General features: G+C 56.2%; 99 protein-coding genes. 44 read left to right on the top strand and 55 right to left on the bottom strand.

Annotation, left to right across the window (positions count from 1 at the left end):
- The 6 genes from rsxC to blr all read right to left on the bottom strand — a co-directional run.
- On the bottom strand, positions 1-1,840 hold a 1,840-nt coding region (gene rsxC, locus PU683_RS14520; RefSeq protein ID WP_277172635.1), incomplete at its 3' end, for an electron transport complex subunit RsxC.
- On the bottom strand, positions 1,833-2,411 hold the full coding sequence (rsxB, locus tag PU683_RS14515) for an electron transport complex subunit RsxB (protein WP_277172633.1): 579 nt from the start codon (positions 2,409-2,411) through the stop codon (positions 1,833-1,835). The genes rsxC and rsxB, both read right to left, overlap by 8 nt.
- Complete coding sequence (rsxA, locus tag PU683_RS14510) at positions 2,411-2,992, bottom strand: electron transport complex subunit RsxA (protein ID WP_242388490.1); 582 nt, start codon at positions 2,990-2,992, stop codon at positions 2,411-2,413. The genes rsxB and rsxA overlap by 1 nt, the downstream gene beginning before the upstream one ends.
- Before the next feature lie 78 nt (positions 2,993-3,070).
- Positions 3,071-3,511 carry a DUF2569 domain-containing protein gene (locus tag PU683_RS14505; protein ID WP_277172630.1) on the bottom strand — a complete coding sequence of 147 codons (441 nt, stop codon included), beginning with the start codon at positions 3,509-3,511 and terminating at the stop codon, positions 3,071-3,073.
- Between the two features lie 85 nt (positions 3,512-3,596).
- Positions 3,597-3,812 carry a transcription modulator YdgT gene (gene ydgT / locus PU683_RS14500; RefSeq protein ID WP_277172628.1) on the bottom strand — a complete coding sequence of 72 codons (216 nt, stop codon included), beginning with the start codon at positions 3,810-3,812 and terminating at the stop codon, positions 3,597-3,599.
- 238 nt (positions 3,813-4,050) lie between these two features.
- Positions 4,051-4,188: a division septum protein Blr gene (blr, locus tag PU683_RS14495; RefSeq protein WP_277172626.1), complete on the bottom strand. Its 138-nt coding sequence runs from the start codon at positions 4,186-4,188 to the stop codon at positions 4,051-4,053.
- 197 nt (positions 4,189-4,385) lie between these two features.
- On the opposite strand from blr, the gene PU683_RS14490 reads away from it, so the two are divergent.
- Positions 4,386-5,426, top strand: a complete 1,041-nt coding sequence (locus tag PU683_RS14490) for an oxidoreductase (RefSeq protein ID WP_277172624.1) — start codon at positions 4,386-4,388, stop codon at positions 5,424-5,426.
- Between the two features lie 35 nt (positions 5,427-5,461).
- Here PU683_RS14490 and add read toward each other — a convergent pair whose 3' ends face one another.
- The 4 genes from add to malX form a co-directional block, all read right to left on the bottom strand.
- Complete coding sequence (add, locus tag PU683_RS14485) at positions 5,462-6,463, bottom strand: adenosine deaminase (protein ID WP_277172622.1); 1,002 nt, start codon at positions 6,461-6,463, stop codon at positions 5,462-5,464.
- A 167-nt stretch (positions 6,464-6,630) separates the two neighbouring features.
- On the bottom strand, positions 6,631-6,912 hold the full coding sequence (locus PU683_RS14480) for a hypothetical protein (RefSeq protein ID WP_277172620.1): 282 nt from the start codon (positions 6,910-6,912) through the stop codon (positions 6,631-6,633).
- Positions 6,913-6,940: 28 nt separating this feature from the next.
- The gene (locus PU683_RS14475) at positions 6,941-8,125 is read right to left on the bottom strand and encodes a MalY/PatB family protein (RefSeq protein WP_277172618.1); all 1,185 of its coding nucleotides are present in this window, start codon (positions 8,123-8,125) and stop codon (positions 6,941-6,943) included.
- Entirely contained in the window at positions 8,126-9,739 is a 1,614-nt protein-coding gene (malX, locus tag PU683_RS14470; protein ID WP_277172616.1) for a maltose/glucose-specific PTS transporter subunit IIBC, read from the bottom strand.
- A 288-nt stretch (positions 9,740-10,027) separates the two neighbouring features.
- On the opposite strand from malX, the gene PU683_RS14465 reads away from it, so the two are divergent.
- Complete coding sequence (locus tag PU683_RS14465; protein ID WP_277172614.1) at positions 10,028-10,276, top strand: biofilm development regulator YmgB/AriR family protein; 249 nt, start codon at positions 10,028-10,030, stop codon at positions 10,274-10,276.
- A 435-nt stretch (positions 10,277-10,711) separates the two neighbouring features.
- On the opposite strand, the gene PU683_RS14460 is transcribed toward PU683_RS14465, so the two are convergent.
- The 4 genes from PU683_RS14460 to manA form a co-directional block, all read right to left on the bottom strand.
- On the bottom strand, positions 10,712-11,011 hold the full coding sequence (locus PU683_RS14460) for a hypothetical protein (RefSeq protein WP_277172612.1): 300 nt from the start codon (positions 11,009-11,011) through the stop codon (positions 10,712-10,714).
- A 98-nt stretch (positions 11,012-11,109) separates the two neighbouring features.
- A complete protein-coding gene (locus tag PU683_RS14455) occupies positions 11,110-11,352 on the bottom strand; it encodes a biofilm development regulator YmgB/AriR family protein (RefSeq protein WP_277172610.1) in 243 nt (80 codons plus the stop codon).
- A 219-nt stretch (positions 11,353-11,571) separates the two neighbouring features.
- A complete protein-coding gene (locus tag PU683_RS14450; protein ID WP_277172609.1) occupies positions 11,572-13,104 on the bottom strand; it encodes a YdgA family protein in 1,533 nt (510 codons plus the stop codon).
- A 100-nt stretch (positions 13,105-13,204) separates the two neighbouring features.
- Positions 13,205-14,383: a mannose-6-phosphate isomerase gene (manA, locus tag PU683_RS14445; protein ID WP_277172607.1), complete on the bottom strand. Its 1,179-nt coding sequence runs from the start codon at positions 14,381-14,383 to the stop codon at positions 13,205-13,207.
- A gap of 199 nt (positions 14,384-14,582) precedes the next feature.
- Between manA and fumA the strand changes: the two genes are divergently transcribed.
- Both fumA and fumC read left to right on the top strand, forming a co-directional pair.
- Entirely contained in the window at positions 14,583-16,229 is a 1,647-nt protein-coding gene (gene fumA, locus PU683_RS14440) for a class I fumarate hydratase FumA (RefSeq protein ID WP_277172606.1), read from the top strand.
- 159 nt (positions 16,230-16,388) lie between these two features.
- Positions 16,389-17,789, top strand: coding sequence for a class II fumarate hydratase (fumC, locus tag PU683_RS14435; protein ID WP_200579500.1), 1,401 nt, complete (start codon positions 16,389-16,391; stop codon positions 17,787-17,789).
- Here the strand turns inward: fumC and tus are convergent.
- The 3 genes from tus to rstA all read right to left on the bottom strand — a co-directional run bounded on the left by tus (position 17,786) and on the right by rstA (position 20,824).
- On the bottom strand, positions 17,786-18,715 hold the full coding sequence (gene tus / locus PU683_RS14430) for a DNA replication terminus site-binding protein (RefSeq protein WP_277172605.1): 930 nt from the start codon (positions 18,713-18,715) through the stop codon (positions 17,786-17,788). The two genes, fumC and tus, sit on opposite strands and share 4 nt — an antisense overlap.
- 75 nt (positions 18,716-18,790) lie before the next feature.
- On the bottom strand, positions 18,791-20,086 hold the full coding sequence (gene rstB, locus PU683_RS14425) for a two-component system sensor histidine kinase RstB (protein ID WP_277172604.1): 1,296 nt from the start codon (positions 20,084-20,086) through the stop codon (positions 18,791-18,793).
- A gap of 21 nt (positions 20,087-20,107) precedes the next feature.
- Positions 20,108-20,824, bottom strand: a complete 717-nt coding sequence (gene rstA, locus PU683_RS14420; protein WP_277172603.1) for a two-component system response regulator RstA — start codon at positions 20,822-20,824, stop codon at positions 20,108-20,110.
- A 128-nt stretch (positions 20,825-20,952) separates the two neighbouring features.
- Between rstA and PU683_RS14415 the strand changes: the two genes are divergently transcribed.
- A complete protein-coding gene (locus PU683_RS14415; RefSeq protein ID WP_277174297.1) occupies positions 20,953-21,288 on the top strand; it encodes a GlpM family protein in 336 nt (111 codons plus the stop codon).
- A gap of 2 nt (positions 21,289-21,290) precedes the next feature.
- On the opposite strand, the gene PU683_RS14410 is transcribed toward PU683_RS14415, so the two are convergent.
- Positions 21,291-22,673, bottom strand: coding sequence for an amino acid permease (locus PU683_RS14410; RefSeq protein ID WP_277172602.1), 1,383 nt, complete (start codon positions 22,671-22,673; stop codon positions 21,291-21,293).
- Positions 22,674-22,870: 197 nt separating this feature from the next.
- Positions 22,871-23,815, bottom strand: a complete 945-nt coding sequence (ydgH, locus tag PU683_RS14405) for a DUF1471 family protein YdgH (protein WP_277172601.1) — start codon at positions 23,813-23,815, stop codon at positions 22,871-22,873.
- A 492-nt stretch (positions 23,816-24,307) separates the two neighbouring features.
- Here ydgH and pntA point away from each other — a divergent pair, with 492 nt between their 5' ends.
- From pntA to PU683_RS14390, 3 genes are all read left to right on the top strand, one after another.
- Positions 24,308-25,840 (top strand): Re/Si-specific NAD(P)(+) transhydrogenase subunit alpha, encoded by a 1,533-nt coding sequence (pntA, locus tag PU683_RS14400; RefSeq protein WP_277172600.1) that lies wholly within the window; start codon positions 24,308-24,310, stop codon positions 25,838-25,840.
- A 10-nt stretch (positions 25,841-25,850) separates the two neighbouring features.
- Complete coding sequence (pntB, locus tag PU683_RS14395; RefSeq protein WP_277172599.1) at positions 25,851-27,239, top strand: Re/Si-specific NAD(P)(+) transhydrogenase subunit beta; 1,389 nt, start codon at positions 25,851-25,853, stop codon at positions 27,237-27,239.
- A gap of 108 nt (positions 27,240-27,347) precedes the next feature.
- Complete coding sequence (locus PU683_RS14390) at positions 27,348-28,460, top strand: mechanosensitive ion channel family protein (protein WP_277172598.1); 1,113 nt, start codon at positions 27,348-27,350, stop codon at positions 28,458-28,460.
- A gap of 29 nt (positions 28,461-28,489) precedes the next feature.
- Here PU683_RS14390 and uspE read toward each other — a convergent pair whose 3' ends face one another.
- The 3 genes from uspE to ogt form a co-directional block, all read right to left on the bottom strand.
- Positions 28,490-29,440, bottom strand: coding sequence for a universal stress protein UspE (uspE, locus tag PU683_RS14385; protein WP_277172597.1), 951 nt, complete (start codon positions 29,438-29,440; stop codon positions 28,490-28,492).
- Positions 29,441-29,585: 145 nt separating this feature from the next.
- Entirely contained in the window at positions 29,586-30,338 is a 753-nt protein-coding gene (gene fnr, locus PU683_RS14380; RefSeq protein WP_023481718.1) for a fumarate/nitrate reduction transcriptional regulator Fnr, read from the bottom strand.
- A gap of 209 nt (positions 30,339-30,547) precedes the next feature.
- The gene (ogt, locus tag PU683_RS14375) at positions 30,548-31,063 is read right to left on the bottom strand and encodes a methylated-DNA--[protein]-cysteine S-methyltransferase (RefSeq protein ID WP_277172595.1); all 516 of its coding nucleotides are present in this window, start codon (positions 31,061-31,063) and stop codon (positions 30,548-30,550) included.
- Positions 31,064-31,518: 455 nt separating this feature from the next.
- Between ogt and smrA the strand changes: the two genes are divergently transcribed.
- Positions 31,519-32,082, top strand: coding sequence for a DNA endonuclease SmrA (gene smrA / locus PU683_RS14370; RefSeq protein ID WP_277172594.1), 564 nt, complete (start codon positions 31,519-31,521; stop codon positions 32,080-32,082).
- Here smrA and umuC read toward each other — a convergent pair.
- Positions 32,079-33,332 carry a translesion error-prone DNA polymerase V subunit UmuC gene (umuC, locus tag PU683_RS14365; RefSeq protein ID WP_277172592.1) on the bottom strand — a complete coding sequence of 418 codons (1,254 nt, stop codon included), beginning with the start codon at positions 33,330-33,332 and terminating at the stop codon, positions 32,079-32,081. The genes smrA and umuC overlap by 4 nt on opposite strands.
- Positions 33,316-33,696, bottom strand: a complete 381-nt coding sequence (gene umuD, locus PU683_RS14360; protein ID WP_277172590.1) for a translesion error-prone DNA polymerase V autoproteolytic subunit — start codon at positions 33,694-33,696, stop codon at positions 33,316-33,318. Before umuD ends, umuC begins: the two co-directional genes overlap by 17 nt.
- A gap of 232 nt (positions 33,697-33,928) precedes the next feature.
- Between umuD and PU683_RS14355 the strand changes: the two genes are divergently transcribed.
- The 4 genes from PU683_RS14355 to PU683_RS14340 all read left to right on the top strand — a co-directional run bounded on the left by PU683_RS14355 (position 33,929) and on the right by PU683_RS14340 (position 38,329).
- On the top strand, positions 33,929-34,999 hold the full coding sequence (locus PU683_RS14355; protein WP_277172588.1) for an AI-2E family transporter: 1,071 nt from the start codon (positions 33,929-33,931) through the stop codon (positions 34,997-34,999).
- Between the two features lie 397 nt (positions 35,000-35,396).
- A complete protein-coding gene (mdtJ, locus tag PU683_RS14350; RefSeq protein WP_277172586.1) occupies positions 35,397-35,753 on the top strand; it encodes a multidrug/spermidine efflux SMR transporter subunit MdtJ in 357 nt (118 codons plus the stop codon).
- Positions 35,740-36,069: a multidrug/spermidine efflux SMR transporter subunit MdtI gene (mdtI, locus tag PU683_RS14345; RefSeq protein WP_277172583.1), complete on the top strand. Its 330-nt coding sequence runs from the start codon at positions 35,740-35,742 to the stop codon at positions 36,067-36,069. The genes mdtJ and mdtI overlap by 14 nt, the downstream gene beginning before the upstream one ends.
- 97 nt (positions 36,070-36,166) lie before the next feature.
- Complete coding sequence (locus tag PU683_RS14340; RefSeq protein WP_277172581.1) at positions 36,167-38,329, top strand: putative bifunctional diguanylate cyclase/phosphodiesterase; 2,163 nt, start codon at positions 36,167-36,169, stop codon at positions 38,327-38,329.
- 1 nt (position 38,330) lies between these two features.
- On the opposite strand, the gene PU683_RS14335 is transcribed toward PU683_RS14340, so the two are convergent.
- The 4 genes from PU683_RS14335 to PU683_RS14325 form a co-directional block, all read right to left on the bottom strand.
- A complete protein-coding gene (locus PU683_RS14335) occupies positions 38,331-39,161 on the bottom strand; it encodes a trypsin-like serine peptidase (protein WP_277172578.1) in 831 nt (276 codons plus the stop codon).
- Between the two features lie 100 nt (positions 39,162-39,261).
- Positions 39,262-39,345, bottom strand: coding sequence for a small membrane protein YdgU (ydgU, locus tag PU683_RS22505; RefSeq protein WP_094193176.1), 84 nt, complete (start codon positions 39,343-39,345; stop codon positions 39,262-39,264).
- Positions 39,346-39,442: 97 nt separating this feature from the next.
- Positions 39,443-39,838: an acid resistance repetitive basic protein Asr gene (gene asr / locus PU683_RS14330; protein WP_277172576.1), complete on the bottom strand. Its 396-nt coding sequence runs from the start codon at positions 39,836-39,838 to the stop codon at positions 39,443-39,445.
- Positions 39,839-40,000: 162 nt separating this feature from the next.
- Complete coding sequence (locus PU683_RS14325; RefSeq protein WP_277172574.1) at positions 40,001-41,485, bottom strand: carboxypeptidase M32; 1,485 nt, start codon at positions 41,483-41,485, stop codon at positions 40,001-40,003.
- A gap of 133 nt (positions 41,486-41,618) precedes the next feature.
- Here PU683_RS14325 and PU683_RS22460 point away from each other — a divergent pair, with 133 nt between their 5' ends.
- Together PU683_RS22460 and PU683_RS14320 are read left to right on the top strand one after the other, a co-directional pair.
- Positions 41,619-41,711, top strand: coding sequence for a KPN_01571 family protein (locus PU683_RS22460; RefSeq protein WP_431190941.1), 93 nt, complete (start codon positions 41,619-41,621; stop codon positions 41,709-41,711).
- A gap of 192 nt (positions 41,712-41,903) precedes the next feature.
- The gene (locus PU683_RS14320) at positions 41,904-42,545 is read left to right on the top strand and encodes a hypothetical protein (RefSeq protein ID WP_277172573.1); all 642 of its coding nucleotides are present in this window, start codon (positions 41,904-41,906) and stop codon (positions 42,543-42,545) included.
- A 43-nt stretch (positions 42,546-42,588) separates the two neighbouring features.
- On the opposite strand, the gene PU683_RS14315 is transcribed toward PU683_RS14320, so the two are convergent.
- Complete coding sequence (locus PU683_RS14315) at positions 42,589-43,839, bottom strand: MFS transporter (protein WP_277172571.1); 1,251 nt, start codon at positions 43,837-43,839, stop codon at positions 42,589-42,591.
- A 118-nt stretch (positions 43,840-43,957) separates the two neighbouring features.
- Here PU683_RS14315 and PU683_RS14310 point away from each other — a divergent pair, with 118 nt between their 5' ends.
- From PU683_RS14310 to PU683_RS14285, 6 genes are all read left to right on the top strand, one after another.
- Complete coding sequence (locus tag PU683_RS14310; protein WP_277172569.1) at positions 43,958-44,854, top strand: LysR family transcriptional regulator; 897 nt, start codon at positions 43,958-43,960, stop codon at positions 44,852-44,854.
- A gap of 128 nt (positions 44,855-44,982) precedes the next feature.
- On the top strand, positions 44,983-46,203 hold the full coding sequence (gene mlc, locus PU683_RS14305) for a sugar metabolism global transcriptional regulator Mlc (RefSeq protein WP_277172566.1): 1,221 nt from the start codon (positions 44,983-44,985) through the stop codon (positions 46,201-46,203).
- Positions 46,204-46,327: 124 nt separating this feature from the next.
- The gene (gene bioD / locus PU683_RS14300) at positions 46,328-47,023 is read left to right on the top strand and encodes a dethiobiotin synthase (RefSeq protein ID WP_277172564.1); all 696 of its coding nucleotides are present in this window, start codon (positions 46,328-46,330) and stop codon (positions 47,021-47,023) included.
- Between the two features lie 311 nt (positions 47,024-47,334).
- Positions 47,335-47,763, top strand: coding sequence for a hypothetical protein (locus PU683_RS14295; RefSeq protein ID WP_277172561.1), 429 nt, complete (start codon positions 47,335-47,337; stop codon positions 47,761-47,763).
- Positions 47,747-48,076 (top strand): hypothetical protein, encoded by a 330-nt coding sequence (locus PU683_RS14290; RefSeq protein WP_277172559.1) that lies wholly within the window; start codon positions 47,747-47,749, stop codon positions 48,074-48,076. The genes PU683_RS14295 and PU683_RS14290 overlap by 17 nt, the downstream gene beginning before the upstream one ends.
- 263 nt (positions 48,077-48,339) lie before the next feature.
- Positions 48,340-49,071: an anthrax toxin lethal factor-related metalloendopeptidase gene (locus PU683_RS14285; RefSeq protein WP_277172557.1), complete on the top strand. Its 732-nt coding sequence runs from the start codon at positions 48,340-48,342 to the stop codon at positions 49,069-49,071.
- 55 nt (positions 49,072-49,126) lie between these two features.
- On the opposite strand, the gene osmV is transcribed toward PU683_RS14285, so the two are convergent.
- The 9 genes from osmV to PU683_RS14240 all read right to left on the bottom strand — a co-directional run bounded on the left by osmV (position 49,127) and on the right by PU683_RS14240 (position 57,883).
- A complete protein-coding gene (gene osmV, locus PU683_RS14280; RefSeq protein ID WP_277172555.1) occupies positions 49,127-50,275 on the bottom strand; it encodes an osmoprotectant ABC transporter ATP-binding protein OsmV in 1,149 nt (382 codons plus the stop codon).
- The gene (gene osmW, locus PU683_RS14275) at positions 50,275-50,922 is read right to left on the bottom strand and encodes an osmoprotectant ABC transporter permease OsmW (protein ID WP_277172553.1); all 648 of its coding nucleotides are present in this window, start codon (positions 50,920-50,922) and stop codon (positions 50,275-50,277) included. Before osmW ends, osmV begins: the two co-directional genes overlap by 1 nt.
- Before the next feature lie 9 nt (positions 50,923-50,931).
- Positions 50,932-51,834 carry an osmoprotectant ABC transporter substrate-binding protein OsmX gene (osmX, locus tag PU683_RS14270; RefSeq protein WP_277174296.1) on the bottom strand — a complete coding sequence of 301 codons (903 nt, stop codon included), beginning with the start codon at positions 51,832-51,834 and terminating at the stop codon, positions 50,932-50,934.
- Positions 51,835-51,853: 19 nt separating this feature from the next.
- Positions 51,854-52,564, bottom strand: coding sequence for an osmoprotectant ABC transporter permease OsmY (gene osmY, locus PU683_RS14265; RefSeq protein WP_277172551.1), 711 nt, complete (start codon positions 52,562-52,564; stop codon positions 51,854-51,856).
- A 284-nt stretch (positions 52,565-52,848) separates the two neighbouring features.
- Positions 52,849-53,460 (bottom strand): Tat proofreading chaperone DmsD, encoded by a 612-nt coding sequence (dmsD, locus tag PU683_RS14260; protein WP_277172549.1) that lies wholly within the window; start codon positions 53,458-53,460, stop codon positions 52,849-52,851.
- Between the two features lie 64 nt (positions 53,461-53,524).
- Positions 53,525-54,382 carry a DmsC/YnfH family molybdoenzyme membrane anchor subunit gene (locus PU683_RS14255; RefSeq protein ID WP_277172546.1) on the bottom strand — a complete coding sequence of 286 codons (858 nt, stop codon included), beginning with the start codon at positions 54,380-54,382 and terminating at the stop codon, positions 53,525-53,527.
- 1 nt (position 54,383) lies between these two features.
- Positions 54,384-55,001, bottom strand: a complete 618-nt coding sequence (locus PU683_RS14250) for a DMSO/selenate family reductase complex B subunit (protein ID WP_277172544.1) — start codon at positions 54,999-55,001, stop codon at positions 54,384-54,386.
- 10 nt (positions 55,002-55,011) lie between these two features.
- Positions 55,012-57,450 (bottom strand): selenate/tellurate reductase subunit YnfE, encoded by a 2,439-nt coding sequence (gene ynfE / locus PU683_RS14245; protein WP_277172542.1) that lies wholly within the window; start codon positions 57,448-57,450, stop codon positions 55,012-55,014.
- Between the two features lie 178 nt (positions 57,451-57,628).
- Complete coding sequence (locus PU683_RS14240; RefSeq protein ID WP_277172540.1) at positions 57,629-57,883, bottom strand: DUF1161 domain-containing protein; 255 nt, start codon at positions 57,881-57,883, stop codon at positions 57,629-57,631.
- Between the two features lie 191 nt (positions 57,884-58,074).
- Here PU683_RS14240 and PU683_RS14235 point away from each other — a divergent pair, with 191 nt between their 5' ends.
- Entirely contained in the window at positions 58,075-58,785 is a 711-nt protein-coding gene (locus PU683_RS14235; RefSeq protein ID WP_277172538.1) for a YnfC family lipoprotein, read from the top strand.
- Between the two features lie 19 nt (positions 58,786-58,804).
- On the opposite strand, the gene speG is transcribed toward PU683_RS14235, so the two are convergent.
- Positions 58,805-59,365 (bottom strand): spermidine N1-acetyltransferase, encoded by a 561-nt coding sequence (speG, locus tag PU683_RS14230; protein WP_277172536.1) that lies wholly within the window; start codon positions 59,363-59,365, stop codon positions 58,805-58,807.
- A 48-nt stretch (positions 59,366-59,413) separates the two neighbouring features.
- Positions 59,414-59,752, bottom strand: a complete 339-nt coding sequence (locus PU683_RS14225) for a DUF1283 family protein (protein ID WP_277172534.1) — start codon at positions 59,750-59,752, stop codon at positions 59,414-59,416.
- 133 nt (positions 59,753-59,885) lie between these two features.
- Here PU683_RS14225 and PU683_RS14220 point away from each other — a divergent pair, with 133 nt between their 5' ends.
- Both PU683_RS14220 and PU683_RS14215 read left to right on the top strand, forming a co-directional pair.
- Positions 59,886-60,212, top strand: coding sequence for a YnfA family protein (locus tag PU683_RS14220; RefSeq protein WP_277172533.1), 327 nt, complete (start codon positions 59,886-59,888; stop codon positions 60,210-60,212).
- 478 nt (positions 60,213-60,690) lie between these two features.
- Positions 60,691-62,154, top strand: a complete 1,464-nt coding sequence (locus tag PU683_RS14215) for a mannitol dehydrogenase family protein (RefSeq protein WP_277172531.1) — start codon at positions 60,691-60,693, stop codon at positions 62,152-62,154.
- Between the two features lie 52 nt (positions 62,155-62,206).
- Here the strand turns inward: PU683_RS14215 and ydfZ are convergent, their stop codons facing one another.
- The 3 genes from ydfZ to ydfG form a co-directional block, all read right to left on the bottom strand.
- Positions 62,207-62,410 (bottom strand): putative selenium delivery protein YdfZ, encoded by a 204-nt coding sequence (ydfZ, locus tag PU683_RS14210; RefSeq protein ID WP_277172529.1) that lies wholly within the window; start codon positions 62,408-62,410, stop codon positions 62,207-62,209.
- Positions 62,411-62,573: 163 nt separating this feature from the next.
- Positions 62,574-63,260 carry a GntR family transcriptional regulator gene (locus tag PU683_RS14205; protein WP_277172527.1) on the bottom strand — a complete coding sequence of 229 codons (687 nt, stop codon included), beginning with the start codon at positions 63,258-63,260 and terminating at the stop codon, positions 62,574-62,576.
- Between the two features lie 90 nt (positions 63,261-63,350).
- Entirely contained in the window at positions 63,351-64,100 is a 750-nt protein-coding gene (gene ydfG / locus PU683_RS14200) for a bifunctional NADP-dependent 3-hydroxy acid dehydrogenase/3-hydroxypropionate dehydrogenase YdfG (protein ID WP_277172526.1), read from the bottom strand.
- Between the two features lie 185 nt (positions 64,101-64,285).
- Between ydfG and dcp the strand changes: the two genes are divergently transcribed.
- On the top strand, positions 64,286-66,331 hold the full coding sequence (gene dcp / locus PU683_RS14195; RefSeq protein ID WP_277172524.1) for a peptidyl-dipeptidase Dcp: 2,046 nt from the start codon (positions 64,286-64,288) through the stop codon (positions 66,329-66,331).
- A gap of 621 nt (positions 66,332-66,952) precedes the next feature.
- On the opposite strand, the gene PU683_RS14190 is transcribed toward dcp, so the two are convergent.
- The gene (locus tag PU683_RS14190) at positions 66,953-67,186 is read right to left on the bottom strand and encodes a hypothetical protein (RefSeq protein ID WP_277172521.1); all 234 of its coding nucleotides are present in this window, start codon (positions 67,184-67,186) and stop codon (positions 66,953-66,955) included.
- Positions 67,187-67,927: 741 nt separating this feature from the next.
- Here PU683_RS14190 and PU683_RS14185 point away from each other — a divergent pair.
- Both PU683_RS14185 and PU683_RS14180 read left to right on the top strand, forming a co-directional pair.
- Positions 67,928-68,146 (top strand): hypothetical protein, encoded by a 219-nt coding sequence (locus PU683_RS14185; RefSeq protein WP_277172519.1) that lies wholly within the window; start codon positions 67,928-67,930, stop codon positions 68,144-68,146.
- A gap of 50 nt (positions 68,147-68,196) precedes the next feature.
- Positions 68,197-68,619: a hypothetical protein gene (locus PU683_RS14180; RefSeq protein ID WP_277172516.1), complete on the top strand. Its 423-nt coding sequence runs from the start codon at positions 68,197-68,199 to the stop codon at positions 68,617-68,619.
- 570 nt (positions 68,620-69,189) lie between these two features.
- Here the strand turns inward: PU683_RS14180 and mgtS are convergent.
- A complete protein-coding gene (gene mgtS / locus PU683_RS14175) occupies positions 69,190-69,282 on the bottom strand; it encodes a protein MgtS (protein ID WP_023481773.1) in 93 nt (30 codons plus the stop codon).
- Positions 69,283-69,389: 107 nt separating this feature from the next.
- On the bottom strand, positions 69,390-70,394 hold the full coding sequence (gene ftrA, locus PU683_RS14170) for a transcriptional regulator FtrA (RefSeq protein WP_431190960.1): 1,005 nt from the start codon (positions 70,392-70,394) through the stop codon (positions 69,390-69,392).
- A 67-nt stretch (positions 70,395-70,461) separates the two neighbouring features.
- On the opposite strand from ftrA, the gene PU683_RS14165 reads away from it, so the two are divergent.
- On the top strand, positions 70,462-70,872 hold the full coding sequence (locus PU683_RS14165) for a rhodanese-like domain-containing protein (protein ID WP_277172512.1): 411 nt from the start codon (positions 70,462-70,464) through the stop codon (positions 70,870-70,872).
- A gap of 188 nt (positions 70,873-71,060) precedes the next feature.
- Complete coding sequence (locus tag PU683_RS14160; protein ID WP_277172510.1) at positions 71,061-72,164, top strand: cobalamin-independent methionine synthase II family protein; 1,104 nt, start codon at positions 71,061-71,063, stop codon at positions 72,162-72,164.
- Positions 72,165-72,741: 577 nt separating this feature from the next.
- Here the strand turns inward: PU683_RS14160 and ydeE are convergent.
- Entirely contained in the window at positions 72,742-73,929 is a 1,188-nt protein-coding gene (gene ydeE, locus PU683_RS14155) for an efflux MFS transporter YdeE (RefSeq protein WP_277172508.1), read from the bottom strand.
- Positions 73,930-74,119: 190 nt separating this feature from the next.
- Here ydeE and eamA point away from each other — a divergent pair, with 190 nt between their 5' ends.
- Positions 74,120-75,016 (top strand): O-acetylserine/cysteine exporter, encoded by an 897-nt coding sequence (eamA, locus tag PU683_RS14150; protein WP_277172506.1) that lies wholly within the window; start codon positions 74,120-74,122, stop codon positions 75,014-75,016.
- Positions 75,017-75,053: 37 nt separating this feature from the next.
- Here the strand turns inward: eamA and marB are convergent, their stop codons facing one another.
- Genes marB through marR form a run of 3 tightly spaced genes read right to left on the bottom strand, consistent with a single transcriptional unit; the run spans position 75,054 to position 76,140 of the window.
- The gene (gene marB, locus PU683_RS14145) at positions 75,054-75,269 is read right to left on the bottom strand and encodes a multiple antibiotic resistance protein MarB (protein ID WP_277172504.1); all 216 of its coding nucleotides are present in this window, start codon (positions 75,267-75,269) and stop codon (positions 75,054-75,056) included.
- Positions 75,270-75,306: 37 nt separating this feature from the next.
- A complete protein-coding gene (gene marA / locus PU683_RS14140; RefSeq protein ID WP_023478575.1) occupies positions 75,307-75,687 on the bottom strand; it encodes an MDR efflux pump AcrAB transcriptional activator MarA in 381 nt (126 codons plus the stop codon).
- A gap of 18 nt (positions 75,688-75,705) precedes the next feature.
- Positions 75,706-76,140, bottom strand: a complete 435-nt coding sequence (gene marR / locus PU683_RS14135; RefSeq protein ID WP_277174295.1) for a multiple antibiotic resistance transcriptional regulator MarR — start codon at positions 76,138-76,140, stop codon at positions 75,706-75,708.
- 242 nt (positions 76,141-76,382) lie between these two features.
- Here marR and PU683_RS14130 point away from each other — a divergent pair, with 242 nt between their 5' ends.
- Positions 76,383-77,057: a MarC family NAAT transporter gene (locus PU683_RS14130; RefSeq protein WP_277172501.1), complete on the top strand. Its 675-nt coding sequence runs from the start codon at positions 76,383-76,385 to the stop codon at positions 77,055-77,057.
- The gene (locus tag PU683_RS14125; RefSeq protein WP_277172499.1) at positions 77,057-78,211 is read left to right on the top strand and encodes an alpha/beta hydrolase; all 1,155 of its coding nucleotides are present in this window, start codon (positions 77,057-77,059) and stop codon (positions 78,209-78,211) included. Before PU683_RS14130 ends, PU683_RS14125 begins: the two co-directional genes overlap by 1 nt.
- Positions 78,212-78,734: 523 nt before the next feature.
- Here the strand turns inward: PU683_RS14125 and PU683_RS14120 are convergent.
- Positions 78,735-79,931 (bottom strand): sugar transporter, encoded by a 1,197-nt coding sequence (locus tag PU683_RS14120; RefSeq protein ID WP_277172497.1) that lies wholly within the window; start codon positions 79,929-79,931, stop codon positions 78,735-78,737.
- A 170-nt stretch (positions 79,932-80,101) separates the two neighbouring features.
- On the opposite strand from PU683_RS14120, the gene PU683_RS14115 reads away from it, so the two are divergent.
- Positions 80,102-80,893: a PhzF family phenazine biosynthesis protein gene (locus tag PU683_RS14115; RefSeq protein WP_277172495.1), complete on the top strand. Its 792-nt coding sequence runs from the start codon at positions 80,102-80,104 to the stop codon at positions 80,891-80,893.
- A 42-nt stretch (positions 80,894-80,935) separates the two neighbouring features.
- Here PU683_RS14115 and PU683_RS14110 read toward each other — a convergent pair whose 3' ends face one another.
- Positions 80,936-81,880 (bottom strand): L-lactate dehydrogenase, encoded by a 945-nt coding sequence (locus PU683_RS14110; protein WP_277172493.1) that lies wholly within the window; start codon positions 81,878-81,880, stop codon positions 80,936-80,938.
- Between the two features lie 149 nt (positions 81,881-82,029).
- Here PU683_RS14110 and PU683_RS14105 point away from each other — a divergent pair, with 149 nt between their 5' ends.
- Positions 82,030-82,497 carry a GNAT family N-acetyltransferase gene (locus tag PU683_RS14105; RefSeq protein WP_277172462.1) on the top strand — a complete coding sequence of 156 codons (468 nt, stop codon included), beginning with the start codon at positions 82,030-82,032 and terminating at the stop codon, positions 82,495-82,497.
- Between the two features lie 174 nt (positions 82,498-82,671).
- On the opposite strand, the gene ptrR is transcribed toward PU683_RS14105, so the two are convergent.
- Entirely contained in the window at positions 82,672-83,523 is an 852-nt protein-coding gene (gene ptrR / locus PU683_RS14100) for a putrescine utilization regulator PtrR (RefSeq protein ID WP_277172460.1), read from the bottom strand.
- 103 nt (positions 83,524-83,626) lie between these two features.
- On the opposite strand from ptrR, the gene sad reads away from it, so the two are divergent.
- The 9 genes from sad (at position 83,627) to PU683_RS14055 (ending at position 94,188) form a co-directional block, all read left to right on the top strand.
- Positions 83,627-85,015 carry a succinate-semialdehyde dehydrogenase gene (gene sad, locus PU683_RS14095; protein WP_277172458.1) on the top strand — a complete coding sequence of 463 codons (1,389 nt, stop codon included), beginning with the start codon at positions 83,627-83,629 and terminating at the stop codon, positions 85,013-85,015.
- 100 nt (positions 85,016-85,115) lie between these two features.
- Positions 85,116-86,705: a methyl-accepting chemotaxis protein gene (locus PU683_RS14090; protein ID WP_277172456.1), complete on the top strand. Its 1,590-nt coding sequence runs from the start codon at positions 85,116-85,118 to the stop codon at positions 86,703-86,705.
- A 60-nt stretch (positions 86,706-86,765) separates the two neighbouring features.
- Positions 86,766-87,692, top strand: a complete 927-nt coding sequence (glsB, locus tag PU683_RS14085; RefSeq protein WP_277172454.1) for a glutaminase B — start codon at positions 86,766-86,768, stop codon at positions 87,690-87,692.
- On the top strand, positions 87,692-88,057 hold the full coding sequence (locus PU683_RS14080; protein ID WP_277172452.1) for a DUF4186 domain-containing protein: 366 nt from the start codon (positions 87,692-87,694) through the stop codon (positions 88,055-88,057). Before glsB ends, PU683_RS14080 begins: the two co-directional genes overlap by 1 nt.
- Positions 88,058-88,162: 105 nt before the next feature.
- Positions 88,163-89,599 (top strand): GGDEF domain-containing protein, encoded by a 1,437-nt coding sequence (locus PU683_RS14075; protein ID WP_277172450.1) that lies wholly within the window; start codon positions 88,163-88,165, stop codon positions 89,597-89,599.
- A gap of 212 nt (positions 89,600-89,811) precedes the next feature.
- Positions 89,812-90,786 (top strand): sensor domain-containing diguanylate cyclase, encoded by a 975-nt coding sequence (locus tag PU683_RS14070; RefSeq protein ID WP_277172448.1) that lies wholly within the window; start codon positions 89,812-89,814, stop codon positions 90,784-90,786.
- A gap of 80 nt (positions 90,787-90,866) precedes the next feature.
- Positions 90,867-91,391 (top strand): GNAT family N-acetyltransferase, encoded by a 525-nt coding sequence (locus tag PU683_RS14065; protein ID WP_277172445.1) that lies wholly within the window; start codon positions 90,867-90,869, stop codon positions 91,389-91,391.
- Between the two features lie 116 nt (positions 91,392-91,507).
- Positions 91,508-92,959 carry a tagaturonate reductase gene (locus PU683_RS14060; protein WP_277172443.1) on the top strand — a complete coding sequence of 484 codons (1,452 nt, stop codon included), beginning with the start codon at positions 91,508-91,510 and terminating at the stop codon, positions 92,957-92,959.
- 314 nt (positions 92,960-93,273) lie between these two features.
- Positions 93,274-94,188, top strand: a complete 915-nt coding sequence (locus PU683_RS14055; protein WP_277172441.1) for a bestrophin family protein — start codon at positions 93,274-93,276, stop codon at positions 94,186-94,188.
- A 152-nt stretch (positions 94,189-94,340) separates the two neighbouring features.
- Here PU683_RS14055 and pdxR read toward each other — a convergent pair whose 3' ends face one another.
- Positions 94,341-95,762, bottom strand: a complete 1,422-nt coding sequence (pdxR, locus tag PU683_RS14050) for a MocR-like pyridoxine biosynthesis transcription factor PdxR (RefSeq protein ID WP_277172439.1) — start codon at positions 95,760-95,762, stop codon at positions 94,341-94,343.
- 91 nt (positions 95,763-95,853) lie between these two features.
- Between pdxR and PU683_RS14045 the strand changes: the two genes are divergently transcribed.
- Entirely contained in the window at positions 95,854-96,333 is a 480-nt protein-coding gene (locus PU683_RS14045) for a carboxymuconolactone decarboxylase family protein (protein WP_277172437.1), read from the top strand.
- A gap of 177 nt (positions 96,334-96,510) precedes the next feature.
- Here the strand turns inward: PU683_RS14045 and PU683_RS14040 are convergent, their stop codons facing one another.
- Positions 96,511-98,076, bottom strand: a complete 1,566-nt coding sequence (locus PU683_RS14040; RefSeq protein ID WP_277172434.1) for a methyl-accepting chemotaxis protein — start codon at positions 98,074-98,076, stop codon at positions 96,511-96,513.
- Between the last annotated feature and the right edge of the window lie 127 nt (positions 98,077-98,203).

Here is a 98,203-nt window from a genome sequence, read left to right as displayed (position 1 = left end):
GGGCGTCTTTCTGTGCCTGCTCCGCTTTACGCGCTTTGGCGCGGGCAATCGCCGCTTCAACGGCGGCTTTGCGCGGATCGACTATTTCGGTTGTTTCCGGCTCGGTTGCGGCAGCGACTTTCTGCGTATGCTCCGCTTTACGTGCTTTGGCGCGGGCAATTGCCGCTTCAACAGCGGATTTGCGCGGATCGTTACCTTCAGCCGTCGCCTGCGCTTTTTCCGCCTGGCGCGCACGCGCCTCGGCTTTACGCGCTTCACGGGCGGCAATCACTTCACGGTTATCAGGCTCTGCGCCAGCCTGTACCACCACCGGCTCGGCGGCAGCGGCCTGCTTCTCTTTTACGCGAGAAAGCGCGGCTTCTATCGCCTGCTTATCCTCTTCGCCAGGCTTCGCGGCAGCCTGTTTATGACGCGCCTGGCGCGCCAGTTTTTCGCGCTCAAGACGCGCCTGACGGGCTTCAAAACGCGCCTTCGCTTCAGCGGTGCGTCGCTCTTCCTCAGCGATGGCGTAAATCTCTGCTTTCTCCTGGCGGAAATATTGCACCAGCGGAATATTGCTCGGGCAGACCCAGGCGCAGGCGCCACACTCGATGCAGTCGGAAAGATTATGCGCGGTCGCTTTGTCGTGCTGCTGGCCTTTGCTGAACCAGTAAAGCTGCTGTGGCAGTAAGTCTGCGGGGCAGGCGTCGGCGCAGGCGCTGCAGCGGATGCAGCCTTTCTCTTCCTGTGGTTCGCCCATTTCACTGGCCGAGGGGGCCAGCAGACAGTTAGTAATTTTGACGACCGGAACATCCAGCCACGGCAGGGTAAAGCCCATCAGCGGGCCGCCCATGATCACCAGCTGCTCTGCCGAAGGCTGGAAACCGGCGTAATCGAGCAGGTGACGCACCGGCGTACCGAGCCGCGCCCAGACGTTGCCCGGGCGGGCTACCGCTTCACCGGTCAGGGTGACCACACGCTCCGTTAACGGTTCACCGTCAATCACCGCGCGCTTCACCGCGTAGGCGGTGCCGACGTTCTGCATCAGCACGCCGATATCGGACGAGCGTCCGCCGTGCGGCACCTGCTTACCGGTCAGGATCTGCGTCAGCTGTTTTGCGCCGCCGGAGGGGTATTTGGTCGGGATCACTTTCAGCTGAATATCGTGGCTGCCCGCCAGCACCGCACGCATCATCGAGATCGCCTGCGGTTTATTATCTTCGATGCCGATCAGTACCTGGCGCGGCTGAAGGATGTGCGCCAGGATGCGCACCCCCTCCATAATCTGCGCGGCGCAATCCTGCATCAGCCGATCGTCGGCGGTGATATAGGGTTCGCACTCGGCGGCATTGATGATCAGCGTATCAACCTTATCGCCTGCACCTTGCAGCTTGGCACCGGTCGGGAAGCCGGCTCCACCCAGCCCGGCAACGCCGAACTGATGGATACGCTCAATCAGCGCCTCGACGCTCTGGGCGCGATAATCTTGCCACCCTTCACGCGCAATCCAGCGATCTTCGCCGTCCGCCTCGATAATGACGCTCAGCTCTGGCAGGGCAGAAGGGTGTGCGGTGGCATGAGGGGTAATCGCCACAACGGTGCCGGAGGTCGGCGCATGCACAGGCAGCATACGACCGCGGCCGCGGGTCAGCGGCTGACCCCGCAAAACGCTATCGCCCACGCTGACGCACAGCTCGCCCTCAGCGCCGATATGCTGTTTTAACGGCATGACAAAGCGGTTCGCCAGCGGCAGTTGACGCAGCGGCGTACCGTTAGACTGGGTTTTCATCTCCGGCGGATGAATGCCGCCGTGGAAATCCCACAGCTTCTCTTTTCGGAATGCGGAAAATAACTTAAGCATGGTGCTCCACGGGAATAGTGCGCACCGGAATGGTGTGCAGATCCCATTTCCAGTTCTGTGTGGTTGGCGCAACCGGGCGCAGGTCGATACACTGCGTCGGGCACGGGTCCACACAAAGATTACAGCCGGTGCAGAGATCGCTAATCACCGTATGCATGGCGCGGGTTGCGCCGACGATGGCGTCGACCGGGCAGGCCTGAATGCATTTTGTGCAGCCGATGCAGTTGCTCTCATCGATGACGGCAAGCATACGCACCGGCTCCAGCGCGTCGGCATCGCCATCAATCGGCTGCGAGTCGACGTTTAACAGCGTGGCGATTTTCTGCATCACCGCTTCGCCGCCGGGGGCGCAGCGGTTGATCTTTTCACCCTGGGTGCCCACCGCTTCGGCGTAGGGGCGACAGCCCGGGTAGCCGCACTGCCCACACTGGCTCTGCGGCAGGACTTCATCAATACGTTCAACAACCGGATCGTCCTCGACCGCAAAACGGCGCGAGGCGTAACCGAGGATCAGGCCGAACAGCAGCCCAAATACGCTCAGGACTGCAACGGCGATGGTTATCGCATTCATTACAGTTTTACCAGACCACTAAAGCCCATAAAGGCCAGAGACATTAAGCCGGCGGTAATTAACGCAATCGCATTACCGCGAAACGGCGCGGGGACATCGGCGACGGCAAGGCGTTCGCGGATCGCGGCGAACAGCACCATCACCAGTGAGAAGCCGACGGCGGCGGCGAAGCCATAGAGCGCCGACTGCATAAAGTTGTGTCCAAGGTTGATGTTGAGCAGCGCGACGCCGAGGACTGCGCAGTTGGTGGTGATAAGCGGCAGAAAAATACCGAGCAGGCGATAGAGCGCCGGGCTGGTTTTACGCACCACCATCTCGGTGAACTGCACCACCACGGCAATAATCAGGATAAAGGCCAGCGTGCGCAGATAAACCAGGTTCAACGGGATCAGCACCCAGGTATCGATAAGCCAGGCGCAGATCGAGGCCATGGTCATTACGAAGGTGGTCGCCAGCCCCATACCCATGGCGCTTTCCAGCTTTTTGGAAACGCCCATAAAGGGACACAGGCCAAGAAACTTCACCAGCACGAAGTTGTTGACCAGTACCGTTCCGATAAATAGCAGAAGATAGTCTGTCATTATGTGGCCTGAAATGAAAAAAGCCGCCTATTATCGGGCAAACTGCCCCGGGCGACAACAGGTTAACTGTAAGGTTATTTACGGGTTAATAAAGGTCTTCTTCACGCGCTCAGCGCGCTTGAAGTAGGGCACAAACAGCGCCGCAGCCAGCAAGGGGAAGAGCAGCTGACGAACCGCCATTGCATCCGAAACCGGTGAAAACGCAAACGCCTTTATCGCCAGCAACACGCAGACCAGCAGCCAGATAATGTAGTGTTTTGGAACCAGGCGGCGGCGTTTGAAAAAGGCCACGACCAGCCAGAGCGTATAGCCCCAGAGCGCGGCGGCAAAGACGAAGGAGAGGATCAACAGCAGCATCTCTTTCGACGGCTGCGCCAGGAGTGCCGTGAGCGCATGCGGCGTTAACAGGGCGGTGACGTAGAGCAGTAACGCCAGCGAGGTGCTTAATAACGCAACCAGCAACCAGGCCAGAGGAGCGAGTAACCAGCCTCCGATACGTTCTGCGGGTGTTGTTGTCATGCCATTTCCTCTGTTAACGCGTTCAGTTACGGCAAAAAGTGCCGGGCGACGAGTATAAAGCATCGCGCGGCGATTGCCAGCGGCCTCAGAGCACGTAGCGCCATACCGAGCGCGGAACGCACCCAATGTCAAATAATCGCCCGCCGGAGACCAGCTCTGCGCGGCGATGATCGGCTGCGCGGTACATATTAATGATCTCACTGCTCTCGGTCAGGGTGTAGTTAAGGTGATCAAAGAGCTTTTCCAGGCTTTCAAGTGAACTGATTTTGCGAAATTTTAATAAATAGTCCTGCACGGTCATGTCGGAGGGTGTCCATATAATGAAGAGGCAAAAAAAGAACGACTATGCGCGCAAATAATAGACGTTATTATCCGGGCGTAAATAGCGTGAGAATAATCTGCCATTAAATTAAGCATATTCTTTTCAGATAAAAACCCGGCGCCGCAACGGCGCCGGGCGAGGAAGGTTAACGCCCTTCCTCATGGCGGGCAACCCGCTTATGGCGCGATATCGGCTATCGCAGCAATAGGGCGTGCCATTATTTCTTTTGTGCTATCACGCTTTGCTCAGGCGGCTGGTAATTATCAATATGGCTGGCAAACACCAACAGAATGGTTGATACGCCGAGTACGATCCAGCCCATTAATTCAACAATCCGATTGAATATTGCGGTCATATTTATACTGCTCCCTGGGATTAACATCACACGCCGGTAGTCATTAACGGGTGTTGGGCGCAGATTTAAGCAGATTTTGTAAGCGGAAACCAGACCAGAATGCGCTGAATTATTCGCCTTAAAAATGCGTTACAACAGCGGTTGTCGGCATCAGGCAGATAGTGTGAAATGGAGGTCCACTGAAAAGAGGCCGTGATATGAGTGATATTATTCGGGTTGGCGTGATCGGATATGGCTACGCCAGTAAAACATTTCATGCACCGCTAATCGCTGGCACCGCCGGTATGGCGCTGGCGGCTATTACCAGCAGTGATGAGTCTAAAGTTAAAGCGGACTGGCCCAATGTCGATGTCGTCGCCGATCCCAAACGTCTGTTTAACGATCCCAATATTGATTTGATCGTCATCCCCACGCCTAATGATACCCACTTCCCGCTGGCGAAAGCGGCGCTGGAAGCGGGTAAACATGTGGTGATCGATAAACCCTTCACCGTGACACTGTCACAGGCGCGCGAACTGGATGCGCTGGCGCGCAGTTATGGCCGTCTGCTGTCGGTGTTTCACAACCGCCGCTGGGACAGCGACTTCCTGACGCTTAAAGCGCTGCTTGCCGATGGCGCGCTGGGTGAAGTGACCTATTTCGAATCCCATTTTGACCGCTTTCGCCCGCAGGTGCGTAACCGCTGGCGCGAACAGGGCGGCCCTGGCAGCGGCATCTGGTACGATTTAGCTCCGCACTTGCTCGACCAGGCGGTGAATCTCTTTGGGCTGCCGGTCTCCTTAACGGTCGATCTGGCCCAGCTGCGTCCGGGCGCGCAATCCACCGACTATTTTCACGCGGTACTCACCTATCCGCAGCGCCGCGTGGTGCTGCACGGTACCCTGCTGGCGGCGGCAGAGTCCGCACGCTATATCGTGCACGGCACGCGCGGCAGCTACGTGAAATATGGTCTCGATCCGCAGGAGGAGCGGCTGAAAAGCGGGGCGCGCTTACCACAGGAGGATTGGGGTTATGACATGCGCGATGGCGTGTTAACCCGCATCGACGGCGAAGCGCGGAGAGAGGAGACCTGGTTGACGCTGCCGGGCAACTACCCGGCCTATTATGCGGCGATCCGCGATGCCCTGATGGGCGGGGGAGAGAATCCGGTCCCCGCCAGTCAGGCGATCCGCATTATGGAGCTGATTGAGCTTGGCATCGAGTCGGCAAAACACCGCGCCACCCTCAGCCTCACCTGAATAAGTGGCTCACGGCAGGCCGTGAGCCACCAGCATCAAGCCTGCGCGACACGCTCGCGCAGCGCCTGTTTCTCTTCGGCAGTGATAAAGGCCATCTCCAGCCCGTTGATCTGCGCCTGGCGGATCTGCTCTGCGCTCAGGCCGGCAGCCGGTGCGGCAACCTCATATTCGTGACCAATATCGATCCCCTGTACCGCCGGATCATCTGTATTAATGCTGGCCAGAATACCGTGGTCGAGGAAGGTTTTCAGCGGATGGCGATCGAGAGAGGCCACGGTGCTGGTCTGAATATTGGAGGTGAGACAGGATTCAATACCAATGCGCTGTTCGGCGAGGAAGTCCATCAGGGCGGCATCCTCAATCGCTTTTACGCCGTGACCGATGCGCACGGCCCCCAGTTCACGGATCGCCTGCCAGATGCTATCCGGGCCAGCGGCTTCACCGGCATGCACGGTAATTTGCCAGCCAGCATCGCGCGCGCGGGTAAAGTGGGAGAGGAACAGGCTTCCGGGAAAACCGAGTTCATCGCCCGCCAGATCGAGGGCGGTAATCCCGTCGCGATGGGCGAGCAGGGCTTCCAGCTCCTGCAGGCAGGCCGCTTCGCCGAAGGTGCGGCTCAGAATGCCGATTAAGCGTGCCTGGACGTTAAAATCGCGGCTCCCTTCGCGTACCCCGGCAATCACCGCTTCCACCACGCCTGCCACCGGCAGGTTGTGGGTCATCGCCATATAGCCCGGCGAGAAGCGCAGCTCGACATAGTGCAGGCCGTTTCGCGCCGCATCCTCCATGTTTTCGTAGGCAACGCGACGGCAGGCATCCAGCGAGGCCAGCACCTTCACGCCCCAGTCGAGTTTGGCGAGAAAACTCACCAGATCGGGTTCGTTAGACGTTACCTGCACATGCGGGCGTAGCGCGTCGAGGGTTTGCGCAGGGAGAGTTAAATTATACTGGCGGCCAAGATCGAGGATGGTTTGGGCACGGATATTGCCGTCAAGATGACGATGGATATCGGTTAAAGGCAGTCTGGAATCAATCATGATCGCACTCATATTTTTGTAAAAGTGCAAAGCATTATACAACACTTCATTAACTTATTAAAAATAGTAATAAAATTAACCACCTGGGAAAGGAGGGTGCGAAGGGGCGGTGGAAAAGCATACACTTGCTGATGCCAGCGTAAAGCGGGCTGGTACCGCTTATGCTCTCAGAAGAAGACGTTGATCAACACCGTCGCGATCAGGAGCCAGCAGGGCAGTGAAAAATAGAGCGTGCCCTTTTTGTCCGGACTACGTTTAAGCAAAAGCAGGGCGAAAAACACGCCTGCCAGGATAGCGATATAGAGGATCACCAAAAGCCTGCTCTGCAGCACATTGTGCAGCGCAATGGCCAGCAACAGGCTCGACACCAGCGCATAGAAGCGGAACGTGCGGGTAAAAAAGATCCAACCGAGAATAAAGTAAATCAGCGACACGCCCCAGACCATCATTCACTCCCTTGATATATTTCGCCACAGGCTAACATGATCGCAGCGCGGCAATCAGCCTTTTTACTCCCTCCTGCAGTTTTTCACGCGGGCAGCCGACGTTGAGGCGAATAAACCCGCGCCCTTGTGGCCCATAGATATCGCCGCGCATAATCGCCACCTGCTGCTCCTCAATCAACCTTGTTTGCAACTGGTCATCATCAATCCCCAGCGGGCGCAGATCGATCCACGCCAGATAGGTCGACTCCGGCGGCTGCCAGCGCAGCTGTGGAAAGGCGTCGTTCAGGGTAGCGGCAAGGTAAGTCAGATTCGCGCGCAGATAGCTGCGCAGAGCCTCAAGCCAGGGGCCCCCTTCGCGATAGGCGGCAACATGGGCCGTCACTGACAGCACTGCGGGTGAGGATAAGCCGTTAGCGTTTTTTAACGCTTCGAGATAGCGCTCACGTGACGCCTTGTCGCCAAACAGCCCCCATGCGCCGGTCAATGCCGGAATATTGAAACTCTTTGACGCCGAGGAGAAAAGTGCCCAGGGCGAGCGTGCGACGTTGCACCACGGAATATGCTGCTGCGCTCCCCAGACCATATCCATATGGATCTCATCGCTTATTACCTTCACCTGGTGGCGTTCGCACAGCAGCGCGATAGCCGTCAGCTCTTCGTGTGTCCACACTTTGCCGGTCGGGTTATGCGGGCTGCAGAGCAGCAGAACTTTGCTCTCGGCGCGCGCCAGCACCGCTTCAAGCTGCGTCATATCGCATACCCAGCTACCGTGATATTGATGCAGCGGCACCGTCAACAGCCGACGCTGGTTGTGGCTTATCATCTTCGGGAATGCATCATAAGCAGGCGTGTGGACCACGATAGCGTCGCCTGGCTGCGTCCACTGGCGGATCGTCTCTGCAATCATCCAGATAACCGAGGGGCCGTAGACAAGGGCGTCGCAGTCGATGCGGGTGTCGAAACGGCTGGCAAGCCAGAATTTGATAGCGCCGAGAAAGTCGTCGTTCTGCCAGCGGCTATAGCCGAAGACACCGTGCTCGAGCCGGGTTTGCAGCGCGTTGAGAATGCAGGGCGCGGTGGCAAAATCCATATCCGAGATGGTAAAAGGCAGCAGATCGGCACGGCCGAACCGGTCGCTCACATAGTCCCACTGTGTGCACCAGGTGCCGTGGCGATCGACCGGCGTGGAAAAATCAAAAGAAACGTCGCGTTTCATCTACTCTGCCTCTGGGGTTGTCTGTACCTGCGCCGCCGCGATGAGCTGCGCCATTTCATCTTTTACCGACTGCACCTGCGGCCCAATCACTACCTGCAGGTGAGAGTCGTTGACCTTAACCACGCCGAGGGCGCGATGGGCTTTCAGCGCGGCGGCATCGACCTGCGCCATGCTGCCAACCGACAGGCGTAAGCGGGTAATGCAATTATCCAGGCTCTGCACATTCTGCGCCCCGCCAAGGGCGGCAAGCAAGGCCGGGACGTCATATCCGGAGCGGCCCGCCGCCTCTGGCATTGCGCTTTGCTCGCTCTCAACCGTTTGCGGCTCGCGGCCGGGTGTTTTCAGATCAAAACGGGTGATGGCGAAGCGGAACAGAGCGTAGTAAACAGTAAACCAGAGGGCGGCGACCAGCGGCACCAGATACCATTTGGTCGCGAGCCCGTGCAGGACGCCGAAAACGATGAAATCAATCACATTGCCGTCGGTATTGCCAATTGTCACCCCCAGCATTGCCATGGTAGTAAAGCCCAGGCCGGTGAGAAGAGCGTGGATCAGATAGAGCACCGGGGCGACGAAAAGAAACAGAAATTCGATGGGCTCGGTGGTGCCGCCGACCACACAGGCGATAACGCCGGAGATGAGCAGCCCCTTGATCTTATGGCGATTTTCCGGCCGCGCGCAGTGGTACATCGCCAGCGCCGCGCCGGGCAGCCCGCCCAGGAATGCGGGCATTTTTCCCTGTGAGAGAAAACGCGTCGCGCTCTCAGAAAAGCCGTGCGTCTGCGGGCAGCCAAGCTGCGCCTGGAAGATGGTCAGCGCGCCGCTCACCTGATGGCCGCACACCTCCATCGTGCCGCCTGCGTCGGTAAAGCGAATCAGCGCCACCAGAATATGCTGCAAGCCGAAGGGGAGCAGCAGCCGCTCGCCGGTGCCGAAGATCATCGGCCCGAAGTCGCCCGCGCGATCGATAAGCTGCCCGAGGCCACTGATGCCGAGCGCAAACCAGGGCCAGATAAGCGGGATCAGCAGGCCGACAATGCCCATCACCACACTGGTGACAATCGGGACGGAACGCGTGCCGCCAAAAAAGGCCAGCGCGTCCGGCAGGCGCAGGGTGTGAAAACGCTCATGTAGCCGCCAGATGATCACCCCCGCAATCACCGCGCCGAGAATGCCGGTGTCAATTGACTGAATGCCGAGCACGCTCTGAATGTTATGCGCCTTGAGCACGGCTGCGTTGGTAGTCGGTAAAATGCCCTGCGCGGTGAGCCAGAAGTTAACCGCCAGGTTCATCACCGCATAGCCGACAAAGCCGGAAAAGGCGGCGACGCCTTTCTCTTCCCGCGCTAAACCCAGCGGGATGGCAATACAGAACATGACGGGTAAGAAGGTAAAAGCAAACGCGCCTATTTTGCTCATCCAGATAAAGATCGCCTGCAGTAACGGGTGCCCTAACAGTGGCAGCAGCGTAATCACATCGCGGCTGCTTAGCGAGCTACCAATACCCAGCATAATGCCGCAGAAGGAGAGCAGCGCGACCGGCAACATAAAGGTGCGGCCCAGCTGCTGAAAAAAAACCCACACGGCATTGCCCGAACTTTTTTTACCCGTCATAACAACTCCTCATTAAAGTAAGCGAACGGCAGGTTTCCTGACTCTGCGCATAGCGTTGTATCAGGTTTCTGGCGCTGGCGGCACAGCTAATCATCCTGACCATCTTAATTAGGAATTCAACAAGATAGAGGGCGATTTGCGAGGTGTTTTCCAGCTTTGGCAAATGGATGAGAAAATTTTATATATCCTGTTGCGAAGGCCGAAAACCACGACTATTTTTAGTGGCAAAATTACGTCCTCCAGCCATGATGCGGAGGCCAGCTATTCATATCTCTTTTCAGGATGACTATGCAGACGACAATCGCAGAAGAGCAGCTCAACGCTTTTTTTGGCGTGAACGTGGATGTTGACGAGGCTGAAAAGCAGGTGATTAACACCATCCTTGCAAACCTGCGTTTGCAGCAGCGCGACGTGGCCCATAAACATCTCATCCTGGCGCTGGTCAGGCTGCTGGAGACAGAAGACGATTCCGCAATGCTGGAGATCTATCGCAAGGCATTAGAGAGGGTGGTGCAGAAGAGGCCGGACGACAGGTAAACCGGCAGCAATTTATTAACGAAGACGCCTTCCCTGTAGACGAAGGCGTTTTCATGATATCAGGCGGAGTAGGTTATCCTGTCGAGGATAAGCTGCCGGGCGGCATCGAGCACGCGCTTTTTTCTGGGATCGGTGGTTATACTGCTCTGTGCACGCAGCACCATTATGAGGTTACTGGGTTTCACAGGCCGTTGAGAATGCATAAGGTAGCTGGCAGCTAAGCCGATAGCCTCATGGATCTCTGCGGGTTGAACTTGCACATCGTCGTTCAATGATTCTCCCTTATTGCACTGGTGACTTTCTCTTCTATGCCTGTGGGCCAGATCAAATCCACTGTGCATTTAAGGAAACATGCGAAGCAAGTCTGAATAGAAGGATGAAAAATAGGGTCCGGTAGGGAACGCCAGACCTGATGAAGAGATGTTGCTGGAAAAATCAGTGCTTGCGGGCTTTATTATCGATGCCCGGGCCTGATAAGGGCAGCCGGTTCTTAAGGCGGCTAACCTGTAAGTTACTTTTGCGCCCGCGTGAAGCCGGCTGGGTTTTATAGTGGTGAATACCGCTTATCGCGATTTGAAGCGCTTTACGTCGTGTGCTGTCAACTTCGCTCATCAGGGACTCTTGCAGTTGCCCAATCAGCGCATCGAAAGAGACATCATCATCTGAATCAAGCAGGGCCAGTACCGCCTCGCCCATGACCGTATCTACAAGCTTATCCGACTCATTTTTACTCATTCTGCCTCACACATTTGCTGCACCGTTTACAGGTTTCCGGTAAGCATGTTAGTAACGTTATGCTGAACGTTATAGCTCATTAATTAAAATTATGGAAATTACGCGTTCAGTTTCCTGGTGAAAATAAGTTTCAGCAAGTTGCCATAGCATGCTTCTGTTAACGGATCGTTGGCGTTATCAAGACGCGTCGCCAGTTTGATACAGAGACTCTGTCGGCTGACCTGGCCTTTCTCACGTAAAAGCTCGATCACAATTTCGCCTAACAACTCCTCTTGTGAGGGCGTGCAACCCGGCGGGAAGAACGCACTCTCATCCGGACCTTTACCCTGGAAACCTTTCACGACTGTCCTCTCTTCAACGGGCTAAATGCCAAAAGAATCTCTTTGTATCAATGGACTGATTCGGTTATCAGCCTCGCGCTACGAAGCATTCAGCAGCCCCGAATTTTGCTGGCTAATAATAACTGAAAGAAATAGATAGGGAAGGGAAAAGGGGGTTTCAAAAGGATATATCTTCCGGGTGAGCGTAAAAAAATGCCCCTCGTTTGAGGGGCGTTTCGCTTACTGCTGCGGGATGGCCGGCGGAGCGGGTGGAACCGCTTCACCCGGTACGGCCGGTTGCAGTGAAGGCAGGCCAAACATACCGACAAACTGCTCCAGCGGCATCTTCTCGCCGTTCAGCGTCACCTGACCGTTGGCATACTGCAGGCTGGTGAGAATGGTGTTGTTCTCAAGAGTAGTGATGCGGAACATCTGACCCATGGCCGCCAGGCCTTTCACCTGCTGGTTAGCCAGTTTCGCCGCATCCTCCTGCTGATACCCTTGCAGTTTCGCCACCTGCGTCATCAGTTCGGTGGCCATATCTACCGGAATGGAGAGTTTGCCGTCGAGAGATTTCACATTGCGGTCAACCTGCTGCGCCAGCGTCTGCGGTGCGTCAGCGGTTTTTGTCGGATCTTTCAGGAACAGAGAGAGGTTGAAGGTCGATTCACCTTTCGCATTTTTCCAGCTCAGCGGCGCAACGGTAATGACCGGCTCGCCTTTCAACAGCAGCGGCACGACACTGAGAAACGCTTCGGTCGCTTTCTGCTGGTACAGCTCAGGGTTCTGCGCAATATCGGGCTGCGCCATCAGGGCGCGGATCTGCGCATCATACTGCTGAGTGGCCTGATGCCAGGCGTTGCCATCAACCTGGCCAACTTTCAGCGTCAGCTTGCCGTTACCGAGATCCTGCCCCTGTACTTTCAGGCTGTTGAGGGTGTAATCGACCTGGCTGTTGATATTTTTCTTATCGTCCGCCACGTCCGATTTCGCCGTAAGTTCCATCCCTTCAAGAATCGCCATCTCTTTGTTCTCAATGGAGATAGCAAGTTTATCAAGGCTCATCTTCTGGCTGCCGGTGCGCTCACTAAACGCGCTGATTTCGCTGGAGCCATCGGTTTTGAAGTGATTAAAGGAGAGCTGCACTTTCTGGCCAAACTCGTTAACCGTATCGACCAGGCCGCTTTGCGCTTCGCCGCTCACCGCAACCGCATTGCCCTCTTTATCAGCGCTGACGCGGAAATTACCGCCGCCGAAAGCAACTTTTTCACCCTCTTTTTCGAAATTCAGCGCGCGCAGGTTGATGTCGCTGCGGGTATCACCGGCGTAGCCAATGCGCGTCTCGGCGACAAACGGTGACTCGCCTTTCGCCATCTCAAACAGCGCCTTAGTGACGTCATTATTGACCAGCTGCGTATGCACGGAGGCCATCGCCGGTGTCAGGCTGAAGGATTTCAACTGTGCCAGCGGGAAGGGGCCGTGGTCGACATTTTCATGCAGAACCACGCTCTGGCCCGGCTTCAGCCACGGGCTGGTGGTGCCCGCGATGGGCTTGACCTGCAGAGTGAAGGTACTGGAGAAGAGGCTGCGTTTGTAATCCTGCGCCGAAAGCTCAACATTGGCGTCCGGCGCGCTGCGTTTGATCTGGGCGTTTGCCTGGCTCACCATCTCACCCAGACGTCCTTCCAGCTGTTTCCCAGTATACCAGGCTCCGCCTGCCCAGACGACACCTAATGCAACAATAACCCCGGCGGCAACCAACGTTTTTTTCATAGCGCTTATCCCTGAAAAAGAAACCAGGCGGTGCAAACCGCCTGGACTGTCGAATGAAGTTCGCTAAAGCTTAGCAATAGTTGCTTAAAACTTCAGTAACTTAGTCGATTTTATTAAACACGCGCGCGACCCGCCCGGTGCCGCTTGCGGTGACCGGCGACTCCTCCGCGCCAATAAATGCCGATTCGCCCGCTTTCAGCACCAGCGTTTGCTCACCTTTGCTGAGCACCGCTTCACCTTCGACACAGAAAATAATCGCCGCGCTCTGCTGCGCAAGCTGCGTCTCGTGGGTAGAGAGATCGTGCAGCGAGAAGGCGAAGTCGGCGACCGGGATCGGAAAATCGAGCGCGGCATCGTCACGAACCGGTTGCGTCAGCAGCTCATCTGCCGCTTTCGGCGTGAATTTGACGTTCGCCACCAGTTCCGGGATATCGATATATTTCGGCGTCAACCCGGCACGCAGCACGTTATCGGAGTTGGCCATCACCTCCAGCGCTACGCCCTGCAGATAGGCGTGCGGCGTTTCCGCGAACAGGAACATCGCCTCGCCGGGGTTAAGTTTGACCACATTTAGCAGCAGCGGTGAGAAGAGGCCGCTGTCATCCGGGTAGAACTGCGCAATGGTGCGAATGGTTTGCCACGGCTCGCCATGCTCTTTATCAAGCACCGACTTCAGCACTGCCAGCGCGCGGGATTTCTCCTCGTTCTCCATGTTAAGCAGCGCGGCAAAAAGCTCGCTCAGGCGATCGGCACCCGGGTCCTGCAGGAAGTGGGCGATGGCCGGATGCGCACCGGCGACCGGTTGCAGCAGAGAGACGATGTCAGAGAACTCACGGAATGCGTTCATCGCCAGGAAGGGGGTGAGGGCGAAGACCAGCTCCGGTTTGTGGTTGGGATCTTTGTAGTTGCGCTCTGCGGCATCCAGCGGGATACCGGCCGCGTTCTCTTTCGCAAAGCCCAGCTCTGAGTTTTTCTTGTTCGGGTGAACCTGGATGGAGAGCGGTTGGTCAGCGCACAGCACTTTAAACAGGAACGGCAGTTCGCCAAAGCGTTCAGCCACGGCATCGCCGAGCAGGCGATGCTTATCAGCATCGATCACCTCGCGCAGCGCGCGGGTTTGACCTGCCTCGTCCTGCACTTTTGAGCTGCTCTTCGGGTGTGCGCCCATCCACAACTCGGCCATTGGCAGATTGTCCGGATTGGCGATGCCGTAGAGATCCGTTAACGCAGTTTTACTACCCCAGGCATAGTTCTGCACGGAGTTGATCAGTTTTTGCATTATCAAGCCCTTTTTGATTAGGAAAAGTTATCGCGCCATTAAAGCAACAAACCCGACGGAAGTAATCAGTGAGGGTAAAAAGTCGTACTAGTCTCAGTTTTTGTTAAAAATTTGTGTAGGATATGGCGACTCGCTTTAACACAGGCTGAGGGATCTCCTGCCTGAACAATAACCACATCGTGCCGTAAGTGAGAGAACAATGTCGAACAAACCCTTCTGTTATCAGGATCCTTTCCCTCTCGGAGAGGATGAGACCGAATACTATCTGTTAAGCCGTGACCATGTCTCCGTTGCCCAGTTTGAGGGGCAGGATATTCTCAAAGTCGAGCCGCAAGCGCTGACGCTGCTGGCACAGCACGCCTTCCATGATGCTTCATTCCTTCTGCGCCCGGCGCATCAGCAGCAGGTTGCGGATATTCTGAGCGACCCGGAGGCAAGCGAAAACGATAAATATGTGGCACTTCAGTTCCTGCGCAACTCGGAGATCGCCGCCAAAGGCATTCTGCCGACCTGTCAGGACACCGGCACAGCCATCATCATGGGTAAAAAAGGGCAGCGTGTCTGGACCGGCGGCGGCGATGAAGCCGCACTGGCGCAAGGCGTTTACAACACCTACACCGAAGATAATCTGCGCTATTCGCAAAACGCGCCGCTGGATATGTACAAAGAGGTCAATACCGGCACCAACCTGCCGGCGCAGATCGATCTCTACAGCGTCGACGGTGAGGCATATAAGTTCCTGTTTATCGCCAAAGGCGGCGGCTCGGCGAACAAAACCTATCTCTACCAGGAGACAAAAGCGCTGATTACCCCGGCGAAGCTGAAAAACTATCTGGTAGAAAAAATGCGCACCCTCGGCACGGCGGCCTGCCCGCCGTACCACATCGCCTTTGTGATTGGCGGAACCTCTGCGGAAGCGACGCTGAAAACCGTCAAACTGGCGTCGACCAAATATTATGATGCGCTGCCGACTCAGGGTAACGAGCACGGCCAGGCATTCCGCGATGTTCAGCTTGAGCAGGAGTTACTGCAGGAGGCGCGTAACCTCGGCCTCGGCGCGCAGTTCGGCGGCAAATACTTCGCCCACGATATTCGCGTGATCCGCCTGCCGCGCCACGGCGCATCCTGCCCGGTCGGCATGGGTGTGTCGTGCTCCGCAGATCGCAATATTAAAGGCAAAATTACCCGCGACGGTATCTGGCTGGAGCGCCTTGAGCAGAATCCCGGCAAATACATCCCTGAAGCACTGCGCCAGGCGGGTGAGGGGGAAGCGGTTAAAGTCGATCTCAACCGTCCGATGAGCGAGATCCTCGCACAGTTGTCGCAATATCCAGTCTCCACGCGCCTGTCGCTGACCGGGACGATTATCGTCGCCCGCGACATCGCCCACGCCAGACTGAAAGAGCTGATGGAGAGCGGCGAGCATCTGCCGCAGTACGTAAAAGATCACCCCATCTACTACGCCGGCCCGGCAAAAACCCCGGAAGGGTACGCGTCGGGATCGCTTGGCCCAACTACCGCGGGGCGTATGGACTCCTACGTCGATCAGCTGCAATCCCAGGGCGGCAGTATGATCATGCTGGCGAAGGGCAACCGCAGCAAACAGGTGACGGATGCCTGCGCGAAACATGGCGGTTTCTACCTCGGCAGCATCGGCGGCCCGGCGGCAATTCTCGCGCAGAACAGCATTAAACAACTGGAGTGCGTCGCCTACCCGGAGCTGGGTATGGAAGCTATCTGGAAAATTGAGGTGGAGGATTTCCCGGCGTTTATCCTTGTGGATGACAAAGGCAATGACTTCTTCCAGCAGATCCAGTCTGGCCAGTGCGCCAGCTGCCTGAAATAGTGTAAGCCGCCCTGCGGGGCGGCTTTTTCCCCTAATTGTCAGTCATATCTGATTAAAAGCACGAACTTCACAACAACATTCTAAAAAGCATCAATACTTTTACCTGTTTGCAAGTGAGCCAGTCGAAAACCCTATCACTTTGTACCCAAGGAGAGAGTAATGACAACGCATCGCAGTGAGAAAGATTCGATGGGCGCGATTGACGTCCCGGCAGATAAGCTGTGGGGCGCGCAGACCCAGCGGTCGCTCGAGCATTTCCGTATCTCAACAGAGAAGATGCCGGTCTCGCTGATCCACGCCCTGGCGCTGACCAAACGCGCGGCGGCGAAAGTGAACCAGGATCTGGGCCTGCTGCCGGAAGAGAAGGCGCGCGCGATTATGGCGGCAGCCGATGAAGTGCTGGCCGGGAAACACCCTGATGAGTTCCCGCTGGCGATCTGGCAGACCGGTTCCGGCACGCAGAGCAACATGAATATGAATGAGGTGCTGGCAAACCGCGCCAGCGAAATCCTCGGCGGCGAGCGCGGTATGGCGCGCAAAATCCACCCCAATGATGACGTCAATAAGAGCCAGAGCTCCAACGATGTCTTCCCGACGGCGATGCACGTCGCGGCGGTGATTGGCGTACGCGAACAGCTCATCCCGCAGCTTCAGGTGCTGAAAAAGACCCTCAGTGAAAAAGCGACCGCCTTTGCCGATATCGTCAAAATTGGCCGCACTCACCTGCAGGATGCAACGCCATTGACTCTGGGCCAGGAGATCTCCGGCTGGGTGGCAATGCTTGAGCACAATCTTAAACATATCGAACAGAGCCTGCCGCATCTTGGCGAACTGGCGCTTGGCGGCACGGCGGTGGGCACCGGGCTCAACACCCATCCGGAATATGCTGAGCGGGTGGCAAAAGAGCTGGCAAGCTTTACGCAGCAGCCGTTCATTACCGCGCCGAATAAATTTGAAGCGCTGGCGACCTGCGATGCGCTGGTGCATGCGCACGGCGCGCTAAAAGGGCTTGCCGCGTCGCTGATGAAAATCGCCAACGATGTGCGCTGGCTCGCCTCCGGCCCGCGCTGCGGGATTGGCGAAATTTCGATCCCGGAAAACGAGCCGGGCAGCTCCATCATGCCGGGCAAGGTTAACCCGACCCAGTGCGAAGCGATGACCATGCTCTGCTGCCAGGTGCTGGGCAATGATGTGGCGGTCAATATGGGCGGGGCGTCGGGTAACTTTGAACTTAACGTCTTCCGCCCGATGGTGATCCATAACTTTCTGCAGTCGATTCGCCTGCTGGCAGATGGCATGGAGAGCTTCAATGAGCACTGTGCAGTTGGCATTGAGCCGAATCGGGAGCGTATCGATCAATTGCTGAATGAGTCGCTGATGCTGGTGACTGCGCTCAATACCCACATTGGCTACGACAAAGCGGCGGAGATTGCCAAGAAGGCGCATAAAGAGGGGCTGACGCTGAAAGCTTCCGCGCTGGCGCTCGGCTACCTGACGGAAGCCGAGTTCGACAGTTGGGTACGGCCGGAATCGATGGTCGGCAGTATGAAACCTGCCTAATCCGCCACGTAGAGGTGCAGCCGGGGAATGATCGGCGTTAAGGGCTGCGCCTGTGGTTTGTAGCGGTGCTGAACGTTATCGGCGTTGTAGTCCAGCAGTTCGCCAACGTCCGGCACCGCGCCGCCATTCTCTTCAGAGATCAGCGTGATAATCGGCGTCGGGCAGGCGTGCTGCACCTGTTTTTGCGAGCCAGCGTACCAGACGCGGGCGATAGGTTGCACCTTCACCGGGCGTTTGATTTTCAATCGTGCCTTCTGCGGCAGGGCGGCGACATCGTTGTACTCCTGCTGAACGCGCGCCAGCCACTCATCGCGGCTCCAGCCTGCCACCGCGCGCGGTGATCGCAGGCTCTTCTCCAGCTGCGCCAGCACCTCATCGCGGGTGAAATTTTTAATAATGTGTTTATTCGCCCAGCCGAAACGGATGGTCGCCGGTGCACGCAGCAGCGTCAGCGTGCGGTAAGCATTAAGGGTGATAAGCCCCGGCAGATGACGGTGTACCCACTCGAAGCGTGCAGTGGGTGCCAGCCCGGACTCCAGCGTAACGATCTTTTCAAACGCCTGCTTAAGCGTATTAATGGTGGTAATGCGCGCCTCCAGCGCCTGCAACATCGCCTCACTCCCCTGATAACAGACCACGCCGGGCAGCCGCACGGCGGCTTTACTGCTGCGGTTTTCCGACTGCTGTTGAATAAAGAGGTGAGTGTAGTGATTGAGTGCGAGGCTGGCCGCAGCTTTGCCGATATGCTGCTTCACCGCAATTGTGGGAAGAGGATCGTGCTCGGCACCTTTGGCAATCTCCGGCAGGGTAAAGACGCGCGCGACCATCAGGCGGCACTCGCACAGTTCAGCCTTTAGCGCCGCCAGCTCATGCTCCAGCTGGCGAAAGGTGCTGTTCAGGCGGTCAATCAGATCTAACGCGGCCATTTTCTACTCCTGTAGTTACAACATGCTTATGGTTTATAGCACAGGAGCCGGGCATAAGCCACTGTGCGTTTACGGTCAGACAGGAAGCGGAAGGTGATGGTAGACAGGCCACTGAAAGGTAAATTTCGCGCCGCCAAGATCGCTCTCCTCGCAGCTGACGCTGCCACCAAAGGCCTGGGCGATGGAGTGGACAATTGCCAGCCCTAAGCCGCAGCCGCCGGTGGCGCGATCGCGGCTCGGGTCGAGGCGCACAAAGGGTTCGAAAATGCGTTCCCGTTCCGCCGGTGCGATACCGGGGCCATCATCCTCTACCATCATGCTGGCAAGCGCACCCTGGCGCTGTAACGTTACCTTGATAGTTCCTTTGCTGTAGCGCAGCGCATTATTCACCAGGTTATCGAGTACGCGCTCCATCAGGCGCATATCGAGCGCGCCATACCCGTCGCCCACCTGGCAGTCGAGCAGCAAGCTGTGCTGCGGGTTCATGCTGCGCGCATCGTCAAGATAACTACTGAACCAGGCGGGCAGATCCGGCGTCGTCAGCTGCAATTCAGTTTGTGGACGATCGAGACGGGCATACGTCAGCAACTCCTCAATCAACCCCTCCAGTTGCCCGATATCGCGGTTCAGCGCGGTGTGCTCCGCTTCGCTGAGGTTATCGCTCATCTCCAGCCGGTAACGTAGCCTGACCAGCGGCGTGCGCAACTCATGGGCGATGCCGTCAATCAGCTGCTTTTTACTGGCAATAAGGGCGTTGATATTGTCCGCCATCTGGTTGAAGGCGATGCCGAGTCGTTCAAAACTGGAGGCGCTGTCAAAGTGGATGCGCTCCTCAAGGTGACCCTCGCCGAAGCGTTGGGCGGCAGATTCCAGCCGCAGCATCTCCTGCCAGTGGGGGCGCATCCAGATAAAGACCGGGAAGGCGAGCGAGATAGCAATCAGCGCCATCAGCCCCATATCCAGCAGCCGCGTTTCATGCAGGAAAAAGAGATAGGGCACCGGCCCAACCGCCAGCACATAGTGGCTGCGTGGAATGCGCTGGATAAAGGTGTATTCCGAATCAAGCGCGACAATATCCCCTTCGCGCAGACGCTGTGCGGCCGCCGGTTCAAGCGTAAATTTATTCATCGGCTCGACCTGCAGATCGAAAGAGAGGTTGAGATCCAGCTCTTTTAAAGTCTTTGCCCACTCATGAGGCGGGATTTCGCGCAGCTCGCTGCGCATCAGGTAGAGCGAGCTTTTCATCAGGTCGTCAAGAGACTGGCGACCGGCGCGCTCGGCGGTAAATTTATAGACCAGACCCACCAGCATCGTCATCACCAGAAAGCAGACGAACAGCAGAAGGTAGAACTGGACGAACAGCTTTTTCATCGTGACACCTGGTTACGGGTTTCAGTTGTCCCACGCATGGGGAGCAAACAGATAGCCTTTGTTACGGACGGTTTTTATACGATAGGGCTCCGTGGCGCTGTCGAGCAACTTTTTGCGCAGGCGCGAAATCGCCACATCCACGCTGCGATCCATCCCGTCGTAGCTGACGCCGCGCAGGTTTTTCAGCAGCGCATCACGATCCATAATTTGCCCCGCGTGGGTGGCAAGCTCCCACAACAGATCGAAGTCGGCGGTCGAGAGCGCCACCTCGTCGCCTGCCAGCAGGACCTGGCGGTTAACAGGGTCAATCGACAGCGTGCCGAAGGTAATGGTTTTATGCTGTTTCAGCGACGGGACTGCAGGCTCGGCGGCCGTTGTGCTGCGCTGGCGTAAATGGAGCCGCAGGCGCGCCAGCAGCACGGCGGGAGGGGTGGTTTTCAGAATATAGTCATTGGCGCCCATCTCCAGCGACAGAATATGGTTCATATCACTGTCAAGGGAGGTCAGCAGCACAATCGGGCCGTTCCACTGTTTGCGCAGATCGCGGCACAGGGTCATGCCATCTTTGCCTGGCAGCATAATATCGAGCAGCACCAGCTCCGGCTGCTCCCGCGCGATCACCTCTTCAGCGCGATCGCCTCTCGGCTCGACAATCACATCCATATCGTGTTTGCCAAGGTATGCGGCAATCAGTGCACCCACATCCGGGTCGTCTTCCACAAAAACGATCTTATTCATAAGCCATCATGATGAACAAAAACGTCAACATACACCGCCTTGATAGAACCTGCCATTACTCTTTTCTAAACGAACGCGCTTCCGCTATGCTGGCGGTCTATGTTGTTGAAGTGTTAACAGGAAAAATGATGGGATTGCTGATGAAAGCAGCGATTGGCGCGCTGGTGGTGGTGCTGATTGGTCTGCTGGCGAAGACAAAAAACTACTATATAGCCGGGTTGATCCCGCTCTTTCCCACCTTTGCGATGATTGCGCACTATATTGTCGCCTCCGAACGCGGTGTCGAAGCGCTGCGCACTACCATCCTCTTTGGCATGTGGGCGATCATCCCTTACTTTCTCTATCTGCTTTCGCTCTGGTACTTCACCGCTTTTATGCGGGTAGGGCCGGCGCTGGGCTGTGCGGTACTCTGCTGGAGCCTCAGCGCCTGGCTGTTAATTTACTGCTGGAGTCGCCTGCACTGAGCTCAGCGCACCAGCATCCAGGTGGCCGGCAGGGCGGCCACCAGTAGCAGGAGAATCAGTACCTTTTCGCGCTGCATCAGCGAGACGGTTTCGCTATGGGTGCTGCGGGCGTAGATAAAGACCAGCAGACCAGGCGCATAGAGCACCACCGAGAGCAGCAGGTGCATCGGGCCGGAGGCATAGAGCAGCCATAAGCCATAGAGGCAGGCTCCGACGGCGACCATGCGGTGCAGCGGACGACGCGCGATTTTCAGCAGGAAGGCCCCAACCAGCAGATAGGGCACGAGGATCATCTCTGAAGCAATCGTCAGCAGGGTGTTGTAATCCGAGCCGGTAAGCCAGATCAGCACCAGGCAGATCTGCACGGAGGCATTGGTCAGCCACAGCGAGGCCGCCGGCGCGCTCTGTTTGTTCTGATGCGCGAAGATACGCGGGAAGGCTTTATGCGTTGACGCCAGCAGCGGCACTTCCGCGGCCATAATGGTCCAGCTCAGGTAGGCGCCGCACACGGAGATAATCAACCCCGCTGCGATCACCACTTCGCCCCAGCTGCCCAGCAGTTTCACCATCAGCCCGGCCATGGACGGATTACGCATCTCCGCAAGCTCCGGACGCGCAACCACGCCGAGGGAGAGTAGCGTCACCAGCAGGTAGACCGTCAGTGCCGCCAGCACCGCCAGCAGCGTCGCGCGGCCCACATCCTGTTTATTACGCGCGCGGGCAGAGACCACCACCGCACCCTCCACGCCGATAAACACCCACAGAGTGATCAGCATGGTGTTTTTTACCTGCTCCCAGACCGGCACGCCGAGCGCCACGCCGCTGAAATCGAGGGAAAATTTATCGAGGTTAAAGGCCAGCGCCGCCAGCACAACAAACAGCCCCAGCGGGACCAGTTTCGCCAGCGTTGCTGCCAGGTTGATGCTCGCCGCGGTTTGCACGCCGCGCAGCACCAGCGCATGAACAATCCACAGCAGCGCGGAAGCTCCGACAATCGACTGCCAGGTGTTGCCATCGCCAAACAGCCGCAACGACGGGCTGTCGGTGAAAAAACTGAGGGCAGAGAAGACGATCACCAGATAGGAGACATTGGCGATCACCGCGCATAACCAGTAGCCCCAGGCGGAGCAGAAACCGATCAGCTCGCCAAAGCCTTCGCGGGCATAGGTGAAGATGCCGCCATCAAGATCCGGGCGGATACGGGTCAGGATCAGCATGGCGAAGGCGAGAAGAATGATGCCGACGCCGGTGATCAGCCAGCCGATAATCAGCGCTGCGGGGCTGGCGACTTCCGCCATATTTTGCGGCAGGCTGAAGACGCCCGCGCCAAGCATTGAGCTTAGGACCAGCGCAGTTAAAGCGCTAAGGCCAAGTTTCTTTTCCATTGTTATCCTGTCAAAAAAGCAACTCATCCAGAATAATTATTTTGCCGGAGCGCATAAATATGGTGGATATCACTAGGCGCGGAATTTTACGGAGAGTCGTCAGGGCATGCAATGAGGGCGAGGGGTATTTTGTGAAAAAGTAGATAAAACCGAAAAAAAAGGCGGCTTTCTGTGCCGCCTTTTCTCTGCGCGTCGCCTTATTTATAGAGATCAGCGCTGATGGTCATGTTGTTGCCGCTTTCAGACCACTGACGCGTGATGTGATAGTACTTCGCGCCTTTCGCGGCGGCACGTTTGGCGACCTGATAGGAGATCTCGGTCATGTTGCCATAGTTGCCGGTGAACTTAACGCTGTCGAAAGGCACCATCTGCGCGGCGGTGATTTTATTCAGCTCTTCAATTTTTTTACCGTCCGGAAGCGTGACACTGTAACGACCGCCGGTAGAGGATTGCGTTTCGAAGAAGCGACCAACGCCAACGCCTGCGGTGGCATCAGACGCGACGCCTGGAATTTCAACCCGCTTCGCTTCTTCACCGCCCTTCGCCAGCGCGGCACGGCCCGCGTCGGAGTCACGCGGAATAGCGTCTGCGCTCTGAATCACGCGTTTTTTCGCATTGGCTTTATAGATGAACGCAGTGATCAGCTGGTTGCCGCCCTGGTTGGCATCAACCTGGCGCACGATGTAGAACGCATCAGCGCCCTTGGCTTTCGCCGCTTTGCTGATGGCATCGTTCACTTCAGGCTGGGTGCGGTAGAAGCCCTGAACCGTCACGGTATCGTAAGGCTCAAGCGCAATGGCTTTATCTTTTGGATATTCGGTTACGCCATTGATGACGCGATAGGTCGGCTTGTCTGCTTTTGCCGCGTCAGCTTTGTAGAGATCGGCTGTCACGCGCTGGTTGCCGCTGTTATTGGCATCAGAGGTGTCAACGACATAAAAGGACGCTGCGCCCTCTTTATCTGCGCGTTTGGAGACGGCGTTAACCGCATCGCCAATCGCGTTAAAACGTCCGGTAATCACGATGCGATCGTAAGGCTTCACCGCAGCGGCTTGCTCCGGTGTTAACTCTGTCGCAGCGTTAGCCGTAAACGCGGTTGCGGACAGAAGTGCTGACGCCAGGAGGGTGTAGTTGAGCTTCATAAAAATAATCCTTCGCCTTGCGCAAACCATAAGTTGTTATTGATAAAACGTCGGTGATTATTGCATTTAAACCGCGCGACTGTCTGCGTCATTTTTTACAGAGTGTGCGCGGCCAGGGGGATAAACGATAACCTTTAGTGATATGTTGAAAAAATAGACCCTTGACCAGCAAAAGCGGTAAAGGTTATGACTTTTTAAAGTTAATGTAATGTTAAAAGGGACGGTGGGACGGAGATAAATCATGTTTTGCCGCTTCGCTTAAGCGGAATATCAGCCTTTCCACGTTAATTTAAGTCAAATAACCCTGCCAGCCCGCTTCAACGCTTAATATTCACGGATTAGTGCAGCATTTCGCTTTTCTTACGGTGGATCGCAGGCGTTATTTTCAGTAGGTTATAGAAAGTTTGTTACTGTTTTATTTTCCGCACGGCGTTAATAAGCCGCCGCGAGAAACGGACAAACCATCAACTAAAACCGATGGAAGGGAAAACTATGCGTATTGGTGTACCTAAAGAGAGGTTGGCCAATGAAACCCGCGTGGCCGCGACGCCGAAAACGGTCGAGCAGCTATGTAAACTGGGTTTCACCGTCGCGATTGAGAGCGGCGCGGGCAAGCTGGCAAGTTTTGACGACGAAGCGTTTGCCCAGGCGGGCGCCACCATCGTCGAGGGGGATAATGTCTGGCATTCGGATGTGATCCTGAAAGTCAACGCGCCGCTGGAGGAAGAGATCGCGCTGCTCAATCCGGGCACAACGCTGGTGAGCTTTATCTGGCCTGCGCAAAACCCGGCGCTGATTGAGACGCTGGCGGCGCGCAACGTCACGGTAATGGCGATGGACTCCGTTCCGCGTATCTCGCGCGCGCAGTCGCTGGACGCGCTGAGTTCGATGGCAAATATCGCCGGTTACCGTGCGATTGTCGAAGCCGCCCACGAGTTTGGCCGCTTCTTCACCGGGCAGATCACCGCCGCCGGTAAAGTACCGCCAGCCAAAGTGATGGTCATTGGCGCAGGCGTTGCCGGTCTTGCCGCCATTGGTGCGGCTAACAGCCTTGGTGCCATTGTCCGCGCGTTCGATACCCGTCCAGAAGTGAAGGAGCAGGTGCAAAGTATGGGCGCCGAGTTCCTTGAGCTTGATTTTGAAGAGGAGGCGGGCAGCGGCGACGGCTATGCGAAGGTGATGTCGGAAGCCTTTATCAAAGCGGAGATGGAACTCTTTGCCGCTCAGGCGAAAGAGGTCGACATTATCGTCACTACGGCATTAATTCCGGGCAAACCGGCACCGAAACTGATCACCCGCGAGATGGTTGACGCCATGCAGCCGGGCAGCGTTATCGTCGATCTGGCGGCGCAAAACGGCGGCAACTGCGAATATACCGTGCCGAACCAGGTCACTACGACCGCCAACGGCGTCAAAGTGATTGGCTACACCGATCTTCCGGGCCGCCTGCCGACTCAGGCCTCACAACTCTATGGCACCAACCTGGTTAACCTGCTGAAACTGCTCTGCGTTGAGAAAGATGGCAACATCGTAGTTAATTTCGACGACGTGGTGGTGCGCGGAGTCACGGTCGTGCGTGAAGGCGAAGTGACCTGGCCTGCACCGCCGATTCAGGTCTCAGCCCAGCCTCAGGCCGCACCGAAAGCTGCAGCCGCTGCGCCGAAAGAGGAGCCAACACCCGCTTCACCGTGGCGTAAATATGCGCTGATGGCGCTGGCGATTGTGCTGTTTGGCTGGCTTGCCGATGTCGCACCGAAAGAGTTCCTCGGTCACTTCACCGTATTTGCGCTCTCCTGCGTCGTGGGCTTCTACGTAGTGTGGAACGTGTCCCATGCGCTGCATACACCGCTGATGTCGGTCACCAATGCCATCTCCGGCATTATTGTGGTCGGGGCGCTGTTACAGATGGGGCACGGCGGCTGGGTCAGCTTCTTCAGCTTTATCGCCGTGCTGATTGCCAGTATCAATATTTTTGGTGGTTTCACCGTCACTCAGCGCATGCTGAAAATGTTCCGGAAGAACTAAGGGGTAACAAATGTCTGGTGGATTAGTTACAGCTGCATACATTGTTGCCGCGATCCTGTTTATTTTCAGCCTGGCGGGGCTTTCAAAGCATGAAACCTCCCAGCAGGGTAACAACTTCGGTATCGCCGGGATGGCGATCGCGCTGGTGGCGACCATTTTTGGTCCGGATGCCGGCAACGTCGCCTGGATCTTGCTGGCGATGATCATCGGGGGCGCAATCGGTATACGTCTGGCGAAGCGTGTCGAAATGACCGAAATGCCAGAGCTGGTTGCGGTACTGCATAGCTTTGTCGGCCTGGCGGCGGTGCTGGTGGGCTTCAACAGCTATCTCGATCACAACCCGGGCATCGATCCGGTACTGGTCAATATTCATCTCACCGAAGTGTTTATCGGTATCTTTATCGGCGCCGTCACCTTTACCGGGTCAATTGTGGCGTTTGGTAAGCTGCGCGGGAAGATCTCCTCGAAGCCGCTGATGCTGCCGAATCGTCACAAAATGAACCTCGCCGCGCTGGTGGTTTCCTTTGTGCTGCTGCTGGTCTTCGTGCGTACCGACAGCGTCGGTCTGCAGGTGCTGGCGCTGCTGCTGATGACCATCATCGCGCTGGTATTTGGCTGGCATCTGGTGGCGTCGATTGGCGGGGCGGATATGCCGGTCGTGGTATCGATGCTTAACTCCTACTCCGGCTGGGCGGCAGCGGCGGCGGGCTTTATGCTCAGCAACGACCTGCTGATCGTTACCGGTGCGCTGGTCGGCTCGTCCGGGGCCATCCTCTCCTACATTATGTGTAAGGCGATGAACCGCTCCTTTATCAGCGTGATTGCCGGTGGCTTTGGCACCGATGGCTCCTCCAGCGGCAGCGATGAGGAAGCGGGCGAGCACCGTGAAATCAATGCTGAAGAGACGGCTGAGCTGCTGAAGAACTCCCACTCGGTGATCATCACCCCCGGCTACGGCATGGCGGTGGCGCAGGCGCAATATCCGGTGGCGGAAATTACCGAAAAACTGCGCGCCCGCGGTGTGAAAGTGCGTTTTGGTATCCACCCGGTTGCCGGGCGTTTGCCGGGCCATATGAACGTGCTGCTGGCGGAAGCGAAAGTGCCGTATGACATCGTGCTGGAGATGGATGAGATCAACGATGATTTCGCCGATACCGACACGGTGCTGGTCATCGGTGCTAACGATACCGTTAACCCGGCGGCGCAGGACGATCCGCGCAGCCCCATCGCCGGTATGCCGGTGCTGGAAGTGTGGAAAGCGCAAAACGTGATTGTCTTTAAACGTTCCATGAACACCGGTTACGCCGGCGTTCAGAACCCGCTCTTCTTCAAAGAGAATACGCAGATGTTGTTTGGCGATGCCAAAGCCAGCGTCGATGCCATTCTCAAAGCGCTGTAAGATTCACTGCTTACTCATACCGCTCTTCGGAGCGGTATTTTTTTGTCCGCAGTCAGGCTTGTCAGAGCGTCTATACTTCTTGCTTGATCTTTTTGATAAGGAGGAAGGATGACGTTTTTGTCACGTTTTGACTTTATATCCATCTTAATGCTGCCCTCATTCTGGATTGGCCTTGGTACGGTGGTGATTGTGACGCTGGTGGTCTACTGGCTCTTTACCCACTTACTGAAAATGGTGCTGAAAGGCGCGCATAACTGGAGTGAAAAGCAGGGCGGTGTTGGCACGTTGCAGCATGTTGTGGTGGATATGCTCAGGCGCACCAGCAAATTCCTGCTCTTTGTGGCGGCGTTACTTTTCAGCCTGCGCTTCGTCGACCTTCCCGATCATCTTTTTAACACCCTCGGGCACGCCTGGTTTTTAGTGCTGGCGATCCAGATTGCGCTCTGGCTTGATCAGGGCGTGGTCTCGTGGATGCGCCACCTGATGTACTCCCCTAATACCAGTAAAAACCCGGTCACCATGGTGATTGCCGGTCTGCTGCTGCGCATGATGCTCTGGACGATGATGCTGCTGTCGATCCTGGCGAACGTCGGTGTCAATATTACCGCGCTGGTGGCGAGTCTCGGGGTAGGCGGTATCGCCATTGCGCTGGCGGTGCAAACCATTCTGAGCGATGTTTTTGCCTCGCTCTCCATCGGCTTCGATAAGCCTTTTGAGATCGGTGACTTTGTGGTGTTCGGCGACGTAGCCGGGACCATCGAGCATATTGGGCTTAAAACCACACGTATTCGCAGCCTGAGCGGGGAGCAGATTGTCTGCGGCAACGCCATCCTGCTGCAGCAAACGCTGCATAACTATAAGCGTATGCAGACGCGCCGTATCGTCTTCACCTTTGGCCTCGCGCTCACCACGCCGCCGGATAAGCTGCGCAAAGTGGGCGAGATGGTGAAAACCATCATTACCGACGTAGGCAATACCCGTTTCGATCGCGCTCACTTCCTCGGCTTCGGTACCGACCGGCTGAACTTTGAAGTGGTGCATATTGTGAATTCAGCGGATTACAACACCTATATGGATATTCAGCAGGAGATCAATATCCGCATTATGGAGCAGCTGGCGGCAGAAGAGATTGAGCTGGCGATACCGTGTGTGGTGGTGAAAGGTGGGCTGGCGGTAGAAGCGGCCTCCGCAGAGTCGCCGAGTGAACAACCGGCAGGATAAAACAACCCGCCTCGCGGCGGGTTTACTGCTTAGTCGTCTTCGTCATCATCCAGTTCAACGGGCGACTGGTAATCATCCGGTTTGATAACCAGCAAATCGCAGCGCAGGTGATCGATCACCTGCTCTGCGGTATTGCCGAGAAACGCGGCGGAGATACCGGTGCGGCCAATGGTGCCAAGCACCACAATCCCGGCCTGCAGATGTTCCGCCAGATCCGGGATCACCTCTTCCGGCAATCCCTTCTCGACATGCGTCATTTTCTCATCGATACCAAACTTTTGCCGCAGCGCTTTCATCGCCAGCAGATGCTGGCCGCGAATGGCGTCGTTATAGACGCTCGGATCAAACTCCGGCAGTTCAATAGCAATATTGATGGGGGTGACAGGATAAGCACCGACAAGGTGCACTTCAGTATGGTTGACCTGTTCAGCAAGATGCTGGGTCTCTTTCACCAGCTTCTCATTCAGCGCGTTGTGGTAGATCTCTTCGCTGGCAAGGTTAACGGCAACGACAGCGCGACCGCCTTCCGGCCATGGCTGATCTTTTACCATCCATACCGGGCAGGGGCATTTACGCAGCAGATGCCAGTCGGTCGGGGTAAAAATCACCGATTCGAGTTTATCGTGCTGATGCGTCATCTTCAGCAGCAGATCGTGGCCGCCGGAGAGCACTTCCTGAATAATGGCTTCGAAGGGACGGTTATGCCACACCACTTTGATGTCGATGGGCACACCCGAGTCGATATAGTATTTCGCCTGTTCGCGGATCCATGCGGTGCGCTGGCTGATAACACCCTGGCGCATTGCCGTTCGCTCATCGGGGGAGAGAAGGGTGGTCATCTCGTATGAGAAGTCGTAAATCGGCAAAAAAGCTTTGATCCGACCGCCAATCCGTTGATGCAAATACACGGCACGTCGTAATGCGGGTTGATCGTCCTGATTAGGATCGATGGCGACCAACATATTCTGATACTTAGCCATACAGGGTCTCCTTACATCTGTCACCACTCTCTGACAGTAAAAGATAACCCATATAAGCTGAATGAAACAGCGGAAACCTTTTGCCGGATCAATAAATCAGAAAAATGTAATGACCCGGCAAAAGGGCAAAAGGTGGGGTAAAAAATCAGGCAACGTTACGGGCGTGACCCGCCAGCTCAGAGAGCAGATCGCCATTCTCAATAGTGATATATTTCCCCTTCACCGCCAGCATGCCGCTCTTCTGGAAACGACCCAGCAGACGGCTGATGGTCTCAACGGTCAGGCCCAGGTAGTTGCCGATGTCGCCGCGGGTCATGGTCAGACGGAATTCACGCGGTGAGAAACCACGCTGCGCAAAACGGCGGGAGAGGTTATAGATAAATGCCGCCAGACGCTCTTCCGCGTTTTTCTTCGACAGCAGCAGGATCATATCCTGATCGCCTTTGATCTCGCCGCTCATCAGACGCATCATCTGCTGGCGCAGGCTCGGCATTTTACCGGAGAGATCGTCCAGCGTTTCGAACGGGATCTCACAGACCATTGAGGTCTCCAGCGCCTGAGCGAAGCTTGGGTGATGGCCGGTTCCGATGGCATCAAAGCCCACCAGATCGCCCGCCAGATGGAAGCCGGTGATCTGCTCATCGCCCTGTTCGGTGATGGTATAGCTTTTGATAGTGCCAGAACGGATAGCGTAGAGCGATTTCAGCTCATCGCCTGCTTTAAACAGGGTCTGACCTTTCTGGATGGGCTTTTTACGCTCAATGATATTGTCGAGCTGATCCAGCTCATGCTCATTAAGAGTAAAGGGGATGCAAAGCTGGCTGATGCTGCAATCCTGACAATGGATAGCACAGCCGCCAGACTGAATGCGTCGAATAATTCGCTTTTCCGGGATCATAGGTCTGCTCTACGCCGTAATTGATATTGGTCAATTTTAACATCTTTTTATGGCGCACGTAAGCCTGGCAAAACGTCAATTCACCATAAATGAAACAGTGGAGCGAAACGGTAAAGACTTACTTTGTCTCATGTTATTGAATTTCCACCAATTCACTAAGGTTTTAGCGATCGAAGTGCATGAAATGCATACTAAACAGACCTGTTTTCTCACAATAGTAAGTAACGCTCATGGCGCAGCAGCCACTCTTTACGGGCCATACCGCCCGCATAGCCGGTGAGCATGCCATTACTGCCGATCACGCGGTGGCAGGGCACCACAATACTGATGGGATTGGCACCATTAGCGGCTCCCACGGCACGCGCCGCGCCCGCACGACCAAGAATTGTCGCCAGTTGACCATAATGCATCACCTGACCGCAGGGGATGGTGCGCAGCATCTGCCAAACTTCACGTTGAAAAGGGGTACCGCCTGTTGCGGTCGGCAACGTATCAATTACCGCCAGATCGCCGTTGAAATAGTCCTGCAGTTTTTGACTCAGCCCGCCTGGATTAGGTGAAGCCACGCGCTGATACCCTTCGCGGCGATAGTGAATATTAAGCAGTTCAACCATCCGGGCATCATGTTCTTCCCACTCCACGGCGCGCAGCTGAAATTGCTCATCGCAGATGATCCACAGCGGGCCAAGCGGGGTTGAAATCTTATCTTCGAGCAGGGTGAGCATCGGGCGTCCTTATCACTAAATAGCGGCGATAATTTAGCAAACAAAAAAGTGCCTCACCATACCCTGGAAGGGGGGGCATTGGTTATCAATAAGGAAATAACGCTCGAGAGTGAGTGGATGCAGAACATATAAGGTTAATAAAGTTTATTAATTAAAAAAATAGAGCCTGCCGACATCCGTCAGGCTCCAGAGTACACACAATCTGAGCATCCAATCTTTATTTTTTGCACGCGATCCTTGCGCCTTTCTTATATTTATAGCGGTCATAATAATTATTGCCAGTTTTTATCAGTGATTAATTTCACGATTATTTAACAAAGAGTAGGGGTATAAAAAAGCACGCCGTTATACCCTTTTTATAACACCTTGAGCACACGCATAATTTGTTCACAGCATTGAGAAGCTGCCCTGTGCCAGCTATAGTACTTCAGCAGATGTTGCTGGAGGACTGCCCCATGAACCCGGATGAAAAATCACTGTTTCTTGACGCCATGGAGGATGTCCAACCCCTGAAGCGCAGTGCTGATGTGCACTGGCACCCGAGTCAAAAATCCCGACCCTTGCAGCGCATTGACACCCTGCAACTCGATAATTTTCTGACCACCGGTTTTCTTGACCCGGTGGCCCTTGATACGCCGCTGGAGTTTCGCCGTGAAGGGCTGCAAATTGGCGTACTCGATAAACTGCGGCTGGGCAAATACACCCAGCAGGCAAGCCTGAACCTGCTACGCCAGCCCGTTGAGCAGTGCCGGCAGATGCTGTTTAGCTTTATGCATCAGTGCCGCAAAGATGGGCTTCGCAATATATTGATTATTCACGGAAAAGGGCGTGATGAGAATTCGCACGCCAATATCATCCGCAGCTACCTGGCGCGCTGGTTGCCGGAGTTTGAGGATGTGCAGGCGTTCTGCCCGGCGTTGCCGCATCACGGCGGTAGCGGCGCATGTTATGTCGCTCTACGCAAATCCGAACAGGCAAAACAGGAGAACTGGGAGCGGCACGCCAAGCGCAGCCGCTAACCGACAAGCGGAACATCCGCTAAGCGTGTGGTCCAGGCGGGGGAGAGCAGAGAGCGCTTCATCTTCCAGCCTGGCGTAACACCCTGGCCGGCAAACCATAATTTATTTCCCTTTTTATTAAGCGTGTCTAAAACATTCATTAGCGATTCGCTATTTTCTCGCGGAGAAAATTCATCGAATAAATTAAGTTGCGCGACACCTTTGCTAAAAAAATCCCCCAGCATAACGCCCGCTTTTTGATATCTCGGGCCTTGCTTCCAGATAATATCCAGGCTACGCGTTGCCGCCGCAATAATATCGCGGGTGTCATGCGTTGGCGTCAGTAAGCGAATGCCTGCGCTGTTGCTGTAATAAGGTTCGTCATCATCGTGGGGGCTACTCTTAATAAAAGCGCCGACATAGCGGCAATATTGATGATCTGCGCGCAGTTTTTCAGCGGCCCGCGCCGCCCAGGTGCAGATGCCTTCGCGTACCGATGCGTAGTCGCTGACGCGTTCACCAAAGGAGCGGGAACTGATGATCTCGTGCTTCGCCGGTGCAAATTCGGCAAACCCAAGGCAGGGTTCCCCGCGTAGTTCACGTACCGTTCGCTCCAGCACCACGCTGAAGTTTTTGCGGATAAACCATAAATCGCTCTGCGCCAGCTTAAGTACGGTATCAATCCCCATCGCCTCCAGCCGCTTACTCAGGCGGCGACCAATTCCCCACACTTCACCTACCGGCAGGGCGGCCATCAGCTTTACTTGCTGCGCCTGGCGCGACAGATCCACCACGCCGCCCGAGGCCTCCGGCCACTTTTTCGCGGCGTTATTTGCCAGCTTTGCCAGCGTTTTCGTCGGCGCAATGCCGACGCCGACGGTGAGCATGGTGCGCTGATAAATGGCGTTACGCAGGGTGCGCCCAAACTCGCGCAGCTGCGGAATGCCGGTCAAATCCACAAACGCTTCATCGATACTGTAAATATCCACCGCCGGACAGAGCTCCTCCAGCAGCGTCATCACCCGGTGGCTCATATCGCCATACAGGGCGTAGTTACTGCTGAACACTGCCACGCCGTGACGCTCCATCAGCGCCTTCTGCTTGAAGTAGGGGTCAGCCATGGTGATGCCGAGCGCTTTAGCTTCAGCCGAGCGGGAGATCACGCAGCCATCGTTATTGGATAACACCACCACCGGTTTACCGAGTAAATCGGGCCGGAAGACAGTCTCACAGCTGGTATAAAACGAGTTAACATCAACGAGCGCGTACATGATGGCGGGGCGGCAAAGTGATCACGGTCGTCACGACGCCAACAATATGCGCGCCTTCCTCTTCATCGATCTTGATCGCCGGGTAGGCGGGGTTATCCGCCACCAGCTGCGGCCAGGGCCGCAACCGCAGCCGCTTTACCATAAAACCGCTTAACAGGCGGGCGACAACAATATCGCCATCGCCCGGTTGCAGGCTGGTGTCGACCAGTAACAGCGAGCCCGGCAGGATCGCCGCCTCGCACATCGCGTCACTGGAAGCCCGCATCACATAGGTGGCCGACGGGTGGGCGATCAGGCTGCTCACCAGGTCGATCGCATCTTCAATGTAGTCCGCAGCCGGACTGGGAAAAGCGCTGGTAGTCATAATGGGTGTCGATCTTTTATTATTACTGTATATAAATACAGTATCGTTGTTCGCACGAAAGGATCAACCCCCTGGAGGCAGGATCGTTGAAAGATCCTGATGATATTGGCAATTTTTTGCACAATCATTTTCAGCGTGCGGGCGGCGGGCTGCATGTTTAGCCGGTTAATGCTTTTGCAATCAAAGGGTAAGCCACTACACTTAGAGAGAATCTTTCCATTGGACGGTCCGCATGACAACGCTCAAAAGCAACAACTTCTTTTTTATCATTTTGTTATTACTGGTCAGCGTGGCGTTTTTCACCCTGATCCAGCCTTACTACTCCGCCATCATCTGGGCGGTGATCCTGGCGTTGATCTTCTATCCGCTGCGTACAAAGCTCACCGGGCTACTGCGCGGGCGAAACGGTATCGCCTCACTGATTACCGTGCTGCTGATCTGTATCCTCGTCTTTATTCCAATGATGATCGTGATCTCATCGCTGGTGGTTGAGATCAACGCCCTTTACCAGCGTCTGCAAACCAACGCGACAGATCTGCCGCAGCTGTTAAGCAACGGTATTGCGCACCTGCCGGAGTGGGCAAAACATGCGCTGCGCGAAAACAATTTCGATTCGGTAGAAGCCATCCGCGAAAAACTCTCCGGTGCGGCGCTCAGCGTCGGGCGTTATCTGGCAGGCAGCGCGGTGATTATCGGTAAGGGGACGCTGGGGTTAACCATCAGCTTCTCACTGATGGTCTATCTGCTCTTTTTCCTGCTGAAAGATGGTGCCGCGCTGGTGAAGAAAATCTATGAGGACATGCCGCTGTCGGCCAAAATCAAACGCCGTTTGTTCCTGAAATTTGCCGGTGTGGCGCGCGCAACGGTCAAAGGAACGCTGGTGGTGGCGATTGTACAGGGGGCAATGGGCGGGATTGGCTTCTGGTTCGCAGGCCTGAGCGGCAGCCTGCTATGGGGCGCGCTGATGGCGTTCCTGTCGCTGGTCCCGGCGGTCGGTACCGCGCTTATCTGGATCCCGGCGGTGATCTTCCTCTACTCCACGGGTGAGTTGCTCACCGCAACACTGCTGACCCTCTACTTTGTGATTGTGGTCGGGCTGGCGGACAACCTGTTGCGGCCGCTGCTGGTGGGGAAAGATACCCGCATGCCGGACTACCTCATCTTGCTGACCACCCTTGGCGGTTTGCAATTCTTTGGCATCAACGGTTTCGTACTCGGGCCACTGATTGCAGGTCTCTTTATCTCCTCATGGAATTTACTGGCAGAAGCGCGTGCGAATGCGCTAAATACGCCTGCAGAATAAAACGCAATACGCTGCCGGAAATAAACCGGCAGCGTTCGTTTACTCTTCGTTTAATTAATTTGGTGAGCGGTAAAGAATTGAAAATACTTTGAGTAAAATCTTAGCTTGTGCTAAATATAAGGCATGTACAACAACTGAGGACAATTTTTAACCGCCACGAAGAGAAGCAACGCGCGGTAAATTGTAAAAATATGGACATTCGGTTCAGTAGTCTTACCCCCTGTTTTTCACTTCCTGTCTCCTTCTGCTGCCCGCCTGCGGGCGAACAATACTGGCGCACTGCGCTGTAGTTCTCTCCTGCCCGATCCTGCGCTCTGTGCGCAACTGTTAATTTTTTTACGGTTTTCCGCGATGCGGTAAATCGCAAGGATCTCTATTCTCAAGCAGGAGAAAAAATATGATTTACTGGATTTTATTAGCGATGGCGATTGTCTCGGAAATAACCGGTACGCTATCAATGAAATGGGCAAGTATTAACGACAGCCATAGCGGTTTTATTTTAATGCTGGTGATGATCACCTGTTCCTATATTTTCCTGGCGTTTGCAGTGAAAAAAATCGCCCTCGGCGTGGCCTACGCATTATGGGAAGGGGTCGGTATCGCCATTATTACGCTGTTTAGCGTGCTGCTGTTTGATGAACCTCTCTCACCGATGAAAGCGGCGGGTCTGGTGGCGCTGGCGCTCGGCATTGTGCTGATTAAGTCCGGCACGCGCAAAGCCCCACGTCAGGAGCAGGGCCATGTTACTGCTTGAGTGGATGCACGCATTATGGCTGGCGATGGCCATTATTCTGGAAATTGTCGCCAATATCTTTTTAAAACTTTCTGACGGTTTTCGCCGCAAACTCTATGGCTGCGGATCGTTAGTGGCGGTGCTGGCGGCGTTCAGCGCCTTGTCGCAGGCGGTAAAGGGGATTGATCTCTCCGTCGCCTACGCCCTGTGGGGCGGTTTCGGGATCGTGGCAACGCTCGCCGCCGGCTGGATCCTCTTCGGCCAGCGCCTTAATGGCAAAGGCTGGATCGGTCTGGCGCTGCTGCTTATCGGGATGATGCTGATAAAACTTGCCTGATGTGATGTTGCCCGCTTTTGCGGGCAACGAAATTTGTGGGCTGTATTACGCTTAGAGGACAATAACAAACGTTACGGGACACCAGTAAGGGTCGTCGATGCTCACTCCGCTAAGCTGGCGCAATATCCCCACAGCAAGAACGCTCTTTGTGATGATTTTTCTGGCGGGGGTGGGGCTTATCATCTCCGTCGTTGCGCTCCTCTACCTCTCACTGCATCTGATTAGCAGTAAAGCGAATGAAATCGATGAGCACCGCGCGGCGCTCGCCGTTCAGGGTGCGATCCAGACTTCAGTCAACAGAATGCGATCCCTCGGCCTCGATAACGCGGTCTGGGATGAAGCGGTGCGCGTCGTCTACCGTACGCCAATCGATACCGGCTGGCTCTACAACACCTGGGGCGCGGGTTTTAAAGTCGATAACCTGTATGACGGCACCTTTGTGCTGGATGAGCACTTCACGGTGGTGTGGGGCGCGTTTCGCAGCCAGCCCTTTTCCGAGCGTAATCTCGCCTTTTTTGGCGACGGGCTGGCAGCGCTTATCCGCAACCACGCTGCGGCACTGCAGCAGGGTAAGGACATTTTCGCCGGGATAACCCGCACACGTTGGGGGGTAGCGTTTGTCAGCATTGGCCTGATCCGCCCGGTATCGGGGCGGCTTGAGAGGCAGGGCAGCGCGCGTCGCTATTTAGTGATGACCCGTCATCTTGATGATGAGCTACTTAGCGAACTCGGCAGTACCTTTCAGATCCAGGATCTGCGGCTGACGTTGCAAGACACGCCCGCGAGCAGCATGCCATTGCACGGCTCCGCCGACGAATTTCTCGGTTATATGAGCTGGAAGCCGCACTTCCCGGGCGCGGAAGCGGCCGACGCGGCGGCAGATGAGATCCGCCAAATCGCGATGCTCGCTTCAGGCCTTATCCTGCTGTTTATTGTGCTCAGTAGCGCGGGGCTCTATAAGCTGGCGAAAGGGGAAAAGCTGGCGCGTAGCATTGCGTTAACTGACTGGCTTAGCCGCCTACCCAACCGACGCGCGCTGATAGAGCAGCTGGAGCAGTGGAGCGAGTGGGGCAATAGCGACCTGATAAGCGTGGTATTTATCGATCTCGATGGCTTTAAAGATGTGAACGACATCTACGGTCATGACGTGGGCGACCGGCTGATTGTCACTATTGCGCAGACGTTGCAGGAAAAAGTACCGACCGAAGGCATGCTGGCGCGCATGGGCGGGGATGAGTTCGCCATGACCCTGAGCGGGCCGTGGTCGGTTGAAAAAGCGAGCGACTTTGCGCAAAAGGTGCTCGACTACTTCTGCGCGCCGGTGCGCATTGGCAAACGCACGCTGCATATCAGCGCCAGTATCGGCATCGCCAGCGGAACGCTGGTGGAGTGCTCGAGCTCCGAGCTGTTTCGCCGCGCCGATATCGCCATGTACCATTCGAAAATGTGCGGCAAAGCGCGGATAACGCACTATGACGCTGCGCTAAATAGCGCCCGCGAGCGGCAACTGATGATTGAAACCGATATCCGCAACGGGCTGGAGCGGGAGGAGTTTGACGTCTGGTATCAACCCATTATTGATGCCCGCAGCGGCGAGATGAGCGGCGTTGAAGCGCTGGCGCGCTGGCCGCGCCGGCCGGAAGGGGAGCTAAAACCGGACGAGTTTATCCCGATTGCTGAAACCAGCGGCCTGATTTACGCGCTGGGGCAGTTTGTCCTGCGTCGCGCCTGTCGCGATCTCTGTCCGCAGGCGGGGCTCAAACTGTCGGTCAACATCTCCCCCGCGCAGTTTCGCGATCCCGAGTTTGAAGACAAAGTGGCGCATGTGCTGGAGAGCTGCCGCTTTCCCGCGCAGCGCCTGCAACTGGAGGTGACGGAAACGTACGTGCTGGAGAACCCGGAGCGCGCACAAGCGGCGATCGCCAATTTAAAAGCGCTGGGTACAGCGGTTGCGCTCGATGATTTCGGCACCGGTTACTCCAGCATTGGCTATCTGCGGCGTTTTAATTTCGACACCGTCAAGATTGATAAATCGCTGGCGGGACTGGTGGACAGCGATGAGCAGGCTTCGATATTAGTGAGCGGTACAATCCGCATTGCCTGCGCGCTGGGGATGCAGGTAGTCGCGGAAGGGGTGGAGAACGAAGCGCAAATGGCGCTGCTGCGTGACGCGGGTTGCGATCAGTTGCAGGGCTTCTACTTTAGCGCGCCGTTGCCGCTGGAGACGCTGTTACAGCAGCATCGCCAGCGACAGGATTGAGTTACTGCACCGTATCGCTGGCCAACGCGTCCAGCTTGTCACGAAAACCGGTCACCGCGATGGCGCGATTATCGGCGCGCCAGCGATCTTTTGCCGCCGGAGCTGAACTTTGCACGGCGATCAACTGCCAGCCATCATCGGTTTTTAACATCAACGGCGAACCGCTATCACCCGGCAGCGTATCGCACTGATGCGACAGCACGCTGTTCTGCGCCCAGCCCGTCACAATGCAATCCTGGTGGCTGAAGAGATTATCCAGATGATCTTGCGGATAACCCGCCTGCGTGACTTTGCGGTTGGCAGCCTTCAGCGCAGCGGTTAGCGCCTCTTTATCGCCGCTAAAGAGCGGCAGCGGCGTAATGCCGGAGGGCGGATAACGTAAAACGATCAGCCCAAAATCCCACGAGGCGGCCGAGGAGGGGACAATCCACCCTTCGCCGTCGGCCTTCAGGCGACGCCCCAGTGAGGCATCAACGCGCCCTTCAATACCGTGGATCTCATAGCGCCAGACCCCTTTTTGCGACACAAACCGCAGCGCTATCGCTTTATCGATTTTGCCGCGCGGCGGCGTCAGCAGACAGTGCCCGGCGGTTAAGGCGAGATGCGGGGAGATAAGCGTGGCGGTGCAGAGGTTGCCGCTGGCGGTTTCCAGTTGACCTATCGCATCCCACGGTGCGGTGGTCGGCGTAGCGACGCGGACACGATCGTCATGCCCAAAAAAGAGGGTTTTTATATCCCTGGCGCTAACTGCGTCCTCATCGCCATCATCAGCATGTCCAACAGCGGAAAACAAAAGCAGCGGTCCCAGCAACAGCACAACGGTTCTTCGCATAGTACTCTCAGGTGGGGAATTTATGATTATTAAGGTCGAGCCATGAGTAATAAATATAGACGGGACGCATAGAAAGCGGGAGTAAAATCAGCGTGCTACATCAATAAAGATAGAAACGGAGGGCGATAAGCGCGCAGAGAATTAACATCATCAGGATAACTTCAAAACGATAACGTCGCAGCATGCTCAGGCCTCCAGAGAAAAACGGCGCTTCACCCGAAGGGCTCAGCGCCGCGTTTTAGCACGGCGCTCACAAGGAGCGCCGGTTGCAGACACGTGGCTTATGCAGCCGGCTGTGCAGCCGGTTTAGCAGCAGTGTGTTTTACGTGTTTGTGGTGTTTTTTAGCAGCCTGCGCTTTCTGCTCTACAGCCGGTTTAGCGGCGGCTTTTTTGTGGTGCTTTTTAGCAGCCTGGGCTTTCTGCTCAGCAGCCGGTTTAGCGGCGGCTTTTTTGTGGTGCTTTTTAGCAGCCTGAGCTTTCTGCTCAGCGGCTTTTTTGTGTTTCTTGTGGTGAACTTTCTTCGCCGGAGCCGCTTTGGTGTCAGCAGCAGCCGGAGCAGCGGTAGTGGTGGTTGGCGCAGCAGCCGGCGCCTGAGAGGTGGCAGCGGTGTCAGCAGCGAAAGCAGCAGAAGACAGACCCATTGCAGCGGCAACAACCAGAGCTAATACTTTTTTCATTCCGATATCCTCGAATTGGTTTCTTCATTCAACCCCACTGCGGGGCCGTTGAAAGAACTATATCCCTGTTATCGAAGCGTTTCCGTGAGTGATTGGTATCGGCGTGTAACGGAATGTACAACGGGGAAAAGCGCGCCGGAAAGCCGCTCCGGCGCGGGGTAATTAGAGGTAACGGCGGGTAAGATGCTGGCGGAAATAGTCCGCGTTCAGTGGCTCGCCGGTGGCGTTGGCGATCAGCTGTGCGGTGCTGAAGCGGCTACCGTGCTGCCAGATGTTCTGGCGCAGCCACTCAAACAGTGCGCTGAAATCACCGGCGGCGATGGCGTCATCCAGACCCGGCAGCGCCCGGCGCGCGGCGTGGAACAGCTGCGCGGCATACATCGCGCCCAGGGTGTACGAGGGGAAATAACCAAAGCCGCCATCGGTCCAGTGAATATCCTGCATACAGCCGTTGCGGTAGTTGCCTTCGGTCGAAAGCCCAAGCCAGGCCTCCATTTTCTCATTCCACAGCGCCGGAATATCGTCGACCTCGATCTCACCGTCGATCAACGCCCGCTCGATCTCATACCGCAGAATAACATGCGCCGGATAACTTACCTCGTCGGCGTCAACGCGAATATAACCCGGCTTCACGCGCTGGTTCCAGGCGATAAAATTGTGCTCTTCAAAGGCAGGCTGCATACCAAAGCGCTCAACAATTGCGGGCTGCAGGCGGCGCAGGAAGGCTTCGCTGCGCCCGAGCTGCATCTCAAAGAAGAGGCTCTGCGACTCATGGATTGCCGTCGAGCGCGCCAGCGCAATCGGCTGACCCGGCCAGCTGCGCGGCAGGTTCTGCTCATAGCGGGCATGACCGGTCTCATGCACCACGCCAAACAGGGCGCTCAGCAACTCATTTTCATCGTACCGGGTAGTGATGCGCACATCTTCCGGCACGCCGCCGCAGAAGGGGTGGGCGCTGACGTCAAGGCGTCCGCCATTAAAGTCGAAACCGAGCGTCTTCATCGCCTGCAACCCCAGCTCGCGCTGTTCGGCAATCGGGAACGGCCCCTGTGGCGCGATAAGCGTCTGCTGAGCCTGTTTCTCTACCGCCTGTTTCAGCAGATCCGGCAGCCAGCTTTTGACCTCGCCAAACAGCTCATCAAGGCGGGCGCTGGTCATATCCGGCTCGAACTTATCCAGCAGGGCGTCATAGGGCGAGCAGCCTTTCGCCGCCGCGCGCAGCTTCGCCTCTTCGCGGGTCAGTTTCACCACCTCTTTCAGGTTGGCGGAGAAGCCCGCCCAGTCATTGGCCGGGCGCTGGGTACGCCAGGCGTGTTCGCATTGACTGCCTGCCAGCGACAGAGCTTCAACCAGCGCTTCCGGCAGCAGTGCCGCTTCATCGTAGTGGCGCTGCATTTCGCGCAGGTTAGCCTGTTCGACATCATTGAGATCTTCCTGAGCGGCGTGAGAAAGCCACTGGCCAACCTGCGGGTTGGTTAAAATCTGGTGGCGCAGCACGCTCAGCTCGGCCAGCGCTTCCCCGCGCGCGGCGCTGCCACCCGGCGGCATCATGGCGAACATATCCCAGCCGGCAACGGCGGCAAGATGTGAGAAACGTGACAGGCGAAGGAAGGTTCGGGTGAGTTGTTGATAGTTTTGCTTATCCATAATGCCTCTGATTTTTTTGTATTTTATTAACCTGAACACCTAAAAATAGTAGTTCTGCGGCTAATGTTAAAATCTGTACCATAATAGAAAACACATTCATTTAACCAATAAACGCTTAACACAGCAAAAAACCATGAATCCTTTCATTTGGGTGATCTGCACTTTGATGGCGCTTGACGCCGTGCGGGAGTTAATGGGCGCAAGCTCTCTCTTCGCGCTTTTCTAGCCCTTTGCGCGCCGCAGCATAATTAAAAAGCCCCGCTTACCCAGGGCGAGCCTTCCTGATACGCGCTAACGCAGACGCGCCAGCAGCCCTTGCTTGTACAAAATATAGCCACTACAGTTTTATAAAGATCGCGTTTTACGCCGGTCTATTCTTCCGTTCATAAATCTACACCATGTCGGAGAGGGGCTGCACATGTACAAAGTTCTGCATAAAGCGCTCAACGCCTTCACTAACTTCTATTCAGAGAGTGAAACGCATGAAGAGGAGGAGGTGCGGGCAAACAAAGCGGTGAGAAGTGCCAGAGAGCTGGTGTATGGCATTTTTACCTTTGAGGATATCACTAAGGCGGGCCGTAGGCTGACCATCCAGGGGCACGGCGGTATCTTTAATGATAAGGGGTATATCGGGGATGCCAGAGGCAACCTTTACGATGGCCCAGCGTTAAAAAAACTGCTCAGAACATCCGGTGTCGATATTTCGCGGTTTAAAAAAGTGCGCTTGATCTGTTGCCATTCCGCTGACAGTAAAACACCGTTAGCGCAGCAGGTCGCGAATGAATTTAATATACCGACGAAGGGTTTCTCAGGTATCGCCTGGTCAAACGTTCACCACTCTATGATGCGCGCTCACATCAATGATTATGAATTTGATGCACGGATGGCGAAGCTGTTCACGGGTGAACTTCCTTATATGCATAAAGGAATCAAGTGGATTGAGGAGGGTGGGAGAAAGAAAATGGTCTTCAATGCACCGTGGAAATTCCAGCCGCAGGTAGCCGATATCGTAGAAGATAGCCCCGGCGCCATCCTCAATTCCGGCGCAGGCGTACGCTAATAAAAAAGCCCTGCTTGCGCAGGGCCTGCCTCTTTTCTGCTCGCTAGCGCAGACGCGTATGCAGCCTGGTGCCGACCAGTACCGCCAGCACCAGCATCGCTGCGATAAAACCGCCGACGCCGTTCCAGCCATAGCTATGCCAGAATAGACCGCCTAAGGTTCCCGCCACGCTGGAGCCAAGATAGTAGCTGAAGAGATAGAGCGACGAGGCCTGACCCCTGGCGCGCTTAGCGCGTGGGCCAATCCAGCTGCTGGCCACGGAGTGCGCGGCAAAGAAACCGGCCGTAAAGAGCAGCATGCCGGTAAATATCGCCCACAGCGAGGTGAAGAGCGTCAACAATAAACCGAGCAGCATAATAGCGGTAAAAGCGATCATCACCGGGCCGCGACCATATTTGCTGGTCATCGCGCCCGCTTTTGGCGAACTCCAGGTACCGGTCAGATACGCCACCGAGAGCAGGCCAACTACCGCCTGGCTCAACATCCACGGGGATTGCATCAGGCGATAACCGATATAGTTAAACAGTGTGACAAACGATCCCATCAGCAAAAAGCCTTCGAGAAAAAGCAACGGCAGACCGCGATCGCGCCAGTGCAGGCGAAAGTTGATCAGCAGCGTTTTGGGTCGCAGCGAAGAGGGGCGAAAGTGGCGTGAGGGGGGCAAAATCTTCCAGAACATCAGCGCTGAGGCCAGCGCAAAGCAGCCAATCACCGCCACCGCCACCCGCCAGTTGAAGAAGTCGGTAAAGACCCCGCTTAGCAGACGGCCACTCATGCCGCCAATGGAGTTGCCGCTGATATACAGCCCCATCGAGAAGGCGACAAAACTGGGGTGGATCTCTTCACTCAGGTAGGTCATGCCGACCGCCGCCACGCCGCTCAGCGATAACCCCACCAGCGCGCGCATTACCAGAATGCCGTGCCAGCTGCTCATCATCGTCGAGAGCAGGGTGCAGCACGACGCCAGAAGCAGCGCGGTGACCATGACATTTTTACGCCCAATCGCATCCGATAACGGCCCGGTAAACAGCAGGCCAATCGCCAGCATGGCGGTCGAGATGGAGAGAGAAATACTGCTGCTGGCGGGTGAAACGCCGAACTCATGGGAGAGCACCGGTAAAATAGGCTGAACGCAGTAGAGCAGGGCGAAAGTTGCCAGCCCGGCGGAAAAGAGCGCCAGCGTAACGCGCATAAATTGGGGGGTTCCACGCTTAATAAATTGCCCTGGCAGGGCGACGGGTTGTTCGTTGACGATATGTGTCGGTTCGTTATCAACCGTTGTTGTGCGACTCACTTGCGATCCTTACCTTTTTGACCCGTCATTACGGCGACAGGCTTACCACGTCGTAAGGGTATGAAAGCGGGAATATTCTGTCTAATATATTAATAATCTCAAATAATACTTTAAAAGTATGAATATCGAACTGCGCCATCTGCGCTATTTTATCGCCGTCGCTGAAGAGCTCCATTTTGGTCATGCCGCCGCGCGGCTGAACATTTCGCAGCCGCCCCTTAGTCAGCAAATTCAGATCCTCGAACAGCAGGTCGGCGCGCGGCTACTGGCCCGCACGAATCGTAGCGTCTCATTGACCCCTGCCGGGCGGCAGTTTCTGGCCGACAGCCGGCAAATCTTAAACCAGGTGGATGAGGCCGCAGCCCGGGCGCTGCGTTTGCACCAGGGCGAAACGGGCGAATTACGCATTGGCTTTACCTCTTCCGCGCCCTTTATCAAAGCGGTCTCAGATACGCTCTCATCTTTTCGCCAGCGCTACCCGGATGTGCATATCCAGACGCGGGAGATCAACACCCGGGAGCAGATCGCGCCGCTTAACGAGGGGGCGCTGGATCTTGGTTTGATGCGCAACACTCCGCTGCCGGAGACGCTGGCGTGGGAGATGATCCTGCGCGAGCCGCTGCTGGCAATGATCCCGCGCGACCACGTGCTGGCAACGCGTACGGCAGTATCGCTGCGCGAACTGGCGCAGGAGCCGTTTGTCTTTTTCGACCCCCATGTCGGCACCGGCCTGTATGACGATATCCTTAGTCTGATGCGCCGCTACCAGCTCACGCCGCGCATCGCGCAGGAAGTGGGTGAGGCGATGACCATTATTGGCCTGGTGGCGGCGGGGCTCGGCGTGTCGATTTTGCCCGCCTCCTTTCACCGCGTTCAACTCAGCGAGATGCGCTGGATACCGATTGTTGAAGAGGATGCCGTCTCAGAGATGTGGCTGGTGTGGTCAAAACACCATGAGCAGGGGGCGGCAGCGGCGCGTTTCAAACAGCAGCTCCTTGACGTGGCAAACGGCTGAATTTTACCCATAACGGCGGGTGAAATGTGCGTTAAATCACAAGCATGGGTAAATATTTGACGACAGCCATTAAGTGTTTCACCATAGCCGAATGTTTATTTCGAAGCGCGAAAATAAGGGAGTATGAGGTGGTCGCTGATAGCCAGCCGGGGCATATTGATCAAATAAAGCAGACCAATGCGGGCGCAGTCTATCGCCTCATCGATCAGCTTGGCCCGGTCTCGCGTATCGACCTTTCACGTTTAGCGCAGCTGGCACCGGCAAGCATCACCAAAATCGTGCGCGAAATGCTGGAAGCCCACCTGGTGCAGGAGACAGAGATCCAGGAGCCGGGCAGCCGCGGGCGTCCGGCGGTCGGGCTGGTGGTGGAGACCGAAGCCTGGCACTACCTCTCGTTACGCATTAGCCGCGGGGAAATTTTTCTCTCCCTGCGCGATTTGAGCAGCAAGCTGGTGGTTGAGGATCGTCTCGATCTTCCCTTAACCGCCGCCGAACCCTTGCTCACCCGCATCATTACCCATATCGATCAATTTTTTACCCGCCATCAGCACAAGCTTGAGCGGCTGACGGCGATCGCCATCACGCTGCCGGGCATTATTGATACGGAAAATGGCATTATCCATCGCATGCCCTTTTATGAGGATGTGAAGGAGATGCCGCTCGGCGAAGCGCTGGAGGCGCATACCGGCGTGCCGGTCTATGTGCAGCATGACATCAGCGCCTGGACCATGGCGGAAGCGCTGTTTGGCGCATCGCGCGGCGCGCGGGATGTGATTCAGGTGGTCATCGACCATAACGTTGGCGCCGGGGTGATCACCGATGGACGCCTGCTCCATGCGGGCAGCAGCAGCCTGGTGGAGATTGGTCATACGCAGGTCGACCCTTACGGCAAGCGCTGCTACTGCGGCAACCACGGTTGCCTTGAGACCATTGCCAGCGTGGAGAGCGTGCTGGAGCTGGCGCAGCTGCGCATGAGCCAGTCGATGAGCTCGATGCTGCACCAGCAACCCCTGACGGTAGAGTGGCTCTGCCAGGCGGCGCAGCAGGGCGATCTGCTGGCAAAAGATATCATCAGCGGCGTCGGGGCCAATGTCGGGCGCATTCTGGCCATCATGGTCAATTTGTTCAATCCGCAAAAAATATTGATTGGCTCGCCGCTGAGCCTGGCAGCAGATGTGCTGTTTCCTGCCATAGCCGACTCTATTCGCCAGCAGGCGCTGCCCGCGTACAGCCAACATATCGCCGTTGAGAGTACGCAGTTCACTAATCAGGGCACGATGGCGGGTGCCGCACTGGTAAAAGACGCGATGTATAACGGATCGCTGCTGATTCGTTTGTTACAGGGGTAACATTTTTACACAGTCGCGATAAAAATTGCGCTATCTCAAATTGAGCCACCACCACTTCCCGTAGACTTTCTGCTCTGAATTATATTTCCGGTTTATATTTCGTTGCTTAACGGTGGAATTACTTATGCTTAAGCGTTTCTTTGTAACGGGTACAGACACTTCTGTCGGGAAGACAGTGGCGTCCCGCGCACTGCTCCAGGCGCTGGCTGCCAGCGGCAAAACGGTGGCAGGTTATAAGCCTGTTGCAAAAGGAAGTCAGGCAACGCCGGAAGGGCTGCGTAATAAAGATGCGCTGGTGCTGCAAAGCGTCTCCTCTCTTGCGCTGCCTTACAGCGCCATCAATCCGATTGCGCTGAGTGAAGAGGAGAGCAGCGTGGCGCACAGCTGCCCCATCAACTACACCTTGCTGTCGAACGGGCTGGCCGAGTTGTGTAAACAGGTCGATCACGTCGTCGTCGAAGGGACCGGCGGCTGGCGCAGCCTGATGAACGATCTGCGCCCGCTCTCCGAGTGGGTGGTGCAGGAGCAGATGGCGGTGGTGATGGTGGTGGGGATTCAGGAAGGATGCCTCAACCATGCGCTGCTCACCGCTCAGGCGATTGCCAGCGACGGGCTACCGCTGATCGGCTGGGTGGCAAACCGCATCAACCCTGGGCTCGCACACTATGCTGAAATCATTAATGTGCTCAGCAAAAAACTGCCCGCGCCGCTGGTCGGCGAGCTGCCCTACCTGCCCCGGCCTGAACAGCGCGATCTCGCGCACTATATCAACCTGCAAATGGCCACCGGCATGCTGGTCGCTGACCGCGTCCTGGCCTGATCCCACTTCATCCATTTCGCCGGAGACACTAATGATCCGGCGACACGCTAATGGGCGATGAAACATCCGAAATTCCTCTTTTCGACACCTGAATGTGACTACTCTCAATGGAGATGCGTCGACCGGAGATGAAGGCTATGTACGCCCACGCCCAGACCAAAAATAAGCCTCAACTCTCTGCGCCTCCTGCGAGCCCTTCAGAAGAGGAAATCCTTGACCATTTAAAAAGCAAAAATGTGCCGACAGACGACCTCAAAACGATTCTGGATAAAATAAAATAGCTCAATCCACGCTTAAAAAATCCACATTTATTGGTCGGGAAATATCGCGCGGGCGTTGATTTAGGTGGGAAAGGGCGTTCGAAAGCCGCTGCATCGGCCGCAGGTGCTACGGTCTCTGCGGCTTACAAATACCCGGCTGATATTGTAGACGGCGCGCTCTATTTATATGCCACGAATAAGGGCGCACTGTTTATTAATTCCCTTATCCGCAAAGAGCGAGGTCAGGTGATTGATATTCCCGATACCACGCAGTTGCCCAGACATGCAAAGCTGCAATTTGAAGCAGGCGAGAATCGACCGCCTTTTGCCCCGGGAATCGACATCAAGAGCGTCATCAAAGCATTAAGTAAAAAGGGGCAAGCCATCGCCATCATGAACCAGGCCGTAGAGGAAGCGGCAGCATCCGGGCTAAATTCTTATTACAGAGGCGAAGCATCGACCTGTGCTGGATGCGATTAACCCCGGGGATGTGGTTAGCGCCAATTTCCTGATGTCCGTTACAGAGAGTAAAAAAATGGCTGAGCGGTTCGCCCAGGGGGCTTATGACAGCTCAGAAGATCGGGATGAGTTGGGCGTTGTCTATGACATTATTGGCAATCCGGGCCGTTATAAATTTGGTGATCCTGTTGAAAAAGAGAGTCTTTTTCCCGTGGGGGCAAAATTCAAATATCCTGGACGGACCGGGACAACCTATCGTTTTGTCGAGCAATCACCTGCGGAAATGAAAAGTATAAAGGTGATATATACCGGCTGTACCGGTAAGCGGAGTTGAGGTTATTTAACAAACACGAAAGTAGATAAGGCCTTCATCATGTATGCCTATGCAAAAGATAAATCCGGGTCTCAGCTGTCCGCTTCATCTCATGAGCAGGAAGATAATGCGCTGACGGAGCAGGAACGTATTGCAAAACAGGCGCAGCGGGTTTGGCTCCCGCGCACATACGTACGTATCAACAGGCATTTACTGAGATTTATAAGATTTATGGCCAGGCGGTCTACAACGAAATCTGGAGTGCGCTTAGTGACAGGATCCCCTTGAGCAGTAATCAATCTCTTACCGCTGAGCATATGGAAACCATCGCTGATTTTATTGTCATGAGGGATTTGATTAACAGTAAAATATATACCCTTACCACACCAAAAGACCTCCCCATTGATGTGAGTGAAATAAGGCGTTATTTATTCAAAATTCCGGCAAAGATATTACAAAAAGCATTTTCGCTAGGGCAGGTCATCACCGCCACGAACGACAATATTACGAACCATCCGCGGATGACGAAATATAAGGATTTCACCCCAAGAGGGTGGCCTGCCGGACAAACATTGCAGTCTGTCAGTGGCATGGGCGCGCCAGGAAAAGTCGCGCTGGAGGGAACGCATCCGGACGAAACCATCATCTCTTTAAGTCAGAATGAAGCGGGCGGGTGGTCGCTGGCTGGTGGGCATAGTTCAACCAACCTGGTATTACATGAGTATGGTCACGCGATTGATCGTAGCTTTGGCGAAAAAGCGTTAATGGGGCCAAAGGGCACGGGCGAAGCGGGCGATTATTTAAGCAAACGGGCCAGCTTTATTTCTGCCTGGCAAAAAGATTTAGGCAATACACCACCTGACTCACACGATAACTATTACTGGCAAGGCGGTTCAGGCGGCGGGGCGGAAGAGGCGTTTGCGGAAGGGTTCAGCGATTTGTACGGTAAGACCGGGCAGCGGAACTGGCCGAATATTAAAGCGTATCTTGCGCGCAAAATGAAATCGGTGACATGAAGGCGCTAACCCGGCTTATGATCCACCTCACGGCTAGCGCCCTGCGGCAATCCCCTTAATTCTCGCTATGAATCGCCAGCGCCCGGCGTGTTTTCCCGGAGCTTAAATACTCGGCGATATAGTCCTGCGAAATCTCACCGTTGTAGCGACCCTCTTCATCCACAATCGGCATCCAGCTGGTGTTGCTTTCATAGAGCCGCGAAAGCACCACGCGCAGGTTGTCCTCCGCTTTACCGGTGATGCGGAACGGGTGCAGCAGCGCAGCGCAGTCGCGGGCGTCATGTCGCGCTTCACGGCGTTTGACGAAGCCGAGCGGTTTCCCGGCACCGTCGACCACCGTTACAGCGCGCATATCGTTATCATCCATGATGGCGAAAGCCTCAGCGGCCAGGGTTGATTCGCGCACGGTAATGGTCGGCTGCTGATCGGTCACGTCACCGGCTGAAACAAGCAGCAGGCGCTTAAGCGTGCGGTCCTGGCCGACAAACGACCCGACAAACTCATTCGCCGGTTTTGCCAGCAGCTCGTCGGGGCTGGCGCACTGCACAATTCGACCCTGGCGGAAGACCGCAATACGGTCGCCGAGCTTTAATGCTTCATCGATATCGTGGCTGACCAGCAGCACCGTCTTTTTCAGCGCGCGCTGCATTTCAAGAAACTGGTTCTGGATCACTTCGCGGTTGATGGGGTCGACCGCGCCGAAAGGTTCATCCATCAGCAATACCGGCGGATCGGCCGCCAGCGCACGAATTACACCAATACGCTGCTGCTGGCCACCGGACATCTCGCGCGGGTAGCGGTGAAGGAACTTTTTCGCATCCAGCGCCACCATCGCCATCAGCTCCTCCGCGCGGCTTTTACAGCGCGCTTTATCCCAGCCCAGCATGCGTGGCACCACGGTAATGTTCTCTTCAATGGTCATATTGGGGAACAGGCCAATCTGCTGGATCACATAGCCAATGTTGCGCCGCAGGGTGACCGTATCCATCCCGCTGGTGTCTTCACCGTTAATCAGGATCTTGCCGCTGCTTGGCGTAATCAGGCGGTTAATCATCTTCAGCGTCGTGGTTTTGCCGCAGCCAGAAGGGCCAAGCAGTACGCACATTTCCCCTTCCGGGACCATCAGGTTGACATTGTCGACGGCGTTAACGCTCTGGCCGTTCTTCTGCGTAAATTGTTTGGTCAGATTTTCCAGTTTAATCATTATCGAATCCCCTTCGGCGTCAGCACGATTTGTAAGCGGTGCAGTAACCAGTCGAGCACAACGGCCAGTAGACAGATCATCACTGCGCCGGCAATCAGCATGCGAATATCACTCCCGCCGATGCCGTTCAGCAACAGCAGGCCCAGCCCACCCGCGCCAATCACGGCGGCGATGGCCATCACGCCAATATTCATCACCACGGCGGTACGGATACCGCCGAAAATCACCGGCAGCGCCATCGGGATCTCCACCCAGCGCAGACGCTGCCAGAAGGTCATGCCAATGCCGCGACCCGCTTCACGCAGCCCCGGCGGCAGGCTGTCGAGGGCTGTATGGGTGTTGCGCACTATCGGCAGCAGGGAGTAGAGAAACACGGCGGTGATGGCTGGCAGCGCGCCAATCCCCTGGCCGATCAGCGAAAAGAGCGGGATCATCAGGCCAAAGAGGGCAATCGACGGGATCGTCAGCACCAGCGTCGCCAGGCCGAGCACCGGTGTTGCCAGCCATTTGTGGCGCACAATCAAAATCCCCAGCGGCACGCCAATGACTATCGCCAGGCCCACCGCCAGCAGCACCAGCCAGAGATGCTGGAAGGTGAGGCTCGCCAGGTAACCGGCGTTGTCCATCATGTAGTGAATCGTGTCCATAGGCTCTCCTTACAGCAACCCTTTCTCGCGCAGGAAGTCGCGGGCGACCTGCTGCGGCGTCTGGTGATCGATATCGACTTTCGCATTGAGGGAGATAATCACCTCGTTATTCAGCAGGCCGGAGAGGGTATTGAGCGCATCCGCTAAGCCCGGATTGGCCTCAAGCGTGTCTTTGCGCACCACTGGCGTCACCGCATAGCTCGGGAAAAAGCCTTTATCATCCTCCAGCGTTTTCAGATCGAACCCCTTCAGGCGGCCATCGGTGGTGTAGACCAGACCGGCATCGACAAAACCATCGCGAATAGCGTTATAGACAAGTCCAGGGTCCATCTGGCGAATTTGCGGGCGATCCAGCTCCATGCCATAGGCCTCCTGCAACGGCTTCATGCCGTCGCTGCGTCCGGCAAACTCCAGGTCGAGCCCCAGCAACCAGTTCTTTTTCGGGTTGGTTTTACGGATCTCTTCAATCTTCGCCACCATCTGCGACATGGTGGTGATGTGCTCCGCTTCGGCGCGTTTACGCTGCATGGCGAAGGCATAGGTATTGTTCATGTTGGCCGGGTTGAGCCACACCAGACCATGTTTCGCATCGAGGCGTTTAACGGTGTCGTAGGTCTCCTGTGCCGACATGCGTTTGTTAATGTGGTTAAAAATAATCAGCGAGGTGCCGGTATACTCCCAGGTCATATCGACCTGTTTATTGATCATCGCGTTACGGGAAATCACCGTCGCGATATTGGTTTGCGGCTGCACCTGAAAGCCTTTTTTCTGCAGGTACTGCACGGTGAGGGCCGACAAAATATGCTGCTCGGTAAAGCTTTTGGTCGCCACAATCAGTGGCGCTGCATGAGCGCTGGCAGTGAACAGTGCCGTTGCCGCCAGCCAGCCCAGCGTATGGAAAAGTCGTTTCATCACACTACTCTCACTATTATCACGCCGTGTGCGGGCTCAGGAACCGGCCCAGCGCCGCCAGCAGGGTATCGAGGATCAGGGCGAACAGCGCCGTGGCGGCTGCGCCTAAAATCAGCGTCGGGAAATCGTTGAGATAGATACCAGGGAAGATCAGTTCGCCATAGCTGCTGGCACCAATCAGAAACGCCAGCGGCGCCGTGCCGACGTTAATCGCTGTCGCAATGCGCACCCCGGAGAGGATCACCGGCAGGGCGTTAGGCAGTTCCACCTGGCGTAAGCGCTGCCATTTTGTCATGCCAATCCCGTTCGCCGCTTCGATTAACGAGGCGGGCACCGAGCAGAGCCCGGCATAGGTGTTGCGCACAATCGGCAGCAGCGAGGCGAGAAACAGCGCGATGATAGCGGGCGTATCGCCAATGCCGATGACCACCATCGCCAGTGCCAGCACCGCCAGCGGCGGCAGCGTATTACCGACGTTAAAGATCTGCATCACATACTCGGCAACGCCGCGTGCAGCGGGGCGGCTAAGAGCGATACCGCTGGGAACGCCGACTAAGAGTGCAAAAAACATCGAGCTGAACACCAGAATCAGATGCTGTTGCCCGAGGTAAAGCAAATCCACCTGGCGGGTTTTTATTGTCTCCAGCCCGACACCCCAGGTAATCAGCGCCAGTATGGCGACAATCCCGGCGACGAACAGCAGCGCGCGGGTAAGCATGGAAGTCTGCATTGCAGTGTCTCTCCCTGTTTGCATGCGTTATGGCAACGGCAGGTTGCATGTTGTTATGCCATGTTCGGCAGGGTGCTTTGAGCTATAGCTTGCGTCACGTAAGGATTCCAGTTCTCAGGCCGCTTTTTAAAACGCAGCGGCAGGCGGCTTTTTCAAAGTAAGCCTTACTGCGTAAAGCCTGACCGGAATATTAAAGAATTGTCTTAAAAGCGAAGCGGCAAGAGTGACGTTGTCACAAAGATGGTTGCCGGAATAAACTATCCCGGCATGTAAAAGAGAGGGCGTTAACGAAAAAGCGGCTTCTGCGCTACCGGTATCAGCAGGTTTGCTTGCCACTCCGCCAGCGTAAACTGTGCCAGCCGGGCGAAGGCCTGCCAGAAAGGGTGCTGTGCCTGCTCCTCCAGCACGGTAAGAAAGCGGCCCGACCACGGCAGCAGATGCCACGCCAGAAGCGCATCGCAGGCCTCCCTGTTTCCCTGCTCCGCCAGCCAGGCCGCCAGCAGCAGCAGGGTGCCGATATGATCCTCCGGCTCATTTTGCCGCGCCTCAAAAACAATGTTGTTGTCGCGCAGCCACTGGCGCAGGGCCAGCGTCGACTCACCAAACAGCACGCACTCCTTATCCAGCCATACCGATCCCCACGGTGGCGCAGGCAGCGCCCGGGGGCCGATAAACAGCCGCTGCCAGGCGTCGCTCAACGGCTCCTCGGCATCAGTGGAGAAGAGTTCAGCCAGCGGGAGCAGTTGGCTTTGCGCCAGCGGCCATGACGCCATCCACGCATTCTGCGTAAAGGCGCTGACCAGCGGCATGGCGGGTTCGCTCTCCGGCGGGTAGTAAAAGAGCGCGCCGAGCACGCGGGCGGTAAAGATAAACGATTCACGGTTCTCAATGGTCATGGTATTTCCCGAAAAAGTGCCGAAGGCCGGATAAGCGTCAACCGCTCTCCGGCCCCGCAATCGATCATCCGGCAACGGCGACGCCAACGGTCATATGCAGCCCGTAAAAGAGGCCGCGGCCAAGCAACTCGCCGGCGACCACCAGCACAAACCCAATCAGCAGGCTGCTGACGCGCGGCTGCCTGCGCAGCACCAGCGGGCAGATCCAGCAGCCCAGCCCGAGCGCTAAAAGCAGCAGTCGCAACGCCTGCAGCAAGCCGTAATCGGGGATCAGCGCCGTCGCCTGCTGTACGGAGGAGTGAGTTTCGCCAAGCTGCATGCTCTGCAACATCACCACAGCCGCGCTCGCCAGCAGCGCGACCGCGCTTATCGCCGCAAAACGGGAGGCCGGAAAGCGCATGCCGACGAAGCGCAGCAGCAGCGCCGCCAGCAGCGGGCCGCCGATTAGCATGGTCAGAAAGAAGCTGGCGGTGGTGTAGCCGTTATGCCAGGTGGGCACAGTCTCAATCTGATAGACCCGCGTCATCGCCCAGACAAACAGCACGCCACAGGCCATGCTGACCAGCAGCCAGATGCGCCCGAGCCCGGCGGGCATTTTGCCAAGCCAGCTCAGCAGCCACCAGATGCCGCCGATAGCAAAAAAGAGCGAGCCGGCGGCGATCTCATTACTCAATGCAGAGGCGCCGATGCGATTAAGGGAGTTGAAGGCGCGCAGCGGCGAGCCGAGGTGCATCATTGACGCGGCAAACCCGATTCCCATCAGCAGCCAGAGAAAAAACTGGCTGCGCACAATATGCAGCTGACCGCGGCGGTCACTCTCATTGGCCATCCACACCAGACCGGTGCCAATCACGCCGCCTGCCACGCACTGACCGAGCACCGTAAAGAGCACCAGCGGCCATTCATGCCATCCGTTTCCCATTTCATACCTCCTGTGGATTGGCCAGATAGCCGGTTGTGTCCCCGGTCGGGCGGCTGTTGGCGTTGGGTTTGATGACAATATTTGGCCGGGTAAAGTGCGCCGCCGGAATGGGCGCCACCGCGGCCAGCGTGCCGTGCTTTTTACGCAGCGTCTCTATCGGGCCAAAATCGAGGGCGCGCAGCGGGCAGGAGCCCACGCAGATCGGTTTTTTCCCCTCTGCGACGCGTTCGTGGCAGCCGTCGCACTTGGTCATATGACCTTTCGCCGCATTGTATTGCGGCGCGCCGTAGGGGCAGGCCATATGGCAGTAGCGGCAGCCGATGCAGACCTCTTCGTCGACTACCACAAAGCCATCTTCGCGTTTATGCATCGCGCCGCTCGGGCAGACTTTGGTACAGGCCGGATCCTCACAGTGGTTACAGGAGAGGGAGAGATAGTAGGCAAAGACGTTTTGCTGCCAGACACCGTTCTCCTCCTGCCAGCTACCGCCTGCGTACTCGTAGACGCGGCGGAAACTGACCTCCGGTGTTAAGTCTTTGTAATCTTTACAGGCCAGTTCGCAGGTTTTACAACCGGTGCAGCGGGCGGAATCAATAAAAAATCCATACTGGGTGCTCATCGGCTACTCCTCAAACCTTTTGAATGTCGACCAGATTGGTGTGCTGCGGGTTGCCTTTCGCCAGCGGCGAAGGGCGGTGCGTCGTGAGCGTATTGACGCAGCCGCCGTGATCGATGCGATCGCCCGCCATATCTGCCTGATGCCATGCACCCTGACCCATAGCGCTGACGCCCGGCATAATGCGCGGCGTCACTTTCGCCGCAATCCGCACTTCTCCGCGGTCGTTAAACACGCGCACCCGATCGCCGTTCTTAATCCCTCGCCGTTCTGCATCAAGCGGATTGATCCACACCTCCTGGCGGCAGGCCTCTTTCAGCACATCAATGTTGCCGTAGCTCGAGTGGGTGCGTGCTTTGTAGTGAAAACCGAAAAGTTGCAGCGGAAAAGTGGCACGCGCCGGATCGTCCCAGCCTTCAAAGGTGGAGGCGTAGATCGGCAGCGGGCTTATCACCTCATCGTTTTGCAACTCCCAGCGGCTTGCGATCTCCGCCAGTTTGCTCGAATAGATCTCAATTTTGCCCGACGGCGTTTTCAGCGGGTTGGCCTGCGGGTCGTCGCGGAATTTTTTATAGGCAACGAAGTGGCCATTCGGATCTTTGCGCTTGTAAATACCCATCGCTTTCAGCGCGTCGTAGGAGGGGAGCGCGGGATCTTTCTCTACCATTCTGGCGTAGAGGTATTTCAGCCACTCCTCCTGGGTACGCCCTTCAGTAAAGCGCTGGTAGATATCCGGCCCGAGGCGACGGGCGATCTCGCTGGTGATCCAGTAGATACCTTTGCGTTCAAATTTCGGCGCAGTGACCGGCTGCAGGAAGATGAGATAGCCCATATTGCCGGCGTAATCGTTGGGGATAATATCCTCCTGCTCAACGGTCATCAGGTCCGGCAGCAGGATGTCGGCGTACATCGCCGACGAGGTCATAAAGTTCTCAATCACCACAATCGTCTCGCACTTGCTCTCATCCTGCAGCACATCGTGGGTGTGGTTAATGTCGCCATGCTGGTTAACGAGGGTGTTACCGGCATAGTTCCAGATGAACTTAATCGGCACGTCGAGCTTCTCTTTGCCACGCACGCCGTCGCGCGTTGCCGTCATCTCCGGGCCGCGGGCAATGGCGTCGGTCCAGCTGAAGCAGGAGATAGCGGTTTTCACCGGGTTCTCCGGCATCGGCATCCGCTCAATGGTGATGGTATAGGTCGACTCACGTGCGCCGCTATTGCCGCCATTAATACCGACATTGCCGGTGAGGATCGGCAGCATGGCAATCGCGCGGGCGGTCAGCTCGCCGTTGGCCTGGCGCTGCGGCCCCCAGCCCTGACAGATATAGGTCGGTTTGGTGCTGCCAATCTCTCTGGCAAGCTTGATGATTTTGTCTGCCGGAATGCCGGTAATGCGCGACGCCCACTGCGGCGTTTTCGCTACGCCATCATCGCCCTGACCGAGAATATAGGCTTTGTAGTGCCCGTTCGCCGGCGCACCGGCGGGCAGGGTTTTCTCGTCATAGCCGACGCAGTAGTTATCCAGGAAGGGCTGGTCGACCAGGTTTTCGCTGATCAGCACCCAGGCCATGCCCGCCACCAGCGCGGCGTCGGTACCGGGACGGATCGGTACCCACTCATCTTCGCGACCGGCGGCGGTGTCGGTATAGCGCGGATCGATCACCACCATTCGCGCATTGGAGCGTTCGCGCGCCTGCTCAAGGAAATAGGTGATGCCGCCACCGCTCATGCGGGTCTCCGCCGGGTTGTTGCCAAACATCACCACCAGCTTGCTGTTTTCAATATCGGAAGTGCTGTTCCCTTCGTTGGAGCCGTAGGTGTAGGGCATCGCGCAGGCGATTTGCGCCGTGCTGTAGGTGCCATATTGATTGAGAAAGCCACCGTACATCGCCATCAGGCGGGCGATGAGCGAGGCGGAAGGGGATGAGCGGGTAATGTTGCCGCCAACGATGCCGGAGGAGTAGTTGATATAGACCGCTTCGTTGCCATACTTTTCCACCACCCCTTTCAGCCGGGTGGCGAGCGTATCGAGGGCTTCATCCCAACTGATGCGCTGAAACTTGCCTTCGCCGCGTTTGCCGACGCGTTTCATCGGGTAGTTGAGGCGATCCGGATGATTGATGCGCCGCCGGATAGAGCGCCCGCGCAGACAGGCGCGCACCTGATGATTCCCGTATTCGTCATCGCCGGTGTTATCGGTTTCGACCCAGTAGACCTCATCATCACGCACATGCAGACGCAGGGCGCAGCGGCTGCCGCAGTTGACCGAACAAGCGCCCCAGACCACTTTATCCGACGCGGGCTGCATCGCCTGTTGCACTGCGGCAGCGGCGGAACGCATACCAAACGGGAGAGAAAAGCTGCTTGCTGCGAGCGCTAACGATCCGAGGGCGGTCGACTTTACCAGCGTTCGTCGGCTAATACCCCCGGCATATTCCGTCTTCGACATGACTCACTCCATTATTATTTTAAGTAAAAACTTACCCGCGAAAATTAAAAGCAGGCTAATGATGGAGGTATGGTAATCATTAAGGAGTAGGGGAAAGTTATGCACGATCAAAGAGAGGGAAATCCCCCTGAAAATCAGGGGGGATTAGATTTTACTGATTGCTGTTACTGTTTTCTTTCTACGATGACGCGCCGCCGTTGCGGGTATAAATAATTTTGTAGGTGTCATTGGCGCAGTGACCAACTACCTGTCCGCCCGCCTGCCCGGCTTGATCGTTTGGTACCACGGTCAATTCGAACCCGGACTCCGGGACGCCATTGTTAATAATTTTTTGCTGGATATCCGTTTTAACGCGTTCGCATGAATCCGGCGCGGCGAAAGCAGGAACAGAACCTACCAGCAGTGCTGCGCACAGCCAACGTGAATAGTGCATGCTTGTCTCCTTATTTATTGTGCGCTTTAAGCTTAGCACTTCTCTTTTCTACAAAAGGTAAATCTCTGAATCATCTTACCTGTATGTGAAATTAGGCGGATATCAGTTAATGAAGTCACTAACTCATTACGCTATAGAGTAAATGTTTTGCTAATATAAGCGCCATTCTAAAGAAAACTGTGGTGAAGGCTTTGAAAAAACAGTTATTACTTATCTCTCTTGCCCTGATTTTGGCCGGATGTGATGAGGAAAAAGGACCAGTCGCATTTACGCCGGAGATGGCAAGCTTTTCGAATGAATTCGATTTTGATCCTCTGCGCGGCGCGGTAAAAAACTTTAGTCAGACTCTACTTAATGAGAAGGGCGAAGTGACGAAGCGCGTCAGCGGCACGCTGTCGAAAGAGGGCTGTTTTGATACGCTCGAACTTCACGACCTCGAGAATAACAGCGGCGTATCGCTGGTGCTGGATGCCAACTACTATATTGAAGCCGAAACGCAGGAGAAGCGGCTGCGGCTGCAGGGAAAATGCCAGCTGGCTGAATTCCCGTCGGCGGGCGTCACCTGGGATACCGACGATAACGGTTTTGTGGTGCGCGCTTCAGGCAAAGATATGGAAGTGAAGTATCGCTACGATGACGAAGGTTATCCGCTTGGCAAATCGACCACGTCGAAAGATGTGCATCTCGATGTTACGTCCACGCCAGCGAAAGATAAGCGCAAAAAGCTCGATTACGCTGCGGTGAGTACGCTCAATGATAAGCCGCTGAGCAAAGTGCAGCAGACCTGCGACTACGACAAGCATGACAATCCGCTGAGCTGTAGCCTTGAGATTGTAGATGAGAGCGTGACGCCGCAGGTGACGCATAAATACAGTATCAAAAATACGATTGAGTATTATTGATGCTGCCTGCCCACTGCGCTTATTGCGCGGTGGGTTTTAACAGCGTGCTGCCGCTGGTTTTATGCTCTTGCAGATAGTGCTGCTGGAAAATACACATGCGGATGGTGTTGCGGTATTCGCCATTAATAAAGAACTCGTGAATCAATTCCCCCTCCACCTGAAAACCCAGCTTGCGGTAGATGTGAATCGCTTTCTCATTCTCTTTATCAACGATGAGATAGAGCTTATAAAGATTTAATACCGTAAAGCCATAATCCATCGCCAGCCTGGCGGCTTTTGAGGCCAGCCCTCGGCCCTGAAATTCCGGGGAGATGATAATCTGAAACTCCGCGCGGCGGTGCACATGGTTGATCTCAACCAACTCCACCAGACCGGCGTTTACGCCATCACACTCGACGACAAAGCGACGCTCGCTCTGATCGTGAATGTGTTTGTCGTACAGATCGGAGAGTTCAACAAAGGCTTCATAAGGCTCTTCAAACCAGTAGCGCATCACGCTGGCGTTGTTGTCGAGCTGGTGAACAAAACGAAGGTCTTCGCGCTCCAGAGGGCGAAGCCGGACGGGCATGGCGTCACTCATAAAAATCCTTTCTCTGAGATGAAGGCGGGCGCTGCGCGCCCGACGGGATTACTGAACTTCACGCCCGGTACGGCGATCCAGGCAGCGCAGGGTATTCGGTTCCCAGTAAGCATTCAGATTGCTGCTTTTCTGGCAGTTATCGCGCGCATCAAAGGCGACATCATCTTTGTCCCACTCTTTCTCTACGCGTTTATTAATTTTATGGCGCAGGCTGCGGGTATCGTTCCACTGCTCTTTTTCCATCGCGGCGGATTGACGGGTCTGCGCATTATCGCCCGATTCGATCACCAGACGGTTGGTTTCAGCCAGTGCGGAAGTGGTGTACACAATGGCACCCAGCGTCAGCATTGCGGTCAGGCACAGGCGTTTGCTAAGTGTAGAAGTCATGGCAATAGTCCTTAAGTGAGGAAAACGTCTCTATTCTAAGCGATCTCCGCCAGCCAGCATACCGGGGCGAAACCGACTGTAAGAGCATTATCAGGTAAAATGGTTCAACCTATTTTCAATAAACGACCTGACTATGCTGAAAATCACGCTGCTCTTTTTCGTCACCGTTCTGTGTGAAATTGTAGGCTGTTTCTTGCCGTGGCTGTGGCTAAAACGTGGTGGCACGCCGCTGCTGCTGATTCCCGCCGCCATCGTACTGGCACTTTTTGTCTGGCTGCTGACGCTCCATCCTGCCGCTAGCGGGCGCGTTTATGCCGCTTACGGCGGGGTTTACGTCTGCACCGCGCTTCTCTGGCTACGCGTCGTGGAGGGCGTAAAACTGACGGTTTATGACTGGCTGGGCGCAGCAGTAGCCTTGTGCGGCATGTTGATCATCGTCGCCGGATGGTCACGAAATTGAGCAGGATATTGTTATGGCGCTGTGATTGAGTGTGTAAATTTCGATCAAGAGACTCGAATGGTCTTTGCCACATTCCGTAAGTTCCCTTACAACAGCTTCATGTGATGTAAGGGCGGCGATGAAAATTGCACCTCTAAAACGCTGCGCCAGCCAGGCTATCTCTCGCTATATATTTGTCCCGATGATCACCTGATTACGCCGGGCGGCGCCTTGCCTGGCAGTCGCCAACGCCGCGTTATCTTAACGTCCGCTCCTTACCTCTGCTCAACGCGGCATGGCCGCCTGGCTGCAACAGCAAAGTGCAGCCTGTCACCTCACGGCGCGACCTCTCAGGCAAACCGTTATCATCCGGTTTAAGACACATTTGGTTACCATTCTAGTTGGTGTAGTCAGCAAATCCTGTCGCAAATCATAGTCGGGTTTGCGCTACGCCTTAATCTAATGAACCACTGTTTCACTTAATAAGATGAGTCTCACCATGGAAAACAGGCTGTTAACGGCGAAAGCCACTCTACCTCAGTACGATCGCAGCAAGCTGGTTGCGCGCATTGTGCATCTTGGGTTTGGCGCATTTCACCGCGCGCATCAGTCGGTCTACACCGATATCCTCGCCGCAGAGCATGGCAGCGACTGGGGCTACTGCGAAGTTAATCTTATCGGTGGCGAACAGCAGATTGCCGATCTGAAACAGCAGGATAATCTCTACACCGTGGCGGAGATGTCCGCCGATGCGTGGACCGCGCGGGTGGTTGGCGTGGCGAAGCGCGCGCTGCATGCGCAGGTGGACGGGCTGGAAAGTGTACTGGATGCCATGTGTGAGCCGCAGGTTGCCATTGTCTCGTTGACCATTACTGAGAAAGGGTACTGCCACTCACCGGCGACCGGGGAGCTGATGCTCGATCACCCGTTGATCGTCGCCGATCGGCAAAACCCGCATCAGCCAAAATCTGCCGCCGGGGTTATTGTCGAAGCGCTCTCCCGTCGCAAAGCCGCAGGCTTACCGCCGTTCAGCGTAATGTCCTGCGACAACATGCCGGAAAACGGCCACGTCACACGCAACGTTATCTGCGCCTATGCCCGCACGGTGGATGCCGCACTGGCGCGCTGGATTGAAGAGAACGTCACCTTTCCCTCCACGATGGTCGATCGTATTGTCCCGGCCGTTACGGCTGAAACCCTTGAGAAGATTGAACAGCTTACCGGCGTGCGCGATGCGGCGGGCGTCGCCTGTGAACCGTTCCGCCAGTGGGTGATTGAAGATAACTTTGTCGCAGGCCGCCCGGCGTGGGAGAAAGCAGGCGCGGAGCTGGTGAGCGATGTGGTGCCCTTTGAAGAGATGAAGCTGCGCATGCTGAACGGCAGCCACTCTTTCCTCGCGTATCTTGGCTATCTGGCGGGTTATCAGCACATCAACGAGTGCATGGAAGATGAACACTATCGCCGCGCGGCACACGCGCTGATGCTGCGCGAACAGGCGCCGACGCTAAAAGTTGAAGGCGTCGATCTGCCGCACTACGCCGATCTGCTGATCGCGCGTTACAGCAATACCGCGCTGCGTCACCGTACCCGGCAGATCGCCATGGACGGCAGTCAGAAGCTGCCGCAGCGCATGCTGGACTCTGTGCGCTGGCACCTGGCCCACGGCAGTGATTTCTCGCTGCTGGCCTTAGGCGTTGCCGGCTGGATGCGCTATGTCGGCGGGGTTGATGAGCAGGGGCAGGCGATTGAGGTGTGCGATCCGCTGCTCGCAGTGATTCAGAAGGCGGTGAACAGTAGTGCTGAAGGTGAAGCGCGCGTAGAGGCATTGCTGGGCATTGAAGCGATTTTTGGCCGTGATTTACCGAATGAGAGAGCATTTGTAACGCAGGTGCAGAAGGCGTATCAGATGCTGTTGGCAACAGGCGCAAAAGCGACGGTTGCGCACTTCGCGACAGGGCAGTAATCAAACGATGAATGCCGCCGCGGCGGCATTCATCTTCATCACCTTTTGCCGATCAGTGCAGGCCGAGGCGGATAAGCTCTACCGGCTCGAATTTGCCTTCACACCCTTCCACTTCCACCGTTTTGTTGCGGCGCACTTTTTCAGCGCTTAAGCCCCCGGCGTGAATGGCGACAATTTTGCCGGTGCGACCCGTGCCGTTAATCAACACGCGTGAGCCCGTGGTGATAGGGTTACGGTTACGGTCATAAGTCATCATGATGGTTTCTCCTTGATAATATCCACAAAGCGAACCGGGGCAGAAGATGTCCCCGAAACGGACGCCCTATAAATACGCCGCTGAGATGATGAGTTTTTGCTTTTGATCAAGGTCACACTTTTTTCTGGCAAAAAGGTGACCTGATAAGGGAAAAAGAGGGGGGTTACTCTTCGCTGAACCAGTCGCGATTCTCCTGGCGAATGGTTTTGACCGACTCGCTGATCTCCTGCAAATGCAGCGTCATCGCATGCTCAACCGCGTCGGCATCGCGTTTTTCCAGCGCCTCGAAAATCGCCTGGTGCTGGCGCAGCAGCATCTCCGGGGGGGAGACGTGATCGAGGCTCATATAGCGCACACGGTCAATAGTCGCCTTAATGTTCTCAATCGTGTCCCACGCCAGCTGGCAATCAGCAATCAGCGCCAGCTTGTGGTGGAATTCATCATCCAGTTCAAAGAAATCATTCAGTTGCTTGCGCTCAATGGCGATCCGCTGCTGGTGGAGGTTCTGCTCCAGCTGATAACAGGCGCTGTCATCAATCATCTGTGCGGCGCGGCGGGCCACGGCGCACTCTATCGCCTGGCGGACAAAGCAACCGTTGCGCACTTGTGTAAGCGAGATTTTATTAACGTAGCTTCCACGCTGGGGGCGGATCTGGATTAACCCGTTTTCCGCCAGCTTGATAAAGGCTTCACGCACCGGCTGGCGTGAGACGTCAAAACGCACCGACACCTCTTTTTCAGAGAGCGGCGTGCCCGGTGGGATCAGGCAGTGGACAATATCCCGTCGCAGGATGGTGTAGATCTGTTGATTAACGGGTTGCGTAGGGTTGAGTTGCGTTTCGGCGGCCATTCGCTCTTACTTTTTAAAGGGTTAACCCGGCTACCATACCATTGTTTCTGCATACAGCCCAGACCCGGCCCGCAGGCCGGGCGGATAAGGTTAGCTCTGGCGGTGAACACTCAGCCCGGCGTAACTCTGGCTGACCGGCATCATCTCCAGTGTGTTGATATTGACGTGCTGCGGCAGCGTCGCAACCCACCACACCGCTTCGGTTACATCTTCCGCGCTTAACGCCGTGGTGTTTTCGTAGGTTTTATTCGCTTTGTCGTCATCGCCTTTAAAGCGCACATTGGAGAACTCGGTGCCACCCACCAGACCCGGCTCGATATTGGTGACGCGCACCGCGGTACCGCTCAGATCGGTGCGCAGATTGAGGCTGAACTGGCGCACAAAGGCTTTGCTCGCGCCATAGACGTTGCCACCCGCGTAAGGCCAGCTTCCGGCCGTAGAGCCAAGGTTGATGATATGGCCGCGATTGCGCTCGACCATACCCGGCAGCACGGCGCGGGTCATATAGACCAGGCCTTTATTATTGGTATCGATCATCGTTTCCCAGTCATCCACACTGGCTTTGTGCGCGGGCTCCATGCCCAGCGCCAGACCGGCATTATTGACCAGCACATCAATCTCGCGCCATTGTGCGGGCAGGGCGGCGATAAACTCGTCGATAGCCGCGCGATTTCGCACATCCAGCTGAGCGGTGTAGAGGTTCTCGCCCAGCTCCTCTTTCAGCTCCTGCAAACGCTCCTGGCGGCGGCCGGTCGCGATCACGTGGTGACCATTTTGAATAAAGCGGCGGGTAATGCTCTCGCCGAACCCTGCGGTTGCCCCGGTAACAAGAATAATCATCTCTTTGTTCCTCAACGATTTTTGTGATGTCGTGACATAGCATGCACCGCGCAGAGGCGGCATTACAAGTGTTGACTGTTAAAGAGTGTGGCAAAAAATGGTGGCTTGCGCAGGGGTGAGAAAGGATTGCGCAGGGCGCGGCAGATGCCTACTCTGAGGAGACTTACCGCATTCAGGAGCAAACTATGTCGGTCACTAATCCCTTTTTTACTGCCAGCCCGCTACCGTATCAGGCGCCGCCCTTCGATCTTATTGCGCAGGAGCACTATCGCCCGGCCTTTGATGAAGGGGTGCGACAGAAACGCGAGCAGGTCGCGGCGATCGTGCAAAACAGCGCGCCAGCGGACTTCGACAATACCATCCTGGCGCTGGAGCAGAGCGGAGCCTTGCTCAATTATGTGACCAGCGTCTTTTTTGCCATGACCTCGGCCGACACCAATGATTTCCTCCAGCAACTCGACGAAGCCTTCTCCACGGAGTTAGCGGGGCTGGCGAACGACATTTATCTTAATGAACAGCTGTTTGATCGTGTGGAAGCGGTATGGAATAACCTTGATAGCGCTAATCTCGACGCTGAATCGGCACGTCTGGTAGAGGTGACCTATCAGCGGTTTGTGCTGGCGGGCGCGATGCTGGACGAGCAGGATAAAGCGACGCTGAAAGCGCTTAATACCGAAGCGGCCTCGCTGATTAGCCAGTTCAACCAGCGCCTGCTGGCGGCAGCTAAAGCGGGCGGCCTGGTGGTGGATGATGTGCGCCAGCTCGACGGCATGAGCGCTGAAGATATTGAGCATGCCGCCGGGGCGGCAAAAGCCAAAGGGCTGGAAAACCGCTGGCTGTTATCTCTTCTTAACACGACTCAGCAACCTGCCTTGGCGGTGCTGCGCGATCGCCAGACGCGTGAAAATTTGTTCAAAGCCAGCTGGCTGCGTACAGAGCGCAACGATGCCAACGACACGCGCGCGCTGGTGCTGCGTCTGGCTCAGTTACGGGCTCAGCAGGCGCACCTGCTCGGTTTTGATGATTTCGCCAGCTGGAAGATTGCCGATCAGATGGCTGGTACGCCGCAGGCAGCGCTGGCCTTTATGCGCAATATTGCACCGGCCGCGCGCGCACGCGCTGAGCGTGAACTGGCTGATATTCAACGCGTTATTGATAACCAGCAGGGTGGATTCACCGCGCAAGCCTGGGACTGGCCCTTCTATGCGGAACAGGTTCGCATGGCGAAATACGATCTCGACGAGACGCAGATTAAACCCTGGTTCGCGTTGAACACGGTATTAACGGAGGGGGTATTCTGGGCGGCAAGCCAGCTGTTCGGCATTCGCTTTAGCGAACGGTTCGACATCCCTGTCTACCATCCGGACGTGCGGGTATGGGAGATTTTTGATGCCGACGATCGCGGGCTGGCGCTCTTTTATGGCGACTTCTTTGCCCGCGACTCGAAAAGTGGCGGCGCCTGGATGGGTAACTTTATCGAGCAGTCGACGCTTAACGGCACACAGCCGGTTATCTATAACGTCTGCAACTACCAGAAGCCGACGAATGGCCAGCCTGCGCTGCTCTCCTGGGATGAGGTGATTACCCTTTTTCACGAGTTTGGTCATACACTGCATGGGCTTTTCGCCAGCCAGCGCTATGCCAGCCTCTCCGGCACCAACACGCCGCGCGATTTTGTCGAGTTCCCGTCACAAATTAACGAGCACTGGGCCAGCCAGCCGCAGGTGTTTGCCCATTACGCCCGCCACTACCAAAGCGGCGAGCCGATGCCGGATGCTCTGCGCGACAAGATGCTGCGCGCCACGCTGTTTAATAAAGGCTACGACATGACCGAGCTGCTGAGCGCGGCATTGCTGGATATGAACTGGCACGGGCTGGCGGCGAATGCGGAGGTCAACAATGTGGAAAGCTTCGAAGCGCAGGCCCTCGCTAAAGAGAAGCTCGACCTGGCCGCCGTACCGCCGCGCTATCGCAGCAGCTATTTCTCTCACATCTTCGGTGGCGGTTATGCAGCGGGTTATTACGCCTATTTATGGACGCAAATGCTCGCCGATGATGGCTATCAGTGGTTCGTTGAGCAGGGCGGGTTGAGCCGTGAAAACGGGCAAAAATTTCGCGACGCGATCCTGTCGCGCGGTAACAGCACGGATTTAGCTGAACGCTATCGCCAGTGGCGCGGGCACGACCCTGAGATCGAGCCGATGCTGAAAAATCGGGGATTGAGCGAATAAGTCTTCGCGGGCGGGAAAAGAGCCGGGCGTGATGCCCGGTTTTTTTGTGCTCAATCGGCCTCTGCCGGCAGACTTTAGCGATGACCGTAAATTGAAAAGATCATTACGCGAGCGAAGAGTCTCCTGGCGGCTAAACAGTGAACTCACCGATGAAGGCGGCATGGTTCTGATTCTTTACACCGCAAGGTGAGGCTGAACAATAAATTGAAACTGTGACGGGTCGACTTTTTCTTCGAGAATGTAGGTCAATAACATCTAACTCGTCATGATACCGACTCCCGGTACACGCCATTCCATTCAGTGGTATGCATTTGTTCTCCTGAACGTAAATGATTTCCCTGTGGGGCGTTGAATGAGTGATTGGTGCCCAACCGCTGCCCTAAAGAAATATATAAATTCTTGCGGAATTTACAGTTTGGTAACCTGACGATTCTGGTGGGGAGAAGAGGTGAGCGCTACGAAAGTTTTATCGACGGGGTCGCAATAACCTGCCGTGTCAGCGAAGGTTCACCGGTAAGTAAAATCATGCATATTCAGTGAACCACTGGCAGCAGCGATGCCGCTAACTGCCTGTGATTAGCGCTCTTCCGGTGCTGAGTCATCAGCAATATATCAGGGCGGTTAAATCTTCGTTCCCATGATGCGGGAAACAACGGCTTTTGCGGCATCAAGCTTGGCTTTGCCTGCGTCAGAGTGCGTACCGGATTCGAATGCTTTGAAGTTACTCTCAATCTTTCCAGCGGCTCGTTCAATGAACACTTGCGGCAGCTCAGAGAAGATGGACTGAAAAATGACTTCATAGGCTAAAGCACGACACTGCAGATCATTAATCGCTTCTTCGGTTGTCTTCATCATCTCTCCTTAAGAAATGCTGTCATACATACTACTGATTAATTAAAAAATTTTGTCCAGATCGCCTGAACGGATTAAACACCACGCGGCTTGTCTAAAACGAACCAGGTGTTACGGGAATACGATTAACGCTAGACGGCAGAGCCACAGCTATTGTGTAAAAAGGCGTTGAACACTGACCTGGCGGTTTGACACTCTCAGCGTTCGCGAACGTTTCCTCTCGATCGTTATCGACCAGCAAGCCTTTATTCTTTATCAAAAATTGAAATCGCGGGATTTATGTGCTGCGCGACGACGGAGTGCGAGCGAGGCCGCTTTATGATAAATCGCTATGCTTTAAAAACTTACATAACCCGCACGAGCATTGACCGATCTTCCTTCCCTTAATAACGTTAAGCGTGGTGATGAATCCCCCTACGCGGAGGGGCTACCAGCCACATCTTTTGGGGTGAAAGCGAGTTGTGCGGGCTGGCGCGCACTCACCGGGAGGCACCCGGCATCACCGTAATATCCTTAGCCAGAGACGGGTTATTTGGCCGGTCTCTGGCTTTTTGCCGCCTTTTTATACCCACACAATTACGAAAGTGTGGTCAACCTCACGTTTCCCGCCGTAGCGTTATCCCTCTCATTAAGCCAAATTATAGGACCTAATTTTTAGCGCTTAACAATCTATGGCATGGTGCAGGCATGAAAAGCATGGCTGTGTTAATGTCGAAGGCAATTTAAGCAACTGAGGTAACCGACATGAGCAAAAATGTAGTGGTAATTCGCGCCGGTGGTAAGGTTGAGCAGGTGTCCGTGGAAGATAACGCCAAATCGGTCACCTTTAAAAATGAGCAAAGCGCTTTTCTGGAAATCCCGATCGAGCCCTGGGAGCTTGACGGAGAGACCTACTTTGTCGCCCGTTTCTCCGATCTGGTCACCCAGCAGGAGACGGAGCAAGCTATTCGCAAGTTTCACTAAACCCCAACCGCCTTCGGGCGGTTTTTTTCTGCCTGTATGTGGAGGTACCCATGGAAACAGAACGTGAAGTTGCAGCCGTTACGCCGACCATCAGTACGCAGGACAGTGCGCTGTCGCATCTGGTCTCCTGTGCAAACCTTGGCGCAGGCATGGTGGTCACGCTGGTGGTAGGCGGCCAGGTGGTGGCAGGTGAACTGGTATCAGGTAAAGAGTATGCGCTGTCGACAGCGCAGGCGATTCGTTCTGTTGCCGGTGATGACAATATTAAAAATCCTATCGCCACTTTTTTTGATCAGCTGGCAGAAGATTACCGCGTTGATGAGGATCATGAGATTCCACTTAATTACCTGCATATTAAAGATCCCTCATGGATGACAGGTAATGGCGGCTGGACGAGCGTGAAGGGCACAATATTACGCGTGCATATTGCGAAAGTGAGCGGGTTTTCACTGGGCAAAGCAAAAAACGCGTAAAAACAAAAAACGGGGCCGCCAAATGGCCCCATTTCTTATAAAACGTTTTTTGGCCAGCGTCGCCTTCTGAGTGCGGGTATACAGGCTCTTGCGGTAAGTCGCGCTCCACAAATAGAGCAAATTGCGCCGTGTGACGGAAGTTTATCGGAGCAATAGGTTGTGAAGGTAAACTTATGGCTACTGCAAACCGGGCACGTAAATTTAAGATTGGGAATAACCCCTCCGGTCTGGTGAATCAAAACACCACCCTAGCACACTCAATTTGGCTGTGACGATATATCTGCTTTGTTTTCAAGGTTAAACGTCGTTTTTAGTCAGGCAATCGTTTCGATGGTTTCGCCAGTTTCATCCAGCAGGCAGGCATCGTTTAGGTTCTGTTGAGGTTGTAGCTGTTAAAGTGACACCAGCCCGTTAACATTGAATGATGAGTTAGCGTGTAACAATAAGCACAAATCTATCCATGCAAGCATTGACCGCCATAACCGGCGGTTTTTTTTGCGCCGAATAAAGCAAAACGGCTTCTTACACATAATGTAAGAAGCCGTTGCGGTGGGGGATTATCGTCGTTCATCAATCGTCCCATTTATGGCTAAAATAAGCGGCTAAAAAACCTGAAAACAAAATAATGCCCAGAACCGCCATAAAAACATGCATATTTCCCATGTTGTACCTCTCCATCTATTTCACTGATTTGCCTCACTAGAAAATGTTATCGCTGCAATAAAGAGATAATAGCCTGCTAAATATCAACAAACGCTTAATAATGTGAATTAATTCACCGCTTCGGTAAATTTTTTCCGGTAAGCCGCGGGCGAGAGGGCATGCTGCTGTTGAAAATGGTGGCGCAGCGAGGCGGCGTTCGCAAACCCGCTATGACGTGCGATGAGCTCAATGCTCATCCGCGTTTGCGTCAACAGCGACTGCGCGCGCAGCAACCGCTCCTGCAGTATCCAGCGTGCGGGCGTGGTGCCGGTGGCCTCCTGAAAGCGGCGCAGAAAAGTGCGTTCACTCATACCAGTGCGCTGTGCCAGCGCGGCGACCGTATGGTTACCTGCCAGCTGCTGGTGCAGATAATCAAACAGCAGGCCGAGCTGTAGGCTTTCACGCGTACGCGCCACCGGGCGTGCCAGGTGCTGCGTTTGCGCGCCGTCACGGTGAGGTTGCACCACCAGCCGCCTGGCGACGCTGTTAGCCGCTTCAATACCAAAATCCTCACGCACTACATGCAGACAGAGATCGATGCCCGCCGCGCTGCCCGCCGAGGTCATCACCTTTCCCTCGTCATAATAGAGGGCGTCGTCGAGCACCACGATGGCCGGATAGTGCTCACGAAGCTGGTCGGTATAGCGCCAGTGCGTGGTGGCTTTGCGACCGTTGAGTAACCCCGTGGCCGCCAGCACAAAGACCCCGGAACAGATCGAGATCACCCGGCAGCCGCGTTGCCAGGCCTCCTGTAAGGCGCGGCACAAGGCGGGTGGGACCGGGTGATCGGCACCACGCCAGCCGGGGATAACCACCGTGTCCGCCTCGTTAAGCAGCTCAAGACCGCCCTCCGCCATGATGCGAATGCCGCCGGTGGCGCGCAGTTCGCCCGCGTCAACGGCGGCAACGGCAAAGTCATACCACTTATCGCCCATCTCCGGGCGCGGCAGGCCAAATACTTCTACGGCGACGCCAAATTCAAAGGTACAGAGCCCGTCATAGGCGAGGGCGACCACGCGATGGCGGGCGGAAGGGTGTCGTAAATTTGTCATTATCCTGGTGTTATCTGGCAGAGAAGGGCGCATTCAGGGCGCGCTGTTTTGGTTAGATTAGTGTTAACACAACCATGGAGAAAAGACGATGAGCTATGTAACCGATATTCCCGCCGCCTCCCCGGAAGAAGCCGCCAGCCATTTTATGCACCGCCTGAGCGTTGAGACGGACTGCGCGGACGTGCATCACGCCCTGACCCATAACGAGAAAGATTTTGTCTTACTGCACGTGGTCGGCAGTCAGGAAGCGTTCGCGCGCCGTCATCTGCCGGGTGCGATTCACGTCCCCCATAGCACTATCACGGCTGAGCGGATGGCCGAGTGGCCCGCCGACACGCTGTTTGTCGTCTACTGCGCTGGCCCGCACTGCAACGGGGCGGATTTCGCAGCGCTGAAGCTGGCGCGTCTCGGGCTGGCGGTGAAGATGATGATCGGCGGCATTACCGGTTGGGAAGATGAAGGTTATAGCTTCGCCAGCGGGATTGATCACGCCGCCTGACAGGGGATCTTTTTCCCCTTTCTGTACGCAACATGAATATTTTTCATGGGACGTGAAATTTTCTCGTTTGCCGCCGTTGCCCCGGTGTGACATTTTGTTTGGACATTTAGCCGTCCAGAAGTCTAAATATTCAAATAATGAATTATCACGCCGGGCAACCATCTGCCCTGGCGCATAAGGAGAGAGTTATGCAGCGACATCAGGCCCCGTTCCGCGCAGACGTAGTCGGCAGTTTTTTACGTCCTGACGCCATCAAACAGGCGCGTCAGCAGTTCGCGCAGGGTGAAATCAGCGCCGATCAGCTGCGTCACATCGAAAACGAAGAGATTCGTCAGGTGGTAGAACAGCAGTGCGCCTGCGGTCTGCATGTAGTGACCGATGGCGAATTCCGCCGCGCCTGGTGGCATTTCGATTTCTTTGCCGGGCTGGAAGGCGTTGAGCTTTTTGAGGCTGAGCAGGGGATCCAGTTCAACGGTGTGCAGACCAAAGCGCACGGCGTGCGTGTCACGGGTAAAGTCAGCTTCAAAGACCACCCGATGCTGGAAGATTTTCGCTATCTGAAGAGTATCAGCGGTGATGCGCAGCCGAAAATGACCATTCCCAGCCCGAGCGTGCTCCACTTCCGCGGCGGCCGTAAAGTAATCGACGCCACCGTCTATCCCGAGCTGGATGCCTATTTTGACGATCTCGCCACCACCTGGCGCGATGCGATCCGCGCGTTTTATGACGCAGGCTGCCGCTACCTGCAACTGGACGATACCGTCTGGGCCTACCTCTGCTCTGACGATCAGCGCAAGCAGATTGTGGCGCGCGGTGATGATCCTGAGGAGCTGGCGCGCACTTACGCCCGTGTGCTTAACAAGGCGCTGGAGGGCAAGCCGGAGGATTTAACCATCGGTTTGCATGTCTGCCGCGGCAATTTCCGCTCGACCTGGATCTCCGAAGGGGGCTACGAGCCGGTGGCTGAGGTGCTGTTCGGCGGGGTTAATGTTGATGCCTTCTTCCTTGAGTATGATAACGACCGCTCCGGTGACTTTGCGCCGCTGCGCTTTGTGCGCCCTGGGAAACAGCAGGTGGTGTTGGGTCTGATCACCACTAAAAACGGCGAGCTGGAGAACCCGGAAGGGGTGAAAGCGCGTCTTGAGGAAGCGGCGAAGTATGTCGATATCAGCCAGATCTGCCTCAGCCCGCAGTGCGGTTTTGCCTCAACCGAAGAGGGAAATTCGCTGACGCCAGAGCAGCAGTGGGAGAAAGTGCGGCTGGTGACCCGCATCGCAGAGCAGGTGTGGTAACAGGACCTCTGCGGCACAATTGCCGGATGGCGGCTATGCCTTATCCGGCCTACGGTAACGGAGCTGCTGAAACGGCGTAGGCCGGATAAGCGGTACGCGCCATCCGGCAATGGGACTGGCATATGGCATTGGGGGAATGATTCCGTTCACCAGACATTGGGGAGTTTCATTAACCGCTTCTGCGGTGAACGGGATAAGGGAAGCGGCCGCGCTCCCCTTATCAATCCCCGCGGCCCCGCGAGGAAATCGGTGCTACGCACTGCGCTCACCTCCCGCGTGCCTGACTGCGGTCGGCTCGACTCGACTTACTCGTTCCATGCTGGAACGAGTCCCTGTCTCGGTTCGCCTCTGTCCGCCATCCATGGCGTCCAGACCTTGTCATTCCCGCTTCGGTTCGCCGATTTCAGCGGGGACACAACCCCATCGCTGTTATATTGCAGATAAAAGTCGCAACGATGTCGCTGTAGCTTGTTTTGGTAGGCCGGATAAGGCGTAGCCGCCATCCGGCAATGATTGCCGCGCAATATGCCTGATGGCGCGTTACTCGCTTATCAGGCCTGGGCGGTTCCAGCGCCGCTTATTGCGGCTGCAACACGCCCCACGGGCGGACGCGCATCCCTTTGAGCATCATCAGCCAGGCGATGACAATGGTGACCATCAGGATGACAAACAGCGACCAGGATGGCAGCGTGGTGAGGATCACGCCGGTTAACAGCGGATTCATCGCCGCGCCCAGCCAGCCGAGCGCCTGCGCCGAGAAGTAGGTCGCTTTCATGCCCGGCGGCGCAATGTTGTCAATCAACAGATATTCGCCCGGCGCATAGATCACCTCGCCGAGGGTAAACACCGCGGCGGAGAGACCCCACAGCCATAAATTGTCGCCAGAGAGCATAAAGCCCGCGAGGCCGATAACAAAACTGAGCGTGCCTATCCCCATCAACGGCCGCAAGTTACCCGGCGTGAGTTTTCGCCCAACGGCATACTGTAACGTGACGACTATCGCCGCGTTGACCGGCAGCACCACCGCCACCACGCGTTCGGCAAACTCACTGCTCGCGACCACCATTACATACTGCGACAGGCACGAAGCAAAGGAGCCGGCAACGAATGAGGCAAGAAAGTTAGAGAGGGTAAACCAGCCCAGCGCTTTATCCTTCAGCAGCACCGACGGTGACCAGGCCGCGGCAGGATCGTGACCTTCTCCGACGGCGATGCGCTGAACATAGAGCTGGATAAACACCAGCGGGAAGGCGGCACAGAATACCGCCAGCCAGAAGGGCAGATTGATACTCTGCATCACCAGCAGCGTGCCGAGCGGCGGCCCGACGGTCCAGCCGATATTCAGGAAAGTGTAATTAAGCGAGAAAATTTTCGCTTTCGTCGCTGGCAGCAGCGTATCGGCAAAATAGGCCTTCAACACCGTCGAAAAGACCGAATAGGCGCAGTTAATCAGGGCGAAAAAAAACACTACCAGACCCGCATGATGAGAGAGCGGAATGGCGGCAAATCCGCCAATAAAGGCGACAATTGCCAGCAACATATAGCGTTTTTTATCGAACTTGTCCGCCAGCATGCCAAAGCCAAGGCTGAAAATCACCCCCACGGTCAGGGCGATACTCATGGCATAACCGACCTGATCGACCGCCATGCCGTACTGGCGATTGAGGTAGATGGTCATAAACGGCAGCGTTGCGCCGCGGCCAATCGTTAATAAAAGCGATGAAATCAGGAGTGCGGCGGTGGAGCGTGTTTGTGTCGAGGTCATTCTCTTACCCGGCATGTTTATTTTCGTTTTTGTGATGCCAACAGCAATAACACGCCGAAACCGAGGCGCACAACCGCCAATTTGTCTGGAGGTGCCAAAAACGACCTACCGAATTTAATGATCTATTACTGGACTATTTTTTCAGTTAACGTAAATTTTTTACAAATTTGTAAACAAAAAAGGGGCGTAAATGGCGCGTAAAGATGTGCTGCTGGCCATGCTGGTTGTTGTGGCCTGGGGCCTCAATTTTGTGGTGATCAAAGTGGGTCTGCACGCCATGCCGCCGCTGATGCTTGCGGGGCTACGCTTTCTGCTGGTCGCTTTCCCGGCGCTGCTGTTTGTTGCCCGCCCGAAAGTGCCGATGCGTCTGCTGCTGGGCTATGGCCTGACCATCAGCTTTGGCCAATTCGCCTTTCTCTTCTGCGCCATCAAGTTCGGCATGCCCGCCGGGCTGGCTTCACTGGTTCTGCAAGCGCAGGCTTTCTTCACCATTATTCTCGGAGCGGGGATCTTTGGCGAACGGCTACAGGCCAAACAGCTGGTCGGCATCGCGCTGGCGGTGGTCGGGGTGCTGGTGCTGATTGAGGCAAGCCTCACGGGGCAACATATTCCACTGCTCGGCTTTATGCTCACGCTGGCGGGAGCCTTTAGCTGGGCGTGCGGCAATATCTTCAATAAAAAGATTATGCAACTCAGCTCGCGCCCGGCGGTGATGTCGCTGGTGGTGTGGAGCGCGTTAATCCCGATAGTGCCGTTTATGGTCTGCTCGCTGATTTTTGACGGCCCGGCGCTGATGCTGAAAAGCGTGGTGGCGATCGATACCACGACGCTGCTGTCGCTGGTCTATCTGGCGTTTATCGCCACCATTCTTGGCTACGGAATTTGGGGAACGCTGCTGGGGCGGTATGAAACCTGGCGCGTTGCGCCGTTATCTCTGCTGGTGCCGGTGGTCGGGATGGCGAGTGCAGCGCTGTTGCTGGATGAGAAACTCTCCGTGATGCAGCTGGTCGGTGCCGTGCTGGTGATGGCGGGGCTCTATATCAATGTGTTTGGTTTTCGTCTTCGCCGGGCGGCGCAGGCAAACTGAAGGTAAAAAAAAGCCCCGCACGGTGCGGGGCAAGCGGTTAGCTGCGTTGATGGTAATACGCTACGCCTAACTCGTCAGATTTGTCGCTTCCCGCTCCCATATGGTTGAAGTCATACGGCGATGTTTGTTGGGCGGCGGGTATGATCATCGCGCCGCGGGCGTGTTGCCCGGCGCTGTGATCAAATTGCTCCGCATAACTCTGGCCACTCAGCAGCACCATCAATGCCGCTGCGGCGCAGGTAATACGTTTCATACTTTCCTCGATACGTCTTTAATTACAGGCGATTAGTTTAACAAGCGTGATTTAATGGATAGAGATAGCGGGACTCCGCAGGCATATCCGTGACACGGAATTTATGCGGCGGCACGTCAAAATAGTTTTTAAACGTGCGGGTCAGGGTCTGTTGCGATTCAAACCCGTAACGCTCCGCCAGATACAGGATCGGCTCATTGCTTCCCTTGAGCTTCTGCGCAATTTCCGTCAGCTTGCGGCTGCGAATGTATTGTCCCAGTGAATGACCAGTCTCTTTTTTAAACATCCGTTGCAGGTGCCACTTAGAGTAACCGGAGCGCTCTGACACCTTTTCCAGCGAGAGCGGTGACTCCAGGTTATCCTCGATCCAGTCCAAAATGCTATGAATGGTAATAGCGTCAGTGTTGCGTCTGGACATCGTCATACCTCTTTGTTTTTACGGCAAGACTTTCTTAAGCAAATGCTCAAGTGTTGCCACTTCTTCTGCGGTTAAGTTTTTTGTTAATTCCTGATGCAGGTCTTTACCCACTAATTGATGACATTGCTCACAGAGCGTCGCGCCTTCAGGTGTTAATCGCACCAGCACGCCGCGCTTGTCATTAGGATTCGGGCTGCGTTCAATCCACCCTTTGCACACCAGCCTGTCCATCATGCGGGTCAGTGCGCCAAGGTCGACGGAGAGAACTTTTTTCAACTCAACCGGGGTAATGCACCCTTCACAGCGGACAGAGCAGAGCACCTTAAACTGGGCGGCAGTGATATCCAGCGGCGAAAGATAGTCGTTGAGTAAACGATCTTTTTTTTGGTTAACCATGTGGATCAAGCGGCCTAAGGGAATGATGTCGTTGAATAGATCATTCGTGCTTTTCACAATGGTTGCCCCGGCAAGTAGTTTAATCACGGCAGATATTATTGCTCAGGCAAATATAAGTCAACCAAATGGGTATCGGATGCCACTAATTGCTAAAACTTTTCATGCTTAAGAATATTTATAATTTCATCCCTTTGAATTTACGCAATTTTTACGCATGTGTGGCCTAAGTTAATGCGCGTTTGCCGCCGCGATGCGGCTATACTGGCGAGGTTGTTAACCGGGGAGAGGTGAAACGTACCATGATGGAATTGATCAAAGTTATCGGTCTTGGGCTGGTGGTGTTGCTGCCGTTGGCCAACCCGCTGACCACCGTCGCGCTGTTTTTGGGCCTGGCGGGGAATATGAACAGCGTCCAGCGCAATCAGCAGGCGCGCATGGCCTCGCTCTACGTCTTTATCATCATGATGGTCGCCTGGTACGCAGGCCAGGTGGTGATGAACACCTTTGGCATCTCGATTCCCGGTCTGCGCATTGCGGGTGGGCTTATCGTGGCCTTTATCGGCTTTCGCATGCTCTTTCCGCCTGCGAAGAGTCATGAGTCCCCGGAAACGAAAGCCAAAACGGCAGAGCTGGCGAATGAGCCGGAAACCAATATCGCCTTTGTCCCGCTGGCAATGCCAAGCACCGCCGGGCCTGGCACCATTGCGATGATCATTAGCTCAGCGTCGACCATTCGCCATGGCGCTGATTTTCCCGCCTGGGTGATCGCCGTTGCGCCGCCGCTGGTCTTTGCCACCGTGGCGCTGATTTTATGGGTAAGCCTGCGCAGTTCCGGCGCGATTATGCGGCTGGTGGGCAAGGGCGGGATTGAAGCCATCTCGCGGCTGATGGGCTTCCTGCTGGTCTGCATGGGCGTGCAGTTCATCATTAACGGCGTGCTGGAGATTATCTCGACCTACCCGGCAGTCACTTAATGCGCCAGCTCTCCTGCTTCATTCTCTGCTGCTGTCTGCTGATTGTCGGCTGCCAGCAGCAAAAGCGCGAACCTGCGCCGCTCGGGCAGGGCAGCTTTGCCCAGTATCAACGGCAGACGCGCGATTATGTCGCCGCCCATCGCGCCTTTCAGACGCTGGATAAACCTGCCGAGCTGCGGCTCAATACACCGCAGGAGTGGCGACCTGCGCAGAAAGCGCGCAAAGGGATTTTGCTGATCCACGGTCTCGGCGACGGGCCGGGATCGTTTGTCGATATCGCCCCTGAGCTTGCCCGCGAAGGGTTTCTGGTGCGCACCGTGCTGCTGGACGGGCACGGCACACGTCCCGCCGATCTGATTGGCGTCAGCGTTGACCGGTGGCGGCAGGTGGTGAATGAGCAGGCGGCGATTCTGGCAAAAGAGGTTGATTCGCTCTGGCTCGGCGGCTTCTCAACCGGCGGCAACCTGGCGCTGGAATATGCCATGACGCATGACCCTGTGCAGGGGCTGCTGCTCTTCTCGCCAGCCTTTAAGTCAAATACCCGCTACGCTTTTCTGGCACCTGCGCTGGCGCTGTTTCGCGACTGGCTCCGCCCGCCGGGGACGCTTTTCCCGCAGCAGATCGCAACCCGCTATCTGCGCGTGCCGACCAACGGTTTTGCCCAGTTCTGGCGAACCAGCGCCAGTGCGCAGAGTTTATTGGCGCAGAGATCCTTCAATAAGCCGACGCTGGTGGTGTTAACGGAGCATGATTCGGTGCTCGATACGCGCTGGATAGTTGAACAATTTGACCACCTCTTTACCCATCCAGCCAGCCGGGCGATCTGGTACGGCACACCGCCTTTGCCTTCCGTGACAATGTCACGTCTGCGTGTGAAAACGGATAGTCTGCCACAGGAGCGCATTAGCCAGTTTTCCCATATGTCGGTGCTCTTTTCACCGGACAACCCGCTCTATGGGCGAGAAGGCAGCGTCAGGCTTTGCAGCAATGGGCAATCGGAAGAGGCGGCAGGGCGCTGCCTGAGAGGTGAAGAGGTGTGGTACTCCGACTGGGGATGGGTGACGCCGGGAAAAATTCACGCCCGCCTGACGTGGAATCCGTGGTTTGAATGGCAAAATTCGGTGATGCACGACGTTATCACCGCAGCGCCCTGATTGCCGAATGGTTGAAACCGCGGCGATCCCGTAGGCCGGATAAGCGTAGCGTCATCCGGCAATGGGGCTGGCATAGGGCATTTTTTGGAACGGTTCCGTTCACCAGGCGTTGGGCAGTTTCATTAATCTTTTATGCGGTGAACGGGACAAGGGGGGGCCGCTCCCCCCTTGTCAATCCCCGCGGCCCCGCGAGGAAATCGGTGCTGCGCACTGCGCTCACCTCCCGCGTGCCTGACGGCGGCCGGCTCGACTCGACTTACTCGTTCCATTCTGGAACGAGTCCCTGTCTCGGTTCGCCTCTGTCCGCCATCCATGGCGTCCAGACCTTGTCATTCACGCTTCGGTTCGCCGATTTCAGCGGGGACACAACCCCTCGCTGCCATATCGCAGATAAAAGCAACGTTGGTGTCGCTGTAGGCTCGTTTTGATAGGCCGGATAAGGCGTAGCCGCCATCCGGCAATGATTGCCGCGCAATATGCCGGATGGCGCGTAAACGCTTATCCGGCCTGTGAGCGGCAACACTTAAACCGGCCCGCTCTGCTCCTCAAGCTGTACCGGCCAGCGGCGAAAAATCACCACGGCCCACACCAGCGCGGCGATCGCCGGGACGGCACCGGCATAACCGATGGTGTTCATCGACCAGTGCAGGCTTACCTGATTGCCCACCAGCGCGCCTGCGCCGATACCGATATTAAAAATCCCGGAGAAGAGCGCCATTGCAACATCGGTCGCATCCGGTGCCAGCGCCAGCACTTTCACCTGCATGCCGAGGCCAATAATCATAATCGCCACGCCCCAGAACAAACTCAGCACAGCGAGCGATTTTTCGCTGGTGGCGGCGGGAAGTAGCATCACCAGCGAAATCACCAGCAGCCCGATGGCGCTGCATACCAGTCCGGACGCGTGCCGGTTACCGAGCTTGCCAAACAGCACGCTGCCAATAATCCCCGCACCGCCCAACAACAGCAGCAGGATAGTCGCAAAATTAGCGCTAAAGCCCGCCACATTCTGCACAAACGGCTCGATATAGCTGTAAGCGGTGTAATGCGCGGTAACGACCACCGCCGTCAGCACGTAGATGCTGACCAGCGCCGGGCGACGAAACAGCAGCGGCAGGCTTTTCAGCGAGCCGGAGTGCTCGCTTTTCAGCGTCGGCAGCAGCTTCACCAGGCAAACCAGCGTGACCAGCGCGCCCATGCCAATCACAAAGAAGGTGGTGCGCCAGCCAAAGTACTGTCCGACGATGCGGCCAATCGGCAGGCCGAGCACCATCGCCAGCGCGGTGCCGGTGGCGAGCAGGCTTAACGCCTGCGCGCGTTTGCCCGCCGGAGCCAGACGAATCGCCAGCGAGGCGGTAATCGACCAGAAGATGGCATGCGCAAACGCAATGCCGATACGGCTAATCACCAGCACCTCGAAATTCCATGCAAGAAAGGAGAGGGCGTGGCTGGCGATAAACAGCACAAACAGTGCAATCAGCAGTTTTCGCCGCTCAATATGGCTGGTCAGCAGCATAAAAGGCAGCGACATCAGCGCCACAACCCAGGCATAGATAGTCAGCATGATGCCGACCTGCGCGGTCTCCATATCGAAGCTTTGGGCAATATCAGAGAGCAACCCCACCGGCACAAACTCGGTGGTGTTGAAAATAAAAGCGGCAACGGCAAGCGTAACCACCCGTAGCCACGCGACTTTACGTGAAACACTATTCGTCATCATAAGAGTGCTTTGGGTTGGTTGGAGAGAAGAAGAGGCGAAGATCTTAATGCTTTTGTCGGCGGAAAGACAAACTTTTTGTGATGGAGATCTCATTTTTCATTCAGCGAAGAAATAGCGATTGCGCCGCTGGCGGTTTGCCGTCAGAACAGAAGAAAAGATGAGGAAAAACAGTGCACACAATTGACTTCTATCTGGTCGATGCCTTCAGCGACCACACCTTCGGCGGTAACGCCGCCGCGGTCTGTCCGCTCACCGAATGGCTGCCGGACGATCTGTTACTGAAAATGGCGCAGCAGCACAACCAATCGGAAACCGCTTTTTTCGTGCGCAACGACAGCGGCTTCGAGCTGCGCTGGTTTACGACGCAGGATGAGATCAATCTCTGCGGCCATGCGACGCTGGCCGCCGCTCACGTCATCTTCGAATATCTGGATTACCCAGAGACGGAGATCCGCTTCACTACCCGTTTTGTTGGGGAGTTAACCGTTGCGCGCAACGGGGACTGGCTTACCCTCAACTTCCCGGCGTGGGGAGTCCAACGCGTGGAGAACCCACCGCCGCTGCTGCTGGAATCGCTGGGCATTGGCCAGGCGCAGGCAGTGTACGAAGGGCGTGATTTTATGGTGGTGCTGGAGAGCCAGGCGCAGGTCGACGCCCTGCAACCTGATATCGCCGCCATGAAACAGCTGGGAAAAATGGTCTGCGTCACGGCGCCGGGGGAGAAGTATGATTTTGTCAGCCGCTTCTTCTGCCCCGGGGAATCGGTGGCCGAAGATCCGGTCACCGGCTCGGCGCACAGCATGCTGATCCCATACTGGGGCGAGAAGCTCGGTAAAACGGTGATGCAGGCACGCCAGGTCTCGGCGCGCGGCGGGGATCTGCGCTGCGAGTGGCGGGGCGATCGCGTGTTGATTGGTGGCCAGGCCACGCTCTATTCGATCGGTAAAGTCTACTTGCGCTAGCGAAATTACCGGGGGCGATAGCGCCCCCGCAGCGCGCAGCTGTTAAGGCAAGCGCGCGATATTGGCTTTGATCACCTCGACCGAGTGGTTGAACTTCGCCACTTCGTCCTCGGTTAATCGCAGCTCGATAATCTGCTCCACGCCGCTGTGGGTCAGCACCGCCGGCACGCCAATCGCCACCTCATGCGCGCCATACTCCCCGTCAAGAATGCAGGAGATCGCCAGCGCACGGTGGCTGCCGGTGAAGATATTGCGACATATCTCGGCAATCGTGCCGGCAATTCCATATTCGGTGCAGCCTTTGCGGGCAAAGATCTCAAAGCCGTGGCGGCGCACGCGATCCGCCAGTGCATCCGCGTCCAGCGGCTGGCCGGTTTTTTGCTGATAGACATCGGCGATGGGCGAGCCATAGATCGATGAGTGCGACCAGACCGGAAACTGCGTATCGCCATGTTCGCCCATAATAAATGCGTCGATGCTCTGGGGGCCGATATCCAGCGCCTGCGCCAGCAGACGGCGAAGACGGGTGGTGTCGAGCCAGACGCCGGTGCCGATCACCTGGTTGCGCGGCAAGCCGGAGAGGGACCACACCTGCCAGGTAATGATGTCGCAAGGGTTGGTTGCCACCAGAAAAATTCCGTTAAAGCCGTTCGCCATCATTGTGGGCACGATGTTTTTAACGATGCGCGCGGTGTTGGCGAGTTCATCAAGCCGCGTCTGGCCGGGCTTCAGCGCGCCGCCTGAGACGGTGATCACCGCGATATCAACATCCGCGCACGCCTCAATGGAACGGGTGGAGATCGACATCATCCCCGGCATAAACGCGGCGGCATCCGCCAGATCCTGCGCGTGTCCCTCTACGCGCTGGGCATTCACATCCACCAGGATCAGCTCTTCACAAATGTTCTGGTTTAAAAGAGCGTAAGCGGCAGACGCACCGACATTCCCGGTGCCGATAATCATCACTTTGCGGGCTTTTGTATTCATGGCGCTTCCATTGTCAGAATAATCTCGTGCGTAAAGTACAGCCTGTTATTGGCGGGGTGCAATATTGTCGCGAATCTATAGGTTATTCATATGAGTTAAGCCACGCTCTTTTCGCTAATTTAACAAGGTGATAACTATAAGGAGCCGCTATGTACCGTATTGTTGATGCCACCGCCACGCAGCCGGAGGTGATTGCGCTTATCGCCGCTCTCGACCGCTACCAGAGCGCGCTCTATCCGGCAGAGAGCAACCATCTCGTTGACCTTGCTTCCTTTGCTGAAGAGACGCTGATCCTGCGCAAAATCGTGCATCAGCAGCATGCCGTTGGTTGCGGTGCGGTGTTGCTTAATGAAGATGGCAGCGCGGAGATGAAGCGGGTGTTTATCGACCCGACGCATCGCGGGCAGAAACTGGGTGAGCAGCTGATTGCCGCACTGGAGCAGGCAGCGAGCGAGAGGGGGTGTCACACGCTGCGGCTGGAGACCGGCATTGAGCAGCACGCGGCGGTGAAACTTTATCAGCGCTGCGGATACCAGATTTGCGAGGCCTTCGCCCCCTATGAGCCCGATCCGTTAAGCGTGTTTATGCAAAAGCCGTTGCGCGAAGACGTTGCCTGATGCGCAAACGTAGGCCGGATAGGGCGAAGCCGCCATCCGGCAATGGGTGTCCGGGAGACAATGCCTGATGGCGCTACGCTTATCAGGCCTACGCGGTTTCAGCCGCACCTTTCCTGTCGGCCGGATAAGCGTGTAACGCGCCATCCGGCACCGCAGGCCGCACGGAACTAAACGTTACGGCAAAAGGGCGATAAACGCCTCGAGGTGACGGCTCTTCGCGCCGCGCCGCCACACCAGCCAGGTGGTAAGCCAGCGCCACTCCTCCGCCAGCGGCCAGGCGTTGACCTGCTGATGGGCGGGCATACTCTCCAGCATACTGCGTGGGATCAGCGCCAGCCCCGCCCCGGCAATCACGCAGGCCAGCATGCCGTGATAAGACTCCAGCTCGTGAATTTTCCCCGGGGTGGCGCGGTCGGCCTGAAACCAGCTCTCAAAATGGCGGCGGTAGGAGCAGTTGGCGCGAAACGCATAAATGCTGACACCGTTCACCTGCGAAGCGCGGGTAATCGGCTCATGGCCCGCGGGGGCGACTATCATCATCTCCTCGCGATAGACCGGAATACCCTCCAGCCCCGGGTGCATAATTGGCCCGTCAACAAACGCCGCGCTCAGCGTCCCCTCAAGCACGCCCTCAATCATGGTGCCGGAAGGGCCGGTGGAGAGATCGAACTGAATACGCGGGTAACGCTGGTTATAAGCGGCGAGCGTCGCCGGAATACGTACCGCGGCGGTGCTCTCCAGCGCGCCCAGCGAGAACAACCCCTGTGGCTCGTCGCCCGCCACCACCATGCGCGCCTCATCAACCAGCGCGAGGATCTGCTGGCTGTAGCGTAAAAAGCTGTGTCCGGCAGGCGACAGACGCAGGCGCTGATTTTCGCGGATAAAAAGATCGACGCCGAGATCCGCTTCCAGCTGGCGAATGCGCGTCGTCAGGTTGGACGGCACGCGGTGCACCTTCTGCGCGGCCTGGGTAATGCTGCCGGTCTGCGCCACGGCGTTAAACATCTCAAGCTGGGTTAAATCCATGTTGTTCTCGGAATGTGAATGGTGTGGTTAATATTATTCAGTTTTCAGAAATAGCAAACTGCGTCACCCTAATGCAAGTTCTGAAATCATTGAGGGAAAAATAATGTCTCTGTCTGCAACCCCCTATGCACTCTCCATTAACCCGGCGACGGGCGAAACCCTGCGCGCCACGCCGTGGGCCAGCCGTGAAGAGGTTGACCGTGCGCTGGCGCTGGCCGATAGCGGCTACCGGCAGTGGCGCAATGTCAGCGTCAATGACCGCGCGCAGAAGCTGCGCGATCTGGCCGTCGTGCTGCGTAACCGCGCAGAAGAGATGGCGCAGATGATAAGTGAAGAGATGGGCAAACCGATCCTGCAGGCGCGGGCGGAAGTGGCGAAATCTGCCGAGCTGTGCGACTGGTACGCCGAACAGGGTCCGATGATGCTCGGCAGTGAAGCCACCCAGGTTGAAGCGCAGCGTGCGCGCATTGAATATCGTCCGCTGGGGCCGATTCTGGCGGTGATGCCGTGGAACTTCCCGCTGTGGCAGGTGCTGCGAGGCGCGGTGCCGATCCTGCTGGCGGGCAACAGCTATCTGTTAAAACATGCGCCAAATGTGCTCGGCTCTGCGGCGCTGATTGGCGAGTTGTTTAGCGAAGCCGGGTTTGCGCCGGGCGTTTTTGGCTGGGTTAACGCGACGAACGAAGGCGTCAGCCAGGCGATCAACGATGTGCGTATTGCCGCCGTCACCGTCACCGGCAGCGTGCGTGCCGGTGCGGCAATCGGTGCCCAGGCCGGTGCGGCGCTGAAAAAATGCGTCCTTGAACTGGGCGGCTCCGATCCCTTTATCGTGCTCAACGATGCAGACCTCGATCTGGCGGTAAAAGCCGCCGTGGCCGGACGTTATCAGAACACCGGGCAGGTGTGTGCCGCAGCGAAACGCTTCATTGTCGAAGAGGGGATCGCCGAAGCGTTCACCGAAAAATTTGTCGCCGCTGCGGCTGCGCTTCAGCAAGGTGCGCCGGAAATAGAGGAGAACTATCTTGGGCCGATGGCGCGCTTCGATCTGCGCGATGAGCTACACGCCCAGGTTGAGGCGAGTATCAACGAGGGGGCGACACTGCGACTCGGCGGCGAAAAGAGGCCGGGCAGCGGCAACTACTACCCTGCGACGGTACTGACCAACGTTACGCCAGAGATGACAGCGTTTCGCCAGGAGCTGTTTGGCCCGGTTGCCGCGATCGGCATCGCCCGCGATGCTGAGCATGCGCTGGAGCTTGCCAACAACAGCGACTTCGGCCTCTCGGCCACGGTCTTTACCGCCGACAGCGCGCAGGCCGAGTGGTTTGCCGATAACCTCGAGTGCGGCGGCGTGTTTATCAACGGCTTTAGTGCCAGCGATCCGCGCGTGGCTTTCGGCGGCGTGAAGAAGAGCGGTTTCGGACGCGAACTCTCCCACTTTGGTTTGCACGAGTTCTGCAATGTTCAGACCGTGTGGAAAGATCGTCTGTAAGCTAAACGTGCCCCGGCAGGAAGCGTCACTACTGGCTGTCATGGATGTGTCATGATCCTTTTGTAGACTCACCGCAACTTAGTGGTTACAGAAGAATATCATGAGCTTAACGCAAATTTTACGCCGAATTTTTCGGCGTATCGCACCGCAGCAGTTTGGTTTGTTGGCCGGGATTTTTTGCATCATCGCGCTCTTTTCCGTCCTGCAAATCGCCTCCTCCTTTTTCCTTACCGCGTCGCTTCGCAGCGCGCAGCACGATGAGAGCCTGAATCAACAAGCGCATCTGCAACAGGTGCGGGCGGACGAAGCGCGCATTGCGCTGCTCACCGCAAGCGATCTACTCAACCGCGCCGGGGTCTACTTTATGCAGGATAAAGCGACCGGGTCGGAAGGGAGCTGGCACAGCCTGATGGAGGAAACCCAGCAGGCGCTTGCAGCGTCCAGTAAAGCCTGGCTTGCTTTCCAGGCGCTCAATCCGCCAGAAGATAAAGGCCTGGTCAACAGCTATCAGCTCTTTTATGGCGCGCTGAAAGAGCAGGCCGACGGCCTGGTAAAAACCCAGTCGATCGACGCATTTTTTGCTGTCCCGGCGCAGGCATTCCAGGCCGATTTCAACGATAACTACGCCCGCTTTCAGCAGGCTGGCGCACAGCACGCCGAGCAGGGAAGAGAGTCACTGCTCGCCAGCCTCAGCCGTTTGCAGCAGGTCTTTATGCTGGTCCCGGTGCTGCTGGTGGCCATCGCGCTGCTGGTGTGGTTTGGCATGTCGCGCTGGGTCATCACGCCGCTGCGCACACTGATTGCCCATATCAATATTCTTGCCGCAGGCGATCTCGGCACGCCGTTGCCACCGGTGCAGCGCTTCAACCGTGAAATCACTCAGCTCAATCATAGTGTGGGTACCATGCAGCAGGGGCTGCAACAGCTGGTGATGCAGGTGAGCGATGCCACCGCGTCAATGATTGGCACCATCGGTAACCTGGCGGAGGGCAACCAGTCGCTGAACCAGCAGTCGGCGAAGCAGGCGCAGGAGCTGAATGACGTCACCGAACATATCGCCACGCTGGAGTCCCACGTTGAAGGGAACACGGGGTTTGCCGAAGAGGCGCGCCAGCAGGCGGATGAAGCGCGTAAAGTGGCGGCGGGCGGCGACAGGATGATGGAGACGGTGACGCAATCCATGCGCGAAATTGTTGACCGCTCTGCCGAGATGCGCAATATCGTCGCGCTGATCGACGGCGTGGCGTTTCAGACCAACATTCTGGCGCTCAATGCCGCTATCGAAGCGGCGCATGCGGGTAATCACGGGCGCGGCTTCGCGGTGGTAGCGAAAGAGGTGGGTTTGCTGGCGCGTAAAAGCAGCCACTCGACGCAAACTATTCAGCAGCTGATTAACCACTCCCTGCAGGGGATCAATGATGGTACCCAGGCGGTGAGCCGCCTTGAAGATAACCTGCAGCAGGTGACCGGCCTGGTCGGGCATCTGAGCGGGGTATTGAGTGAAATCTCTGCCGCCACGTTAAGCCAGGGCGAGAGCATCCATAAGATGACCCGACGGCTGCACTCCCTCAACAGTGTGGCGCGGCGCACCGGCGAACTGGTGACCACGGCAGCGGCGGCCTCCGAGCAGCTTTATCACGATTCGCAGGTATTAATGCAAGCGGTTGCGCGTTTTCGTCTCAGCGCCTGACGCGGCAAAACAGCTCTGGTATACTCGCAGCCCGATTTGGCCTGTGGGCGAGGGGTGAAAGTGGCATCGGTAATGGATAATGGCGTGCTGGAGGCGATCGTGGCTCAGGTACGCCCGCTGCTGGGACGCGGAAAGGTCGCGGATTATATCCCGGCGCTGGCAGCAGTCAGCGGCAATAAACTGGGTATTGCGATCAGCACCGTCAATGGGGAGCACTATCAGGCAGGCGATGCCGATGAGCGCTTCTCAATTCAGTCGATCTCAAAAGTGCTCAGCCTGGTGGTGGCGATGAACCACTATGGCGAGGAGGAGATCTGGCAGCGCGTCGGCAAAGATCCCTCTGGCCAGCCCTTTAACTCGCTGCTGCAACTGGAGATTGAGCAGGGCAAGCCGCGCAATCCTTTCATTAACGCCGGGGCGCTGGTGGTGTGCGATATGCTGCAAAGCCGCCTCAGCGCGCCGCGCCAGCGCATGCTGGAGATTGTGCGCAAGCTCGCGGGCGTCGACGATATCGTGTACGACACGGCGGTGGCGCGATCGGAGTTCGACAATGCCGCGCGTAATACCGCCATCGCCTGGCTGATGAAATCTTTCGGCAACTTCCATAATGATGTCACCACCGTCCTGCAAAACTACTTCCACTACTGCGCGCTGAAGATGAGCTGCGCTGAGCTGGCGCGCACCTTTCTCTTTCTGGCGCAGAGCGGCCAGGCGGTAAATTTTGCCCAGCCGGTGGTGACACCGATGCAGGCGCGGCAGATCAACGCCCTGATGGCGACCAGCGGAATGTACCAGAACGCCGGGGAGTTTGCCTTCCGCGTCGGCCTGCCAGCGAAATCGGGCGTCGGCGGCGGTATCGTGGCGATTGTGCCTCATGAAATGGCCATCGCAGTGTGGAGCCCGGAGCTGGACGAGGCGGGCAACTCGCTGGCGGGTGTCGCGCTGCTGGAAGCGCTCAGCCAGCGGCTGGGCAGATCGGTCTACTGATGGCAGAGTTCGATGCGCTGTTTGCCCGCCTTGGGCGCTCAACCTTTCGCTCCCGTTTCCGCTTAGGGGCAAAGGAGCGGCACTACTGCGAGGAGAAGGGGGCTGAAGTGATTGCTGCACACGCTGCCGATTTCGTCGCTCAACGCCTTGCGCCTGCGCAGCCCAGGAATGACGGTAAACAGACGCCGATGCGCGGTCATCCGGTGTTTATCGCCCAGCATGCCACTGCTACCTGCTGTCGCGGCTGTCTGGCGAAGTGGCACGCCATTGCTCAGGGCCAGCCGCTGTCGAGTGCGCAGCAGCAGTATGTTGTTGATGTTATTTACCACTGGCTGGTGATTCAGATGAATACGCCGCGCCGATAGCGATTGCGCAACACCGCGCGGCGAAAATAAAGTCTGCTAAGCTTCAGGCTGTTTCCTGCGCTCATTCGGGCTGCCCCCTCCGCCCGCAATAGGGATTGAGATTTGATGCGTGCTTTGTTGTCCTCCTGGCGTCCGTTCAGGGCAGAGACCCCGCTGATGAACGCGGGAATGATTTTTGTGCTGACCACGCTGTTCTATTTTATCGGCGCGATGATGCGCCTGGTCGAAGAGCTGTCGCTCTTCTGGCCGCTGAATGCGGTAATGGCCGGTGTTTTTGCCCGCTATGCGTTTTTGCACCGCTGGCACTACTACGTCATCAGCTATGTTGCGATGCTGGCCTATGATGCCGTCTCCACCAGCTGGGGTACGGCGTCGCTGATTATCAACTTCTCCAATATGGTGTTTATCATCACCATGGCGCAGCTAATTAGCTGGGAGCGGCACCAGATGGCGAAGACGCCACAGCCGATCAATGCGCTGAAACTCTTTAGTTACTGTCTGGTGGCCGCGTTGCTCTGCGCCTTCTTTGGCGCGCTGGGATCGGTGGGAATTAACGGTCAGGGTTTCTGGCCGCTGCTGGCAGACTGGTTTGGCGAGCAGTTCTCAACGGGCGTACTGATCCTGCCGTGCCTGCTGACCATGACGCGCCCGCGCGCGCTTAAGGGCTTCTCATTACCGCAGGTGATGCCGATCCTCGCGCTGGCGGTGTCGGTGGCCGCCTCGGTGGTGATTGGCGGTGCCGGAAGCCTGGCGTTTCCGCTCCCGGCGCTGATCTGGTGCGCGGTGCGCTATTCCCTTCCTTTGACCTGCCTGGTGACGCTGCTCACCGGCGGGCTGGAGATTATTCTGGTCTCCAGCGGGCAGATCGATATTCATGTCCGCTCGCCGTTTGATATTCCGCAGATGCTCTCGGCGCGGCTTGGCGTGGCGACAATGGCGATCTGCCCGGTGATCGTCTCGGTCAGCGTTGAAGCCATCAATCGCCTGATGCGCCAGGTTTCGCTGCGCGCCGATTTTGATTTTCTCACCCGCGTTTACTCCCGCTCCGGCCTGTATGAAGCCCTGCGCAAAAATGAGAAGCGGTTTACGGGTAAACACCTGTCGGTGATGCTGATGGATATCGACTACTTTAAAAGCGTCAATGACAGCTATGGGCATGAGTGTGGCGACAGGGTGCTGACCTCGTTCGCGCAAAAAGTGCAGCAGGAGCTTGGCGAGCGCGGGCTGGTAGCGCGCATGGGCGGCGAAGAGTTTGTGGTCGTGGCGATAACCAAAGATGCACAGGCGGGCAAAGCGCTGGCGGAGACGCTGCGCGGGGCGGTGGAAACCCACCTCTTTACATGGCGGCAGCAGACGCTGCATCTGACGATGAGCGTCGGCATCGGGCACGGCACGCCCGACCCGCGCCAGTTAACAGAGGGGTTCAACGAACTGCTGGCCGAGGCCGATGAGCATCTCTACCGCTCGAAGAAGCGCGGCAGAAACTGCACGACCGATAGCCACACCGTCGTCCCTGCGGTGGCCGCCTCGCCCGCGACGTGACATTAGCAACGTAATGAATATTAATAACTTATAAATATCTTGCGGCTGATTTTTGAGGCCAATATTATTAGCCCCGCGCGGTCGCACGTAGCGGATTCGCTCACCCTGACAAACGTGGCGAATAGGCTACGCTTAATGCTGTAAACCGTTGTCTACTCGCCCGTTTACTGGTGCGCGGCGGTCCAGACTGAGAATGATGAGATCGGCACTCTATGAAAACACCTGAGATTCCCGCTAATGAGGCACAGCGCCTGACGTCATTGCATGACTCCGGCCTGCTGGAGGGTGGCGTCAATGCCCGTTTAGACCGCTTAACGCGCCTGGCACAACGCATGTTCAATGTCCCGTCAGCACTTATCACGCTGGTGGATGAGGACACCCTCCATTTCAAATCCACCGGCGGTTACCCGGTGGAAAAGCAGACTCTGCCGCGCAACATCTCCTTTTGCGGTCACGTTATTTTGTCTGAATCGGCGATGATCATAGAGGATACCCATCTCGATGAGCGATTTATCGATAACCCGTTGGTGACCGGCGAGCCGCATATCCGCTTCTATGCTGGCTATCCGCTGCGCTTGCCGGATGGTGCGCTGGTGGGATCGCTGTGTGTGATTGATAAAGCGGCGCGCGGCTTTTCCGGCGCCGAAATCGACACCCTGAAAGATTTCGCCATGATTGTCGAAGATGAGTTTGCGGTGATGAGCGCGGCGACCACCGATGCGTTAACCGGCCTTTTTAACCGCCGTGGCTTTGATAACCTGGCAAAGTTCGCCATTGTGGGCGCACGCCGCCGCGCGCAGCCCTTAACGCTTGCATGGATCGACCTTGATAACTTCAAAGAGATTAATGACACCTACGGCCACGGCGAAGGGGATGAGGCGCTGAAGGCAATGGCTGCGGTGATGACGGCCAGCCTGCGCGAAGCAGATCTGCGGGTACGCTACGGCGGCGACGAGTTCGCGATTGTCTTTTCCGACACCAACGAAGAGGGCGCATGGATTGCGATGCAGCATCTGGTCGAACAGGTTGAAGCCTGGAACCAGCAATCCGGTAAACCGTGGAAGCTTGGCTTCTCCTGGGGCGTCAGCGAGTTTAATCACGATGGCGGTGACGATCTGCGTAACTGGATGAAAGAGGCGGATGAGAAGATGTATGCCATGAAATCGCGCCACAATCGCGGGCGTTAAACCATAACAAAATGGTATGGGTGAAGCGCTTGAATTAACCCGTCCCGCGCTGAATAGTGGTCATTTTACAAGGAAGCCCAATGACCGCTTATCTTATCAATAGCCTCTCTGGTGAGGCGATCCTCTCCCATATCGACAGCCTGTGCGGCGTGCTGGAAAACTGCGTCGCCGGCGGTGCCTCCGTCAGCTTTATGCATCCGCTCTCGCGGGAAAAAGCACATCATTTTTGGTCCGGCGTGGCCGCAAGCGTATCGCGCGGTGAGCGCATTGTGCTGGTGGCGCAGGATGAGGCGGGTGAGGTTGTCGGCACCGTTCAGGTGGTGCTCGAACAGCCGGAAAACCAGCCGCACCGCGCCGATGTCTCGAAATTACTGGTGCACGATAAGGCGCGGCGTCAGGGGCTGGCTCGTCGCCTGATGGCAGCGCTTGAGCGTGAGGCGCAGGCGCACGGCAAAAGCGTGCTGGTGCTGGATACGGCGACCGGCAGCGGGGCGGAGAGCTTCTACACCGCCTGCGGCTGGCAGCGAGTGGGTGAGATCCCGCGTTATGCGTTAATGCCGGATGGAAATGTGACGGCGACGACACTTTTTTACAAGTTCATATAACTGGCCTCAATAAGGCGCGCCGCTTTGATCAAAACAGGGTTTCATGGTTGTAAAGTCTGGTAAGTTATTACACCAATCTCACCAGGTTGTATGACTAATCTAAAAAGGAACCCACTGTGAACACATTAAACCGTCGCAATTTTCCCGGGGCTCACTATCCAGAACGTATTATTCAGTTTGGCGAAGGGAATTTTTTACGCGCTTTTGTCGACTGGCAAATCGATCTGCTGAACGAGCACACTGACCTCAATGCCGGTGTGGTGGTGGTTCGCCCAATCGCGAGTGATTTTCCGCCTTCGCTGAGCACCCAGGATGGCCTCTACACCACCATTATTCGCGGTCTCAACGAGCAGGGTGAAGCGGTGAGTGAAGCGCGTCTTATCCGCTCCGTGAACCGTGAAATCAGTGTTTATACGCAGTATGACGCGTTTCTGAAGCTGGCTCACAACCCGGATATCCGATTTGTGTTCTCTAATACCACCGAAGCGGGCATCAGCTACCATGCAGGGGATAAATTCGATGATGCGCCGGCGGTAAGCTACCCGGCAAAACTGACCCGCCTGCTATTTGAACGCTTCCGCCATTTTTCCGGCGCGCAGGATAAGGGCTGGATAATTATTCCTTGCGAATTAATTGATTATAACGGCGACGCGCTGCGTGAACTGGTGCTGCGTTATGCCGATGAGTGGAAGCTGGGCGCGGAATTTACCCAGTGGCTTGAGGCGGCGAACAGCTTCTGCTCGACGCTGGTTGACCGCATTGTCACCGGCTATCCGCGTGATGAAGTAGCGAAGCTGGAGGCGGAACTGGGTTATCAGGATGCCTTCCTCGATACCGCTGAGCACTTCTATCTGTTTGTTATTCAGGGGCCGAAGTCGCTGGCCGCGGAGCTGCGGCTGGATAAATACCCGCTCAACGTGCTGATTGTGGATGACATCAAGCCTTACAAAGAGCGCAAGGTGGCGATCCTCAACGGGGCGCATACGGCGCTGGTGCCGGTCGCGTTCCAGGCGGGGATCGATACGGTTGGCGAAGCGATGAGTGACGCCGGGATCGCTAAGTTTGTTGAGAAGGCCATTTACCAGGAGATCATTCCGGTGCTGGATCTGCCGCGCGCTGAGCTGGAGTCGTTTGCCAGCGCGGTGACCGGGCGTTTTCGTAACCCCTACATCAAACATCAGCTGCTCTCTATCGCGCTCAACGGCATGACCAAATATCGCACCCGCATTCTGCCGCAGCTGCTGGCGGGGCAGCAGGCCAGCGGTAAACTGCCTGCGCGTCTGACATTTGCGCTGGCCGCACTGATTGCCTTCTATCGCAGCGAGCGTGATGGGAAACCTTATCCGGTGCAGGATGACGCGCACTGGATTGAGCGTTATCAGCAGCTGTGGGCCCAGCATGGCGACCATCAAATCAGCACCCGCGAGCTGGTGAGGGCAGTGCTGTCGGTGAGCGAGCACTGGGAGCAGGATCTGAGCAACGTGCCGGGTCTGGTGGAGCAGGTGACGCTGGATCTGGACGCCATTCTGCAGCGCGGGATGCGCGAGGCGGTAAAACCGCTCTGCTGATCGCTGCCTGTTAAATGCCGGATGGCGCTGGCGCCTATCCGGCCTGCATTTTCCACTCCGCATCGTCACCACATTTTTAAACCCGCTTCCGTAGGCCGGATAAGGCGCAGCCGCCATCCGGCAAAACTACGAGGCCTGAAAATGAACCCTTTAGTTACAACATACTCTGAAAAAGTGGTATGACAGGTTTCAGCAACTTCTGTGCGGGGACCTCGTCTGACAGAGCGAAATTGCGTCACATTCCATTAGCAAACTTGCAACTGTGACATCGATCACGTTTAATAGCCGCTGCGCTCCTTTTCCCCTGAATAATTATGATTGTCCGCCCTGAAAAACACTGGCTTGCTCGTCTCTTCGTCTGGCACGGTTCCGTCCTGCCAAAAATAGCATCACGCCTGACCATGAACTTCCTGCTCTCGGTCGCCGTCATCTGGATGCTGCCGTGGTACACCTCGCTGGGCATCAAACTGACGGTCGCGCCGTTCAGTATTCTCGGCGTGGCAATTGCTATCTTTCTCGGTTTTCGTAACAACGCCTGCTTCGCCCGCTACTCGGAAGCGCGCCTGTTATGGGGGCAGTTAATGATCGCCTCGCGCTCGCTGCTGCGGGAAGTGAAAACCACGCTGCCCGAGGAGGGCGACGTCCGCCATTTTATGCAGCTGCAATTCGCTTTTGCCCACGCGCTGCGTATGACTCTCAGACGCAAGCCGCAGGGCGATACGCTGTCGAAATATCTCACCGCTGATGAGTTACGCCAGGTTTTAAACGCCCACTCGCCGGCAAACCGCATCCTGCTGTTGATGGGGCAGTGGCTGGGCGAGCGCAGGGCGCAAGGGGCGCTGTCGGATATTCTGTTCCACAGCATCACCCAGCGCTTACACGATATGTCCGCCGTGCAGGCTGGCTGCGAGCGTATCTTTAATACGCCGCTGCCTTTTGCCTACTCGCTGATTTTGCACCGCACGGTCTATCTCTTCTGCATCATGCTGCCGTTTGCGCTGGTGGTAGATTTGCACTTTATGACGCCCTTTATCTCGGTGCTTATCTCTTACACCTTTATCTCACTCGATACGCTGGCGGAAGAGCTGGAAGATCCGTTTGGCGAAGAGGATAACGACCTGCCGCTGGATGCCTACTGCAACGCGATTGAAATCGATCTGCTGCAGATGGCGGACGCCGACGATCTGCCGGTCAAACTGACGCCGGGCAAAAACTACCAGTTGACCTAAACTTATAGCGGGCGTAAGCCGTAAGATTTTTTCACTCTCCTGGCTCAGGTCATCTAAAAGAGGGACATGCGATGGAAAAGTCCGTTAAAACCTTCTCGTTCGCGCTGACGTTTATCGTTGGCCTGTCACTGCTCGCCACGGCATGGGATCTCTCACTCTTCAGCAGCCTGCCGTGAGCCATCTGTAAGCAGCGCCTGCGTCTCTTGCGCCGGGCGCTGCAATAACGCAATCGCCTCTTCCGCAGAGGCGACATTGGTATACCCGATAATCAAACCGTAACGGCGTGCATTACCGCTATACCACTCTGAAAGCGGGCTGACCTGCAACTGATGCCTGTGCCAGAGTTGCGCCAGCGCGACATCCTGCGTGCTGGCACGCAAAAAGGCGATGATGTGCATGCCGCCATTGCGCACCTCGACATCAAAGATCTGCGGATAAATTTGCGCCAGTGCTGCCAGCACGAATCCGCGCCGGGTTGAGTAGAGGTTCCGCATCCGCTTCAGGTGCTTATAAAAGTGACCTTCGCTGAGAAAGGCGGCGAGAATTTTTTGCGTTAATAGCGGCTGGCCGCTCTCGGTGAGCTCTGCCATTTGCCGGAACTGCGCGAGCAGCGCACGCGGCAACACCAGGTAGCTGGTACGCAAGGCGGGCAGCATGGTTTTACTGAAGGTGCCCATATAGATAACCCGGTCATCACTGTCGAGGCTTTTCAGCGCCGGCACCACTTTGCGGGTGTAGTGAAACTCGCCGTCGTAATCATCCTCAACAATCCAGCGATTATGCTGCGTTGCCCACGCCAGCAACTGCTGTCTGCGCGGCAGAGAGAGGGTAACGGCCAGCGGGCTTTGGTGTGACGGTGTCACAAAAATGAGATGGGCGTCGTTGTGATGGCGCAGCAGATAATTCACATCCAGCCCATCGTTATCGACCGGCACGCGATGCAGCTGCTGCAGCGTATGCTGCAAGATGCGCTGGCCTAAAAAGTAGCCCGGCTCTTCAAAAACCACTTTCTGCCCGCCGCCTGCAAGCAGGGTGAGGATCAGCCGCATGTTGTGCTGATACCCGCCGGTAATCACCACCTGTTCCGGGGCGCAGGCGAGCCCGCGCGAAATATTGAGATAGTGAGCGATAGCGTCACGCAGGGGAGCGTAGCCCATGAGCGGCGGTGTAAGCATTTCGCTTGGGGGCAGCGCGCGCACCGCTTTGGCGCTGAGCAGCAGCCATTTTTTACCTGGAAAGGCATCAAGTGCCGGAATGCCGAGGCGCAAGAAAGCGGCCTGTTTACGCTCGGCATCGCCACATACTGCAACTGGCCGGGGAGCTGTTTTTTCGCGCGACTTACGCGTTGCCGGCGACAGCACCAGTTCTGGGTTGACGCGTGTGCCGCGCGCGCCATCGCTAACCAGAAACCCTTCACCGACCAGAATCGACCATGCGGTTTCCACTGTTTTTCGCGCTACGCCAAGTTCGCTGGCCAGCACCCGCACCGAAGGGACTTTATCTCCGGGCTTAAGCAAACCTTGCGTGATGCTCTCGCGATATTGCGCATAAATTGCTCTGTAACCCGGTTTCATGTCCTACCTGTTTTTCGCTTTTTTGCGTCTTTAACCTGCGACATTAGTCCGTAATATAGCCTCCGTTGAAACAATAAACGAGGCAAATAATATGAGCACCCGCATCAATCTCTTCCAGCGCGTTCCTGACCTGATCACCGCTCTTTCCACTGCCAGCCAGGCTTCACACAACAGTGGCCTTGAGATCACACTCAAAAATCTGGTGGATATTCGTGCCTCGCAGCTTAACGGCTGCGCTTTCTGTCTGGATATGCACATTAAACAGGCGAAGATTGTGGGCGAGCGGGAGTTGCGGTTGCACCATGTCGCCATCTGGCGCGAATCGCCGTTATTCACCGCGAAAGAGAAGGCGGCGCTGGCGTTGACCGAAGCCATGACCCGGCCCGCAGCCGAAGGGGTGAGCGATGCCGTCTATGACGCGGCGCGTGAACATTTTGATGAAGTGGCGTTATCAGAACTGGCGTTTGCTATCTCGATGATCAACACCTGGAACCGTTTGATGATTGTGTCGCAAACCGCACCGGGCGCGCTGGATAAAGTCTATGGACTCGATCGCGCTAATCTCGAATAACCAACGCCAATTCCTGGGTTTCATAGGCCGGATAAGCGCCAGCGCCATCCGGCAATACAGGCCAGTACCAATGCAAAATCGGTACAGTTTCGTAGGCCGGATAAGCGCAGTGCCATCCGGCAACACCCCCCGGCTTAATAAGCCGGGGGGTGACGTTTTCATCCGGCACGGAATCCTTTAACGCGCCAGCTGGAAGAAACGCACGGAGTTGCGCAGCGCCTCGCTCTGCTCGGTCATCGACTGCGCGGCCACCGCCGCCTGTTCCACCAGCGTGGCGTTTTGCTGGGTCACCTGGTCCATCTGATCGATGGCGACGCTAATCTCTTTAATCCCCTGGTGCTGCTCGGTCGAGGCGGCGGAGATATCAGCGACAATATCCGTGACTTTATTCACCGACGAGACGATCTCTTCCATCGCACGGCTGGCGGTATCGGCATAACGCGAGCCATCGGTGATTTTTTCTACCGTGCCCTCAATCAGCTGCTTAATCTCTTTTGCCGCATCAGCGCTCTTCTGCGCCAGGTTACGCACTTCGCCTGCGACGACGGCAAACCCTTTACCCTGTTCACCGGCGCGCGCGGCTTCCACGGCGGCGTTAAGCGCCAGAATATTGGTCTGGAACGCAATCCCCTCAATCACCGAAATGATGTCGACAATCTTCTGCGAGCGGTCGGAGATCTCCTGCATGCGCGACAGCATGTCATTCACCTCTTTACCGCCCTTAAGCGCGGTAGCGGATGTCAGCCGTGCCAGTTCGCTCGCTTTACGGGCGTTCTCCGCATTACTCTTCACATTTTCCGTAATCTGCTGCATGTTCGACGAGGTCTGCACCAGCGAAGCGGCCTGCTCCTCAGTGCGCTGCGACAAGTCATTATTACCCTCGGCAATCTCACCGGCGGCATGGGAGATCGACTCGCTGCCATCAATAATGCCGCGAATAATCTCTGCCAGTTGGCCGTTCATATATTTCATTGTCGCCAACAGGCTACTGCTGTCACCTTCACGCAATTCGACCGCTGTCTCCAGCTTACCGGAGGCCACCGCCTGCATAATGGACATCGCATAAGCGGGCTCGCCGCCGAGTTGACGCGCCAGGCTGCGCGAAATAAAGAGGGCGCTCACGCCAGTGGCGACCAGTGCCAGTAGCAGTAAACCGATCAGGAGATAAAACGCATGGGTGTAGCTATCCTGCGTCGCCACACCCATACGATCGCCGATGGCCACCTCCATATCGACCAGCGTTGCCAGGTCTTTCATCAGCTGCGTGCGGTACTTCGCTGATACCACGCCGCTAATCTTCGCTGCCTCTGCCGCGTCGCCGTGGTTCATCGCCTCAATCACCTTCGCGTTAACGTCGATAAAGTTTTTGAAGTTATCGACCACCTTAACAAACAGCGCGTGCATCTCTGGCGGCGCATCGGCTGAGAGTTTTGCGTACTGCCGCTGGGCATTGAGGAACGTCTCCTGATTTTGCAGCAGCTCATTGCGATGCTGATCGAGGGAGGCGGGGGTTGTCGAGGAGATGTACTGCACCTGTTGCAGGCGCATTTCCGCTAATACACCGCGCATCTCGAGGGTGTAGCGAATACCCGGCATGCGCTCCTGGCGAAATTTATCAATTTGCTGTTTGCTGGCGTTGAGTTGATAAAGAGAAACAATGCCAACCATTAACATCATCACAATAAGAGTAGAGAAACCAACGAGCAGTTTCGTTAATACAGTCGCGTGCGCAATTTTCTTCATGATCCTGGTTTTTTCAAAAAGAGTGGTAATAGTAATAACGGCAGAAGCCGTAAAAAGATTGAGGTTAAAACCCGATCGGTATCACATATCGCACTGATATTTGGGTAAATATCCTACGCGTGAGAGC

Source organism: Candidatus Kosakonia sp. 282A-S69 (assembly GCF_029433855.1).
Classification (GTDB): domain Bacteria; phylum Pseudomonadota; class Gammaproteobacteria; order Enterobacterales; family Enterobacteriaceae; genus Kosakonia; species Kosakonia cowanii_A.
The sequence above is the reverse complement of the archived record's forward strand: the minus strand, read 5'-3'. Positions and strand labels throughout refer to the sequence as shown.

Excerpts from the sequence above, each read along its gene's own strand:
- PU683_RS14355 (WP_277172588.1), top strand. The coding sequence starts at position 33,929 with ATGACAACGCTCAAAAGCAACAACTTCTTTTTTATCATTTTGTTATTA.
- PU683_RS14415 (WP_277174297.1), top strand. The coding sequence starts at position 20,953 with ATGGGATTGCTGATGAAAGCAGCGATTGGCGCGCTGGTGGTGGTGCTG.
- sad (WP_277172458.1), top strand. The coding sequence starts at position 83,627 with ATGTCTCTGTCTGCAACCCCCTATGCACTCTCCATTAACCCGGCGACG.
- pdxR (WP_277172439.1), bottom strand. The coding sequence starts at position 95,762 with ATGAAACCGGGTTACAGAGCAATTTATGCGCAATATCGCGAGAGCATC.
- PU683_RS14320 (WP_277172573.1), top strand. The coding sequence starts at position 41,904 with ATGTACAAAGTTCTGCATAAAGCGCTCAACGCCTTCACTAACTTCTAT.
- PU683_RS14410 (WP_277172602.1), bottom strand. The coding sequence starts at position 22,673 with ATGGAAAAGAAACTTGGCCTTAGCGCTTTAACTGCGCTGGTCCTAAGC.
- mdtI (WP_277172583.1), top strand. The coding sequence starts at position 35,740 with ATGTTACTGCTTGAGTGGATGCACGCATTATGGCTGGCGATGGCCATT.
- PU683_RS14450 (WP_277172609.1), bottom strand. The coding sequence starts at position 13,104 with ATGAAAAAAACGTTGGTTGCCGCCGGGGTTATTGTTGCATTAGGTGTC.
- PU683_RS14215 (WP_277172531.1), top strand. The coding sequence starts at position 60,691 with ATGGAAAACAGGCTGTTAACGGCGAAAGCCACTCTACCTCAGTACGAT.
- PU683_RS14090 (WP_277172456.1), top strand. The coding sequence starts at position 85,116 with ATGAGCTTAACGCAAATTTTACGCCGAATTTTTCGGCGTATCGCACCG.
- PU683_RS14070 (WP_277172448.1), top strand. The coding sequence starts at position 89,812 with ATGAAAACACCTGAGATTCCCGCTAATGAGGCACAGCGCCTGACGTCA.
- PU683_RS14325 (WP_277172574.1), bottom strand. The coding sequence starts at position 41,485 with ATGGATAAGCAAAACTATCAACAACTCACCCGAACCTTCCTTCGCCTG.
- blr (WP_277172626.1), bottom strand. The coding sequence starts at position 4,188 with ATGACCGCAATATTCAATCGGATTGTTGAATTAATGGGCTGGATCGTA.
- PU683_RS14335 (WP_277172578.1), bottom strand. The coding sequence starts at position 39,161 with ATGCGAAGAACCGTTGTGCTGTTGCTGGGACCGCTGCTTTTGTTTTCC.
- PU683_RS14180 (WP_277172516.1), top strand. The coding sequence starts at position 68,197 with ATGGAAACAGAACGTGAAGTTGCAGCCGTTACGCCGACCATCAGTACG.
- PU683_RS14310 (WP_277172569.1), top strand. The coding sequence starts at position 43,958 with ATGAATATCGAACTGCGCCATCTGCGCTATTTTATCGCCGTCGCTGAA.
- ydgH (WP_277172601.1), bottom strand. The coding sequence starts at position 23,815 with ATGAAGCTCAACTACACCCTCCTGGCGTCAGCACTTCTGTCCGCAACC.
- PU683_RS14205 (WP_277172527.1), bottom strand. The coding sequence starts at position 63,260 with ATGGCCGCCGAAACGCAACTCAACCCTACGCAACCCGTTAATCAACAG.
- bioD (WP_277172564.1), top strand. The coding sequence starts at position 46,328 with ATGCTTAAGCGTTTCTTTGTAACGGGTACAGACACTTCTGTCGGGAAG.
- PU683_RS14480 (WP_277172620.1), bottom strand. The coding sequence starts at position 6,912 with ATGATGGTCTGGGGCGTGTCGCTGATTTACTTTATTCTCGGTTGGATC.
- dcp (WP_277172524.1), top strand. The coding sequence starts at position 64,286 with ATGTCGGTCACTAATCCCTTTTTTACTGCCAGCCCGCTACCGTATCAG.
- pntB (WP_277172599.1), top strand. The coding sequence starts at position 25,851 with ATGTCTGGTGGATTAGTTACAGCTGCATACATTGTTGCCGCGATCCTG.
- ptrR (WP_277172460.1), bottom strand. The coding sequence starts at position 83,523 with ATGGATTTAACCCAGCTTGAGATGTTTAACGCCGTGGCGCAGACCGGC.
- PU683_RS14255 (WP_277172546.1), bottom strand. The coding sequence starts at position 54,382 with ATGGGAAACGGATGGCATGAATGGCCGCTGGTGCTCTTTACGGTGCTC.
- osmW (WP_277172553.1), bottom strand. The coding sequence starts at position 50,922 with ATGGACACGATTCACTACATGATGGACAACGCCGGTTACCTGGCGAGC.
- ydfZ (WP_277172529.1), bottom strand. The coding sequence starts at position 62,410 with ATGATGACTTATGACCGTAACCGTAACCCTATCACCACGGGCTCACGC.
- PU683_RS14130 (WP_277172501.1), top strand. The coding sequence starts at position 76,383 with ATGATGGAATTGATCAAAGTTATCGGTCTTGGGCTGGTGGTGTTGCTG.
- PU683_RS22460 (WP_431190941.1), top strand. The coding sequence starts at position 41,619 with ATGAATCCTTTCATTTGGGTGATCTGCACTTTGATGGCGCTTGACGCC.
- PU683_RS14055 (WP_277172441.1), top strand. The coding sequence starts at position 93,274 with ATGATTGTCCGCCCTGAAAAACACTGGCTTGCTCGTCTCTTCGTCTGG.
- PU683_RS14340 (WP_277172581.1), top strand. The coding sequence starts at position 36,167 with ATGCTCACTCCGCTAAGCTGGCGCAATATCCCCACAGCAAGAACGCTC.
- asr (WP_277172576.1), bottom strand. The coding sequence starts at position 39,838 with ATGAAAAAAGTATTAGCTCTGGTTGTTGCCGCTGCAATGGGTCTGTCT.
- rstA (WP_277172603.1), bottom strand. The coding sequence starts at position 20,824 with ATGAATAAGATCGTTTTTGTGGAAGACGACCCGGATGTGGGTGCACTG.
- PU683_RS14505 (WP_277172630.1), bottom strand. The coding sequence starts at position 3,511 with ATGACAACAACACCCGCAGAACGTATCGGAGGCTGGTTACTCGCTCCT.
- osmX (WP_277174296.1), bottom strand. The coding sequence starts at position 51,834 with ATGAAACGACTTTTCCATACGCTGGGCTGGCTGGCGGCAACGGCACTG.
- PU683_RS14465 (WP_277172614.1), top strand. The coding sequence starts at position 10,028 with ATGCAGACGACAATCGCAGAAGAGCAGCTCAACGCTTTTTTTGGCGTG.
- mgtS (WP_023481773.1), bottom strand. The coding sequence starts at position 69,282 with ATGGGAAATATGCATGTTTTTATGGCGGTTCTGGGCATTATTTTGTTT.
- osmV (WP_277172555.1), bottom strand. The coding sequence starts at position 50,275 with ATGATTAAACTGGAAAATCTGACCAAACAATTTACGCAGAAGAACGGC.
- PU683_RS14040 (WP_277172434.1), bottom strand. The coding sequence starts at position 98,076 with ATGAAGAAAATTGCGCACGCGACTGTATTAACGAAACTGCTCGTTGGT.
- PU683_RS14125 (WP_277172499.1), top strand. The coding sequence starts at position 77,057 with ATGCGCCAGCTCTCCTGCTTCATTCTCTGCTGCTGTCTGCTGATTGTC.
- PU683_RS14240 (WP_277172540.1), bottom strand. The coding sequence starts at position 57,883 with ATGCACTATTCACGTTGGCTGTGCGCAGCACTGCTGGTAGGTTCTGTT.
- PU683_RS14110 (WP_277172493.1), bottom strand. The coding sequence starts at position 81,880 with ATGAATACAAAAGCCCGCAAAGTGATGATTATCGGCACCGGGAATGTC.
- fumA (WP_277172606.1), top strand. The coding sequence starts at position 14,583 with ATGTCGAACAAACCCTTCTGTTATCAGGATCCTTTCCCTCTCGGAGAG.
- PU683_RS14390 (WP_277172598.1), top strand. The coding sequence starts at position 27,348 with ATGACGTTTTTGTCACGTTTTGACTTTATATCCATCTTAATGCTGCCC.
- PU683_RS14185 (WP_277172519.1), top strand. The coding sequence starts at position 67,928 with ATGAGCAAAAATGTAGTGGTAATTCGCGCCGGTGGTAAGGTTGAGCAG.
- PU683_RS14045 (WP_277172437.1), top strand. The coding sequence starts at position 95,854 with ATGAGCACCCGCATCAATCTCTTCCAGCGCGTTCCTGACCTGATCACC.
- eamA (WP_277172506.1), top strand. The coding sequence starts at position 74,120 with ATGGCGCGTAAAGATGTGCTGCTGGCCATGCTGGTTGTTGTGGCCTGG.
- fnr (WP_023481718.1), bottom strand. The coding sequence starts at position 30,338 with ATGATCCCGGAAAAGCGAATTATTCGACGCATTCAGTCTGGCGGCTGT.
- PU683_RS14190 (WP_277172521.1), bottom strand. The coding sequence starts at position 67,186 with ATGATGAAGACAACCGAAGAAGCGATTAATGATCTGCAGTGTCGTGCT.
- rsxA (WP_242388490.1), bottom strand. The coding sequence starts at position 2,992 with ATGACAGACTATCTTCTGCTATTTATCGGAACGGTACTGGTCAACAAC.
- umuC (WP_277172592.1), bottom strand. The coding sequence starts at position 33,332 with ATGTACGCGCTCGTTGATGTTAACTCGTTTTATACCAGCTGTGAGACT.
- osmY (WP_277172551.1), bottom strand. The coding sequence starts at position 52,564 with ATGCAGACTTCCATGCTTACCCGCGCGCTGCTGTTCGTCGCCGGGATT.
- manA (WP_277172607.1), bottom strand. The coding sequence starts at position 14,383 with ATGCAAAAACTGATCAACTCCGTGCAGAACTATGCCTGGGGTAGTAAA.
- rsxB (WP_277172633.1), bottom strand. The coding sequence starts at position 2,411 with ATGAATGCGATAACCATCGCCGTTGCAGTCCTGAGCGTATTTGGGCTG.
- PU683_RS14490 (WP_277172624.1), top strand. The coding sequence starts at position 4,386 with ATGAGTGATATTATTCGGGTTGGCGTGATCGGATATGGCTACGCCAGT.
- ydgT (WP_277172628.1), bottom strand. The coding sequence starts at position 3,812 with ATGACCGTGCAGGACTATTTATTAAAATTTCGCAAAATCAGTTCACTT.
- PU683_RS14165 (WP_277172512.1), top strand. The coding sequence starts at position 70,462 with ATGAGCTATGTAACCGATATTCCCGCCGCCTCCCCGGAAGAAGCCGCC.
- ydfG (WP_277172526.1), bottom strand. The coding sequence starts at position 64,100 with ATGATTATTCTTGTTACCGGGGCAACCGCAGGGTTCGGCGAGAGCATT.
- PU683_RS14075 (WP_277172450.1), top strand. The coding sequence starts at position 88,163 with ATGCGTGCTTTGTTGTCCTCCTGGCGTCCGTTCAGGGCAGAGACCCCG.
- ogt (WP_277172595.1), bottom strand. The coding sequence starts at position 31,063 with ATGCTCACCCTGCTCGAAGATAAGATTTCAACCCCGCTTGGCCCGCTG.
- dmsD (WP_277172549.1), bottom strand. The coding sequence starts at position 53,460 with ATGACCATTGAGAACCGTGAATCGTTTATCTTTACCGCCCGCGTGCTC.
- ydeE (WP_277172508.1), bottom strand. The coding sequence starts at position 73,929 with ATGACCTCGACACAAACACGCTCCACCGCCGCACTCCTGATTTCATCG.
- PU683_RS14225 (WP_277172534.1), bottom strand. The coding sequence starts at position 59,752 with ATGACTTCTACACTTAGCAAACGCCTGTGCCTGACCGCAATGCTGACG.
- marB (WP_277172504.1), bottom strand. The coding sequence starts at position 75,269 with ATGAAACGTATTACCTGCGCCGCAGCGGCATTGATGGTGCTGCTGAGT.
- umuD (WP_277172590.1), bottom strand. The coding sequence starts at position 33,696 with ATGACTACCAGCGCTTTTCCCAGTCCGGCTGCGGACTACATTGAAGAT.
- marA (WP_023478575.1), bottom strand. The coding sequence starts at position 75,687 with ATGTCCAGACGCAACACTGACGCTATTACCATTCATAGCATTTTGGAC.
- PU683_RS14065 (WP_277172445.1), top strand. The coding sequence starts at position 90,867 with ATGACCGCTTATCTTATCAATAGCCTCTCTGGTGAGGCGATCCTCTCC.
- uspE (WP_277172597.1), bottom strand. The coding sequence starts at position 29,440 with ATGGCTAAGTATCAGAATATGTTGGTCGCCATCGATCCTAATCAGGAC.
- smrA (WP_277172594.1), top strand. The coding sequence starts at position 31,519 with ATGAACCCGGATGAAAAATCACTGTTTCTTGACGCCATGGAGGATGTC.
- tus (WP_277172605.1), bottom strand. The coding sequence starts at position 18,715 with ATGGCCGCGTTAGATCTGATTGACCGCCTGAACAGCACCTTTCGCCAG.
- PU683_RS14460 (WP_277172612.1), bottom strand. The coding sequence starts at position 11,011 with ATGAGTAAAAATGAGTCGGATAAGCTTGTAGATACGGTCATGGGCGAG.
- PU683_RS14160 (WP_277172510.1), top strand. The coding sequence starts at position 71,061 with ATGCAGCGACATCAGGCCCCGTTCCGCGCAGACGTAGTCGGCAGTTTT.
- malX (WP_277172616.1), bottom strand. The coding sequence starts at position 9,739 with ATGACGGGTAAAAAAAGTTCGGGCAATGCCGTGTGGGTTTTTTTTCAG.
- mdtJ (WP_277172586.1), top strand. The coding sequence starts at position 35,397 with ATGATTTACTGGATTTTATTAGCGATGGCGATTGTCTCGGAAATAACC.
- add (WP_277172622.1), bottom strand. The coding sequence starts at position 6,463 with ATGATTGATTCCAGACTGCCTTTAACCGATATCCATCGTCATCTTGAC.
- PU683_RS14080 (WP_277172452.1), top strand. The coding sequence starts at position 87,692 with ATGGCAGAGTTCGATGCGCTGTTTGCCCGCCTTGGGCGCTCAACCTTT.
- PU683_RS14220 (WP_277172533.1), top strand. The coding sequence starts at position 59,886 with ATGCTGAAAATCACGCTGCTCTTTTTCGTCACCGTTCTGTGTGAAATT.
- PU683_RS14250 (WP_277172544.1), bottom strand. The coding sequence starts at position 55,001 with ATGAGCACCCAGTATGGATTTTTTATTGATTCCGCCCGCTGCACCGGT.
- ynfE (WP_277172542.1), bottom strand. The coding sequence starts at position 57,450 with ATGTCGAAGACGGAATATGCCGGGGGTATTAGCCGACGAACGCTGGTA.
- pntA (WP_277172600.1), top strand. The coding sequence starts at position 24,308 with ATGCGTATTGGTGTACCTAAAGAGAGGTTGGCCAATGAAACCCGCGTG.
- PU683_RS14120 (WP_277172497.1), bottom strand. The coding sequence starts at position 79,931 with ATGATGACGAATAGTGTTTCACGTAAAGTCGCGTGGCTACGGGTGGTT.
- rstB (WP_277172604.1), bottom strand. The coding sequence starts at position 20,086 with ATGAAAAAGCTGTTCGTCCAGTTCTACCTTCTGCTGTTCGTCTGCTTT.
- PU683_RS14475 (WP_277172618.1), bottom strand. The coding sequence starts at position 8,125 with ATGAAACGCGACGTTTCTTTTGATTTTTCCACGCCGGTCGATCGCCAC.
- speG (WP_277172536.1), bottom strand. The coding sequence starts at position 59,365 with ATGAGTGACGCCATGCCCGTCCGGCTTCGCCCTCTGGAGCGCGAAGAC.
- fumC (WP_200579500.1), top strand. The coding sequence starts at position 16,389 with ATGACAACGCATCGCAGTGAGAAAGATTCGATGGGCGCGATTGACGTC.
- PU683_RS14105 (WP_277172462.1), top strand. The coding sequence starts at position 82,030 with ATGTACCGTATTGTTGATGCCACCGCCACGCAGCCGGAGGTGATTGCG.
- ydgU (WP_094193176.1), bottom strand. The coding sequence starts at position 39,345 with ATGCTGCGACGTTATCGTTTTGAAGTTATCCTGATGATGTTAATTCTC.